Origin of the sequence: Leucobacter sp. NPDC077196, assembly GCF_040687075.1 — a bacterium.
Taxonomy (GTDB): Bacteria; Actinomycetota; Actinomycetes; order Actinomycetales; family Microbacteriaceae; genus Leucobacter.
In genome coordinates this window covers 1-114,134 of sequence record NZ_JBFBML010000004.1, presented here as the reverse complement: position 1 = coordinate 114,134, position 114,134 = coordinate 1, and the positions used below count along the sequence as shown (strand labels likewise).

The following is a 114,134-nucleotide window of genomic DNA, read 5'->3' as shown; positions in this document are numbered from 1 at the left end:
CGTGCAGGCCAATGAGTGGGAGGCGAACATCAACCGCATCGCCGACGCCGACGAGGAGATGTCGCGCTACATTCGTCGCCTCGAGGAATCGCGCGATGAAGAACTCGCCGCCGAAACGACGGGCGACGCGATCGCGCTCGAGTTCGAGAAGTTCCTGAAGGGCGGGCAGCGCTTCGCCCGCGACATCGAGCTTCCCCAGAGCCCTGCGGATCGGCCGGTCACGCCCGGTCTCGCGCCTGAGGCCGATACACCGAACGCCGACGCGGCGGGAGAAGGCCACCCCGCCGGTGACGATCAGCCCGACGGCGACGATCAGCCCGACGCACCGCAGCGTTAGCTGTCCAGCTGCACTCCGAGCAGTGCGAGCACGGCGTCGGCGACGAGCGCGGGCGAATCCACCCCCTGATCGAGGGCTGCATCGAGCGTCGCCAGCATCACGGGCGTGTCGAGATCGTTGGCGATCGCCGAACGCAGCTGTCGCAGCACGGCAGCCGCCGACGTGGGGTCAGCGCTCGTGCGCTGCAGCCCCGACCGCCAGGCCTCGAGCCTGCGATGGGCCACCTCGAGGTCGCTGTCGTGCCACTCCCACTCTGATCGGTAGTGATGGGCGAGCAGGCCGAGGCGGATCGCAGACGGGTCGGCGCCGCCATCCAGCAGCTTCGACACGAAGACGAGGTTGCCGCGCGACTTCGACATCTTGTGCCCCTGGTACGACACCAGGCCCGCGTGGCAGTATGCGTGCGCGAGCGGCGTGTCCGACAGAGCAGTGGCGTGTGCGGCGGTGAACTCGTGATGCGGGAAGACGAGGTCGGATCCGCCTCCCTGCACGGTGAACGCTCCCCCGAGCGCGCCGCGCGCGATCACGGAGCATTCGATGTGCCACCCCGGCCTGCCGGCGCCGACCGCGCTCTCCCAACTCGGCTCCCCATCGCGAGCCGCTCGCCAGAGCAGCGGATCGAGCGGACCGCGCTTCCCGGGTCTCTCCGGGTCGCCCCCGCGCTCGGCGCTGAGGCGCAGCATCACGTCGTGATCGTACGGCGCGACATCGCCGAGCCGCCACTGCGAGTCGCGCTCAGCGGCACTCGTGTCGAAGTAGATGTCGTCACCGGCCGAGCCCTCGGTCGGTACCGTGTAGGCGAACCCGCGGTCGAGCAGTTCGCGCACCGCGTCGGCGATCTCGTCGATGCACTCGGTCACCGCGACATAGTGCTCGGGCGGCAGCATGCCCATACGGTGCATGTCGGAGCGGAAGAGCCCGATCTGCTCATCCGCGAGCGCGCGCCAATCGGCGCCGGTGTCATTCGCCCGCTCAAGCAGAGGATCGTCGATATCGGTGATGTTCTGCGCGTACACCGTCTCGATGCCGGCATCGCGCCATGCGCGCTGCATGATGTCGAAGGCCAGGTAGGTGAAGGCGTGTCCAAGGTGCGTCGCGTCGTACGGGGTGATTCCGCACACATACAGGTGCGCGCGCCCCTCGGGGATGGCCGGGTACTCGAGTCGCTCGGTCGCCGTATTGAAGAGCTTCGGCGCGTTGCCGGTTCCGGGCAGGTGCGGAACCTCGGGCGGGGTCCAGGTTCTCATCGTGCGCCTCCTGCAGTGAGCGCGTGCGCCGCTCCCGCAGCGCCCTCGGCGACCGAGGCACCGCCGTCGGCCGAGAGCACGCCGGTGGCGAGCAGCACGATGATGACCGCGCCGATCACCACGCGGTAGACCACGAACGGCATGAAGCTGCGCTTGGAGATGTACTTCATGAACAGCCCGATCACGAAGAGCGCGATGACGAAGGCCACCACGGTCGCGACGATCGTGAGCCCCATCGGAGTCTCACCGGCCGGAGCGCGCAGCGCTTTGAACACCTGGTAGAAACCCGATCCGAGCACTGCGGGAATGGCCAGCAAGAAGGAATACCGTGCCGCGGCCTCACGGGTGTATCCCATGAAGAGCCCAGCCGTGATCGTGCCTCCGGAGCGCGAGACCCCGGGAATGAGCGCGAGCGCCTGCGCGAAACCGTAGATGAGGCCGTGCTTCCAGGTGAGCTTCTCGATCGGCCGGAACTTCTTGCCGACACGATCGGCGACGCCGAGCAGCAGGCCGAACACGATGAGGCTGATCGCGACGAACCAGAGCGAGCGAAGGGTCGTCTCGATCTGATCTTGGAACAGCAGCCCGAGCACGACGATCGGAACGGTGCCGATGATGATCCACCAGCCCATGAGCGCATCGGGATCGTTGCGCGGCACCCGCGTGCCCCCGAGGGATTGCCACCAGCGACCGATGATTCTCACGATATCGCGCCAGAAGAATACGATGACCGCCGCTTCGGTGCCGATTTGCGTGATTGCGGTGAATGCGGCGCCCGCGTCGCCGATGCCGAGCAGCTCGCTCGCGATGCGCAGGTGCGCACTCGACGAGATGGGCAGAAACTCGGTGAGTCCCTGAATGATGCCCAGGAGGATCGCCTCGAAGATTCCCATGATTCCTTTCCTGGCAGCGCGATGTCTACGAAACCGTCGCGCCGCGTTTGGACCGCCGTCCAGACTAGCTCACGGCGCACCGAAAACCGGTGAGGGCCGAGCGCGGCGAGGAGGACTAGTAGGTGCGGAGCAGGTCCGCGAGCACGGCGTGGCCGAAGTCGAGGGCTTCGAGCGGCACGCGCTCGTCGACGCCGTGGAACATGCCGGGAAAATCGAGATCCGCGGGAAGCCGCAGTGGAGCGAAGCCGTATCCCGTGATGCCGAGACGTGCCAGCGACTTGTTATCGGTGCCGCCCGAGAGCAGGTAGGGCAGCACGCGGGCCTCAGGATCGGCGCGCTTCAGGGAGGCCGTCATGGCGTCGACGAGCTCGCCCGCGAACGGCACCTCGAGGCCGATATCCGAGTGCACCTGCTCGAGCTCGATGTCGTCGCCGACGATTGCACGGATCTGGTCGAGGATGGTCGCCTGATCCGCCGGGAGCGCGCGCACGTCGACGAGGGCTTCCGCGGTGTCGGGAATGACGTTGTGCTTGTAGCCCGCCTGCAGCACCGTGGGGTTGCTGGTGCTGCGCAGGCTGGCCTGAATGAATCCGCCGCCCTTGCCGAGCCGCAGTACGAGGTCCTCCGGAGACACCTGATGCGGATCCTCACCGAGAATCTCGGCGATCGCATCTACGAGATCACGAGTGGTGTCGGTGAGGGTGACCGGCCACTCGTGCCGCCCGAGCGCTGCGATCGCTTCGGCGAGCCGGGTCACGGCGTTGTCGTGCCAGACGCGGGAGCCGTGGGCGGCCGTGCCGCGCGCCCGCAGCCGAATCCACTCGAGCGACTTCTCACCCGTCTGAATCAGGTACGCGCGCGTGCCGGCGATGTCGATCGAATAGCCGCCCACCTCACTGATGGCCGTCTCCGCTCCCGCGAACAGCTCGGGGTGGTGTCGTACGAGATGCTGGGCACCGTAGACGCCGCCGTTCTCCTCATCGGCGAAGAAGGCGAGAATCACGTCGCGTCGCGGCCGCTCGCCACCCCGCAGCAGCTCGGCGACGGCGGTGAGGATCATGGCGTCCATGTCTTTCATGTCGACCGCGCCGCGCCCCCACAGCATCCCGTCTCTGATCACGCCTGCGAACGGGTCGACGGACCAGTTCGCGGGATCCGCCGGCACGACGTCGAGGTGTCCGTGGAGCACCAGTGCGGGCAGCGATGCGTCGGCCCCCGCAACCCGTGCGATGACGCTCGCGCGACCGGGGTCGGTCTCGTAGATCTCCGGCTCGAGTCCGAGCTCGCGCAGATACGCCGCGACGTACTCGGCCGCCGGAAGTTCGGGCTCCGCATCACCGCCGCCCCGGTTGGACGTGTCGATGCGGATCAGGTCGCGTGCGACGCGGGCCGTTTCCGACAGCGCGTGCTCGGAGGTCTCGAGGCTCATGCTCCCAGCGTAGCCCGAGGCGGCTCTCAGCCGCGCTCGATCCCGAGACAGATCAGCAGGCCGAGCACTCCGACCACGGCCGAAGCAATCATCGAGGCCGCCATGATCCTGAGACGACGCGGCCCCCGCTGCACTGCGAATCGTGCGACCAAGATCACGCACGTGAATGCGAGCATGAGCACGCCCGCAGCAATCGCCACGGGTCGCACCGGGCCGGACCGTAACGCGATGAGCCCGATCAGTGGAACAGAGCTCACCACAAGCAGCAATGTACCCATGACGACCCAGAGGGTTCCCGCCGAGGTGGTCAGGGCGGGTTGATGAGTTACCTTCGTCGGGTCCGTGCCGTGAGCGGCCGAACCCGTTTCCTTGTCGCGTGCATCGCTCATCTCTTGAACGATACTCCACGCGCAAAAGAGGCCCCCCTTACGGAGAGCCTCTTCCGTTCACGTGCGCGGAGGGGGACTTGAACCCCCACGCCCTAATACGGGCACTAGCACCTCAAGCTAGCGCGTCTGCCATTCCGCCACCCGCGCGAACGATTCGAAACCTTCATCGGCCGAACAGAAGATAACTTAGCACGGATGACGGAACCGGATCGAATCGGCCGAGGATCTCGCGCGCGTCGGGGTTGGGTCGCCGTCGCCCACGCGCGATCCGGGACGAATTACGGGCGCAGTCGGCGCCGGAGCAACTCGATGCGCTTCTGCAATTGGGTCACCGACGCCTGAGCGACAGCGGGGCCGCCGCATACTCGGCGCAGCTCGGTGTGAATATCCTTGTGCGCTTCTCCCGAGACTTTCGCGTACATGCCGACCAGTGAGCTCAACAGCTTGCGCTGCTCCCCGAGTGTGCGATGCAGCGCCTCCGGCGACTCCGCCTTCTCGGGCGCGTGCTCGAGAATGCCCTGCCGCCCCGCGCTGCGACGCGCCTGCTTCGCCTGCCGCTGCTGCAGCAGCGCTTTCACCTCCTGCGGCTCGAGCAACCCGGGGAATCCGAGGAAATCGAGCTCCTCCTCCGTCTCGACTTCTGCGTACCCGCCGAACTCGGCCCCGTCGAAAACCGCACGATCGAAGTGCGCATCCGACGCCAGCGCCTGGTAGACGAAGGTCTCACCCTCGACCAACTCTGACGACGCTTGGTCGCCGCGCTCGGCCTCGGCCATGAGCGCGGCCTCGGCGTCCCACATCTCCTCCGCGCTCTTGGGCCCCTCGAGCACATGGTTGCGCTCCTTCTCGAGTTCTGCGGCGAGCTGCATCAGTGCCGGCACGTTCGGAATGAAGACCGATGCGACTTCGCCGCGGCGCCTCGAGCGCACGAACCGGCCGATCGCCTGGGCGAAGAACAGCGGCGTCGACGAACTCGTCGCGTAGACCCCGACCGAGAGTCGCGGCACGTCGACACCTTCGGACACCATGCGTACCGCGACCATCCATCGTTGCTCTCCGCTCGAGAACGCATCGATCTTCTCAGAGGCACCCGCGTCGTCAGAGAGAATCAGTGCGACGTCCTCCCCCGTGATCTCCTTGAGCTGCGCGGCGTACGACCGGGCAGACGCGTGATCCGTCGCAATGACCAACCCCCCCGCGTCATGCACCTGCTGCCGCACCTCGGTGAGTCGTCGGTCGGCGGCGCGCAGCACCTTGCCGATCCAATCCCCCGCCGGATCGAGGGCAGTCCGCCAGGCCTGCGACGTCACATCTTTGGTATTGCCCTCGCCGAGCGCGGCTTCCATCTCTTCACCGGCGGAGGTCTGCCAGCGCATCTTGCCCGCGTACACCATGAAGATGACCGGGCGCACGATTCCATCGGCAAGTGCTCGGCCGTACCCGTAGTCGTAGTCGGTGAGCGAGAGCCGCGACCCGTCGCCCTGCGGCGCGTACTGCACGAACGGGATCGGCGCTTCATCGGAACGGAACGGGGTTCCGGTCAGCGAGAGCCTGCGCCTCGCGTTGCCGTACGCCTCGCGTATCGCGTCGCCCCAGCTGAGCGCGTCGCCGCCGTGGTGCACCTCATCCATGATGACGAGCGTGTCCTCGTGCTCGGTGAGCAACCGGTGCTGCACCGGCTTCATGGCGACCTGCGCGTACGTGACCGCCACGCCGTGGAAGTGACGGCCGTATGCGAGCCCGTCACTGTTGGAGTAGTTGGGGTTCAACCGAATGCCGGCGCGGGCCGCGGCGTCGGCCCACTGCGTCTTGAGGTGCTCCGTCGGTGCGACGACGACGATCTGCCGCACCGTGTGATTGGAGCGCAGGATCGCAGCGAGCCTGAGCGCGAATGTCGTCTTGCCTGCCCCCGGCGTTGCCGAAGCGAGAAAATCGCGCGGCGCCGCCTCGAGATAGCGTTTGATGGCCTCCTCCTGCCAGGCGCGCAGCGTGCCCGCAGTGCCGTGCGCGGCGCGTTCGGGGTACGCGGGCGGCAGGTGCTCGGCTGCACTCGTCCCAGGAAGGTGGAGGCCCGGGTCCGAATCTGTCACGACGTTCTAGACTATCGCTGTATGCCGTGCGCTGCCTCCTCGTCGAGGCTCGTGCGCGGCTCCCCCAGCACTCCGAGACACTCAGAGGTAAGCAATGGCACAGGATGACGACGCTCAGCAGCCCCGGGTCGAGCTTCCATGGTCGCGTTTCGTGGCCCTCGGCGATTCGTTCACGGAGGGCGTGGGCGATCCCGACCCCGACAGCCCCGGCGGACTGCGCGGATGGGCCGACCGCGTCGCCGAGGTGCTCAGCGAATTCGACGAAGATTTCGCTTACGCGAATCTCGCGGTACGCGGCAAGCTGATTCAACAGATCGCCGACAGTCAGGTCGACGCAGCTCTTGACCTGCGCCCCGACCTCATCAGCCTCTGCGCGGGAGGCAATGACGTCATCCGCCCCGGCACCGACCCCGACGAGGTCGCGGCGAAGCTGGAGCGCGTCGTCGAGCGGCTGGGCGCCGGCGGTGCCACGATCATGCTCTTCACCGGGGTCGATACGGCCTTTCAGCCCGTCTTCCGCTCGATTCGCGGCAAGGTCGCGATCTACAACGAGAACGTGCGCAAGGTCGCGCAGCGCCACGACTGCATCGTCGTCGACCAGTGGGCGCTCGACGAGTTGCACGACAGCCGCTACTGGGCCGGTGATCGCCTGCACCTCAACGCGCTCGGTCACCACACGATCGCGCGCGCCGCGCTCGCCGCACTCGGAGTTCCCCATGATCTCGCTCCGCTCGATGTGCCCGACCTGCCCGAACGCAGCTGGCGCGAGGCGCGACGCGAAGACGTGGTGTGGGCACGCGAGCACTTCGTGCCGTGGGTGATCAGACGCATCAAGCACGTCTCCTCCGGAGACCACATCGAGGCGAAACGACCCGTCGCGGCCTCGTTGCGCGCATCGCGACATGGGGCTGCCCAAGACTAGAGCGAGCGAGTAGGGTGGGGCGCATGACTCACCTGACGAAGCAGATCGCAGATACCCTGGTCGAGGTCGGCGTGCACTCCGCGTACGGAGACCCCGTCGAGGTCGACGGCACCACACTCATTCCCGTGGCGTACACGGCCTACGGCTTCGGAGCCGGTGAAGGCGCGGGCGCCGGAGAAGGCGTCGCTCAGGGCGAGGGATCCGGCGGCGGCGGGGGCGGTTTCTCCGTGCCCGTCGGCTCCTACATCACCCGCGAGGGCACCACGCGCTTCGAGCCCAACATCATCGCACTGCTTGCAGTCGGCACTCCGTTCGTGTGGGTGGCAGGCCGCGCGCTGGCACGGATCATCAAGGCGCTCAAGAAGTAGCGGAGTTCACCACGCCCGGCCAGGCCCAGGGCGATCGCGGCAGGGCGTCGGGGTCGAAGCGTTCGAGGAGGAGCTGGGCGTTCACTTGTTCGCCCGATGAAGCGAGATCGAGCGAGCGAGCGAGCATCGCGAGCACGCCGGCATCAGACGCCCCGTCAGCCCGCAGTTCGGCAAGGGTCACGGCGCCATCGCGCTTGGCGAGGCGGGCGCCGCTGGCCCCGAGTACGAGCGGCACGTGAGCGTACTCCACAGCCGGCGGTGACGGGAGTTCCAACAGGCGCTGCAGCACGATGTGCCTCGGGGTCGATGGGGCCAGGTCGTCACCTCGAACGATCTGATCGATCCCCATGGCTGCATCGTCGACGACTACGGCCAGGTTGTACGCGACCGTTCCGTCCCCGCGACGCAGTACGAAGTCATCGATCTCACCGCTGACGCGGCCCAGAATACGATCGACGAATTCCGGCGCTGCCATGCCGGTCGGCACGCGCAGCCTGAGCGCGGGCCGGCGAGGTGCGATTCGATCTCGTTCGCGGGCACGATCGGCGTCGCTCCGGTCGCGACAGGTACCGGGATACGCGCCGGGCGGAGCGTGCGGCGCGCTCGGCGCGGCGAGAATATCGGCGCGCGTGCACGTGCACTCGTACACGAGTCCGGCCGCGTCGAGCTGATCGATCGCGGCGTCGTGCGCCTCACCGAGCCGCGATTGCAGCACCGCCTCCTCATCCCAATCGATTCCGATGCGGGACAGGTCTTCCAACTGCCGAGTCGCGGCACCGGCGTCTCGCGCTCGATCCAGATCCTCGATGCGCATCAGGAAGCGCCGTCCGCTTGCACGGGCGAAGCACCACGCAAGAAGCGCGGTGCGCAGGTTTCCGACGTGCAGATCACCCGACGGGCTGGGAGCGTATCGCCCGGCCCCGTTCACTCCCGACATGCCGTTCATCCTCTCATGCGCACTCATATGCGCACGGTGCGCAGGTTCAGTCGCTGGAATCGCCGGGTCGAGCGGCACTACGCTGGAGTTCGACCGCAAGGAGGCGAACGTGTCCGATTCTCACGCCGGGGCGCACCCCGATGTCGACGAGCTCTCCACCGAGCTGGGTTCGCGCCTCGTCCGCGATCCAGAGCTCATCGAACCCTATGCGCTCGATACATCGCGTGCGGTCTCCGAGGGTGCGCCTCTCGCCGTGGTGCTGGCAGAATCGACCGCCGACGTGTCAGCCGCGCTCGCCTGGGCGAATCGAAATCGAGTTCGCGTCAGCGTGCGAGGCGCGGGAACGGGACTCGCGGGCGGGGCAATGGCCTACGCGGGTGGCATCGTCATCTCACTGGAGCGCATGCGAGCCGTCATCGACGTGGATGTGCCCAATCGGCTCGCACGGGTGCAGCCCGGAGTCGTGACCGCGGATCTCGATGCGGCCGCTCGCCTGCACGGTCTCTTCTTCCCACCCGACCCGGCGAGCGCGCGGATCAGCACGGTTGGTGGAAACATCGCCACGAACGCGGGTGGTCTGCGCTGCGTCGCGCACGGCGTCACCAGCGACTCCGTGGCCGCCCTCGAAGTCGTACTCGCCGATGGACGGGTCATGCGCACGGGCGCGCGCACCCGAAAGAATGTCGTGGGCTACGACCTCACGCGGCTCTTCGTCGGCTCGGAAGGCACCCTCGGCGTCATCACCGAGGCGACCGTGAGGTTGAAGCCGGTGCCGCCGGGCACACCGCGCACGTTCCGAGCCGGGTTCGCCGAGCTCGAAGATGCCGGCCGAGCCGTCACGGCGATCGTGAACAGCGCAGTGCGCCCCGAAGTGCTCGAGCTGATGGATGCCTTGAGTGTGGAGATCATCGAGTCGTTCCACCCCAGCGGGATGACGGTTCCCGCCGGCGCCATGCTCGTCGGCCAGACCGTCGGCTGGGACGCGCAGACGCAGGCAGAAGCCATCACCGCGATGTGCCGTGACCTGGGTGCGGATGATACCGAGATATCGGAAACCGACGCATTGCTCGAAGCCCGACGTCTCTCGAACCCGGCACTCAATGCGCGCGGGCTCAAGATCTCCTGCGATGTCGGTGTGCCGGTAGCCGCTCTCGCGGAGGTCTTCCACGGCATCGCCGAGATCTCCGCGAGGCACGGGAAGCGGGTGTCGACGGTCGCGCACGCGGGCGACGGCAACCTACACAGCACCGTCGAGTCACCAGACACTCCAGCGGGCATCCGCGAGGCGGATGCGGTGATCGATGACATCACCCGGCTCGCCCTCGCGCTCGGGGGCACCATATCGGGCGAGCACGGTATCGGTTCGGTCAAACGACACGAGCTCGGATGGCAGCTCGACCCAGTCGCGATCGACGTGCAACTGGCGATCAAGTCGGCACTCGATCCCCTCGGGACCCTCACGCCGGGCCGCGCCGTGTAACCGCCTGTCAACGGCCTTGCCGCTCGGGGGGCTGGAGTATGAGAATCGGCAGCGGGCCTCATCCGACGGCCCGCACCATCGACTGGAGGCTGATATGAGCGCACCGACCGAACTGACCCCGGAGACTGTGATCGATGTGATGCGCGAAGAGCGCTTCGTGATGCTCTCGACTGCGACTCCGGATGGAAAGATCGTCTCGCATCCCATGACTCCCCAGGAGGTGACGGACTCCGGCGAGGTGTGGTTCTTCATCGGATTGCACGGGGACCAGGCCGATGCCATCCGCTCGAACCCGCAGGTCAATCTCGCCTTCGCAGAGACGGGCAGCTGGCTCTCCGTTTCCGGTCTCGCCGACTTCGTCGACGACCGTGCGAAGGCCGAAGATCTCTGGGACGGAGAGGTCGACGCGTACTTCGATGGCGGAATCGATGATCCGAACCTCGGGCTCCTGCGGGTCACCGGGGAGTCTGCCCAGTACTGGGGCGTTCCCGGCGGCAGAGTCATGGCAGCGGTGAAGATCGCTGCGGCGAAGATCACCGGCAGCGAGGGCCCAGGTCGCTCCGGCACCACCGAGCTCTAGACGCGGTCCGACAACCCCCGCCTGTGGTCCGCCGCCGACAGGCGCAACTGGTCCAGAACGCGGACCACTGGCAGGATCGATGGCATGCGTATCCTCTCGATTCAGTCCTCGGTGTCGTATGGTCATGTGGGCAACTCGGCCGCGGTGTTTCCTCTGCAGCGCATCGGCGTCGACGTCATGCCGGTGTTCACCGTCATGTTCTCGAACCACACCGGGTACGGATCCTGGCGCGGACCCATGATGTCGGGGGACGACATCCGCGAGATCGTAACGGGGATCGATGAACGCGGCGGACTCGCCGACGTGGATGCCGTGCTCTCGGGCTACCAGGGCGGCGACAGTATCGGCGATGCAATTCTCGATGCCGTAGCTCGCGTGAAGCGGGCGAACCCCGAGGCGGTCTACGCCTGCGACCCAGTGCTCGGCAATGCGCGGTCGGGGTGCCATGTGTCTCCCGAGGTGCAGACGCTCATCCGCGACCGTGTCGTTCCGCAGGCCGACATCATCACCCCGAACCAGTTCGAGCTGGGCTTTCTCACCGGCACGACCCCCGACAGCCTCGAATCGACGCTCGCCGCCGTCGACCTCGCACGGGATGCCGGATCGGCCGCAGTACTGGTCACCAGCGTCGACCGGCCCGAGCGGCCCGACGATGTCATCGAGATGCTCGCAGTGACGGGAGCGGGCGCTTGGACGATCGAGACTCCGCGCCTGCCATTCAAGGTCAACGGTTCGGGCGACGTCACCGCGGCGCTGTTCACCGCGCACTACCTTCGCACGCACGACGGCGCTGAGGCTCTCGAGCGCACGACGGCCAGCGTGTACGCGCTGCTCGAGCGCACCTATGCTGCGGGAACGCGTGAGCTGCAACTCGTGGAGGCGCAGGACGCCTATGCTCACCCCGATATGCGGTTCACGGCCCACCGCGTTCGCTGAGCGGCGGTGCGCGAGAATCGCGCCCGCCGCCCCGGTTCCGTCACGCGAGCCCGCGCCCGAGTAGGACTCCGCACACCGCGAGCCCCGTAGCTGCGGCGAGCATGCCGACACCGTTTGCGAGTGCCGCGATGTAGCGGCGCCCGGCCACGAGACGAACGGTGTCGACGCTCGCAGCGCTGAACGTCGTGTACCCGCCGAGAAAACCGGTTGCGACGACGGTCGCGAGGGGATGCTCCAGCGCGAGGCCCGTCACGACGCCGATCACGAACGACCCCGTGAGGTTCACCGTGAGAATGCCCCACGGAAAACGGGCGCGCAGGCGAGGCGAGAACGCGCTGTCGACCAGGTGCCGCGAGGCTGCGCCGATGCCACCCGCGATCGCGACGCCGATTGTCACCCACATGCCGCTCATCGGGTGTGCTCCGCCGGCAGGCCGCGCCGCCCGCTCGTCTCCGCGATCCAGCGCCCGGCGCAGAGACCGAGTCCGCTCACAACCGCCCCGCCCAGCACCGTCGCGGCAGCGTATCCGAGTGCCAGAGCGACCTGACCCTCGAGCAGCGCGGTCGCGAGGTCGCTGGCCAGCAGACTGTAGGTGGTGAACCCTCCGAGCACGCCGGTACCGAGAAGCAGTCGAGCACGATGCCATCGGGGGCCGCCGCGGTGCACGGCGACTGCTACGAGGGCACCGAGGGCGAGTGCTCCGATGAGATTGACGGTCAGCGTCGCGAGCGGGAAGCCGCCGGTCGCTGCAGGCGCACCCATCGCGTTCGAGACTGCGACTCGTGCGAGCGAACCCACCGCTCCCCCGAGCGCGACCACACCAACGTCGGTCAGTCGCTTTCGTCGGGTCACGCACACCAGTGTACGCGGCGCATTCATTCGCTCCTCCGCGGCCCGAAGACCCGCTCGCACCGGCGAAAAGCTCTCGCGCGAGGCCCATGAGTGCGCTAGCATCGCAAGAAAGTTCGGCATAACGAACTTTTCTATTCGACAATGCAGCGAGGAGCTGATCGTGCAACCAGGGAGGCCCAACCGCAGCACGCGCACGATGGGAGTGCTCCTCGTGCTCGCATTCCTCGGGACGGCGTGCTCCCCGCTCGACGCGACCGCGGGAGGCGACGGGTCGGCCGCGGACGGTCGTCCTGTTGTACTCACGACATTCACGGTGCTTGCAGACATGGCTCGCAACGTGGGCGGCGAGCACCTCGAAGTGCGATCGATCACGAAAGTGGGCGCGGAGATACACGGGTACGAGCCCACGCCGCTCGACATCGCCAAGGCTTCGGAGGCAGATCTCATCCTCGACAACGGGCTCGGACTCGAAGCCTGGTTCGCGCGTTTCGTGGAACAGGCAGAGGTGCCCCACGTCGTCGTCTCAGACGGCATCGATCCCATCGACATCGCGGGCGACGCGTACTCGGGAAAACCGAACCCGCACGCGTGGATGAGCCCGAGCAATGCTCAGGTGTACGTCGATCACATGATCGCGGCGTTCAGCGAGCTCGATCCCGATCACGCCGATGACTTCGCCGCTCGGGGAGCCGCATACCAAGCAGAACTCCAGGAGGTCGAGGATCGCCTCGCCAACGCTGTGCGCGCTCTCCCCGAGGCGCACCGCGCGCTCGTGACCTGCGAAGGCGCATTCTCATACCTCGCTCGAGATGCGGGGCTGACGGAGCGGTACATCTGGCCGGTGAACGCCGAGCAGCAAGCGACGCCGCGACAGATCGCGGACACGATCGAGTTCGTTCGCGACAACGAGGTTCCGGCGGTCTTCTGCGAATCCACCGTGTCCGATCGCCCCATGCTGCAGGTTGCGGAAGCATCGGGCGCCGCATTCGGCGGCACCCTCTTCGTCGATTCGCTCTCCGAGCCCGACGGTCCGGTGCCGACCTATCTCGACCTCATCGCTCACGACACCGAGACCATCGTCGAGGCCCTCAGCGGTGCGAAGGCGAGCTCATCATGACGACTGCCATCTCCGTTCGCGATATCACCGTGGGGTACGGCGAAATCACGGCGCTCGAACAGGCCTCGCTGCAGGTCGAGTCTGGGCGCGTGACCGGCGTGATCGGCATGAACGGCTCGGGCAAATCGACCCTCTTCAAGGCGATCATGGGGGCGATTCGGATAGAGCACGGGTCGGTCGAGGTCGCCGGGGCCACTCCCGCCGCCGCTCGGGCGAACGGCCTCCTCGCCTACGTGCCGCAGAGCGAGGACGTCGACTGGGCGTTCCCCGTCTCCGTTCGAGACGTCGTCATGATGGGCCGCTACGGCCGGCTCGGCATCACCCGGCGGCCGAGCGCCTCCGATCACACCGCTGTCGAGCAGGCGCTTGAACGAGTCGAACTCGCCGAGCTCGGCGACCGTCAGATCGGTTCCCTCTCGGGGGGCCAGAAGAAGCGCGCCTTTGTCGCGAGAAGCATCGCCCAGGATGCCGAGATACTGCTGCTCGACGAACCCTTCGCGGGCGTCGACCAGCGCAGTGAGGCCACGATCGTGCGGCTGCTCCGCGAGCTCGCCGCTGGCGGACGCACAGTGCTCGTCTCCACGCACGACCTCCACGCCCTGCCCGACCTGGCCGATGAAGCCGCGCTGCTGCTGCGGAGCGTGCTGTTCCACGGCCCGGTCGCCGAGGCACTCGCACCCGAGCGCCTGGCGCAGGCCTTCGGCTTGGAGACTCGCGCAACGGGAGAGAACGGAGGTACGCCGTGACCCCATTCGATTTCCTCTTCGAACCCTTGCAGTACGAATTCATGGTGCGTGCCATCATCACGACGACTATCGCCGCCGTCGTATGCGCGCTCCTGTCGTGCTGGCTCGTGCTCACCGGGTGGTCGCTCATGGGCGACGCGGTCTCGCACGCCGTGCTGCCCGGCGTGGTGCTCGCCTACCTCGTCGGCGCACCCTTCGCACTGGGGGCTCTGGTGTTCGGCTTCCTAGCCGTCGCTCTCATCGGAGCGATTCGCGACACCAGCCGAGTGAAAGAAGACGCAGCGATCGGCATCGTCTTCACGACGCTTTTCGCGCTGGGGCTCGTACTCATCTCCGTGATCCCCAGCCAGACCGACCTCAGCCACATCGTCTTCGGCAACATCCTCGGGGTGTCCGATGCCGATCTCCTGCAGATCGGCATCCTCGCCGCCGTCGCCTTCGTCGTGCTGATGATCAAACGGCGCGACTTGACCCTGTATGCCTTCGATCCCACGCACGCCCACGCGATCGGGCTCAACCCGCGCCTGCTCGGCGCGCTCCTGCTCGGCCTCCTCGCGCTGACGTCCGTAGTCGCCCTGCAGGTGGTCGGCGTGATCCTCGTCGTCGCCATGCTGATCATTCCCGGCGCCACGGCGTACCTGCTCACCGACCGTTTCCATCGCATGCTGGTGATCGCACCGATTCTCTCAGCGGTGTGCTCCGTTATCGGCATCATGCTGAGCTACTGGATGGATGCGGCCTCCGGCGGCCTGGTGATTCTGGTCCAGGGTTGCGCGTTCGCGCTCGTCTACCTCTTCAGCCCGCGTCAGGGCCTGCTGGTGCGGGGGCTCGTTCAGCGGCGACGGTCAGCACGTCGCCGCTCATCGGCGAGCGAAACGGTCACACGCAACGCCGGCTCATGAGCGGCGCAGCTCTCGGTCCGGCAGGTTCTCCGGAAAGTGCCCGTCCCCCATGTCGGGATCGGGCAGGAGTCCGTCCGGGTCGTAGAGCGCGATGCGGTGCCCGTCAAGTCGAAGCCTGCGCATGCCCTCGAGCGTCATCCGGCGTCCCACATCGAGAAATCGATCGACCCTGCTGACGTCGAAGAGCACGGTCGTCGGCTCTGCATCGATTGACTGCAGGCGATCGAGCACGGCCTCAGCGCCCGCGAACTGGATCGCGCCCTGCAGCACGACGGTGATGCGGTCCGTGCTTCGTTCGATCGCTCGAATCGGAGCAGACCCGACCGGGCCGGCCGTCATGAGGTGCAGGTTCATGTCTGCGGACAGCCTACGGAACGCCGCGACCCCTCGCGCGCTGTTCCCGTGGGCATCCAGGCGCGGAGAGAAGAGCCCGATCCCGATCTGGCCGGGAAGCACGCCGAGCATGCCGCCTGAGACACCGCTCTTCGCCGGAATACCGACCTCTGAAAACCACGAGCCAGCCGCGTCGTACATGCCCGCCGCCGCCATGACCGACAGCGCTTGACGCACCACATCGCTGGGCACCACCTGCGCTCCGGTCTGCGGATGCAGCCCTCCATTCGCGAGGCACGAGCCCATCACAGCGAGATCGCGGGCTGTGACCATGATGGAGCACTGCGCCGTGTAGCCTTCGACGGCCTCGTGCGCCGCCGCTGAGAACACACCGTAGTTGCGCAGCAGATGGGCGAGCGCCAGATTGCGGTCGGCGGTATCGAGCTCTGACCGCAGGATCGACTCGTTGATCCGGAGCTCGCGGCCGGCCAGCTCTGAAAGGAACCCGCGTGCTCGTTCCACGCGCGCGGCAGCCGTCGCGTCATCGCTGAGGAGCAGCTGATGGGTGGTGATCGCCCCGGCATTGATCATGGGGTTTCGCGGGCGGTGCGAGTCGTGTTCCAGGGAGAGCTCGTCGAAGGCCTCACCCGAGGGTTCGACACCTACCGACTCGAGCACGCGCTCCACACCGCGGTCCATGATCGCGGCTGCATAGACGAATGGCTTCGACACCGACTGGATCGAGAACTCGACATCCGCGTCACCCGCGGTATGCACACGGCCGCTCGTCGTCGCGAGTGCGACTCCGAAGCGATCGCGATCCGCCGCAGCCAGATCAGGGATGTAGTCGGCCACCGCGCCCCCGACGTGCGCACGCAGATCGGCAAGCACTTCTTGCAGGTATTCAGGAACAGGCGTATGCACGATGGTCTCCTCGGCGCGGTTTCGACGAGCGCACCCATCTCACTGTAGTTCCCAGCAACGCAAGAAAAGCCCCGCCGAAGCGAGGCTTTTCGAAGAAGTGGTGGATCTAAGGGGACTCGAACCCCTGACCCCCTGCATGCCATGCAGGTGCGCTACCAGCTGCGCCATAGACCCAGGGAAGTCGAGCGAATGCTCGCCCGACAACTCTTCTACTGTACATCACCCGGACACACGAGAGCCAAATCGATAGATCTCGGGCGCGTCACGTTTACTCGGCCGTGGAGGCCTGCGGAGCCTCGGGAATCAAGGCAGCCGTGTCGATCGTCGGGCAGTCCTGCCACAGCTTTTCCAGCTGGTAAAAGTCGCGCTCTTCCTGATGGAATACGTGAACGATCAGGTCACCGAAGTCGAGCAGGATCCAGCGACCGCTCTCGCGCCCCTCGCGTCGCACCGTGCGGACGCCCGCACCGTTCAGGGCATCCTCGATGCCATCGGAGATTGCCTGGACGTTCCGCTCGACGGAGCCGGTGACGATGAGGAACACATCGGCGAGGCCGAACTGCTCCGTCACTTCGAGCGCGACCTGCGCGGTCGCCCCCTTCTCGTCGGCGGCGACCACCGCGTACTTCAGGTCGGATCGCACGTCGCGTGTATCAGTTGCAGCGTTCAGTTCATGTCCTTCGTTCAGAGAATGTGGTTTCGGCCGGTCAGCCGAAGAAGCCGTTGCTCGCACCCCAGGCGCCGAGCCCGACGACGACCACGAGCAGGCCGCCACCGGTCAGAGAAAGCACGAGCGGGAGCTTGCTCTTCTCCCGGGTCGGCTTCGCGACCACCGGTATCCCGGAATCGACTCGGGCGCTGACCGCGTGTCTGGCGGAGACCGGAGCGGGGCCCTCGTTCCCCTCGTCTCGCTGCGGCATCTGATCTCCCGTGATCGGATGCATCTCGATCGAATCATGCAGCGCAGAGTGCCCGCCGGTCTCGCCCAGCGATCTCGGCAGTTTCAGCGACCCGGTGACGTAGAGATCACCGGTCGCCCCGAGCGGGCCCGTCAGGCCGCCGGTGTCCTCCGGCATTGTGGGGAGAATGAGCGCAGAGGTGCCCGTGCTCCCAGTCGACCCCTCCTGCGCGACGGCGCGCGAAATGAGGTCGTCGAAATCGCCACTCTGCGGCGTCTCTCCCGTATTCGGGAACTGACGCCCTGAGGGATCGTCGAACACCGACCGCCATTCCTCCGGCGGAGCGATGTCGGGGAACGAGTAGCTTTCGCGATGCTGCGGGTTGGCGCCGCCCTGCTCGCGCGGCCCATCGGTCGTCGCGGGCTTGAGCTCGGCACCCTCTTGAGCAACGGAGCTCGACGGCTCATCGTCAGCCGCTTGCGTGGGAAGCGCGACGGTCTCCGGAGGCGCTACCGGAAGATCCTCGGGCGCTTCGCTCGGCACCTCGGGCTGGGCCGCTTCCAGCACTGTCGTCTCAGCTTCGACAGGCGGCGCGGGCTCGGCTTCGACCAGCTCCGCCTCGATGACGGGCTCGGGTTCAGCTTCCGGCGCGGTCTCCGCTGCCGAATCGACGTCGACCGCCGTTTCATCCGCGACGATGGGCTCGGGTTCGATGACCGGTTCGGCTTCACGGGCGGGCTCGGTTTCTGGCTCGGAGCTCGCCTCGGCTCGACCGCCCGCAACTTCGCCGGTCTCCGCCCCGTCCGCTTCGCCCGCTTCGCCCGACTGCTTCGAACGCTGCCAGGGAAATCGACGCTTCGGCTTCGCCGGAGCTTCTGAGGCAGCAGGCTCGCCGAATTCATCACTCGCCGACGCAGGGCCGGGCGCAGACTCCTCGGATGCGGATTCCTCGGGTGCAGATTCGTCCGGGGCCGAAACCTCGGTGGCCGAAACCTCGGTGGCCGAAACCTCGGTGGCCTGACTCTCCGGCGGCGCCGGGTCAGCCGAATCCTTCTCATCCATCGCCTCTGCCTCGCGCAGCTCCTCAACGGTGAAGGGCTCGGTCGGTGGCGACATCAGCGTGTCGAAGTCCGGTTCGTCCTGAGCCGGAGCAGGGGCAGGGGTCTCAGTCCCGTCGGCCGCCGTCTCCGGGCCGCTCGCGTCGAGCGGTTCCGAGACGGTGGTGTCTGGGCCCGGCAAATTCTCGCCAGCAGCAGCGCCGGCCCCCTCAGGCTCGGTCACCGCGACCTCAGCACTGTCTGCCGCAGCGCGCCCCTGGGCCGCGAGCGCTTCGTCTCGCAGCTGACGCATTTCGCGACGGCTACGCGGCGTCCCATCCTCGTGGAAGGGAGAAATCTCGATCGGCGACTCGGGCGCCGGTGCAGCAGCGGGCACTGCAGAGGTCGGCGCATCGCCGTCGCCCACGATCTCCGAGAGATCCATGGCGCCGGTTTCTCCCAGGTCGCGCATGCGCCGCTCACGCCGGGTCAGCGGTCGTTGTTCGTCCTGCTCGCTCATCTACTCTGTCGCTTCCTCGGTGTATAGCCCGTGCTTCGCAATGTACTGCACCACACCGTCAGGGACGAGGTACCACACCGGATAACCTCGGGCGACTCGTGCCCGACAGTCCGTCGACGAGATCGCCAGCGCGGGAACTTCCAACAAGCTTACGTGCTCCTCGGATAATCCCGAAAGCGAGAGGTCATGCCCCGGGCGGGATACGGCGATGAAGTGAGCGTAATCCCAGAGGTGCTCCACGTCTTTCCAGCTGAGGATCTGCTCGACGGCGTCGGCGCCCGAGATGAAGAAGAGCTCCGCGTCCGGGTGCTGCTCATGCAGATCGCGGAGCGTATCCACGGTGTACGTCGGTCCCGCGCGGTCCACGTCGACTCGACTGACCGTGAATCGCGGATTCGAGGCGGTGGCAATCACCGTCATCAAGTATCGATGCTCGCTCGCCGAAACGTTCTGCTTCTGCCACGGGCGGCCCGTCGGCACGAACAGCACTTCGTCAAGGTCGAAGCTCTGAGCCACCTCGCTGGCAGCCACGAGGTGACCGTGGTGAATGGGATCGAATGTACCGCCCATCACCCCGATCCGACGTGTGTGTGACACGGTCGGCGCGCTCGTCTAGTGGTGGGTGGCTGAGCCGTGCTCGCGAGCGTAGGCGTCGGCCTTGGCGGAGTGACGGTTTGCGACATCACGGAATGAGAAGGTCACTGCTGCGATAACGCAGAACAGCGCGAATACGATCACGCCGAAGACGACGGCCGGGAACGGCAGCTCATTGACGACGTGGTGCCCCTCTTCGGCGGCAGCTGCGATCGTGGCAAGAAGTGACATTGGTGGTCCCCTGCATTCGTGACGGTGAATGGTACCGAATCAGTCTAGCGGGTGAGGTCAGCGGATCTGGCCAGCGCCGCGCACCAGCCATTTCGTGCTCGTGAGCTCGGGGAGGCCCATCGGGCCGCGCGCGTGCAGCTTTTGGGTCGAGATGCCCACCTCGGCGCCGAATCCGAATTCTCCTCCATCGGTGAAGCGCGTCGAGGCGTTCACCATGACCACGGCCGAGTCGACCTCGGACAGGAACCGCTCGGCGTTCGCGTAATCCCGCGTGACGATGGCCTCGGTGTGACGTGTCGAGTAGCGTTCGATGTGTGTCAGGGCATCGTCGAGCGAATCCACGACCTTGATGCCCATTTCGAGGGCAAGATGCTCCGTGGCCCAGGTCTCGTCGCTCGCGGGTACGACCCCCGATACGCGCTCCGCTGTCGCCTGATCCCCGTACACGGTCACGTTCGCGGCGAGCAGAGCCTCCGAGAGCCTTTGGAGCAGACGATCTGCGGCGCCGCGATGCACGAGGAGCGTCTCCGCTGCATTGCACACGCTCGGTCGATGCGTCTTCGCGTTGAGCGCGATCTCGACGGCCATGTCATCATCGGCCGACTCGTCGACGAACACGTGCACCACTCCTGATCCGGTCTCGATCACCGGGACCGTCGACTCGTTGACGACGGTCGAGATGAGCGACGCACTTCCCCGCGGAATGAGCACATCGACATAGCCTCGTGCGCGCATGAGCCTTCCGGCGCCCTCGCGTCCGAACGGATCGATGGTCTGCACCGCTTCACCGTCGAGCCCAGCGCCAGTTACCGCTTTCTGTATCAGCGCGACAAGTGCGGCGTTCGTCTGCTCAGCCGCGCTGCCACCGCGCAGCACGACGCCATTGCCGCTCTTCAGCGCCAGGGCAGCGATATCGATCGTCACGTTCGGCCGGGCCTCGTAGATCGCGCCGATCACGCCGAACGGCACGCGCACTTGGTTGATCATGATGCCGTTCGCCAGAGTGCTCCCACGCACCACCTGACCCACCGGGTCGGGCAAGGTGGTGAGCTCGCGAACCGCAGCGGCCAGGCCAAGCACCCGCGACTCATCGAGCCGCAGACGGTCGAGCAGGCCGACTCCGATGCCGTTCTCCTCACCCCGGGCAAGATCCTGCGCATTCGCGGCGACGATTTCCGGAATCGAGCTCTCGAGACCGACTGCGATCGCCTCGAGCGCGGCGTTCTTCGAAGCGGTGGTCGCAGTGGCGAGCGTTCGAGCAGCGTGGCGCGCACGCTCGAGCCGCTCCAGAAAAGCATCGGCAGCAGACATGAGCATCAGCCTAGCGCCTTCCTCGCCCCTGGATCAGCGCTGCTCGGTCTGCTCCGAGCGGGCCGTCACGGACGAGCAGCGAAGCGGGTGCCGTGGTCGGTGCCGTCGAGCACCGAGGCGAGCAGGCGGGTCTCTGTAAGCAGCACGGTCGCGCCCGCATCGGCAGCGAGACGCGCCGCCTGCACCTTCGTGGCAGCGCCGCCGGTGCCCCAGCCAGACTGGCTTTCACCGATCTCGATCCCCTCCAGCGGGTCTCCAAATGCGACCTCAGCGATGCGCACGGCGCCGGCGATCATCGGTGGCGCCGTGTACAGCGCGTCGACGTCGGAGAGCAGCACCAGTCGATCAGCGTCAACGAGGCGAGCGACGAGCGCGGCGAGGCGATCGTTGTCGCCGAACCGAATCTCGTGGGTCGCCACCGTATCGTTCTCGTTGATGATCGGAAGGATGCCGAGCTGCAGCAGCCGTTCGATCGCGCGGCGGGCGTTGTCTCGGTGGGTGGGATTCTCGATATCGTGAGCCGTGAGCAATACCTGACCCGCGATGATCTCGTGCGTGGACAGCGCCCGCTGGTACCGGTTCACCAGAATGTTCTGGCCGACCGCCGCCGCCGCCTGCTGCGTCGCCAGATCTTCAGGGCGATCCTCGAGCCGCAGAAACGGCACTCCCGTTGCGATTGCACCGCTCGAGACGAGAATCACCTGTGCGCCCGCAGTATGCAGCCGAGCGAGCGAGGCGACGAGCTCCGGAATCTGAGCCGCATTCTCACCGCTGACGGAGGAGGAACCCACTTTCACCACGACCCGATGGGCCCCGAGCAGCTCGTCGCCGTGCGTCACGCCTGATCCTCCCAGAGCCCCGCCTTCCGCTCGCGCTCGAGCTCGGCGCGCGCTTCGGCCTTCGCGTCCATAAGGCCGTGGTAGTCGACACGACGTTCCTGGTTGGTGCGGCGACCGTTGGGGTCGACACGCAAGTCGGTGCCGCGAGCGCCCATCTGCACTTCGGCGGCGCTCGTCATGGTCGGCTCCCAATCGAAGACGACGCCCGATCCGGGACCGATCACCACCGTCGATCCGGCGACCGCCCCCGCCTTCACGAGCGCGTCCTCGATGCCGATCTTCTGCAGACGGTCAGCCAGGTACCCCACGGCCTCGTCGTTCTTGAAGTCCGTCTGCGCGACCCAGCGCTCGGGCTTCGCGCCCAGAATCCGGTACAACGTTCCGTAGCTTCCACCCTCGGGCACGACTCGGAACCCGCCATCGTCCACCGCCTTGGGCTGCAGCACGATGCGCTCTTGCACGGGGGCCTCGTCGATGCGTCGCTGGCGTTCGGTCTCGACCAGCTCTGCGAGCGCGAAGCCCAGTTCTCGAAGCCCCTCGTGCGACACGGTCGAGATCTCGAAGACGCGATACCCCTGCGACTCGAGTTCCGGCCGCACGAACTCAGCCAGTTCTCGCCCCTCCGGCACGTCGATCTTGTTGAGCGCGATGAGCTGCGGCCGGTCGAGGAGTGCAGTCTGCCCTTCGGGGACCGGGTAGGCCGCGAGTTCGCTCTTGATGACCTCGAGATCGGAGATGGGATCGCGCCCCGGTTCGAGAGTCGCGCAGTCGAGCACGTGGAGCAGAGCGCTGCACCGCTCGACGTGGCGCAAGAAGTCGAGGCCGAGCCCCTTCCCCTCGCTCGCGCCCTCAATGAGACCGGGAACGTCGGCGACCGTGAACCGGTGGTCGGCGACCTGTACGACCCCGAGGTTCGGGTGCAGCGTGGTGAACGGGTAGTCGGCGATCTTCGGCTTGGCGGCGCTCATCGCCGCGATCAAGCTCGACTTGCCGGCGGACGGATACCCGACCAGCGCGACGTCGGCGATCGTCTTGAGTTCGAGCGTGAGCGAACCCGCCCAGCCGTCGGTGCCCAGCAGTGCGAAGCCCGGAGCCTTGCGCTTCGTGCTTGAGAGTGCGAGATTGCCCAGACCTCCCACGCCGCCCTTCGCGGCGATAAACCGCGTTCCGGGTTCGGTGAGGTCGATCAGGGTCTCCCCCGCTTCATTCTTCACCACGGTACCGACAGGAACCGGCAGCACCAGGTCGGCGCCATTCGTTCCGGCTCGGTAGTCGCCAGCCCCGTAGCCGCCGTTCTCGGCGGTGCGGTGCGGTCGGCGGTGGTAATCGAGCAGGGTGGTCACCTGCGGATCGGCAACCAGGACCACGTCACCACCGTGCCCGCCTGCACCGCCATCGGGGCCGGCGAGCGGCTTGAACTTCTCACGGCGGATCGACACGCAGCCGTTTCCGCCGCGGCCTGACTGGACGTGCACTTGCACCTGATCGACGAACGTGACCATTACTGAATTCCCTGCCCTAGATACGGCAAAAGGCGAGCCGAAGCCCGCCTCGCCGTTGAATGCCTGAAGTTAGGCTGCGGCCACGATGTTGACGACCTTGCGGCCGCCCTTCGCACCGAACTCGACCGCGCCCGCTGCAAGAGCGAACAGGGTGTCGTCTCCGCCACGCCCGACGTTCGCGCCGGGGTGGAAGTGGGTTCCGCGCTGACGGACGATGATCTCGCCTGCGTTCACCTGCTGACCGCCGAAACGCTTCACGCCGAGGCGCTGCGCGTTCGAATCGCGGCCATTGCGGGTGGAGCTGGCGCCCTTCTTATGTGCCATGAGTCTCTACTCCTTGAATCGTAGTCGAAGCGATTACTTGATGCCGGTGACCTTGAGACGCGTCAGATCCTGACGGTGTCCCTGGCGGCTCTTGTAACCGGTCTTGTTCTTGTATCGCTGGATGACGATCTTCGGGCCGCGGAGGTCGTTGAGCACCTCTGCGGTTACCGTGACCTTGGCCAGCGCGGCTGCGTCGGTGGTCACCTGGTCGCCGTCGACGAGGAGCACCGCGGGAAGCTGAAGCTTGCCCGTGGAGTCGCCCGAAACACGGTTGACGGTGATGATCGAGCCGACCTCGACCTTTTCCTGACGTCCGCTTGTGCGCACTACTGCGTAAACCACTTCATACCCTTTTCTCGAGGATCGCCTTGCGTGTCGAACCGCAGCGCCGCCGCGATCGAAGCTTGTGTTCGCCACCCCAAAGAGTGGCACCAACGGTCAATAATATCTCGAAGCACCGATTTTGGTCAAATAGGATCCCCCGCGTGTCACGATCGCCCTGAATCCTTGAGCTTGGCCGTCGCATCCAGCGCTTCAGCGAGCGCCAACTGCGCCGCCTGCTTGGGGTCGGCCGGAGCACTCTCCGCAGCTCCCGCCGGGTTCGTGCCCACGTCGACGCGCTCGGTCTCCGACCCGCCGCGTAGCGGAGCGGTCGAGACACGACGATTGCGCGCCCTCCCGTTGCCGGCCGCCGGTGCCGCGGGAAGGGCTTCGAGCACAGAGTCGAGCAGACCGCCTCCTGAAGTCGGCTGCACGCGCTCCTGACGGGGCTCCGCAGGTCGCCCGCCCCGCTCTGCTCCCAACTGGGCGCGTCCGGTGGCGCGGGGCGCCTCAGGGCCAGACGCCTGAGAATCGCGCGATTCTTCGCCGGCGGCCACTACGCCCTGCAGTGCCCGCACGAGCTCGTCCTGCTGCGGCTCCTTCGCAGCGTGCAACGTCGATGCTGCGACCTGCGCCAGCATGTTCTTCGCACCGTCCGTGATCGCGTGGGTCTGCGCCTTCGCCTCGGTCGGCTGGTGCTGCTGCGCGTGCTGCTGCGGTTGCGGGTGCTGCTGCTGGCCCTTGCTACGCTTCGATCCGCGCGCGGGAGCTTCACTGCGATGGTGCTTGCTCACCGGCTCGTGATGCACGATGACGCCGCGGCCGGCGCAGACGTCGCAGGGCTCACTGAACGATTCGAGGAGACCGAGACCCAGCTTCTTGCGAGTCATCTGCACGAGTCCGAGCGAGGTGACCTCGGCGACCTGATGCTTCGTCCGATCGCGGCTGAGGCACTCCACCATGCGACGGAGCACGAGATCGCGATTCGATTCGAGCACCATGTCGATGAAGTCGACCACGATGATGCCGCCGATGTCGCGCAGTCGCAACTGGCGCACGATCTCCTCGGCCGCCTCGAGGTTGTTCTTGGTCACGGTCTCTTCCAGGTTGCCGCCCGATCCGACGAACTTTCCGGTGTTGACGTCGACGACCGTCATCGCCTCGGTGCGATCGATCACGAGCGAACCGCCGGAGGGAAGCCAGACCTTGCGGTCGAGCGCCTTTGCGATCTGCTCGGTGACGCGGTACTCGTCGAAGATGTCGCGCTCAGCGTCGTACTGCTCGACGCGCTCGAGCAGATCCGGTGCGACCTGCGAGAGGTAGTTCTCGATCGTGGCGTACGTATCCGCGCCCGAGATCGTCAGGCGGTGGAAGTCCTCGTTGAAGACGTCGCGCACGATCTTGATGAGCATGTCGGGCTCCGAGTGCAGTAGCACCGGCCCGCCGCCCTTCTCGACGCGCTTCTGAATCGACTCCCACTGGCGCGTGAGCCGCTGAACATCGTGGGTCAGCTGGTCCTCGCTGGCGCCCTCTGCGGCCGTGCGCACGATCACGCCGGCACCGTCTGGCAGCACCGCCTTGAGAATCTTCTTCAGGCGAGCGCGCTCGGTGTCGGGGAGCTTTCGCGAGATACCGTTCATCGCCCCGCCCGGTACGTAGACCAGAAAGCGGCCGGGGAGGGAGATCTGGCTCGTCAGACGGGCGCCCTTGTGGCCCACCGGATCCTTCGTCACCTGCACGAGCACCTGGTCGCCCGGCTTCAGCGCGTTCTCGATCCGTCGGGCGGTGTTGCCTCCCTCGAAGTCCGACCAGTCGACCTCGCCCGAGTAGAGCACCGCGTTGCGGCCGCGACCGATGTCGACGAAGGCCGCCTCCATGCTCGGGAGCACGTTCTGCACGCGGCCGAGATACACGTTGCCGATCAGCGAGTTCTCGCTGGAGCGCGCCACGTAGTGCTCCACGAGCACCTTGTCCTCGAGCACGCCGATCTGCACGCGGTCGGCAGTGGTGCGAACGATCATCTCGCGATCGACGGACTCGCGGCGCGCGAGAAACTCCGATTCGGTGATGACCACCCGGCGGCGACCAGCGTCGCGTCCGTCGCGTCGACGCTGCTTCTTCGCCTCGAGGCGGGTGGATCCCTTCACCTTCTGCGGCTCAGTGATGACCGGAGCCTGTCGCGGCTGGCGACGCGGCGCCTCTTCGTCCGGTGCCGTCCCGGTCTCACTCAGCGAACGCTTACGGTTGCGGCGCTGGGATGCCGCCGACTCCCGCTCCTCCGACGCGTCATCGCGGGAGAAGCGCTCATCGAGCAGATCGTCGAGCTGCCGAAGCTCGTTCGGTCGGAAGTCGACGCGCCGGGGTCGCGGTGCGATCGGAGGCACATCCGGCGCGAGGAAGATGAGCCGGGTCGTTGCGCGGAACCGCTCCTCGGGCGACATCTCAGCAAGGGGCAGGATGAGTTGGGGCGTCTCGCGCGGCGGGCTCTGCTCGCTGTCCGGGGCGGCATCAGCTCCACTCGAGGCTGCAGGCTCGCCATCGCTCGCAACGGACTGCTCAGAAGCATCCGCGCCTGCGGAGAGCTCCAGATCTTCCGAGGGCGCGTCGGCCGCGTGGTCGTACTGTTCCGGTGTCGTGTTCTTCACCATTCCTGGTGTCTCCTCTGCCCCGGGAGAATGCGCATTCCCCTGGGGTTGCTCATCTGTGCGGTGTCATCCGCAAATCCTGTTCTCCGCGAACGGGTTCGCTCGCGCTCGGTCGTTCATCGACCGGTGAAAGTCCATCGACCTTCAAAAGACTGTGCGTGAGATTCGCCGGTCGGGCGCCTCTCACCATCACCATTATGTCATGACCGTGTCCGGCCGTGGCCGTGGAGATGAACTCGCAGCCAGGAGCAGTAGGATCGCGCCATGAGTTCAGAGCTCCGCGCCCCGTCCCGATCCGTCGCATTCGCAGTATTCACGGTGGTCGCTGGAGCTATCGGATGGTTCGCGTCCTTCGAGCTTCTCACGGAGTACGTCAAGACGCTGCAGAACCCCGACTACATACCGAACTGCTCGGTCAGCATCCTCGTCACCTGCGGCCCCAACATGGCGTCGTGGCAGGGTGCGCTGCTCGGTTTCAGCAATACCATCATCGGCGTCGCTGCATTTGTCGCGCCGATCGCGGTCGGTGTTGCGCTTCTGGCCGGAGCGCGGTTCGCACCGTGGTTCTGGGTGGCCTACCAGATCGGCTTGCTCGGTGGGTTCGCGCTCGTCACCTGGCTCTTCGTGCAGAGTGTCTTCGTGCTCGGCACGCTCTGCCCGTGGTGCATGGTGGTCTGGACGGTGACGATTCCCCTGTTCTGGGTCACGTTGTTCCGCCCGTATGCTGTCGGAGACATCCCGGTCACTCCGAGACTGCAGCGCGTCTTCGCCCGCTGCTTCAGCTGGAACTGGGTAATCATTCTGGTCTGCTTCGCCGCGATCGCGTTCGTCGCGCAGCTGCAACTCGACTGGGTTTCAGAGTTCAGCCGCGGCTGACGAGATCATGCCAGAGGCGATCCGCCTGCGCGAGCGACTGCTCGAGCGTGCCTGATGTGTCGATGACGACGTCGGCGATTTCTCTTCGCTGCGCGTCGTCGCCCTGGTTGGCGATCCGCTGACGCGCTGCTTCCTCCGACATGCCACGCAGCCCGACCATGCGCTCCACCCGCGTCTCGGCATCCGCCTCCGCGACGACGATGAGATCCCACGGCTCGTCTCGCGCGTCGGTCTCGGCCAGCAGAGGCACCTCGTACACAACGATTGCCGCAGGATTCTCAGCCCGCGCTTGTTCCACGCGCTCCCGGAAGAGCCGTCGCACCTCGGGGTGAACGATCGAATTGAGGTCGCCCAGTGCCGCGGCGTCGCCGAACACAACCGCACCGAGTGCGGCGCGATCCAACGAACCGTCAGCCCGAACCATTTCCGTCCCGAATCGCTCGATCACCCGCACGAGTCCGGGGGAACCGGCGGCCACGGCCTCGCGGGCGAGTGCATCGGCATCGATGCGAACAGCGCCGAGTTGCGCGAGACGGGCTCCGATCGTCGATTTCCCGGCGGCGATCCCGCCCGTCAAGCCGATCAATTGCATGCTGTCAGCTTATCCGGCGACACCGTAGGCTGATTCCCAGGGAGGCGAACATGCTCGAGATCATCACCGGAGTCGTGCTTGCGGCATCAGCGGGCCTCAACGCGTACATTCCGCTGCTCGGCGTAGGGCTCTTGTCGAGATTCACCGAGTGGGTGAGTCTGCCGAGCGGCTGGAGCTGGATCGAGAATGACTGGTCTCTCGGCATTCTGGCTGTGCTGCTCGCGTTCGAGATTCTCGTCGACAAGGTTCCGGCGCTCGATTCGGTCAACGATGTGCTCCAAACTCTGATCCGGCCTGCCTCCGGAGGCATGGTCTTCGCGGCCGGAGCTGGAAGCGACACCGTGGCGGTGTCGGATCCCGCCGCATTCGTCGACTCGGCCGACATCTGGCCGGTGGTTCTCGGAGCGGCTGTTGCTCTGGTACCGCACGCACTGAAAGCTCTCGCCCGCCCCATACTCAACGTGCTCACGGCGGGGGCCGGCGCCGCGGTGGCGAGCACGTTCGAGGACATCGGCGCCGTCGTACTCACCGTTCTCGCAGTCATCGCTCCGCTCGTCGCGCTCGTCGTGCTCGGTTTCGTGATCTTCATACTCGTACGCAGGCTCCGCCGCGCGCTCCGAGAGCGACGCACCCGCGCGATCGCGGGTGCGTCGCTCTCGTAAGACCTCCCCGCATACGCGGGAAGGCCCGGCCCCCGAGAACGGGAAACGGGCCTTCCGGGCACTGCGGGAGAGCTTAGTTGCCCTCGAGCTGAGCCTTCAGCGCCGCGAGAGCGGCATCGTCGGCCAGAGCGCCGGCAGAAGCCGCGTCACTCGAGAACGTCGAGGAGGGAGCTTCAGCGGTGGGCGCTGCGGCGGCCTCGGCCAGCATCGAAGCGACCTGCTTCTTGTGGGCTTCCCAACGCTCCTGGGCAGCAGAGTATTCCTGCTCCCACTTCTCGCGCTGCGACTCGAAGCCTTCCTTCCACTCCTGCGTCTCGGGATCGAAGCCCTCGGGGTACTTGTACTCGCCGTTCTCGTCGTACTCCGTGGTCATGCCGTAGAGCGCCGGGTCGAACTCGGTGCCCTCGGGGTCCACGCCCTCGTTGGCCTGCTTCAGGCTGAGCGAGATGCGGCGGCGATCGAGATCGATATCGATGATCTTGACGAAGACCTGCTGGCCGGCCTGAACGACCTGCTCAGCGAGCTCGACATGCTGGCCCGACAGCTCCGAGATGTGCACGAGGCCCTCGATGCCGTCTGCAACGCGAACAAATGCACCGAAGGGTACGAGCTTGGTGACGACGCCCGGCGCGATCTGGCCGATCGCGTGGGTGCGTGCGAATACCTGCCACGGGTCTTCCTGCGTCGCCTTGAGCGACAGCGAGACGCGCTCGCGATCGAGCTCGACGGAGAGCACCTCGACGGTGACCTCCTGGCCGACCTCGACGACGTCGGAGGCGTGCTCGATGTGCTTCCAGGAGAGCTCGGAGACGTGCACGAGGCCGTCGACTCCACCGAGATCGACGAACGCACCGAAGTTGACGATCGACGAGATGACGCCCTTGCGGACCTGACCGGGCTTGAGCTCGGCGAGGAAGGAAGAACGGGTGGCCGACTGAGTCTCCTCGAGCAGCGCACGGCGCGAGAGCACCACGTTGTTGCGGTTCTTGTCGAGCTCGAGAATCTTCGCTTCGATCTCCTGGCCCAGGTACGGGGTGAGATCGCGCACGCGGCGCAGCTCGATGAGCGAAGCCGGGAGGAAGCCGCGGAGCCCGATGTCGACGATGAGGCCGCCCTTGACCACCTCGATGACGGTGCCGGTGACGACACCCTCGTTCTCCTTGATCTTCTCCACGTCGCCCCAAGCGCGCTCGTACTGAGCACGCTTCTTCGACAGGATGAGGCGACCTTCCTTGTCCTCCTTCTGGAGCACGAGCGCCTCGACGGAATCGCCGACCTCGACGACCTCACCGGGGTCGACGTCGTGCTTGATGGACAGCTCGCGCGAGGGGATGACGCCCTCGGTCTTGTACCCGACGTCGAGGAGTACCTCGTCGCGGTCGATCTTCACGACGGTGCCCTCGATGAGGTCGCCGTCGTTGAAGAACTTCAGGGTCGATTCGACCGCTGCAAGGAAGTCTTCGGCTGAGCCGATGTCGTTAACTGCGACCTGCTTGCGTTCGGTCGTTGCGTTCGTCATGTAATTGGTCTCCAGAATGGACAGGGTATCGAGGCGGAAACGCGCCGATTACGGCCGAATCCCGAAGATTCGAGAACGTTTCCACATGTGGACATGGTTGAGTCGCCACAGATGTGACACTTCATACTACCCGGGGACGCGCCCGGGTTCAATCACGCAATTCAGTCGGCGCGTCAGTGTGCTGCAGCGTTCCAGTTGGGTCCGTGACCCACCTGCACTTCGAGCGGCACGGAGAGCTCCGCGGCGCCGGCCATCTCCTCACGCACGATCGCTTCGAGGGCGTCCCACTCCCCTGGCGCGACTTCGAACATGAGCTCGTCGTGAATCTGGAGCAGCATGCGAGATGCCATGCGCGCTTCGTTCATACGGGATTCAACCTTGATCATGGCGCGCTTGATGATGTCTGCAGCCGATCCCTGAATGGGCGCGTTGAGCGCGGCTCGCTCGGCGTTCTCTCGGAGTACCCGGTTCGGGCTCGCAAGATCGGGGAACGGACGGCGTCGACCGTAAATGGTCTCGGTGAACATGTCGCGCTTCGCCTGATCGACGACCGAGCGGAGGTAATCGCGCACCCCGCCGAACCGCTCGAAGTAATCGGTCATGAGCTGCTTCGCTTCGGCCGCGCTGATATTCAACTGCTTCGACAGCCCGAACGCCGAGAGCCCGTACGCAAGACCGTAGGACATCGCCTTGACCTTCGATCGCATCTCGTTCGTCACGTCTTCCGGCGCCACGCCGAAGATGCGCGCGCCCACGAAGCGGTGCAGGTCTTCGCCTTCGTTGAACGCCTGGATGAGTCCTGCGTCACCCGAGAGGTGCGCCATGATCCGCATCTCGATCTGGGAGTAATCCGCCGTCATCAGCGTCTCGAACTCGCTGCTGTGAATGAATCCCTCGCGAATGCGTCGACCCTCTTCGGAGCGCACGGGAATGTTCTGCAGGTTGGGGTCCGTCGACGCCAACCGCCCCGTGCTCGAACCCGTTTGCACGAAGGTCGTATGAATACGTCCATCGGCCCGCACGGACTTGATCAGCGTTTCGATCATCTGCCGCAACTTGTTCGCATCGCGGTGCCCGAGCAGGGCATCGAGGAACGGATGCGGCTGCTTGGCCTGCAACTCGGCAAGCGCGGCCGCATCAGTGGTGTATCCGCGCTGCGTCTTCCGCGTCTTCGGCATGTCGAGTTCTTCGAACAGCACCTCTTGCAACTGCTTGGGCGACGACAGATTGACCTCGTGCCCGATGGCGTCGAATGCCTCCTGCTGCAGGCGGGCGACACGCTCGGTGAGTTCGGCATGCTGCGCTTCGAACAGGGGCGCGTCGATCTGCACTCCGCGGTGCTCGAGCCCGTCGAGCACCGCCACGAGTGGAAGCTCGATGTCGCGATAGATCTCGCCCGAGCGCGACTCGAAGCGTTCCACGGCCGCCTGGTGCGTGCGCACTGTGTACCACGCGAGCGTCGCGGTGTCGGCAACGCTGCCCTCTTCGGGAACGAGCTGATTCGGGTCGCCCGCCGGCACCTGTTCGCCGAGATATCTGAAGACGGCGTCTGCGAGGCTCTTCTCTGCAGCTGAAGGACGCAGCACCCATGTGGCGAGGAGTACATCGCCGGCGATCCCGCCGATGCTGACACCCGCGTGACGCGCGACCGCAAGCTGCTGCTTCGAGTCGAAGAAGACCTTGGAAGCGTCGGACGACAGCCACTGCTCGAAGAGGACGAAATCACGACCGCCGGGTTGCCAGTCGAAGCGCACCGAGGAGTCTGCGGTAGCCACACCCACGTCGTACCCGCCATCGAGTTCGCGAATGAGCACCGCCGGCGCTTCGTGCTTCGCAAGCCAGTCGGCCAGCTCCTCGTCGATCAGGTTCTTGGGCTCAGGACGATCGGGGGCCAGCGCCGTCGTTGTGGCGATCGCTCCCCCAGCCGGCACGTCGGCGCCGGCGAGTTTGCCCACGCGCTGCAGCAGCGTGCGGAACTCGAGCTGTGCAAAGATCTGCTGCACGGCCGACATATCGATCTCGCCGCGCTTCAGGTCATCGAGCTCGAGGTCGAGATCGACGTCGCGCACGAGCCGGTTCAGTCGACGGTTGCGCTCGGCGAGATGCGCATGTTCGCGCAGGCTCTCGCCGACCTTGCCCCCCACTTCGTCCTGACGACGAAGAATCTCCTCGAGCGACCCGAATTGGTTGATCCATTTGACGGCCGTCTTCTCGCCGACCCGCGGAATCCCCGGGAGATTGTCGCTCGTCTCCCCGACGAGCGCCGCGATCTCAGGGTACTGCTCGGGCCGAATTCCATAGCGCTCCATCACCTTCACGGCGTCGTACCGCGTCAGCTCGCTCACGCCCTGCTTCGACGGGTAGAGCAGCGTGACCCGGTCGTCGACCAGCTGAATCGTGTCACGGTCGCCACTGACCACGAGCACACGGTAGCCGTGCTCGGACGCCCGGGTCGCGAGCGTCGCGAGGATGTCGTCGGCTTCGTAGTTCTCCTTCTCGATCGTGCGGATTCCCATCGCGTGCAGCGCATCCTGCAACAACGGAATCTGCCCCTTGAACTCCGGGGGCGTCTCACCACGGGTGCCCTTGTACTCGGGGTACTCGTCAGTGCGGAAGGAGTGCCGCGAAATATCAAACGCCACGGCCAGCGCGTCGGGCTGTTCATTGCTGAGCAGGTTGATCAACATGGCGATGAAGCCGTGGATCGCGTTGGTGTGCTGCCCCGACTGCGTCTGGAAGCTGTCTACCGGGAGCGCATAGAACGCGCGGAAAGCGAGCGAGTGGCCGTCGATGACCATGAGAGTAGGCTGAGTGTTCGACACGTGCCCAGCCTACAATCCGCCACCGACATTCCCCAGGGCGGACGCGGTCGCTCGGGATCCGCGCGTGTCATCGACACGACGAAAGGCACCCATGGTCGTCCTCCCCAACGCTGCATCTCCGATTCCAGGCGACGGCATCGAATACATCCGCCACCGCGGGTTGGGCGCTCTGGCCGAACGCATGGGGATCGAAATGACGGAGTTCACCGCCGAACGCGCCGTCGCAACCATGCCCGTCGCAGGGAACACGCAACCGGTGATGCTGCTGCACGGGGGCGCGTATGTCGTGCTCGGCGAGACGTTGGGCTCGATGCACGCCAACTTTCACGCGCCCGAGGGCCACGTCGCCGTCGGACTCGACATCAATGCCACCCATACCGGGTCCGCGACCGAGGGGCACGTCACTGGAGTGTGCACACCGATCAAGCTGGGCAAGAGCGTGGCGGTGCACGAGATCGTCGTGACGGATGCCCGTGGTCGACGGTGCTCGACCGTGCGCATCACGAATTTCTACAAGCGAGTCGCAGAGTAGCGAGGCACCGGGGCGGCGTGGCTTCTCCAACACAGAACGCCCCGGCCCGCGTGAGCGGAACCGGGGCGTTCGGAAAATTGCCGACTAGTCCTTCTTCGGACCCAGCTGATCGATGATCGTCTTCGCGACATCCTGCATCGTCAGCCGTCGATCCATGGACGCCTTCTGAATCCAGCGGAACGCCTCGGGCTCGCTCAAACCCATCTTGTCGTTCAAGATGCCCTTGGCGCGGTCGACGAGCTTCCGAGTCTCGAAACGCTCCGCGAGGTCCGCGACCTCACTCTCCAAGGCGACGATCTGCTGGAAGCGAGACAGTGCGATCTCAATCGCGGGAATCAAGTCTGCCGGGGTGAAGGGCTTCACCACATAGGCGAGAGCTCCCGCCTCGCTCGCGCGCGCGACCAGTTCTCGCTGGCTGAACGCCGTGAGCAGCACTACCGGCGCGAGGTGCGTCTTGTTAATGCGCTCCGCCGCGGAGATGCCATCGAGCTGCGGCATCTTGACGTCCATGACCACCAGGTCAGGGCGCAGTTCTTCCACGAGCTTCACGGCAGTTTCGCCGTCTCCGGCCTCACCGACCACTTCGAAGCCGTTATCGCGCAGCGTCTCGACGATATCGAGGCGGATCAGGGATTCGTCTTCCGCAACGACAACGCGTCGCGGAGCGCTCGGTGCAGTGCTCTGGTCATTCACTGTTCCAGCTTACGTCATTCTCCCTGTGCGTTTTCGCCCCCTATTCGAGATTCGCGACGGGTTCGGGATCTTCGGTGTCTGCTTCACCGAACTCGGGCGCCTCGGGGTGTCCGTGCTGCACGAGGAGGTCGTCGTCTTCCTTCGGCTGCGACAGTGGCGCGCGGCCCTCTTCCCCGTCGGGATGCGCACTCGTATTGTTCATCGACATGATGTCCTCCTCTGATGGATGGACTTCAAGTGTGCAGCGGGCCATTTCGAGATGCCAGGGGCTAGCCTGAGCGCCCGCGCAGCTCTACCCTGCCCTCAGCTTCCTCGCTGACACGACCTCACCTGCGCTCGGAGCCCTCTCCTGGCAACGAAGAAGCCCCCGTTCCGCCGCGATCCGCGACGAAGCAGGGGCTTCGTGTTCGTGCCGAATGCGGGACTTGAACCCGCACGCCTTTCGGCAACGCATTTTGAGTGCGCCGTGTCTGCCAATTCCACCAATTCGGCGAACTCCCCAAGCCTACCGCACGGGGAGGCGGGTGTTAATCCGACGCGGGCTCGGTGCCCTTCGTGAACTTCCGCGGTCCCGCTTCGGGCAACAGGCCCGTGGCCTCCCCGATGCGATGGATGCGCAGCGTGTTCGTCGTGCCCACGACCCCGGGAGGCGATCCGGCGATGATGACGACCTTTTCGCCGACCTCGACGCGTGAGTGTTCGAGCAACACCTTGTCGACCTGCACAAACATCTCGTCGGTGCTGTCGACGCGAGGCACCTCGTAGCTGCGAGCACCCCACGTGAGTTCCATGCGACGGCGGGTGTCAGGATCGGGCGTGAACCCGATGATCGGCATCGGACGCCGGAGCCGCGACATGCGGCGCACCGTATCGCCCGACTCCGTGAAGACGCAGATGTACCGGGCTCCGACGAAGTCGGCGACATCGGACGCTGCGAGCGTCAGCACGCCGCCCTGCGTGCGCGGAGCGGCACCCAACGGTTCGATGCGGTCGAGCGCGTGATCCTCAGTCGCTTCGATAATCTTCGCCATCGTGGCGACGGCCTCGATGGGATACGCTCCGACGCTCGTCTCTCCCGAGAGCATGACGGCGTCAGCACCGTCGAGCACGGCATTCGCACAGTCAGACGCCTCGGCGCGCGTCGGTCGCGGATTCTCGATCATCGATTCCAGCACCTGGGTGGCGACGATGACCGGCTTCGCATTGCGACGGGCAATCGTCACCGCCTCAGCCTGCACCAGCGGCACCCGCTCGAGCGGCAGTTCCACACCGAGATCGCCGCGCGCCACCATGATGCCGTCGAACGCCGCAACGATGCCCTCGAGGTGCTCGACGGCCTGGGGCTTCTCGATCTTGGCGATGACCGGCAGACGCACGCCGGCCTCATCCATGATCTCGTGCACGCGCGTGATGTCGGCGGCGTCGCGCACGAACGAGAGTGCGATGTAGTCGACGCCGAGCGCGAGCGCCCAGCGCAGATCCTCTTCGTCCTTGTCGGAGAGCGCCGGCACGTTGACCGCGACGCCGGGCAGGTTGATCCCCTTGTTGTTGGAGATCGATCCGGGCACCTCGACCACGGTGTAGACCGTGTCCTCCGTGACGCGCACCGCGCGCAGGGTCACCTTGCCGTCGTCGATCAGGAGTGGGTCTCCGGCGCTGACGTCACCCGGCAGCCCCTTGTGCGTCGTCCCGCCGATGGTGCGATCTCCCACGACGTCGCGCGTCGTGATCGCGAACTCATCGCCGACCGCCAATGCGTACGGCCCGTCCTCGAAGACGCCGAGACGAATCTTCGGCCCCTGCAGGTCGGCGAGCACCGCGATCGGGCGACCAACCTCGGCCTCGGCACGACGGATGTTGCGGTAAATGCCCTCGTGCACGTTGTACGTGCCGTGAGACATGTTGAGCCGTGCAACATTCACGCCGGCCTGTATCAGCGCGAGCGTGTGGTCGTAGCTGGAAACAGCGGGTCCCCAGGTGGCGACGATCTTGGCGTGACGCATGCAGCGTGCTCCTTCGGTTAGCGGGTCTTGCCGGGGTGGGCGCCGAGGGCTGGCTCCAGCTCGGCTTCGGGGGCATCAGTGTCGTCGGCCGCCGACGCGGATGCAGCGTCACCGCGATCGATCACGTGATAGTACTCATTCGCATCGGCCGTCTCCGCGAGCACGTTGTCGCCCGGGTGACGGCGGCCGGGCAGGTACACCGTGTTCTCGAGCCCTACGTGTCGGCGACGGCGCAGCACGAACAACAGGATTCCGACCACGACAGCGAGGAGGGCGGCGATCACGTTGGTGCGCAGACCGAGGAAGATGAGGCTCGGGTCGACGCGCAGCGACTCCGTGAACGCACGGCCGATGCCGTACCAGATGAGGTACATCGCGAAGAAGGTGCCCCAGCGCGGCCGCCACTTCCGCTCGATGGCCAGCAGTACGACGATCCCGAGAATGTTCCACAGGGCCTCGTAGAGGAACGTCGGGTGGAACAACGTGCCCTCGGGGAGGCCGATCGGGAAAGCCGAGTTCGTCGACTCGATCTCGAGACCCCACGGGAGGGTGGTGGGCCCGCCGAACAGCTCGTGATTGAACCAGTTGCCCAGTCGGCCGACCGCCTGCGCCAGCAGCAGGCCGGGCACGAGCGCGTCGGCGAACGACCAGAATCGGATGCCCGTGATGCGCGACGCGATGAGCACGCCGATGCCGCCGCCGATGAGCGCGCCGAAGATGGCGATGCCGCCGTTCCAGAACGCGAAGATCTCGAGCGGGTTCTTGCCCGCCCCGAAGTAATCGCCCCAGTGAGTGACGACGTGGTACAAACGCGCGCCGAGGATGCCGAGCACCAATGACCAGACGAGGAAGTCGAAGACCGCTCCTCGCTCGCCTCCACGCTGCCCGAGTCGCCGTGCGGTCCAGATCCCGGCGGCGATGATGCCGACGATGATGCAGAGCGCGTAGAAGTAGATCCGCAGCGGTCCGAGCTGCAGATACTGCAGCTCGGGACTCGGAATGCTCAACGGGAGAATCATTCACTCCTCTTTCGCCAGCGGCTACACACCGCAGGACACTGATGGATACCGCGCAGCCGAGCCGCGCGGCGGACGGGTCAATCTTAGCGCGCGGTGCCTCGGGCGATGCCCGCGACCGTCTCGGCGAGCTGCGGCACGCCGCCGTCGCGGAGGGCGCGCACAAAGGCGGTACCGACGATCGCACCGTCCGCATACTCGAGGGCTGCGGCTACCTGCTCGGCGGTTGAGATGCCGATGCCGACGCACGCCAGTGCGGCGCCCTGCTCCCGGAGTCGAGCGGTCAGCCCGCGCGCAGCGGCATCGAGCTCAGCACGCTCACCCGTGATGCCCATCGTGGACACCGTGTAGACGAAGCCCGTGCTCGAGCGGCTCACGAGACCGAGCCGCTCATCGGTGGAACTCGGGGCGGCCAGGAAGACGCGGTCGAGGCCGTGTACATCGCTCGCCGCGATCCACTCATCCGCAGCATCGGGCGTGATGTCGGGGGTGATGAGCCCGGCTCCGCCTGCGGCGGCGAGATCGCGGGCGAATGCGTCGACCCCGTACTGCATGACGGGGTTCCAATAGGTCATCACCAGCACCGGCACATCGACGGCTTCGCGGACGCGCCGCACCGCTTCGAAGACATCGGCGAGACGGAAACCGCCCGCAAGTGCCGTCTGGGTCGCTTCCTGGATCACGGTCCCATCCATGACGGGATCGGAGTACGGCACGCCGAACTCCAGGACATCTGCGCCACTGCGCGCCATCGCAATGGCCGCCTCGATGCTGGTGTCGAGATCGGGGAACCCGACCGGGAGGTACCCGACGAGCGCACCCCGGCGTTCCTGATTCGCAGTGCGAATCGCTTCTGCGACGCTTGACACCTGCTCGGTCATCCGTCGACCTCCGGTCCGTCCTCGGCGAGCAGTCCGAAGTACCGGCCGGCCGTCGCCATGTCCTTATCGCCGCGACCCGACAGACTCACGAGAACGACCCCGTCGGGGCCGAGTTCCGAGCCGATTCGCTGCGCGCCCGCGAGGGCGTGCGCGGATTCGATTGCCGGGATGATGCCCTCGGTGCGGCTGAGTAGCCGCAGCGCCTGCATCGCCTCGTCATCGGTAGCGGGAATGTACTCAGCGCGTCCGATATCGGCGAGCCACGCGTGCTCAGGGCCGACTCCCGGATAGTCGAGACCTGCAGAGATCGAATGCGACTCGACGGTCTGCCCGTCCGCATCTTGCAGTACGTAGGTCTTCGCTCCGTGAAGCACGCCCGGCCGCCCGCGCTCGATCGACGCCGCGTGGTGATCGGTATCGACCCCGTCTCCCCCGGCCTCCACACCGTACAGACGCACATCGGCGTCGTCGAGGAAGGCGTCGAACATGCCGATGGCGTTCGAGCCGCCGCCCACGCAGGCGACGACCGCATCGGGCAGGCGACCAATACGCTCGAGCAGCTGCGCACGCGCCTCTTCGGAGATGACCTTCTGAAAATCGCGCACCATCGCCGGGAACGGGTGCGGACCCGCTGCGGTGCCGAAGATGTAGTTCGTGCGGTCGACACTCGCGACCCAGTCGCGATACGCCTCGTTGATGGCATCCTTGAGCGTGCGAGACCCGGTTCGCACCGGAACGACCTCGGCGCCGAGCAGACGCATCCGAGCGACGTTCAACGCCTGTCGCTCGGTATCGACCTCGCCCATGTACACCGTGCAATCGAGCCCGAAGAGTGCCGCGGCGGTCGCAGTCGCGACTCCGTGTTGGCCGGCACCCGTCTCAGCAATGACGCGCGTCTTGCCCAGTCGCTTGGTGAGCAGTGCCTGGCCGAGCACGTTGTTGATCTTGTGCGAGCCCGTGTGATTGAGGTCTTCGCGTTTGAGGAACACGCGGGCGCCTCCGGCGTGCTCGGCGAATCGCGGCACTTCCGTGATCGGGGATGGACGACCGGCGTAGGTGAGCAGCAGTTCGGCGAGCTCGGCGCGAAAGGCGGGGTCAGCCTGCGCCTCGGCGTAGGCGACCGTGAGCTCGTCGATCGCGGCGATCAGGGACTCCGGCATGAATCGCCCCCCGAACTCTCCGAAGAACGGACCGTGCTGGTCGCGAAGGCTGGTCACTCCGGTAGTCGATTCGGTCACTAGTGTCCTTTTCAGCTCTCGACGTTTCAGACGCTCACGTACGATTGCAGCGTGGCGATGGGATCATTGGTCACGAGCGCTTCCCCGACGAGCACCGCATCGGCGCCCGCTTCCCGGTAATGCTCGACATCGGCAACGCTCAGCACGGCCGACTCCGCGACGCGGATCACTCCGGCAGGAATCTGATCTGCGACGCGACCGAACAGGTCTCGGTCGAGTTCGAACGTGCGCAGATCGCGCGCATTGACGCCGATGAGCTGCGAACCGAGATCGACGGCACGCGCAACCTCATCAGCGCTGTGCGCTTCGACGAGCGGAGTCATGCCGAGTTCGCGGATGACACTGTGCAGGCGGAGCAACCGATCCTGCGGCAGCGCTGCGACGATCAGCAGCACGAGATCGGCACCCGCCGCCCGAGCTTCGAGCACCTGGTACTCGTCACCGATGAAGTCCTTGCGCAGCACGGGAATGCTGATCGCCTTGCGCACCGCTTCGAGATCGGCGAGCGACCCCTTGAACTTTCGTTCCTCGGTGAGCACACTCACCGCGCTCGCACCGCCCGCCTCGTACTGGCTGGCGAGGTCGTGCGGTTGCGCGATGTCAGCGAGATCGCCGCGCGACGGGCTGGCCCGCTTGACTTCGGCGATCACTTTCATGTGCTCAGCCGGCTCGAGTGCCACGAGGGCGTCCAATGCCGGTCGGGCCGCAAGTGCCTCGGACTCGACTACGGAATAGGGCCGGCGCTCGCGACGCGCTGCGGCGTCCTCGAGCGATCCGGCCAGGAGATCTTCAAGCACGTCAGTCGTGAGCTGGAGGGGTGAACTTGGGGCCGTTCACTCCGTATCCGGCCTTCGAGAGGATCCAACCGAGCAGCGCGCCCACCACGACCACTCCCACGCACGCCCAGACGAGAACGGGCATGTCAAGGAAGAAGAAGACGGTGCCGGCTGCGATGCCGATCAGCATCACTACGACCGCCGTCCACGCGGCAGGCGAATCACCGTGACCGGGGTCTCCGTGCTGGGTACTCATGAATCTCCTCTGAACAGATTTCGACGGTTCCAGACTAGCGGAAATCTGTGACGCATTCCGGCACCGCCCCTGACCGGTCGACCGATCACGATGCTCGCGGTTCGTCAGCGCTTCGTCATCGGTTCGTCAGCGCTTCGTCAGCGCTTCGATCGCTCGACGGGATCGTCGCCGTCGCTGGGGTCGTCGCCGCCCGAGAGCGAGTCCCAGTCCGAGATGCGATCGGGCGCGCCCGCGGTCGCCGTATCCGGGCGCGGTGCCGCATCGTACTTGCGACCGCCCGCGGCCCAGGTGCCGCTGAAGAGGGCGACGACCAGCCCGAGCACTGCCGCGAGCACGCCTGCGACGACGCACGCCCAAATCCATGCCGAGAGCTGACTCCAGACGACGAGCGATGTCGTCGCCGCACCCGAGATTCCGGTCAGCGCTGTGATCGTTCCGGTGATCGCGGTGAGCGGAGCGGCGATGACGCTGATGGTGAGCGCCGCCAGGCCGGCTCCGAGCAGTGCGACCAGAACGCCGAGCACGCGACGGAAGACGGGGCCGGCGATGGTCAATGCGAGTGCCGCAGCGACCATCGCGATGGAGATCGGCGACACGGCCGCATTCACGTCGTGGCCGGCGACCACCTCGAGGCTGTGCGTGCCGTCGATCATGAATGAGATCCACGTCTGCGATCCTGCGAGCAGACCGAGTGCGCCGACGAGTGCGATTGCTGAGACGGTGAGGAGTTTAGGACGCATCTGCGACCTCCCCGAGCGCGTGCAGCGTGTTGGCGATGGCGATCGCGCGCAGCGGGGCGGCGGCCTTGCTGCGACACTCCGCATCCTCGGTCTCAGGCACCGAGTCGGCGACGACGCCGGCGCCGGCCTGCACCATCGCAACCCCGCCCTTGATCGTCGCAGTGCGAATCGCGATCGCGAGATCTGCGGCACCCCCGAGGCCGAAGTATCCGACCACGCCGCCGTAGACGCCGCGCTGGACCGGCTCCAGCTCATCGATGATCTGCAGCGCCCGCGGCTTCGGCGCGCCGGACAGCGTGCCCGCAGGGAACGTGGCCCGGAACACATCGATCGGGTTCGCTCCTGGCCGTTTCCGACCCTCGACGCTGGAAACGATGTGCATGATGTGGCTGAAACGCTCGATCCGCATGAACTCGGTGACCTCGACGGTGCCCGGCTCGCAGACGCGGAGCAGATCGTTGCGCGCCAGGTCGACGAGCATCAAGTGCTCGGCACGTTCCTTCTCGTCGGCGAGGAGGTCGCGCTCGTGCTGCTGATCCTCCTCGATGCTCGCCCCGCGAGGTCGAGACCCGGCGATCGGGTGCGTCAGCACGTGGCCGCTCTCCTGTACCGTGACGAGCGCCTCGGGGCTCGATCCGACCACGGCGAACGGCACGCCCGATGCGTCTTCGAGCTGCAGCAGGTAGAGATACGGGCTCGGGTTGAGGTGTCGCAGTACCCGGTACACGTCGAGGGGATCCGCAGTGCACTCCTGGTCGAAGCGCTGCGACGGCACCACCTGGAAGATGTCGCCATCGACGATGTACCGCTGCGCGGCTTCGACCGCTTTCACGTATTCCGGCGTGCTCGTCAAGCGCAGCGGCGCGGAGGCGGCATCGCGATCGACGCGGTTCAGCGGCGACCGCTGGGGGGCCGCGAGCGCGGCCTGCAGTCCGTCCAGGCGCGCCTGCGCATCCGCCCACTGCGCGTCTGACGCCAGATGTTCCGCCGAAGACTCCTCGGTCGATTCGGGATCGCTGAGCGCCGCATCGTTCAGCACGTTGGCGAGCAGCACGACACTGCCCTCCCGGTGATCGATGACCACGAGCTCTGAGACGAAGCTCAGGCCCTGTGTCGGCAGGCCGGGCCCTGCGGAGGGCCCGTGCTCGAGCTTCTCGAACTGCCGCACGGTCTCCCAGCCGAGGTATCCGACGAATCCGCTCGCGAGCGGCGGAAGCCCGGCGACCTGAGGCGACCGCCACCGCTCGTAGATGGCGCTGAGCGCTTCGACCGGCGCGAGCGCGTCGACGCCTCCCGGCAGCAATCGCTCGGCTGGCACCTCGAATGCGTCGTTCTGGGCCCAGTGCGCGCGGCCGCCCCGCTCGCCGAGCACACCGAAGCTGCCGGCGCCGACAAAGCTGAAGCGCGTCCAGACGCCGCCCTGCTCGGCCGACTCCAGCAGGAAGGTTCCGGGCCGCGACGCGGCCACTTTGCGGTAGATGCCGACGGGAGTATCGGCATCGGCGAAGATCTCTCGGCAGACGGGAATCACGGCGTGGGAGTCGCGTGCGGCGTCGAACGCGGCGCGCGTGGTGGTCAAGCTCACCGCATCAGCCTACCCGTCCGTGCGCGGGATAACCGTGCGCTACGCGTCGTCCGCCGGATCCCCCATGAGCGCGGTGACCTCGCGATCCGTGAAGCAAGTGCGGGTGCCCGTGTGGCACGCGGCGTCGATCTGCACCACGCGCACGAGGAGCGTGTCTCCGTCGCAGTCCATCTTCACGCCGCGCACGTACTGCCGGTGCCCGGAGGTGTCGCCTTTGCGCCAGTACTCGCGTCGCGAACGGGACCAGAACGTCACTCGGCCCGTGGTGAGCGTGCGCCGCACGGCCTCGTGGTCCATCCACGCCAGCATGAGGACGTCGCCCGAGACGTCGTCCTGAATGATGGCGGGCAGCAGACCGTCGTGAGCAAAGACGAGCTCGTTCGGGACCGGGTCGATATCGCTCATCACTCGGCTCCCGAGATCGCAGTGCGCACCGTGCGCCCGTCGGAGGCGAGCGCTGCCTTCACCTGTCCGATGGTGAACGTGCCGTCGTGGAAAACGGACGCTGCGAGCACGGCGTCGGCGCCCGCCTCGACGGCGGGCGAGAAGTGCTCCAGGCGGCCCGCACCGCCGGAGGCGATCATCGGCACCTCCGAGATCTCGCGCACGAGTGCCGTGAGTTCGAGATCGAAGCCTGCGAGCGTGCCGTCGGCGTCCATCGAGTTCACGAGCAGTTCGCCGGCACCCCGATCGACAGCCTCTCGGCACCATTCGAGCGCGTCGAGGTCGGTTTCACGCTTGCCGCCGTGCGTCGTCACGACGAATCCCGACGGCGTGCGCGGGCTGCGCTTCACGTCGAGCGAGAGCACCAGCACCTGCGCGCCGAAGCGATCCGCGATCTCCCCGATCACGTCGGGGCGCGCGATCGCTCCGCTGTTGATGCCGATCTTGTCGGCACCGACGCCGAGCAGCCGCGCGACGTCTTCTGGGCCGCGAACTCCCCCGCCGACGGTCAGCGGGATGAACACTTGCTCCGCGGTGCGGCGCACGACGTCGTAGGTCGTCGACCGGTCGTCGACCGTCGCCGTGACATCGAGAAACGTGAGTTCGTCGGCGCCCTGCGCGGCGTACCGTGCAGCCAGCTCGACCGGGTCTCCCGCATCGCGCAGATTGAGAAAGTTGACTCCCTTGACGACGCGCCCACCGGAGACGTCGAGACAGGGGATGACACGCGTGGCGATCGACATCGCGCCCGCCCTCAGAGCCGCGCCGCGTGGATCGCGGTCACGAGGATCGCGCGGGCGCCCAGATCGTAGAGCCGATCCATGATTTGGTTCGCGTCGTCGGAGGGCACCATGACTCTGACCGCCACCCAGCGCTCGTCTTGCAGCGGCGACACCGTCGGCGACTCCATGCCGCCCGCGACGCGTGACGCCTCATCGAGCTGCTCGACCGGAAGATCGTAGTCCATGAGCACGTACTTGCGCGCGACGAGCACGCCCTGCAGTCGTCGCAGCAGGCGATCGATGCCGGGGTGCTCGTTCGGCCCGCCGATGAGCACCGCGGTCGAATCGAGGATGACCGGACCGAAGATCTCGAGGCCGGCGGCACGCAAGGTCGCTCCGGTCGATACGACATCGGCCACGGCGTCGGCGACGCCGAGCTGCACGGCCGACTCCACCGCGCCGTCGAGCTTGACGTGCTCAGCCTCCACACCGCGGGCGCGCAGGAAGTCGTCGACGAGCTTCGGGTAGCTCGTCGCGACGCGCTTGCCCGCGAGGTCGGCGAGATCCGAGATGTCACTGCCAGCAGGAGCCGCGAAGCGGAATGTCGAGTCGCCGAATTCAAGTGCCGCGATCTCGCGCGACGGCGACCCCGAGTCGAGCATCAGGTCGCGCCCGGTGATGCCGACATCGAGCGCGCCGGACCCGACGTAGGTCGCGATGTCTTTCGGACGCAGGTAGAAGAACTCCACCTCGTTTCGGGCATCGGTGTGGACGAGCTTGCGGCTGTCGCGTCGGCCAGAGTAACCGGCTTCCGCCAGCATCTCGGCGGCGGTCTCGGAGAGCGAGCCCTTGTTGGGAACAGCGATGCGGAGCATGGTGCGTGAAAGTCCTTCCGTGCGGCCGGGCAGCCGGCCAGTAAGTGAGGTCAGCGGCGAGCATCGACGAGCGGAGAATCCGACGCGCCGATGCTACAGATGCGCGTAGACGTCTTCGAGCTTGAGGCCCTTCGCGAGCATGAGCACCTGAAGGTGGTAGAGGAGCTGGCTGATCTCCTCGGCGCAGGCCGCGTCTGATTCGTACTCTGCGGCCATCCAGACCTCAGCGGCTTCCTCGACGATCTTCTTCCCGATCGTGTGCACCCCTGCATCGAGGCGCGCAACGGTGTCGCTGCCCTCGGGGCGAGTAGCGGCCTTCTCGCTGAGTTCGGCGAAGAGCGCCTCGAACGATTTCACGTGAACAGCCTAGCGGGTTTCGTGCAGACGCTGGATCGCGCGAGCACCGACCGGCTCAGTGCGCGTGCGCGGCGGCAGCGGCGCGCAGCTCGGCGATGCGCTGCTCAGGTACGCCGCCGTAGACCGCCGAGCCCGCGACGAACGTATCGGCCCCGGCCTCGGCCGCGATCCCGATCGTGTCGACGGTGATACCGCCGTCGACCTGCAGCCAGAGGTCGAGCCCCAGGCGCGCTTTGGCTTCGGCGAAACGGCGCAGCTTCGGCATCGTCTCGTGCATGAACGACTGCCCGCCGAATCCCGGTTCGACCGTCATCACGAGCACCTGGTCGAACTCCGGCAGCAGCTCGAGGTACGGCTCGGGGTCGGTTCCCGGCTTCAGCGCGATGCCGGCGCGCGCCCCGCGGTCGCGGAGCGCGCGTGCGAGGGCCACGGGATCCGCCGCAGCCTCGGCGTGGAAGGTGACCGAGTACGCGCCCAGCTCGGCGTACCCCGGCGCCCAGCGATCGGCATCCGAGATCATCAGGTGCACATCGAGCGGCACCGGCGAAACCGCCTGAATCCGTTCGACGATCGGTGGCCCCATGGTGAGATTCGGCACGAAGTGGTTGTCCATCACATCGACGTGCACGAGGTCGGCGGCATCAATCGCCTCGAGCTCGGACTGCAGATTCACGAAGTCGGCGGACAGGATGCTCGGATTGATGCGCTGTGCGGTCACGAGAGACAGCCTACGGCGTCGTGCGCTCTGCTTCAGCCGCCGCGGCAGACGCCTCGGGGCTCACCGTCACCGGCGCTGACGCGTAACTCCGTGAGAGTATGCGGTACGACCGCGTCAGGAAAGCCCCCGCGGCGACCAGCACCATCGCGGCGCCCGCCCAGACGAAGATGAGCGCGATGCCGCGACTCTCGCCCTCGCCGAGCAGCCATCCCCAGCGCGCAGCACCCGCCGGCTCCTCCATGTACGGCACGATCCAGAACTCGGCGATCGGCGCGATGAGCAACGATGTGATCGGGGCTGCCGCAGCCTCGAAGGTCATGGCGAGACCGAAGACGCGCCCCTGCTTCCCGTACGGCACGACCTTCTGAATCACGGTCTGCTCCGCCGCCTCGACGGCCGGCATCATCGCCATGAACAGCCAGATGCCCGTGATGAAGAGCCATGGCCAATCGCGCAGGGTGAACACCATTCCCAGCACGCCCAGCAGACCGGCGAGCACCAGCATGGTGCGGATGGGGTTCTTTCCCAGACCCCATTTCGCGACGACGGCTCCGCCGATGATGAAGCCGGTCGACGCCACGCCGAAGACGATGCCCCAGATCTCAACGGCGAAGAGTTCGAGCCCGTACGGATCGAGCAGCGCCATGAAGACGCCGCCCGAGAGGTTGTTGAGCGTCGAGAAGAACACCAGCGCGATGAGCCCGGGCACGGCGAGCATCGCCGCCATGCCTCCGCGGAAGTCGATCGCGCTTCGAGTGGGATCCTGCACGATTTCGGGCTCGGGAATGCGAAGCGCGATGAGATGGAGGATCGGCACGCCCACGAACACGGTTGCGATGATGATCGTGCCGCCCATCCCGATGAACCCGACGGAGAGGCCGCTGAACACGCTCGTGGCGATGAAGGCGAGCCCCTGCACGGTGCCGACGAGCCCGTTCGCGTTCGCGTGGCGCTCCGTGGGCACCAGCAGCGTCACGGTCGTCGCGAGCGCGAGATTGCGCAGCAGTTCGACGACGCAGCCGGCGAGCACGATGAGCGTGAAGAGCCAGAACCAGGGGCGATCGAGGCGCAGCAGTTCGGATTCGGGCACCATGAAAAAGATCACGCAGCCGACCACGAAGGTCACGAGCGAGATGGTCGCGGAGAGCACCATGACCCGCTGCTTGCGGAGGCGATCGACCAGCGACCCGAACCACATCGAGCACACCGCGATCAGAATCATGTAGACACCGCCGAGTACCCCCGTGGCGAGGATGCTGCGCGTTTCGAGGTACACCCAGAACACGACCGCGAACCAGAGAAAGTTCGTCGTGAGGTTGGCCACGGCGGTGTTGACGAGCACGTGCACGAAGGTGCGCATGCCCCCCGCGGGCGGAGTCGGAGCGGCCGCGAGCGGCGTCGCCTCCGGCCTCGGTGGTGAGGTCATGCTCACAGGGTAGGCCTGACCTCCGACATGCGCCAGACTACGTCGTGATCGCGCGCCGTTCGATGAGCGAGATGAACATCGCGTCGGTGCCGTGCCGATGCGGCCAGAGCTGCACGCTCAGCCCGTCCTGCTGCAGCTCGATGCCGTCCCGCGCAATACTTCCCACCACGCCGCGCGCATCGATCTCCACGAGATCGGAGCGGCTGCGCAGCAGTCGATCGACAGTCACTCGCGTCTCCGCGAGATGCGGCGAGCACGTCACGTACGCGAGAACGCCGCCCGGCACGAGGTGCGCGACAGCCTGTTCCAGCAACTCGGCCTGCAAGCGGGTGAGCTCGGGAAGGTCGGAGGGCTGCTTGCGCCAGCGCGCCTCCGGCCGGCGCCGCAGGGCGCCGAGTCCCGAGCACGGAGCATCGACGAGAATGCGGTCGAAGTGCTCGCCGCCGTACGCCTCGTCGCTTCTCCCGTCGAATGAGACCACCTCGACGGCGTCCTCCACTCCCGTCACCGAGTTGCGCACGAGCTGCGCGCGGTGTTCCGAGACCTCGTTCGCCCGCACACTCGCGCCCGCCACGAGTGCCTCGGCGCCCAGCACAGCCGTCTTTCCCCCCGGCCCGGCGCAGAGATCGAGCCAGCGCTCCCCCTGATGCACCGGACGAGCACGGGTGAGCGCGAGCGCGGCGAGTTGCGAGCCCTGATCCTGCACCCGCGCGAAACCGCGACGCGCGCCGCTCGCCGCGATCACCCGCGCGGGATCGCCGCCGCCGACCTCGACGCCGAGCGGCGAGGGCCCCGATACGGTCACGCCCGACTCAACCGTGTGCTCGGCGGCTTCCGTTGCGGTGACTCCTGCGCCGGGCAGGATCGCGAGGCTGACGCGGGGGGCAGCGTTGTCTGCAGCGAGCAGCGCATCGAGTTCTGACTCGCGTCCTTCCGCTGCCAGAGCATCGCGCATCGCGCGAATGATCCACGCGGGGTGCGAGGTGAGCGAGGCGCGCGCGTCGTTCGCGTTCGTCGCGCTTTCGGCGATCCGGGCATCCCACTCGTCGATCGACGCGCGACCGATGCTCCGGAGGACTCCGTTGACGAAGCCCGCCGCCGCTCGGTTGCCGACGCGGCGCTGCAGTTCGACGCTCTCGTTGACCGCGGCGTGGGCCGCGGTGCGCATGCCGAGCAGCTGATGCGCGCCCAGTCGCAGCACATTGCGCGTGCGTGCGTCGATGCGCTCGATCTCCCGACCCGCGGCGAGCTCGATGATCCGGTCGTACCGGCCACGCCAACGCAGCGCCCCCGAGGCGAGCTCCGTCGCGAGACCCGCGTCGCGGGTATCCAGCGCCGCCTCGCGAATCCGCCCGGGAAGAGCAAGGTTGGCGTACGCGTCGCGATCCTCCACGTCTCGCAGCACGTCGTAGGCGACGAGCCTGGCGGGCGAGATCGCAACGCCGCGCCGTCGCGCGCCATTCCCGCTCCGCTCGCCCCGGCCGCCCTGGGTGCCGCTCACGAGAGCACCGTCTGCCTGTTGCGCCCGCGCAACCACGCGGCGCCGTCCATCGCCTGCTTGCCCGCTGGCTGCACCCGGACCAGTTCGAGAGCGCCGTCTCGCAGGGCGAGCATCGCGCGTTCGCCCTGCAGCGACACCGTCCCGACATCGGTGCTTCCGCCGCCACCGACCGCTTCCGCGTCGGCTCCGCGACGCATCTCGTGCACTTTCAGCGGGGCTCCCTCGTGCAGTGCGTAGGCGCCGGGCTCTGGCGTCATGCCGGCCCACTGGGCGAGTACGTCGCGGGTGCCGCGTTCCACATCAAGACGGCCGTCGTCGCGGGTGAGCTTCTGCGCGTAGCTCGCGGGCCCCGTCTGCGGCGCCCCCGCTCCGGGGTCCGTCGAGAGCGTCTCGACGGCGGCGAGGAGCGCACCCGTGCCGAAGGAGGCAAGGTCGGCCAGAGCTCGCCCGGCAGTCGTACCCTCGGGGTACTCGCGCGCGTCTCGCGCCAGCACCGCGCCGGCGTCGAGCGCTGCGACGAGCCTGAATACGGTGACCCCCAGGCGCTGTTCACCGGCCTCCAGCGCGCGCTGCACCGGAGCCGCGCCGCGCCACTTGGGCAGCTCTGAGAAGTGGAGGTTGATCCATCCGAGCTCGGGCAGGCTGAGCAACGGCTCGCGCACGAGTCCGCCGAATGCCACGATCACGCCGAGCTCGGGCGCGAGGTCCCGCGCCCACTCCGTGACCGCGTCGTCGAGACGGTTCGCCTTGCGCACTGGAATGCCAAACTCGTCAGCGGCGGCCGCGACGGGCGACGGGGTGAGCACGCGCTTGCGCCCGAGCGGCGCGTCCTCGCGTGTGATGACCCCGACGACCTCGTGACCCGCAGCACGGAGCGCGATGAGACTGGGTACGGCGAACTCGGGGGTTCCGGCAAAGACGATCCGCATCCCGCCATTCTCCCACGCGCGCTTCCCCGTGCGCGCACGCCTCGCGGCCGAATTCCGCGGCCGAGTTCCGCGCCCGCCCGACGCGCTCGTGCAAGCGCTCGTTCGTGCCGCCGCTTCACCCGTCGAACACACCCCGGTCGTCGAAGCGAAGCCGCAGCGCCTCCGGCCTCGCCCGTCCGGGCGCACGGCCGCGCGAGCGCGAAGCCGACCCGGCCGCATCGGCGACGAGGGCACCCCGCAGGCGGCTCGCGACTTCGGCGCCGTGCCCGTAGTCGAACCGCACGATGGCGCGCACGAGGCCGGGCGGGGTCTTGGCAGCGCCTCCCGCGGGAAGCGGCGTCGGGCCGAGGTGATCGACGCCGGGTACCGGTTCGAGCTGCTGCAGCGCGCGCTCCACCTCTTCCGGGCCGCCGCTGACACTCGCCACCCGCACCGCGGGCGGATACCTCAGGGCGTGGCGATCCCGCAGCTCGCCGCGCAGCCATTCCTCGGTGCGTCCGGTGACGAACGCGCGCACCACTGGCCCACCGCCCGACGCCATCAGGCACGTGCCGTCGGGCGCAGTGAGCGCAGCCGCGTTCTCCCACCAGCGCAGGCAGTCTTCGCCGGCCCGAAGCGTCTCGATGCTCAGCAGGCGCTCGGCGTCGAGCAGCACGACCGCACGGTATCCGCCAGCCGCCAGGGGCTCCGCCCCGCGGGTGGCCACGACGATCGCGGGTCGCGCATCGACACGCTCGCGGGGATGCTCACCGTCGCTGAGCAGCACGCGCGCTCCCTCGAACTGACGCTCGAACTGCTCCACGGTGCGCCCAGACCCCATCCCGCGCTCAACGAGCCGGCGACCATCGCACGTGCGGCAGTGCCAGTCGCTCGCGTATTCTCCGCACCATCGACACGAAGCGCGCCCGATGACGCGGAAGCCGATCGGTCCGTTGCACACCCCGCACCGACCGAGGTCGCCGCAGTCCTCGCAGACCGCGACCGGAGCATAGCCGGGCGTAGCGACCTGCACGAGCACGGGGCCGGTACGCAACCCCTCGCGGATGGTGCGCGCCGCGAACTCCGGCACTCGCCCGGCGAACGCATCCGGCGCGAGAGCGGCGTCTGCGTGCACGACTCTGGCCCGCTTCGGCGGGTTACGCTGCGCCTGGACGTAGCCCAGATCGACGAGTCGTTGCACCTCGACGCTGCGCGCGTGGGCGGCGAAGAAGAGCCCCGCAGACTCCTGCTCGGCGCGCACCAGTGCCGCATCGCGGGCGTGCACGTACGGCGACAGCGGTTCGGCGAGCACGGGATCCCCGTCGTCCCAGATGATGATCGCCCCGAGGTCGTGCGCAGGGGCGTACACCGCCGATCGGTTGCCGAGAATAATGCGCGGTTCGGGGTCGCGGGCGCGGAGAAACCCGGCGTAACGCTCGGCGTTCGACTGACGGGAGTCGACGCGGACGATGTCTTCGTGCCCGAAGGCCGCGAGCGCGTCGCGCAGCTGGTCGAGATCGCGATAATCGGGAGCGATGAGGATCGCGCTGCGTTCGGCTGCGTGCACCGCGAGCGCGATGCGAGCGAGTTGCGCGGCCCAGCCGCCGACCCACTCCCCGGTGTGCAAACGATCCGGTCCGTGCGAAGCCGTGAGCGTCAGACGTGACCCGGCCACCAGTTGCTCCGCGATGCCCTGCTCTGCGTGACTGCGGTCCGCGAGGCCGGCGTCGACGGTGCCCGGCTCCGCGGTGCTCGGCTCCGCGGTGCTCGGCTCCGCGGTGCTCGGCTCCGCGGTGCTCGGCTCCGCGGTGCTCGGCTCGGCTGCCGTCTCGGCGACCCCGGCGCTCGTGTTCGACGCAGCCTCTCGGCGGGCCTGCACTGCGGCGAGGTGCTGCTTCTCCACGCGCACCTGACGCGCAGGTATCGCGAGGCGAAGAATATCTCCGGCCGATCCTCCGGCCCGGTCGGCGACGGCCCGAGCGAGCCGCCACACCTGCATCGAGAGCAACGGAACGAGCGTCACAATACCGGCGATCGGCGAGAGCTCGCCGCCGAAGTCGCTGCGATCGGCGAAGCCGATCACATACCCGAACGTCTTCCGTTCTTTCGAGCGGAACGGCACGCGCACCCGCTGCCCGACGCGGATGTCATCGGCCAGCTCGGGCGGTACCGCGTAGTCGAACAGGTGGTCGAGCTGCGGGAGCGCAGAGTCGAGCAGAATCTGGGCGACGGGTCTCCCCTGCGCCGCCTCGGCTGTGGTGTACGCCGTGGCGAATCCGTTCGCGTCCGGCATCGCCGCGCCTACCGGCCCGCGGCAGCCCGCAGCTCGGCGACGCGAGGGGTGGACTCCCAGGTGAACTCGGGCAATTCGCGCCCGAAGTGGCCGTACGCGCTGGTTCGCGCGTACACCGGGCGCAGCAAATCGAGATCGCGGATGATCGCCAGCGGCCGCAGGTCGAAGACCTCGCGCACCGCCCGCTCGATGCGATCGAGCGGCACCGTCTCAGTACCGAAGGTCTCGACATATAGCCCGACGGGGTGGGCGCGTCCGATCGCGTAGGCGACCTGCAGCTCCGCCCGAGAGGCGAGACCGGCGCGGACGACGTGCTTGGCCACCCAGCGCATCGCGTAGGCGGCCGAACGGTCGACCTTCGACGGATCCTTTCCACTGAACGCACCGCCGCCGTGTCGGCTCGCTCCGCCGTACGTGTCGATGATGATCTTGCGCCCGGTGAGACCCGCATCGCCCATGGGCCCGCCCACGACGAAGGGGCCGGCCGGATTGATGAAGAGCTCGGCGCCCGCGCTCGCGAGCTCGACACGTTCGAGCACGGGGCGGATCACCAAGCGCTCGACCGCATCCCGCAGCGCGGGTTGTGTCATGCCGACGTGGTGCTGCGTTGATACGACAATCGCTTCGACGCTCGCTGCACGGTTTCCGTCGTAGCCGATCGTGACCTGCGTCTTGCCGTCGGGCCGCAACTCGGGGAGCTCCCCGCTCTTGCGCACCTCGGCGAGTCGCTCGGCGAGCCGATGGGCGATCCAGCTCGGAAGGGGATGCAATTCGGGAGTTTCGTCCGTCGCGAACCCGAACATGATGCCCTGGTCGCCGGCTCCCTGCTGGTTGAGCTCATCGTCAGCGTCGGATCCGCTGCGCACCTCGAGCGACGTGTCGACGCCGCCCGCGATGTCGGGTGACTGCTGACCGATCGACACCGAAACTCCGCACGAAGAAGCGTCGAAGCCCATCTCGGAACTCGTGTACCCGATTTCTCGCACCGCATCGCGCACCAGCTGCGGGATCTCGACGTATCCGCTCGTCGATACCTCCCCCGCGACATGCACCAGTCCGGTCGTGACGAGCGTCTCGACCGCCACGCGAGCACCCGGGTCTTGGGCGAGCATGGCATCGAGAATCGTGTCTGAGATGCGATCGCAAATCTTGTCGGGGTGCCCCTCGGTGACGGACTCTGACGTGAACTGGCGCAACGACACGGTGCTCCTCTGAGATGAAGACGGATGGCGGGAGGGTACTCCTGCCCGGAAACGCCAGTGGCGCCGGACCCTGTTCAGGGTATCCGACGCCACCGACACTGCTCGAAATGCAGCTAAAGATTACGCCTCTTCGAGCCCATCCGACTCGATGGTCTCTTCAGCGCGACGCGTCATCGTGAGCTTGCTCTCGACGATCTCATGCAGTGCGATCGACAGCGGCTTGTCGTCTACCGACGAGTCGACCAGTGGGCCGACGTTGTCGAAGAGATTGCCGTCGTGCAGATCCGTGTAGTAATCGTTGATCTGCCGAGCACGCTGCGAGGCGAAGACCACCAAGGCGTACTTCGAATCGACCTTCTCGAGCAGATCGTCGATGGGCGGGTCGATGATGCCGTTGGGATTGGCCATGTACACACTCCTCTAGTTGACCGTCCTATCCTACCTGAGGAATCTCGGTTCTGCTGGGCGCGACTGGTCAGCGCGATTGCTGTACGCGACGCCTGGCCGCGTTGCCAGGGACCTGAGGTCAGCGCGCGCTATCCGATCAGCGAACGCACGAGCACGTTTCCACGCGCCGTGCTCAGCCGAATCCAGGTCAGTGAGCGCGATACTTCCGCGGCGACCGCATCTTTCAAGAACCCCATCGCTTCGGCCGCAAAAGCCGCTGCTGCCGGGATGCCCGGGGCGATCTCGAGTCCCCAGACGGAGGCGCGCACTCGGTGCACCACGGCCTCGCCCGGGTCAGCCGGTACGGCGGCGGCCACTCGCTCGATGCCTTCCGCGGCCACCCCCGCGAGTGATCGCGCGTCTAACACTCCTGCAGCGGTCCACCCCGCCGACGGCGGCAGTACCCCCGCCCACGCCGCGATCGGGCTCGCATCGGGAATCTCCAGTGCGCGCCCCACGAGCCCCATGCGCGCGATGCGATCGAGCAGAGCGCGTCCGGCCACCGTCGCATCAACGGACGAAGCGGGCGGTTCCGCGAGCTCGAACGCACGCATGACCAGCACAACGGGTACGGAATCCGTGATGCCGCGTGGCGCCTGCGTGCATCCGTAGACGGCCAGTGCGCGACCGCGCGAGACCATGCGCACATCTGGCTGCCCGGACCGCAGCAGTCGTTCCAAGAAGATTTTGAGATCGTCGCGAGTGGCGGCGTCTGACAGCTGAAGCGATGCGGGCATGGTGCCCGAGTCTACTGCGCAGCGACGCGGCCGGGGCGCGGTTCCGGCGCAGCGCACGCCTAGACTGAGGGCATCGTTTCCCGCGCCGACAATGGAGGATCCCATGACCGCGTCGCAAGGTCTGCTGGACATGCTCACCGTGCTCGATTCCGGCGCGCGCACCCGCGAGGACATTCTCACGGGCCCCCCGGTGCCGACCCCGCACGGTCGCTCATTCGGCGGGCAAGTGCTCGGTCAAGCGATTGCAGCTGCCGGGAGCACGGTGCCGACCGACCGCGAGATCCACTCCATGCACGGGTACTTCCTACGCCCCGGCGACGCGGATGCGCGCATGACGTTCGAGGTCGATCGCCTGCACGACGGGCGGTCCTTCTCGACGCGACGCGTGCAGGCCTATCAGCACGGCGAGGCGCGGATGTCGATGATCGCTTCCTTCCAGACGGACGATGCCGGCCTTGAGCATCAGGAGCAACGCGATCTCTCCGACATTCCCGATCCCGAGACGCTGCCGACCGTGTGGGAGAAGTACGGGCACCTCTCGGGCAACGGGCGCGCCTCATGGGTGCTCGACCGACCGTTCGACTTCCGCTACGTGGAATCGGACATCATTCTCGAGGTGGCTGAGCGCACCTCGCAGCAGCGCGTCTGGATGCGCAGTCGAGAACCGTTCGACGCGTCGCCGCTGCTCCACGCCGCGGCGCTCGCCTTCGGCAGCGATTATCTGCTGCTCGAACCCGTGGCCAGGCAGCACGGACTCCCTTGGGCGACTCCGGGCATGCGGGCGGCGAGTCTCGACCACGCCATGTGGTTCCACCGGCCGTTCCGCGTCGACGAGTGGCTGCTCTACGAGCTCGACTCCCCGACCGCGCAGGGTGGGCGGGGCTTGGCTCACGGTCGCTTCTTCGATCGCGACGGTGTGCACGTCGCCTCGGTCGCGCAGGAGAGCATGATGCGCCTCCCCAGCCAACGCTGACCGGCGGGGAACGGAGACGCGTTCAGCGGCGGGGAACGGAGACGCGTTCAGCGGCGGGGAACGGAGACGCGTTCAGCGGCGGGGAACGGAGACGCGTTCAGCTGCGGCGCAGTTCCAGGGGCGCGTCCATCCACTCCGCTACCGAAGCGCGCCCGGTGTCCGAGAGTCGAATCGGCCGCAACGTCTCGCCGTCCACGATCACAATGTGAGAAACCGCCCGGGCGACGACCAACCGGTCCGCAGCGGCGCCGTCGACGATCTCGTAGTGGACCTCGAGGCTCGATCCCCCGAGCTTGCCAATCCAGAGCTCGACGACGATCGGTCGGTCCGAGTACTCCAGCACTCGGAGGTACTCGATCTGCTGACTGGCGACGAGCATCTTGGGGCCCAGCGGGTCGTCACTGCGGAAATGCCGCTCCATGCCGGTGCGTTCGCGCCCTGAGCCGAGCCAGAACGTGCGCACGCGCGCTTCCTCGAGGAAGCGGGCGAAGGCGACGTTGTTCACGTGCCCATAAGCGTCTTGGTCGCCCCAGCGCAGCTCCATATCGATGTGAGCGCGTGCCATGGGTATCCTCTCTGCCGGCAGCCGAACGCGCGAGACGGGGCGCGACTCCTCTGAGAGAGTCGCGCCCCGGTGCGAGATCAGTCGCGCGTGAGCTTGCGGTACGTGACGCGGGAAGGCTTCGCGGCATCCGCGCCCAGACGCTCGATCTTGTTCGCTTCGTAGGCCTCGAAGTTCCCCTCGTACCAGTACCAGTTCGCCGGCTGATCCTCGGTGCCCTCGTACGCGAGAATATGCGTTGCGATGCGGTCCAAGAACCAGCGGTCGTGCGTGATGACCACAGCGCAGCCCGGGAATTCGAGCAGAGCGTTCTCAAGACTCGAGAGGGTCTCGACGTCCAAATCGTTGGTGGGCTCGTCGAGCAGCAGCAGGTTGCCTCCCTGCTTCAGCGTGAGCGCGAGGTTGAGACGGTTGCGCTCGCCGCCCGAGAGCACGCCTGCGGGCTTCTGCTGATCCGGCCCCTTGAAGCCGAAGGTCGAAACATAGGCGCGCGAGGGGATCTCGACGTTGCCCACCTTCATGTAATCAAGCCCGTCGGAGACGACTTCCCAGACGGTCTTCTTCGGGTCGATGCCGCCGCGCGACTGGTCGACGTAACTCAGCTTGACGGTGTCGCCGATCTTCAGCTCGCCGCCGTCGAGTGGCTCGATGCCGACGATCGTCTTGAAGAGCGTGGTCTTGCCCACGCCGTTCGGCCCGATGATGCCGACGATGCCGTTGCGGGGCAGCGAGAACGAGAGCCCGTCGATCAGCGTGCGGCCGTCGAATCCCTTGTTCAGGTCCTTGGCCTCCAGCACGATGTTGCCGAGACGCGGACCCGCGGGGATCTGGATCTCCTCGAAATCGAGCTTGCGCGTGCGCTCCGCCTCGGTGGCCATCTCCTCGTAGCGCGCGAGGCGCGCCTTCGACTTCGCCTGCCGGCCCTTGGCGTTCGTGCGCACCCACTCGAGCTCCTCCTTGAGGCGCTTCTGGAGCTTCTGATCTTTCTTGCCCTGCACTTCGAGGCGCGTGGCCTTCTGCTCGAGATACATCGAGTAGTTGCCCTCGTAAGCGTAGAGGCGGCCGCGGTCGACCTCGCAGATCCAGGTGGCGACGTGATCGAGGAAGTAGCGATCGTGGGTCACGGCCATGACGGCGCCCGGGTACTTCGCGAGGTGCTGCTCGAGCCAGAGCACGCTCTCAGCGTCGAGGTGGTTGGTGGGCTCGTCGAGAAGCAGCAGATCCGGCTTCTCGAGCAGCAGCTTGCAGAGCGCGACGCGTCGCTTCTCACCACCGGAGAGGTTCGCGACGATCGCATCCTGCGGCGGGCACCGCAACGCGTCCATCGCCTGTTCGAGCTGGCTGTCGAGGTCCCATCCGTCGACCGCGTCGATGGCCTCCTGCAGTTCGCCCATTTCGGGGAGGAGCTTGTCGTAGTCAGCATCCGGATCGGCCATCTCGAGCGAGATCGCGTTGAAGCGATCGAGTTTGCCCTTGATTTCGGCGACGCCCTGCTGCACGTTCTCGAGCACCGTCGCATTCTCGTCGAGCTCGGGCTCCTGCATGAGAATGCCCACGGAGTAGCCGGGAGTCAGCAGCGCCTCGCCGTTCGACGGCGTGTCGAGACCGGCCATGATCTTCAGGATCGTCGACTTGCCGGCGCCATTCGGGCCGACGACGCCGATCTTCGCGCCCGGAAGGAACGCCATGGTGACGTCGTCGAGAATCACCTTGTCGCCGTGCGCCTTGCGCGCGCGAACCATTTGGTAAATGTACTCAGCCATATACACACTCGGGCGCCCGGGGCGCCCCGAACTCCCTTATTGGAAAGATGGGTTGCGGATCGCCACCACTCTACCGCCCGGAAGGCCCGCTAGCCGATCGGCGCCGTCTGCCCGATCAGGCAGATGTCGCCAGCGGGCCCCACCGCGGGCTCGTTCTTCGCTACGAAGCTGCGGTCGGCCGCGACGACTTGACCGATGAGGCAGTCAGATCCGATACGCACCGAGACGAAGATGTTGTCGGCCGGAAGGCTGGTCTTGCTCTGATCGAAACTGACCTGCATCGCGGCGGTATCGAACCCTGCGTCTGCGACGGCTTGCACGATCGGAGCGCCCTGCACCGGCTCCGAGCCCGCGCTGAAACCGCGGAGCACTTCCGTGAAATACGGAAGGTTCTCCTCCGCACTGCCGCCAGGAACAAACTCCGGAGCGGTCTCGGGAGCCGCAGTTTCGGTGCGCTCGGGGGTTTCGGGAGTCGGCCCCTCGAGCAGCGCGCATCCGCTCAGCAGCGCAGTACTGAGGCCGAGAGCGGTGGCAGTGAGGGCGACGGAACGGCGTCGGGGTGTCAAGGCAGCAGGCACTCGATCAGTCTACGCAAGACCGGTGAGAGGAGTCTGGCGATGTTCCCGAAGGCGCTGTGAGGCAGGCATCCAGCGGCCGGGGCGTCAGCAAGAGCCGCGAAGCAGTCATCGGCGCTCGATCTTCGCTCACATCACTCGTCGCTGCGAACGAAACAGGAGTGATCAACAGATAGTGGCACCCGCTGCTCTACGGCGTGCCGCGTGGCGCAAGCTGGAGGCGAACGGGCGGATCGGACTCCGCACGGCACGGTCCGCCCGCTCACCAACGATCGTCATTGCAGGGCCTCACCGAAGGAGCACACCATGTCCACTACCATCACCGTCGTCGGAACGATCGCCACGGACCCTCGCACGACCACCTCACCGGGACGGGCAACGTTCTGCACGTTTCGTCTCGCCAGCACCGAACGCAAATTCGACCGCGAGAGGAATCAGTGGATGGACGGCGACACGAACTGGTTCACGATCAATGCCTTCCGCAGCCTCGCTGCGCACGCCGGCACATCGTTCGCGAAAGGAGAGCGCATCGTCGTGCACGGCAAACTGCGCGTGCGGAAGTGGGAGTCAGAGGACAAGTCGGGCACCGCCGTAGAAATCGAAGCGGATTCACTCGGGCACGATCTCCGATGGGGCGTGACGGCCTTCACCAAGCAGACGGGGGGTGAACCCGAAGCGCTGGGAAGCCAGGCGACCTTCGGCGAACCGAACGACGATGCACCGCCGGAGGGGTGGGCAAGCGGAGCACCCGGCACCGAGACGTCGGAGAGCCCCGGCATCGCGAACGATGTCGAGGCTCCCCCGGTCTCCGAGAGTCCGTTCCCGTCTGCCGCTTAACGCAGGTACTGGGAGAACGAGGCCCGGACCTTGTTCACCTTCGGCACGGCGACCGCGAGGCAGTACCCCTGCGTCGGGTTCTTCGCAAAGAAATCCTGGTGATATTCCTCAGCCGGGAACACTTCACCCAGCGGCTCGATCGTCGTCACGACCTCGCCTGGCCACAGTTCGCCCGCGCGCGTGCGGGCGATCTCGAACGCCTCGCGCTGCGCTTCGTCAGCCGGGAACATCGCCGAGCGGTACTGCGTTCCAACGTCATTGCCCTGACGGTTGAGCTGAGTTGGATCGTGCATCGTGAAGAACGCATCGAGAATCACATCCGAAGGAATGGTCTCCGGATCGAACGTCACTGCGACGGCCTCCGCGTGCCCCGTTGCGCCCGCGCACACCTGCTCGTAACTCGGCCGAACGGTGTCGCCACCGGTGTAGCACGAGACGACGTCGGTCACCCCGTTGAGCGCCCGGTAGGCAGCATCGAGGCACCAGAAGCATCCCCCTGCAAGCACGTACGTGGTAGTGGTCATGACTCTCCTTCTGCCGATACCCACCAGTCATCGCCGGGAGCGGCAGGAAGGTGCCGCTTGTGCTCCGTCGACCGGTATCGGCGCTCAAGGTTCTCAACGGAATCGGGAGCCACCGTGTTCCCGGTGAGGTACGCATCGATCTCGCGGTAACTGACGCCCAGGCTCGACTCGTCGGACTGGCCGGGCTCATCGTCCAGCAGATCGGCTGTGGGCACCTTCTCCCACAGTCGGTTCGGGGCGCCGAGCTCACGCAACAGTGCCGCTCCCTGACTCTTAGTGAGACCGCCGAGGGGCACCACGTCAGCGGCGCCGTCGCCAAACTTCGTGAAGAAACCCGTCACGGCTTCAGCGGCGTGATCCGTACCGATGACGAGCAATCCGCGGTCGCCCGCGATTGCGTACTGGGCGACCATGCGCATCCGCGCTTTCACATTCCCACGATTGAAATCGGTGATCGGTGCTCCGGCGACCGCGACTGCGTTGGCCAGCGCCGTGGTCGCCGGCTCGATGTCCACGGCGATCGATTCGTCAGGCTGGATGAACGACAGTGCGAGTTGCGCGTCGTCCTCGTCGCGCTGCACGCCGTGCGGCAGACGTACGGCGACGAACGTCGCCTCTCGACCTTCGGCGCGCAACCGCTCGACGGCGAGCTGTGCCAGTCGACCCGCGAGCGATGAATCCTGTCCGCCCGAGATACCGAGCACATAGCCCCGCGCGCCCGGAACTGAACGGGCGTATTTCACCAGGAAGGCGATACGACGTTCGACTTCTTCAGCTGGGTTGATCTCGGCGTCGACATCAAGGGCACGGATGATCTGCTGCTGCGTCTCACTCATACGCCCACACTACTCCGCCTGCATTGCCATGCGGTTACACCAGATCTTCCACCGGCAACAGGCACCTCGGTCCGAGCAGCCCCTTCAGCTCTCCGAACAGATCGGCGGTGATGCGCACCTGCTGGGGCAGCTCGAAGACGCGGATCGACGTGGCCGTCATGAGGTTGATGCGCACCTCGCTGTCCCCTCGATGGCGCGAGAGCGTATCCTTCAACTCGTCCATCAGCTTCTCCGTGGCGCGCGCATCTGCGAACGAGAGGGTCAACGTGGACGCGTCTTCCTGCGCTGATACATCGATCGGTTTCACGCCGTAGGCATGCATCGACATGCCATCGTCGCGCGCATTCAACTTTCCACGGAGTGCGACGACGCTGTCCGGCTGCAGCATGCTGCCGAATTCCTGATACGACTTCCCCATGAACAGGGCCTGCACCTCGCCCGTGAAGTCCTCGATCGTCACCATGCCGTAGAGGTTTCCCGATTTCGCCGTGCGGTGCTGCACGCTCGTGAGCAGGCCCGCGACCGTGACGATCTCGCCGTCGAAACTCGGGCTCGCGTCTGGATTGGTGATCTGCTGCACCGTGGCACTGGCTTCTTTCGCCAGTGCGGCATCCAGTCCGCGCAACGGGTGGTCGGAGACGTAGAGGCCGAGCATCTCCCGCTCGAACGAGAGCTTGTCCTTCTTCGTCCATTCGGGCCGGTCTGGAACCTGCGACACCGTCTCGCTGGCATCGCCCTGCGCCTCCGCGGCCTCGGCGAAGAGGCTGTCGAAGTCGAACCCGACGTTGCCGTTCTCGGCATCGCGCTTCTCCTTGACGGCGCTCTCGATCGCAGGCTCGTGGATCTCGACCAGAGCTCGGCGCGTGCCGCCCAGACCGTCGAAAGCGCCGGCCTTGATCAACGACTCGGTGGTGCGCTTGTTCAGTGCGGTGAGCGACACCTTCTTCAGGTAGTCGTGGAACGTCTCGAACCGCCCCTTCGATTCGCGCGCCTCGCGCACGGCGTCCACCACGTGCGTGCCCACATTGCGAATCGCACCGAGGCCGAACCGGATGTCGGAGCCCACCGCCGAGAAGTTCGCGAACGACTCGTTGACCGCGGGCGGAAGCACCTTGATGCCCATGCGGCGGCACTCGTTCAAGTAGATCGCGAGCTTATCCTTGGAATCGCCGACGCTCGTGAGCAGGGCGGCCATGTATTCGGCCGGGTAGTGAGCCTTCAGATACGCCGTCCAATAGCTCACCACCCCGTAGGCCGCCGAGTGCGCCTTGTTGAAGGCGTAATCGGAGAACGGCAGCAGAATGTCCCAGAGCGCCTTGATGGCAGGATCCGAGAAACCGCGCTCCTTCATGCCGCCGGAGAAGCCGGCGTACTGCTTGTCGAGCTCCGACTTCTTCTTCTTGCCCATCGCGCGACGCAGAATGTCGGCTTGACCGAGCGAGAACCCGGCGACCCGCTGAGCGATCGACATCACCTGCTCCTGATAGATGATCAAGCCGTAGGTGGTCGAGAGAATTTCTTGGAGCGGTTCTTCGAGTTCGGGGTGGATGGGCGTGATGGGCTGGAGCCCGTTCTTGCGCAGCGCGTAGTTCGTGTGCGAGTCGGCGCCCATGGGCCCGGGCCGGTAGAGCGCGAGCACCGCGGAGATGTCTTCGAAGTTGTCTGGCTTCATGAGCCGCAGCAACCCGCGCATGGGTCCGCCGTCGAGCTGGAAGACCCCGAGCGTGTCACCACGGGCGAGAAGTTCGTACGAGGCGGCGTCGTCGAGTTCGAGTCGTTCGAGGTCGAGCTCTTCGCCGCGGTTCAGCCGAATGTTCTCGAGGGCGTCCGAAATGATCGTCAGGTTGCGCAGGCCCAAGAAGTCCATCTTGATCAGGCCGAGACCTTCGCAGGTCGGATAGTCGAACTGTGTGACGATCTGACCGTCTTGCTCGCGCTTCTGCAGAGGAATGATGTCGATGAGCGGATCGCTCGACATGATGACGCCCGCGGCGTGCACACCCCACTGGCGTTTCAGTCCCTCGAGGCCGAGTGCCGTGTCGTACACGGTCTTCGCCTCCGCGTCCTCCTGCAGCACCGCGCGGAACTCCGCCGCCTCCTTGTACCGCGGATGTTTCTCATCCGTGATGCCCGACAGCGGGATGTCCTTCGCCATCACCGCGGGCGGCATCGCCTTCGTGAGCTTCTCGCCCATTCCGAACGGGAAACCCAGCACGCGCGAGGCATCCTTCAACGCCTGCTTCGACTTGATGGTGCCGTAGGTGACGATCTGAGCGACGCGCTCGTCACCGTACTTCTCCGTCACGTACTTGATGACCTCGCCGCGACGGCGATCATCGAAGTCGACGTCGAAGTCGGGCATGGAGACGCGGTCTGGATTGAGGAACCGCTCGAAGATGAGGCCGTGCTGCAGCGGGTCGAGGTCGGTGATGCGCATCGCGTACGCGACCATCGACCCCGCGCCCGAACCTCGCCCGGGGCCGACGCGAATGCCGTTGTCCTTGGACCAGTTGATGAAGTCGGCGACGACGAGGAAGTAGCCGGGAAAACCCATCTGGGTGATGACGCCGATCTCGTATTCAGCCTGCTTGCGCACCGCGTCAGGGATGCCCGCGGGGTACCGGTACTGGAGCCCGACCTCCACCTCTTTCACGAACCAGCTGTCTTCCGTCTCGCCCGCCGGAACGGGGTATCGCGGCATGTAGTTCGCCGACGTGTTGAACTCGACATCGCACCGCTCGGCGATCAGCAGCGTGTTGTCGCAGGCCTCGGGGAAGTCGCGGAAGATATGTCGCATCTCGGCTGCGGACTTCAGGTAGTACCCCGACCCGTTGAACTGGAAGCGATTGGGATCGTCGAGCCGCGAGCCCGACTGCACGCAGAGCAGTGCCGAGTGAGCCTCGGCATCGGCTTCGTGCACGTAGTGCAGATCGTTCGTCGCGACCAGAGGGATCGACAGGTCGCGCGCGATCTTCACGAGATCGGTCTGCACGCGCCGTTCGATCTCGAGGCCGTGATCCATCAACTCGCAGAAGAAATTGTCCTTGCCGAAGATGTCTTGGAATTCGGCCGCGGCCTGCCGCGCCTCCTGATACTGTCCGAGCCGCAGACGCGTCTGGATCTCTCCCGACGGGCACCCGGTCGTCGTGATCAACCCGGCACCGTAGGTCTGCAGCAACTCGCGATCCATGCGCGGCTTGAAGTAGTAGCCCTCGAGCGAGGCGTAGCTCGACAGGCGGAAGAGGTTGTGCATGCCCTGCGTCGTCTCGGAGAGCATCGTCATGTGCGTATAGGCGCCCGATCCTGAGACGTCGTCACCGCCCCCGTCGCCCCAGCGCACGCGCGTCTTGTCGGTGCGGTGCGTGCCCGGGGTGAGGTAGGCCTCGATCCCGATGATGGGATTGAGGCCGTGGTCCTTCGCCTGCTTCCAGAAATCGAATGCGCCGAAGGTATTGCCGTGGTCGGTGACCGCGATCGCCGGCATCTTCTGCGCCGCGGCGGCCTCCATGAGCGGACCGACGCGCGCTGCCCCGTCGAGCATGGAGTACTCGCTGTGCACGTGCAGATGTACGAAACCGTCAGAATCAGACACGGATAGAGCCCCTTTCGCCGCGCATCAAGCGTACTCCTCCTCAGGCGAGCACACCCCGCACGCCGGGGATCAGGCGCAGGAGCACCGACGCTCCGAGACTCAGGAGAAACGCCGCGACCGTGACGACGAGTACCCCGATCAACGGCGGCGCGATCTCGGTCGTCACATCGAATTGTCGCAGCAACCACAAGAAGGACGGGTGCACGAGATACACGCCGAATGACGCGCCTGCGACGATCCCGATCAGCCGGTTCCAACGCGGCGAGAGTCGATGCGCGTCGCCCCAAGCCTTCGCCGCAGCGAACACGGCGACGGAGACGACCGCGACGTTGAGCGTTGTGAAGTCGAAGAAGCGCTCATCCGTCTCCCCCGCGAGGCGCGACACCCGAGTCGTGCCGATGATCGTGACGGCGATGCCGAGCAGGGCCGCGACGGTCCACGCCGCGAGCGCGCGCCGGCCCTCGCTCGACGTGCGCGGCCTCGACGTGTGCAGCAGGTATCCCAAGATGAAGTAGCCGCTGTACCCGATGACGAGATCGAAGCGCATCGAGCCGAGGACGTCTCGCACGAGGTCCCCGGCGACAGGTATGCCGGTGATCAACGGCAGCACGGCACCGAACGGCACGGCGAGCGCGACGAAGTACCAGGCGATGCGCCGGTCCTCGACGACGGCCCGCAGAATCGGAGTCGCCAGGTTCAGGCCGATGAGCGCGAGGAGGAACCACAGGTGGAAGTGCCCGGTCACCGCATCCTCGACGAAGTCCGCGAGATCCCTGCTCCCGCCCGGGCCGTACACGGAAAGTGCCGCATACGCGACCGACCACAGTGCGTACGCGATCAGCAGCCGAGGTATGCGTCGCTTGAACAGCGAACCGCGGGAGACCCGCTTCTCGGGGTCGAGGAAGAGCGCACCCGAGATCATGAAGAAGATGGGAACGGAGAACCGCAACGCGCTGTTGATCCAGGTCAACTCCGCCCACCGAGCTGATTCCACGGAAATCTCGTGCCACTCGGTGATCGCCGCGTGAATCATGACGACCGCGAGAATCGCCACGCAGCGCAGCACATCGAAGTACTCGACCCTGCTCGGGGGTGCGGATGCGGCAACCGTTGCTCCGCCCGATTCGCGCCTCATGCCGATCCACGCTAACAAGGTCGTCTGAGCAGCGGCTCCGGGATGCGCCTGCCTGCGCCCGCAAGCGCCGCCGACAGCATTCTCCTCGATGACCCGGAGTATGGTGATGCTGAGATGCGTCGTCGCCGGCCAGCCCACTCGGTGTCCCGGCCCACTCCTGCCCCGCTCGCACCCGATTTCGAGGAGAGACCGTGACCGAGACCGCGCCCATTGTGAGCGTCGTGATTCCCGTGTACAACTCGATGCCGTACCTCACCGGCACGCTCGAATCCGTGCTGGCTCAGGATCTTCCCGCGTTGGAGATCATCGCGATCAACGATGGCTCGACCGACGGTTCGGGAGCCGAACTCGATCGCTTCGCGGCCGGTGATCCTCGTCTGACGGCCGTGCATCAGAGCAACAGCGGATGGCCCGGAATGCCGCGCAACCGGGGCCTGGAACGATCCACCGGCGCGTACGTGCTCTTCATGGACGCGGATGACACCATCGCTCCTGACGCCCTGCGACTCATGGTCGCGCAGGCCGACGAACATGACGCTGACATCATCATTCCCCGGTTCGAGGGCACGGGCGGGCGCAAGGTGCAAGCCCTGTTCGAACGCCACCCTCAAGGGCCGATCGAGCTTTCCCGCGCGATGGAGACCCTCTCCCCCCAGAAGCTCTTCCGTCGCGAGATGCTCGAACGCGCGGAGTTGCGTTTTCCCGAGGGCCGCGTGCGCCTCGAGGACGGAATCTTCGTCACGCGCGCGTACATCGAAGCCCGGCGCATCATGTTCTGCGGCGTGGCGCCGCTCTACTTCATCGCGCTGCGCGACGACGGGCAGAACATCTCGGCACAACGGATCGATCCGGAGAACTACGTCGCGTCGTGCCGTCGCATCGCAGAGACACTCATCGAGGGCGTAGCCGACCGCACCGAGGGTCTCGCGCTGGTGCGTCAGTTCTTCGGGCGCAAGGGCCTGCGCTTCTACGCGCCGAAACGATGGCTGTCGATGGACGAGGAGCAACGCGAGCAGTGGGTGCGGTTGCACCGCACGTTCCTGCAGGATCTCCTCCCCCCGGACACCGACACGAGCATCCCTCATCCCACGGACCGGCGCAAGGTCGAGCTGATTCGCATGGGTGATAGAGCAGGACTCGATGCGCTGATCAGGGCCGCTGCGATGCTGGATCACCGGGGCGTCGTCTCGGGTATCCGCGCACTGCCGGGCGGCATCGAGCTGACGGTGACGATGCTGATGGACCATGACGAAGCGCCCGCCGGAGCTGCGGGAGACGGATTGCGCGTGCGCCTCGCCGACCGGCTGTACCGCCTGCTGCGGCCGCTGATCGTTCGTCGATCCGTGCGCGGGGCGAGCCGCCTCGCGGCGCAGCTTCTGCTGCGAGATCGCACGCGGGCGACGCTGCTGCTCTCCGGAAGAAAGCGAGGTCGGGCGACGGCCGTGCCCGGCCGGCTCGCACCCCCAGCACCGCACACCGCCGAGGACGAGCCGCATGATGCGCTCAGCGTTCGCGCACCGCGCTACCGCTTCGTGCTGCCGCACGAACTCCTGCGCCGATACCTCGGCGAGCGCGTGGACGCCTGGACCGTGCTCATCGGCGGCCGGCGGACCAGCGGCGATCGATCACGGTTGACCGCACGCCCCGGACTCGACAGGGGCGTCGACGGCGTTCGAGTGTACGCCACGAATCGCGGGAATTTCAGCATGCAGGTGCGCGCCAAGAAGTGAACTGGGCGTCACGCGTCCAAGGCATCGAGCGCATGCTGGAGATCGTCGGGATACCCGCTCTCGAACAGCACTCGATCGCCGCTCCCGGGATGCCTGAAGCCGAGCCGCTTCGCGTGGAGCCACTGGCGTGAGAGCTGCAACCGCTCCGAAAGCGTGGGATCGGCCCCGTACATGCTGTCTCCGACGCACGGATGCCGCTGCGCGGACATGTGTACACGGATCTGGTGCGTGCGGCCTGTCTCGAGCCGAATCTTGAGCAGACTGGCGTACGGGAACGCTTCGATCGTCTCGTAGTGGGTGACCGACGGCTTGCCATCTCGGGTCACCGCGAACTTCCATTCGTGATGAGGATGGCGCCCGATCGGGCCCTCGATGGTGCCCGCGAACGGATCGGGATGACCCTGCACCACGGCGTGGTAGATCTTCTCGACTTCGCGCTCCTTGAACGCGCGTTTCAGGTCGCTGTAGGCACGCTCGCTCTTCGCGACGACCATCAGGCCGCTGGTTCCCGCATCGAGGCGGTGCACGATTCCTTGGCGTTCCGCGGGCCCTGACGTGGAGATGCGATATCCGGCACCCGCGAGCGCACCGAGCACTGTCGGGCCCTGCCACCCGAGCGACGGATGCGCGGCGACGCCCGCCGGCTTATCGATCACCACGATGTCATCGTCGTCGTGCACGATCCCGAGATCGGGAAGCACCACGGGAATGACTTCGGGGCCGCGCTTCTCCTGCCAGGTGACTTCGAGCCAGCCACCCGCGGTCAATCGGTCGGACTTGCCGAGCTCGCGCCCGTCGAGATACACCCCGCCGCTACTCGCCACCTCCGCGGCGAAGCTGCGGGAGAAGCCCAGCAGTTTCGCGAGCGCCGCATCGACGCGATCTCCCGCGAGTCCGTCAGGGACCGGAAGACTACGCTGCTCCATCAGAGTCCTCCACGGCATCCGCGCGCGCTGCGGACGCACGCGGCCGCCCGTCGATGTTCACTCCGAACAGTGTGATCACGACGAACAGCACCATTCCCGAGACGATTCCGATATCGGCGATGTTATAGATCGCTTCGTTGAAGCCGAGCCACATCCACGGGGTCGAGATGAAATCGATGACGTGCCCCTGCGGAAAGCCGGGTTCACGGGTCAGCCGATCGGTGAGGTTGCCCAGTACGCCGCCGAGCAGCAGACCAAGAAACAACGCCCACGGCACGGAGCGCAGGCGACGGATCTGCCAGACGATGACGACCACCACGACGGCGGCGAGAATTGTGAAGATCCAGGTCGCGCCGGTCGCGAACGAGAAAGCAGCCCCGGGGTTTCGCACGAAATGCCAGCGGAGGAACTCCCCCCACACCGAAACCGTCTGCCCCTCGACGAGGTGTGCAACGACCCAGTTCTTGACGAGCTGGTCGGCCGCGAACACTGCTGCCGCTACTCCGACCAGGAGCAGCGGCACCAGCACTCGACGTCTGGATCCCGACGCAGTGTCCACGTGCGGCTCAGAAGCGCCGTTCACGCTCCCGGTTACTGCAGGCCGTCGGGCGCGCCGGCGGGCTCTGGAGACCCGTCGAGGCCGCGCAGCTGCGACTGGATGTACGAGCGCAGCGTGGAGCGGTACTCGCTCTCGAACTGACGCAGATCCTTGATCTTGAACTGGAGGTCGCTGCGCTCTTCACCGAGCTGGCGGAGCTCCTCGGAGCGCTGCTTCTGCGCCTCGTCGACAAGCTGCTTCGCGGTGCGCTCGGCATCCTGAATCATCTGGTCGCGCTTCGCTTCGGCATCGGAGATGAGCTTGTCGCGGGTCGATTCACCCTCGTGCACGTGCTTGTCGTGGAGCTCGAGTGCGAGCTGCAGCATTGCGCTCGACTTCACAGCGTCGGGCTGCGGTACTGCATTGTTGTCGGCGACGGCCTGGCTCTGTGCCGGTGCGGCCTGCTGCGGAGCCGGGGCGGGAGCCTCGACGACGATGGTCTGCTCCGACGCTGCGCCTTCGGAATCCGACTCGTCTGACGCGCGAGCGGCGGATTCAGGAGCGGCGGACTCGGCAGCTGCGAGCTTGGCGGTGAGCTCTTCGATCTGCGAGCGCAGCTCCGCCTTCTCCTGCTCGTGCTGACGGAGCTCCTCGACGATTGTGTCCAGGAAATCATCGACTTGATCGAGATCGTATCCGTCGCGGAACTTGGTGATCGTGAACTTCTGATTCACGACATCTTCGGGAGTCAAGGCCATCGTTACGTCTCTTTCGCTTCGGGACCACTGCCGTGGTCTAGAACAACGCTAGCAAATAAAGTCGGGTTCGCGCAGAAGCGCCGGTCACAGCTACCAGGCGGAGAGGATCCCGATCAGGATCAGACACGAGATCATCGTGAGCAACCACCCGAGATCGAGGGCGACACGACCCAATCGGATCGGCGGGAACACCTTGCGGAACATGCGTATCGGCGGATCCGTGACCGTGTAGACCAGTTCCACGAGCACTGCCCAGAATCCTCGCGGCCGGAACTGCCGATTCAGGACCATCACCCAGTCGAGGATGAAACGGGCCCAGAGCACGAAAATGAAGATTCTCAGTGCGAGCCGGAGGATGAAGGCGATCGCTGCGACGATCTCCACGCTCAGGCCGACGGAGCTACGAAGAACGATCCGCTGTCATTCTTCTGCGACTGGTCGCTGCCGGTCTCGATGTGCTCGGGCGACAGGAGGAACACCTTGCTCGTGACGCGCTCGATGCGACCGTTGAGGCCCATCGTCAAACCGCTCGCGAAGTCGATCAGTCGCTTCGCGTCGCCATCCGTCATGCGCGAGACGTTGACGATGACCGGAATGCCATCGCGGAAGCTCTCCGCGATGACCTGAGCATCTGCATACGCCGTGGGGTGCACGGTGAGAATCTCGTTCATCGGCTGGCTCGACGGCTGACGCGTCGGCGTCACGCGACGCAGCGGCGTAACGGCAGCTCGTTGCGCGGACGGGCGAGCAGCTTCCGGCTTCGGCGCGGGTGCGGTCTGCGCAGCACGCGGGGCTGCCGGCTGCGCCGACTCGGCGTTCTGGGCGTCGAGGTCTTCCTCGGCGAGGCCCAGGAACACCATGGTCTTCTTCAGCGGGTTGCTCATGTTTTCTCCCAACGGTGCGGTGGTTCGAGACTACCGGGGCTCCGGGCGTTTCCCGGTGATTGCGCTCCCGATTCTGAGGTGTGTCGCGCCAGCCGCAATCGCTTCGCGGTAGTCGTGCGTCATGCCTGCCGATACGGCGTTGGCGTCCGGCGCGATGGCCCGGACGCGTTCTGCGTACCCTGCGAGACGTTCGAACGCTGCAGCGGCCGGCTCTTCCAACGGCGCCACCGCCATCACGCCGCGGAGCCGGAGAGCCGAAGCAGTCAGCGTGTGCTCCGCGAGCCGCTCGAGGTCGGCCGGCGCGACGCCCCCGCGCGCTGGATCGTCGGTCAGATTCACCTGGAGAAACACGTCGATCGCACGCTCGGAATCAGCAAGCGCATCGACCAACCGCTCCCGGTCGATCGAGTGGATCGCGTGGGCGTAGCGGGCGGCCTGACGGGCCTTCTTCGTCTGGAGCTGACCGACGAAGTGCCAGCGCAGGTCGAGTCGGGCGAGTTCTTCCGCCTTCGCCTGGGCTTCCTGATGGCGATTCTCACCGACATCGCGCACGCCGAGACCGGCGAGGGCAGCCACGAGCTCGGGCGGATGAAATTTGGTGACCACGATCAGTTCGACCTCATCGGGGTGACGCCCCGCATCTCGGCAAGCGTCGGCGATGCCCGAGCGCACCCGTTCCAGCCGATCCCCGAGCTCGGGGAATGCTCGCTCGCTGGCTTCGGTCATACGGCTTACCTCAGGAACTCGGGAATGTCGAGATCGTCATCGTCGTCCCCGTCAAAGGCCGGGTCGGAGATCTGAGCCTCGACGGGCGGGTTCGACAGCACCTCGCCGAACTGACCGGTGGGAGGATTCTTCGATCCGGCGTCGGCCGACGAGAAGCTCGCGTAGCCCGATCCCGCAGCGGCCCCGGAAACTCCACCGGCAGCCGCGGGTGCGGCGACCTCATCGAGGCTCTCGACATGGCTTCCGCGACGACCCCGCTCGGAGCTTGCGACCGGAGCCGGCGTCTCGTCGTCGAATCCTGCCGCGATCACCGTGACCCGGACCTCGTCGCCCAGCGTGTCGTCGATGACCGTTCCGAAGATGATGTTCGCCTCGGGATGCACCACATCCTGCACCAGCGTCGAGGCCTCGTAGATCTCGCTGAGCGCAAGGTTCGAGGATCCCTGAATCGACAGCAGCACGCCGTGGGCGCCTTCGACGGAGGCTTCGAGGAGCGGTGAGGCGACGGCGAGCTCCGCGGCCTTGATGGCGCGATCCGCTCCGCGAGCGGACCCGATGCCCATGAGCGCCGCTCCTGCGCCCTGCATCACCGATTTCACGTCGGCGAAGTCGAGATTGATGAGGCCCGGGGTAGTGATCAGGTCGGTGATACCCGAGACGCCCGCGAGCAGCACCTGATCGGCGGCCGCGAAGGCCTCGATCATGCTGATACCCGGCTCACTGATGTCGAGCAGTCGATCGTTGGGAACGACGATGAGCGTGTCGACGGCCTCGCGCAGGGTGTGGACTCCGGAATCAGCCTGTGCTGCGCGGCGCTTTCCCTCGAAGCTGAACGGGCGGGTGACGACGCCGATCGTCAGGGCTCCGATGGACTTGGCGATGCGAGCGACGACCGGTGCAGCGCCGGTACCGGTGCCACCGCCCTCCCCCGCGGTGACGAAGACCATATCGGCTCCGGCCAGCGCCTCTTCGATCTCTTCAGCGTGGTCTTCGGCAGCGCGGCGTCCCACCTCGGGATCGGCTCCGGCGCCGAGCCCGCGAGTGAGTTCTCGACCCACATCGAGCTTCACATCGGCGTCGCTGAGGAGCAGCGCCTGTGCATCGGTGTTGACGGCGATGAACTCGACGCCCCGCAGTCCGAGCTCGATCATCCGGTTGACCGCGTTCACGCCGCCGCCGCCGACGCCGACGACCTTGATCACCGCAAGGTAGTTCTGGTTCGCTGACACGTGGTTCCTCCGCCCCTAACCTTCAACCTCTACTTCAGGTTAAGTGTTAGTATCGCCGTATACATTTCCTGCGCCCCACCGTATGGTCCCCGGCCGCCCGGCGATGCCTGACACGCCGCGAGACGAGTGAAAGATCGCGATGCGCCTACTGGAAGACCGGGGCCTCTGTCGCCGAAACGTCGATCCGGGTGATCGGCTGATCTGCGAGGGAGGCGAGCATCGACTGAAGCACGACCGCTTTGCGACGACTGTCATCGGCGTCGCCCCACAGCACGGTGACACCGTTCGAGAGGGCGAAGGAGACGTCTTGCGCGCTCGAAGCCGTGGCTCCGGTGATCTGCGCGCGCAGCTCGGCGGGCATGTCTCGCAGGGCTCGCGAGGCTGACCGGAAGGCGGCAGAACCGAGATCGGTGAGCGCACCCTCGCCCACCGGCACACCGGCGGGAGCGGCGTCCGCAGCGCCGAGCAGCACGCCGGCGGCATCGTAGAGCTCCACGCCATCGGCACCTGCGACGGAGATCACCGGAACGCGCTCCTCGATCCGCACCACGAGTGTGTGCGGCGGCACCCGCTCCACGGCGTAGCGCTGAATCACGGGAAACGGCTCGAGGGCGCGGTGCACCTCGGCGTCATCGATCAGCGCGAGAGGCCGGCCCTCGAATCGTTCGAGCGCGCGTTGCACATCGGCCGTGTTCACGCTCTCGATGCCGGTCACTTCGACGTCCTTGACCGCCATCAGCGGAGTGAACACCCCCGCCCCGACGAACAGCACCAGCGCACCGACCGCGGCGAGCACGATGATCCACTGCCGCCTCCGGCCCCGGGCTTCGGCAGAGAATCGGCGCCGCTCGCGGCGCTCCTGCCGCTTGCGCTGACGCGACGCATTCGCGAGTCGGCGCTCGGCGGCCCGCACCGGGTCGGGTTCTCGGTCGCGGAAGCGCTCGAGACCCGCGCGCGCTCGCCGATCGAGCGAACCGAGCTCAACGGTCGGGTGCTCGTCGGAGCGGACCGAGTGCTCGGCGGTGCCGGTGGCATCCACTCCGCTCCGAGATGCGCGGACATCGCTGAGATCGATCGTCGGCGCGAGGCCCGTTTCGGAGGCCTGATTGGGCGCTTCCGCGCGCTCAGGCGCCGACCCCGGCTGGGATGCCGGCTTCCGAGTGGGCACCCGGCTCAGGCGCGGAACCCGGGAAGACGCACCGTCCCGACCTGAGTCCGACGCAGGCGCGATCGGCGGTTCCGCTTCCGGGCGCGGCTGATCCGGCGCTCGATCGAAGCCGCCCGGCCGTTTCACCGCGCCTCGAGCTCGAACCGGTCGCGCAGCGCCTCGACGACCTGAGGGATGATCCGGTACACGGTGCCGCAGCTCATCGTCACCATCACGTCGCCCGGCCTCGCAATGCGCGCGAGGTACGCCGCCGCATCCTCCCATTCCGGCAAGTAGGCGACGCGATCCGCATCGGCGAAGTCGTCGGAGACGAGCGCGCCGGTCACTTCGGGCACCGGATCCTCTCGCGCGCCGTCGACGGCGAGCACCACCGTGTGATCGGCGCCGCGCTCGAGCACCTCGGCGAACTCGCGGTGGAACATGCTTGTGCGGCTGTAGAGATGCGGCTGGTGGATCGCGATCAGCCGTCCGTCTCCGACCACGGCTCGCGCGGAGTCGAGCAGGGCCGCGACTTCCGTCGGGTGGTGCGCGTAGTCGTCGTACACGCGCACGCCGTTCACGTCGGCGTGGAACTCGAACCGGCGCTTCGTGCCACCGAATGCTGCGATCGCCTCGAGCGCCTCGGCGGGCGCGTAACCGATTCCGGTGAGTACGGCGAGCGCACCCACCGCGTTGACCGCATTGTGCTTGCCGTACACGGCGAGTTGCGCCTCGTAGCGACGTCCGTCGATCTCGACGGCGAAGCGCACGGGGCCGGAATCGTCGATCTCGACGATTCTGACGTCGGCGCCCGCAGTTTCACCGAATGTGCGTACCGGCGCGTGCCCGCCTTCCTGCTGCAGCGCAGTCAGCACCTCGAGTGCGCCGGGGTCGTCGGCGGAGATGACGATCTGCTCGCGAGCACCGCGCATGAAATCCACGAAGGCCTGCATGAAGGCCTCCCGCGAACCGTAGAAGTCGAGGTGTTCGGGATCCACGTTCGTGACGAGCGCGATCACGGTGTCGTAGAGCAAGAACGATTTGTCTGATTCGTCCGCCTCGATCACGAAGAGCTCGTCGGCGCCGGCGCCCGAGCTGACGCCGAGCGACTCGATGACGCCGCCGTTCACGAACGAAGGATCCGCGCCCAGCCCCAGCAGCCCGGTCACCACCATTCCGGTCGACGTCGTCTTTCCGTGCGCACCCGCGACGGAGACGACGCGTTTGCCCCGCGCCAGCCACGCGAGCGCCTGCGAGCGGTGCAGCACGGGCAGCCCCGCAGCGAGCGCTCGCTGGTACTCGGGGTTATCCGTCCAGAGCGCTCCCGTTACCACGAGCGTGTCGGCCTTCCCGACGTTCTCAGCGTCGTGACCGATGGAGACCGGGATGCCGAGCTCGACCAGTGCTTCGGTCGAGTAGTTGGCACTGCGGTCCGACCCGGTAACCGTCACACCTGCCTGGTGCATCATGCGGGCGATGCCGCTCATGCCCGAGCCGCCGATACCGACGAAATGGACCTGCCCGAGTTCCTCGGGGATCTCCAGTTCGAGATCGGGATAGATCATGGCGCCTCCTCAGCACGAATCGACAGTCAAGCGTACCGCGATCAGGCCCGCCTGATTGCTGGGACCCGCGGGGCGGTCGAAGCCGCTCAGCTTTCGGGTGCGCCGACCGCCTCGCGCACGAGCTCGAACAACCGCTCGGTGCCGTCCAGTCTCCCCGCCGAGCGCGCGCGTTCAGACATCGCGTTGAGCTGGGCGTCGGTGAGGAGCGGAATGAGCACGCTGCGCACCCACGCGGGAGTGAGCTCGTCGTCGGCTACGAGCACCGCTCCGCCGGCCTCGACGACGCCGGCGGCATTGAAGCGCTGCTCGCCGTTGCCCACGGCGTAGGGAACGAGCACGGAGGGGATCCCGAGCCCGGCGAGTTCGCTCACCGTTGTCGACCCGGCACGCGACACGGCGAGGTCACAGGCGGCGAACGCCAGATCCATGCGATCGCAATACGGAATCACGACATACCCGGGCACATCGGGATCCTCGAGCTCGGTCAGCCCGCCCCAGACATGCAGCACCTGCACGCCGGCGTCGACAAGCTCCCTGGCCGATCCCGAGATGCCGCGATTCAGAGCTCTCGCCCCGAGCGACCCACCCGTCACCAGCAACGTGCGCCGCGACGGATCGAGCCCGAAGTGCGCACGCGCCTCGCCGCGAATTGCAGCGCGGTCGAGCCCCGTGATCTCGGGACGCAGCGGCATTCCGGTGACCCGCGCCCCGGCGATGGGGGTGCCCGCGAACGTCACCGCGACGTAGGGCGTACTCCGCGCACCCCAGCGATTGGCCATACCCGGCTTCGCATTCGCCTCGTGGATCACGACAGGGATCCCCTCGCGCGCACCAGCGCGATAGGCGGGTGCTGCAGCGTACCCGCCGAAGCCCACGACCACGTCGATCTCCCGGTCGCGTATCACGGCGCGCACCTGAGCGATCGCGCGCGCGAGTCTCGCCGGGAACCGCAGCGCCGCAAGATTGGGGCGGCGGGGGAACGGAAGTCGCTCGATATGCACCAGCTCGTACCCTCGTTCGGGCACGAGACGCGCCTCCAGGCCTTCACGTGTTCCGAGCACGATGATTCCGGCATCGGGTTCTTCCCGCCGAATCAGGTCTGCGAGCGCCAGCAGCGGGTTCACGTGACCGGCTGTGCCACCACCGGCGAGCAGGTAGTTGGTCATTCGAGTCCAATCTCTTCCTGGTGACGGGCCGCATCACGAGCGATCGAAATGACGACCCCGATCGCGATGAGACATGCGATGAGCGCGGTGCCGCCGGAACTGATGAGCGGCAGGGGTACCCCGAGCACCGGCAGCACGCCCACGACGACAGCGATGTTCACGAACGCCTGGCCGACGATCCAGACCAGCACACCGCCCACGACGGCGCGGCCGAACCGGTCTCGCGCTCGCACGACCAGCCGGAGCATGACGACCGTGAGTGCGATGAACAGCACGACGACGAGCAGTGCGCCGATCAGGCCCAGCTCTTCGCCGATGATCGCGAAGATGTAGTCGTTGTCTGCCGCGGGGAGCCACGACCATTTCGCCTTCGAATTGCCCAGCCCGACCCCGAAGAACCCGCCGCCCGCGAGCGCCCAGAGACCGTGGGTCGCCTGCCAATCGATACCGCTGTAATCATCGGTTCCTCCGGCGTGACTGAGCAGCCTGGCCATGCGGTTCGGACTCGACAGCACGAAGAAGACCACCGCAAGCGCCCCGCCGAGCGCCGTCACACCGAGCGTCTTCCAGCTCATGCCTCCGAAGTACATCGCTCCGAAGACCAGCGCGGCCATGATCATGACGGTGCCCAAGTCCTTGCCGAGCATCACGACGCCGAGCGCGATGATCGCTCCTGGGATGACGACCGGGATCAACTCGTGTCGCATCTGCCCGAACAGTGGCTCCTTGCGCTGCATCACGGCCCCGACCCACACCACGAGCGCGAGCTTCAACGCCTCAGAAGGCTGGGCCGTGACGCCGCCGAGTTGAATCCAGTTGCGGTTGCCCGCCACTTCGAAACCGAGCGGAGTGAAGACGAGCAGCTGCAGCCCGATGCCCAGCCCGAAGAGCGCCCAGGCGTACCGCTTCCAGAAGCTCACCGGCATTGCGGCCGCGACGAGCATCAGGGGAATGCCGATGACGGCGAAGATGACCTGGCGCCAGAATCCGCCGAAGAACCCTTGATCTGCGAGATACGAGGTGATCGAGGAGGACGAGAGCACCATGATGAGGCCGAACCCGACCAGGAGCAGCGTGATGGTGTAGAGCGCGATCACCGTGCGATCCGAACCGATGCGGAGCATCCCGCCCAGGCGGATGAGGGCCTGGGCGGGAGCGCGGCCCGGTTCGCGCTCGCTCGTGCGCGCCGACATCACTCCAGCTCTCGGACCGCGGTCTGGAAGCGCCGCCCGCGGTCGGCGTATCCCTCGAACTGATCCATCGAAGCGGCCGCCGGCGAGAGCAGCACGGTGTCACCCGGATGGCCGATGGTGAGGGCGTGCGCGACGACGGCCCGCATGATCCCATCTGCATCGAGATCGGCATCGGCGATCTCGATGACGGGGCGCTCCCCCAGATGTCGACGCAGAGCATCGAGGACGGGTGCGCGGTCGACTCCGATGATGACGGCGCCGCGCAGGCGAATCGCGTGGGTGCGCACGAGCTCGTCGATGTCGACGCCTTTGAGCAGCCCTCCGAGCACCCAGACCACGTTCTGCATCGCGCGCAGCGACGCATCGGCTGCGTGCGCGTTCGTGGCCTTCGAATCGTCGATCCAGCGCAGCCCGCGTACTTCTCCGAGCTGCTGTGCGCGATGCGGATCGGGCGCGAACGTGAGCACCGCTCGGGCGATCTCGCTCGGCTCCACGCCTCGGGAACGCGCGAGCGCGCTCGCGGCGAGCACGTTCTGCACCATATGCGGAGCGGCGATTCCCCGTTCGGCGAGCTCATCGACGGTCACGAGCTCGAAGGCCTCGCTCCGGCGCTCGGCGTGGTATCCGCGATCGACGAGGATCCCCTCGACGACGCCGAACCCGCTGCTCGGAGGGGTGTCGAGCCCGAAGCTGATCGCGCGAGCCCCTTCGACGACCTCGGCTTCCTCCACCATGCGCTCGGTCGCCCCGTCGGCGCGGTTGTAGACGCAGGCGACCTGCGTGTGCTGGTACACCTTCGCCTTCGCCGCCCAGTACGCCTCGTGGCTGCCGTGCCAGTCGAGATGGTCGTCGGCGAAGTTCAAGCAGGCGCTCGCGTACGGTGAAATCTCACCGAGCCGCTCGAGTTGGAAGCTCGAGAGTTCCACAACGATGACGTCGTATCCCTGCGGGTCGCGCAGGGCGTCCAGGATCGGCGTTCCAATGTTCCCTGCTGGGGTGACGCGCAGTCCACCCGCGGCGAGCATGTGGGCGGTGAGTTGCGTCGTCGTCGTCTTGCCGTTCGTGCCGGTGATGCAGATCCAGTCGGCGATCCTGCTCGTTTTGTCGCGCAGTCTCCACCCGAGCTCGATGTCGCCCCAGAGCGTGACGTCGCGCGCACGCGCCCACTCCGTGAGGGGATGGTCGGGCCGGTAGCCGGGAGACACGACGATCAGTTCGGGATCGAACGCTTCGAGGTCGGCGAGCTGGGCGGCTTCGTCGCCCGAGACGTGACTCTCGGCTCCGATGACCTCGAGCAGGCGTTCGCGCTCGGGATCAGGTGCTCCGAAGATCACCCGAACTCGAGCCCCGAGTTCGACGAGCGTGTCGGCGACCGAGAACCCCGTCACTCCGAGCCCGAGCACCGCGACCCGGAGTCCGGCCCAATCGTGGTGCCAGCTCGTCAACGCCTCCACGCGGTCAGCAACCAGCTTCGCGTAGATCGCGGCTTCTCCTGCGCTGTTCACGCCTGCTCCCCTCACGGCTGCTGCAGCAGCCATTCCCCGTAGAACGCGCCCACGCCGGCGATGACGAAGAGGGCGGCGATGATCCAGAACCGCACGACGACCGTGACCTCGGCCCATCCCTTGAGCTCGAAATGGTGATGGATCGGACTCATCAGGAAGATGCGTTTGCCGTGCGTCACCTTGAAATACAGCCGCTGCAGAATCACCGAACCGGTCTCGATGATGAACAGGCCTCCGATCAGGATGAGCAGCACCTCGGTACGGCTCACGATCGCGAGCGCGGCGATCGCGCCACCGATGCCCATCGACCCCGTATCGCCCATGAACACGTGCGCCGGATTCGTATTCCACCAGAGGAAGCCCCCGACCCCGCCCAGGAACGCCGCGGCGATCACCGCGAGGTCCATCGGATCGCGCACCTCGTAGCACCCGGGTTCGGAGGCGGTGCTCGCGCAGCTCTGCGCCGCCTGCCAGAACCCGATCACGAGGTAGGCGCCGAAGGCGAAGATGGCAGCGCCCGCGGCGAGGCCGTCGAGCCCGTCGGTGACGTTCACGGCGTTGGTGGTCGCGGTCACGATCACCATGACCCAGATGATCACGAGACCGATGCCGATGATGGGCCCGAACGTCATGAAATCGAACGGCAGGTCGCGGAAGACCGAGATGTGCGTCGAGACCGGGGTGATGCCCGCGTCGTTGGCGAACTGGATGCCGAGGACCGCGAACGAGACGGCAATGATGACCTGCCCGGCGATCTTCGCCCAGCCGCCGAGCCCGGCGGAGGCCTGCTGCCGCGTTTTCATGAAGTCGTCGATGAAGCCGACGAGGCCCGCACCGACCGCCATCAGAATCACGAGCAGCGCCGACGGAGACGGCTGCTCCCCCATCACGAGTTTGCCGACGAAGTAGGCGATCACCGATCCCGAGAGGAAGATGAGCCCGCCCATCGTCGGGGTGCCCCGCTTCATCTCGTGCTCTTTCGGCCCATCGACGCGGATCGGCTGGCCCCACCGCAGGCGATTGAATCCGCGCACGAACAGCGGCGTCAGCAGGAGCGAGTACAGCAGCGAGAACCCGCCGGCGATCAGCAGCGCGATCATGCGTACGCCTCCCCGAGACGATCGCCGAGCCGTTGCAGGCCTGCGGCGTTCGAGGACTTCACGAGCACCGTGTCGTCGTCGCGCAGAGTTTCCGTGAGGTAGGCGAACGCCTCGTCCTGGGTGGCGAAGAACGTGCTCTCTCCGTCCCACGCTCCCTCATTGATGGCGCTGATGTGCAGCTGCCGGGCCTCGGCTCCCACCACGACGAGTTCCGAGATGCGCAGGCGCACGGCCTGCAGCCCCACGCGACGGTGCTCTTCGATCGAGTACTCGCCGAGCTCGCTCATGGCTCCCAGCACTGCGACCGAGCGGCCATCGGGCTTGCGGATCTGCGCGAGGGTGCGCAGCGCGGCGCTCATCGAGTCGGGGCTTGCGTTGTACGCATCGTTGATGATCGTGACGCCGTCGCGGCCGCCGAGCACTTCCATGCGTCCGGGCGCGGCGAGCGTCGCCGATTCGAGGGACGCGGCGATGTCTGCGAGCGGAATTCCGAGAGCCCGCCCCACGGCCGCGGCCGCGAGTGCGTTGATGACGTGGTGCTCGCCGAGAACCCGGAAGTGCACGGGCAGGGATTCTCCGTCCGCGTGCAGCACGAAGCGAGTGCCGCTGGCCGACGCATCGACGTCGGTGGCGCGCACGTCGGCGTCGCTGCTGAGCCCGAACCACTGCACCTGGGCGCGCGTGAGCTCGGCCATCTGCGCGACTCTCGGGTCGTCGCGATTCAGCACGGCAATGGCCGTCTCGGGAAGATCGCGGACCATCTCGCTCTTCGTGCGGAACGTGGTCTCGATACCGCCGAATTCGCCGGCGTGGGCGAGTCCGACCGTCAGCACAACGCCGATGTGCGGTGGCGCCATCGCGGTGAGTCGAGCGATCTCGCCCTCAGCACTCGCGCCCATCTCGGCGACCAGTGTGCGCGTGTCCGCTGCCACGCGCAGCATGGTGACCGGCCCGCCGACCTCGTTGTTGAACGACTTGGCCGACGCGACGGTCGGGCCGGTGCGCTCCGCCATGGCAGCGACCAGGTTCTTCGTGGTGGTCTTCCCGTTCGAGCCCGTGATGCCGACGATCGTGAGCTCACCAGCTGCGCGCACTCGGCGCACCACCTCAGTGGCGAGCGCGCCGAGCGCGTCGGTGCTGTCTGCGACGACGATCTGAGCGACTCGCCCATCCACCTCGTGCTCCACGACGAGCGCCACGGCGCCCGCATCGACCGCGCGGGCCGCGAAGCGGTGCCCATCGGTTTCCTCTCCGCGCCTGGCGAAAAAGATCTGACCGGGTCCGACCTCGCGCGAGTCGGTCTGCGACTCGCCTTCGATCAGCGTCTCCGGCCCGGATCCGTCGTCTCCGGGGATCAGGCGGCCGTCCACGGCGGTCGCGATCTCGGCCAGTGTCAGTGCAATCACGGGAGCAATCCTGCCTCGCGGAGCGCACCGCGAACTTCGTCACGCGCCGAGTACGGGAGGAACTGCCCGGCGACTTCTTGATGATCCTCGTGTCCGGGACCGGCATACAGAATAACGTCACCGGGTTCAGCCAGTGAAATGGCGCGGCGCACCGCCGCTCGCGGGTCGCCTGCTTCGATGACCTCGGCGTGCTTCGCGGAGCGTGCTCCGGCGATGAGCTGGGACCGAATCGCCTCCGGAGGCTCTGAGCGGGGGTGGTAGTCGCACACGATGACCGTGTCGGCGCCCGCTCCCGCGATCCTTCCCATCTCTTCGCGCTTCGTGGTGTCGCGGTCGCCGTCGGCGCCGAACAGGAAGATGATCTTGCCCGGGGCCACCTCGCCCAGGGCATCGAGCATCGCCTCGAAGGCGCCGGGCGTGTGGCCGTAGTCGACGTAGAAGCGCGGACCGTCGCCTCCGCTCTCGGAGATCTCCTCGAGACGCCCCGGAATGTACACCGGAATGCGACCCTTCTCGAGCCCGGCCGCGACCTGCGCGATCGGAACGCCCGACTCGTGCAGCATGATCAGAGCGAGCGCTGCGTTCTCTGCCATGAAGCGGCCGAACACCGGCACGCTTCCGCGGAAGTGGGCGCCTTCGGGGCCCTGCAGCACGAATGACACGCCGTCGAGCGTTTGCCGAGTGATGGCGAGGTGCCAGTCGGCGTCCCGGCCGTACTCGGTGGCGAGTCGCGTCACCGGAATACTCGACTCGCGCGCGATGCGTTGCCCCCAAGCGGAATCGACCACCACGACTCCCCGCTCGGCGTGCTCGGGCGTGAACAGGGCGAGCTTCGCGGCGAAGTACGTCTCGAGATCGCCGAATTCGTCGAGGTGATCCTGCGAGAAGTTGTTGAAAGCGACGACGTCGAAGCGCAGACCGTCGAGACGGTGGCGCACGACGGCCTGCGCCGAGACCTCGATGGCCACACCCTCGACGCCGACCTCGACCATGCGCGCGAGCAGGCCGTGCAGCTCGGAGGCCTCGGGGCTGGTGAGGTTGCTGACGATCACCTCATCGCCGATCCTGCGCTCCGCCGTCGAGCTGAGTCCGGCCGTGATACCCGCCGCCCGCAGCAGCTCGGCGATGAGATACACCACGCTCGTCTTGCCGTTCGTGCCGGTCACGCCGTACGTCCGCGGCCCGAAACCTTCGGTGCCGTAGACCACGGATGCGATGTCGCCGAGAATCTCCCGCGGGTGCGTCTCGGAGACGAGCACCGGCAGCGTCGCGCCCGCCTCCGCCGCGAGGTCGGCTCCCACCGCATCCGTCAGCATCGCGCACGCGCCCAGCGACACGGCCTGGGCCGCGAACTCGGCGCCGTGTCGCCGCGCACCCGGCATGCCGACATAGAGGTCCCCGGGGCGAACGTCGCGAGAGTCCAACGAGACCCCGGTGAGCAACAGGCCCGCAGGCAGGTCCGCGGCCCGCACGTCGAACCGTTCGACAATCACTTCGATCGGAACGGGAACGGGCTGCTGCGGGCGAATGCTCAAGGCATCTCCGGTACTCACGGGTGCGGGCCTCCTGGGCGTGATCAATACTCGGTGGGGAGCGGTGTGAACTCCCCCGTGGACGGCGGGATGTGGAACGTGCGGATCGTCGCTTCAGCTGCCTGCCGGAACGCGGTGAGCGCTGCGACGCCGCCGTCTCCCGCCGTCGGGAACGCAATCGATGCTACCGCGACGTACTGCGGATCGTCTGCCGGGAAGATTCCCGCGAAGGAGTGCACGTAGTCGGTGCGATAGAGTCCCGTGGCCGGATCGACCTGCTCGGCCGTACCCGTCTTGCCCGCGACGCGGTACCCGGGAATCGAGATGAGGTCCGAGAACCACCCTTCGGTCGTCACTGTCTCGAGCATGCCCATCACATCGGCCGCCGTGCTCTCCGAGACCGCAGTGACCGGGTCCCCGTGCTCGGGCGTGGTCGTCGACCCGTCCGCAGCCACGCAGTCCTTCACCACGCTGGGCGGCACCCGTACGCCCTGGTTCGCGATCGTCTGATAGACCCCGGCTGTCTGCACGACCGTTGAGGAGAGGCCCTGCCCGAACATCGTGTTGTACGAGGTCTGGCGATCCCAATCCTCAGGCGCGTAGAGCAGACCCGAGTCTTCGACCGGCATGCCCGCCTCGGTCGCCGTGCCGATGCCGAATCGCTTCAGGTAGTCGTAGCGCGTCTCGGGGCTGAGCTGCGCGCCGAGCATCGAGGTGCCGACGTTCGACGACTGCGTCAAGATGCCCGTGAGCGTCCATGGCATCTCGGGGTGGTTGAAGGCGTCGCCGAAGCGCACCCCGGGCTCCGGTTCCAGGTAGTCGGGAGTGAGGTTCTGCGAGGCCGGGGTCGCGACGCCCTGATCGATGAGTGCTGCGGCGGTGATCGTCTTGAAGGTCGATCCGGGCTCGTACGGCGAGGTGAAGGATCGCGCTTCGCGCTTCGTGGGGTCGGAGGCGTCGACATCGTTCGGATCGACCGAGCCGTCCTCTGCGATGGCGACGAGCTCGCCGGTCTTCACGTCCATCACCGTTAAGAGACCGTAGGCGGCTCCCACGGATTGCACCTGCTGGTTGATGGCCTGCTGAGCCTCCCACTGGAGATCGCGGTCAATCGTGAGCTGCACCGTGCCGCCGTCTTGCACCTTGCGAGTGACGACCACGCTGCCCGGCAGCGCGACCCCGTCTTCGCTGCGCTCATAGGTCTCGGTGCCGTCGACGCCGGTGAGGCAGGCGTCCTGCGAGAGCTCGACCCCGGCTTGCGGCACATCGTCCGCTCCCGAGAAGCCGACGATGTTTCCCCCGACCGCCCCGTTGGGGTACGTGCGCGTGTGCTGGCTCTCGAAGGTGAGCCACGGAATCTCGAGGGCCTTGAGCGCGTTGAGCTGCGTGAGGTCGATCGAGCGCTGCACATACGCGAAGTCCGACTTCGAGTTCTCGGCGAGGGCGTCGTCGACGATCTTCTGAATCTCTTCGCCGCTCTGGCCCGTCACCTCGCCGATCTCCTCGAACGCCTGGGCCGCGGTGACCTCGACGGTGCCGACGCCGCGCTCGGCGTCGAGCCGATAGAACACTCCGTCGTTCAGTCGCGTGTTCTTCGGTGAGAGTTGCACGTCGTAGCGCTCATCTGTCGTCGCGAGAACTTCGCCGTCGCGGTCGACGATGTCACCGCGCACGCTCGGAATCGCGACGGGAACCGCGCGCTTGTCTTTCGCGTCCTCGTTGAGGGCTGCCGCGGAGACGACTTGCACATCGACGAGGCGCACGAGAAAGACGAGCGATGCGACGACGATGATGCCGAGCGCAATGACCCGACGGAGCGATGATCCGCGCAGTCTCAGCATCCGATTCCTCCCGGAGTTCCGCTGCCGCCTAGTGCGTATCGGGTGCAGGCAGCTTGCCCGTCCACCGTACCGGCGGATCGATGTTTTCGGCCTGAGCACCCGCGGCCTGTCCGGAGGTCCGCGGTACGAGCAGACCGGCGGCGTCGACCACCGGCATGCTCGCGAGGGTGGCGTTCGGGATGAGATTGCCCGACGCCTCCGTCGTCTCCGACTGGAGCGCGCCGAGCACCGCACCGTCGCTGAGGCGGAGCGTGGCGGGTCGCGTGTTCTGCACCATCCCGAGCGCCGCAGCGTTCTCCGCGAGATTCTGCGGCGAAGCGAGCTTGTCGACGTTCTGAGCGAGCACTCGTTCCACGCGACCGAGATCGCGCTGCTCCACCTCGAGTGCGCGTGATTCGTACGCACCCTGGGAGATGGCGATGCTCAGACCGAGCTGAGTCGCGAAGATCGCGAGTACGACGGCGACGGCGATGAGCGCCCCTGCCAGCGGGCTGCGCTTCGCACGCGGTGCTCGACGTCCGGTGGGCTCGAGCACGGGCCGCAGGTGACGCTCGGGCTGATCCGCGCCGGGGGTCCGAGGGGTGCCGGGGGCGCTGCCGGGCGCGCTGCCGGTCGAGCCCAGACGAAGCGCGGCTGCGTCGAAGTCCATCGGAAGCGTCGTGCTCATCGTACGTCCCTCATTCGTTCGGCTGCGCGAAGCCGCACAGGAATCGCTCGCGGATTCCGCTGTCGCTCGGCATCGTCGGCCAGTTCCGCACCGCGGGTGAGCAGGCGGAACTCCGGACGATGCTCGGGGAGCTCGACCGGAAGACCGGCCGGCGCGGTTGAGGCGACGCGGCGCGCGAATTCGCGCTTCACGAACCGGTCCTCGAGCGACTGGTACGACATCACCACGGCGCGCCCGCCGACCTTCAGTAGATCGAGCGCGGCGGGAATCGCGCGTTCGAGCACTGAAAGCTCGGCGTTGACCTCGATCCGCAGAGCCTGGAACACCCGCTTGGCCGGGTGACGCTGGTCTCGCACCGCTGCCGGGGTGGCCGCCTGCAGCACATCGACGAGCTGACCACTGCGCAGGATCGGGGCTTCCGCACGAGCGGCGATGATCGCCCGCGCGTACCGACCCGCGAGTGGCTCCTCGCCGTAGCGCTCGAAGATCGCACGGAGCCGACCTTCGGGAGCGGTGGCGAGCACGTCTGCCGCCGTCTCCCCGACGCTCTGATCCATGCGCATGTCGAGCGGCGCGTCTTGGGCGTACGCGAAGCCGCGGTCTGCTTCGTCGAGCTGCAGTGATGAGACGCCGAGATCGAAGAGCACTCCGTCGATACGCGAGAATCCGCTGTCGAAGACTGCTCGTTCGATGTCGTCGTACACCGCATGCACGCGAATGGCACGATCACCGAATCGGGCGAGTCGCGCGCCGGCGAGCTCCAGCGCTTCCGTGTCGCGGTCGAGACCGATCACAGTGAGACTCGGAAATCGTTCGAGCAGGGCTTCAGTGTGGCCGCCCATCCCGAGGGTCGCGTCGACGATCACCGGGGTGTCGTCGTGTCCCGTGGCCTGCACCACCGGTGCGAGCAGTTCGATGCAACGCTCGAGCAGCACGGGAGTGTGCAGAGCGCTCGGATCGCGTGTGTCTTCGTGTGTCATAGGGACTCCGGGCTAGAACATGCCCGGGATCACCTCCTCCTCGATCTCGGAGAACGCTGCTTCCTGCGCCGCCAGGTAGGTCTGCCAAGCCTCCGCGTCCCATATCTCCGCGCGCGAACCGGCGCCGATCACGGCGAGCTCTCGCTCCAGGCCCGCGTACTCGCGGAGGTTCTGCGGGATGGTGACGCGACTCTGCTTGTCGGGCGTCTCGGGGTGCGCCCCGGAGAGGAACACGCGGAGGTAGTCGCGCGCCTGCTTCGAGGCGAGCGGTGCGCTCCGCAGTCGCTGATGCATCTCGGCGAACTCGGTTTCGCTGAACACGTAGAGGCAGTGCTCCTGCCCGCGGGTGATCACGAGGCCGTCGGCGAGTTCGTTCCGAAACTTCGAGGGAAGAATCAGGCGGCCCTTTTCGTCCAGCCGCGGCGTGAAGGTTCCCAGGAACAATGGGGCCTCCTTTCGCCGACTCGTCCTCGAGCGCCAGTTTACTCCACTTTCCTCCACAATGCCCTCATCGCGCACCATTTTGTTCCTGGCGAGACATAAGTTCGCGGAGATCTCGGGAGTACGCACCTGAGAGAGGCGACGCAGGCGTCCCAGACAGCGCCCGGTGCGCCACACGGAGGCCGCCGATTCATGGCGCAATGACGCCAATGTTGGAGATCGATGCCTGCTCTGGGGAGCAAAGTGGAGTGTTTTCCCGGCATGCGTGCGCAACGCACGGGCTTAGGGCACAAAAAACGCCAGGTCAGTGACCTGGCGTCGTGAGAGCTTTCGCGCAAAACTCAGTGATCGCGGGTGGGATCGTGTCGCGTGCGCGCCGCGGCCACGCCGCCGCACGATCGGGACGGCACATGACTTGATTCCCATGGTCGAGCAGCGCCCGTACAAGGGCACGCGCCCGCGGGCAGCGAGGCGTGATGCCTCTCAGCGTGAGCGGCCTTGCGTCGAGGCTGCCAAAACGGGCGGCGCAGCGTCGCAGCCTGCAGCGCGAGCTACCGCTCGCCCTCCATACGCTGGTCCCACCGTCGCTCCATGCGCTCACTGAGAGACTCGCGCGACGATCGCGGCGACTTCGGGCCCGATCCTGCCGAGGTGATGTCTTCGACCGTCAACGGATCCGACGACCGACGAGAAAGCATGAGGATGACTCCCCCGAGCATGACGGCGAAGCCGATGAGCCCCACCCACAGCAGGTGAACGGCAACCCCGGCGACCAGAACGCCGATTCCGGCGACGACGACGATGATGCCCAGCACGAGAGAGCGGTAATTCAATCGTCGGGGTTGTGACGAGCCAGCCTGCAAGACGTCGGCTTCGCTCTGATAGAAGCCGCGCTCCATCTCGTCAAGCAACCGCTGTTCGTGCTCTGACAGCGCCATGACGACCCTCCCGCGATCGGTGAAAACTTGGTACCGATCAGTCTACGGCTCACACCCGTGAGTAGGCTAGGCGCGTGGAAGAAACGACGCGACTCGCAGGCCTCATTCAGGAGCGCATCGGCGACATCCTCGGGCAGCACCGCGCCGAGCTGGCAGGGCTCGGCGACGATGCCTCGCATCTCCTCGACGAAGCGACGCGCTTCCTCACGGGCGGGAAGCGCTTCCGTGCGCAGTTCGCCGTGCTCGGCTACCGATCAGTGCGCGAGCTCGACTTCTCCGACGCCGTCGAGGGCCCGGCCGCGTCGGTGCTGGATGCGGCGTGCGCACTCGAGTTCTTCCACGCGGCCGCGCTGGTTCACGATGACATCATCGATCGGTCCGACACGCGCCGGGGCCGCCCCTCCACCCACCGCGTGTTCGCCAACATGCACGCGGATCAGCACTGGTCGGGCGACTCGGCTCACTTCGGCATCGCCGGCGCGATTTTGCTCGGAGATCTGCTCCAGTCGTGGGCCGATGAACTCATGCAGAGCGCTTGCGCCGCTGCGGCAGTCCCGGGCGCGGCGCAGGCCGCGCGGTCGCACTTCAATCGAATGCGGAGCGAAGTCGCGCTCGGCCAGTACCTCGATGTGCTCGAGGAGCAGCAGTCGGCCTTCGCGGAGCACGACGAGCAACTCGAACGGTCGACACGCGTGTTGGTGTACAAGTCCGCGAAGTACAGCGTCGAGGCGCCGCTGCTGATCGGAGCCGCGCTTGCCGGCGCCGACGACGAGCAGGAGCAGGCGCTCCGCGAGTACGGTCTGCCGATCGGCGTCGCCTTTCAACTGCGCGACGACCTTCTCGGCGTGTTCGGCGACGCCTCCATCACGGGCAAGCCCACGGGCGATGACCTCATCGAGGGCAAGCGCACTGTGCTCGTCACGCTGGCCCGGGAGAACCTGCCCGGAACGCAGCGTCGCATCTTCGACGACCTGCTGGGCAATGATCTCGACCCCGAGCAGATCGCGATCCTGCAGCGCACGATTCGGGAGAGCGGAGCGGTCGAACGCGTCGAGCAGATGATCGCACGCAATGTGGAACGAGCGATCTCCTCACTCGGAGAGGCGCCGACCCGGCGCGATGCGAGCGAGGCGCTCACTCAATTGGCGGATCGCGCGTCTCGTCGCGACTTCTGAGTCCGTCATGCGCCTCAGCGCATCCAGCGGCTCAGAACGCGAGCGACTGCGTCGCTCGGCGCACCGCGCTCTTCCGACCGGACTGCAGGCAATCGATCGGTCGCTCCCCCAGCTCGTCGTTGACGGAGAGCATCCAGAGCACTGCCTCCTCCTCCGAGAACCCCGCGTCGTTGAGCGCGAGCAGCGTTCCCCGAAGCGACGGCAACGGCTCGTCACCCTGCAGAAACTCTGCGGGAACCTGCAGCACGCCATCGATCCGCACCGATGCGAGGAAGTGATCTTCGATGAGTCGGTGCAGTCGCCCGGGGGTCACCCCGAGACGATCCACGAGTTCGGGGACGCCCAGCATCGGGGCTGTTGTCAGCGGGCTACGGTCTGAAGCGGTGTTCTCTGCCACGACACCACTCTGCCAGCGGCTCCGAACGAACGCAATCCGCACGCGCCCGGCGCGCATCATGAAACGGCCACGGAATCTTCCGTAGACTCTCCGGGTGACCACCGTGCCCTCCGACCCGCTGATCGGGCAGACGCTCGACGGCCGTTACGCGATCAGATCGCGCATCGCGCGCGGCGGCATGGCGATGGTCTACCTCGCGACCGACCTGCGGCTCGAACGTCGCGTCGCCGTCAAGGTGATGCATGAGCACCTCGCAGAAGACGACAACTTCACGCGGCGCTTCGAGCAGGAGGCCCGCAGCGCCGCCCGGCTCTCGCACCCGAATCTGGTCAACGTGTTCGATCAGGGCCACGATCTGGGCCGCACGTACCTCGTCATGGAGTACCTGCCGAGCATTACGCTGCGCGAGCTGTTGAAGCAGCAGCGGCGCTTGACCGCCGAGCAGTCGCTCGAGATCGGCGATGCGGTGCTCTCGGGCCTCGCCGCAGCTCACGGGGCAGGCATCGTGCATCGCGATCTCAAACCGGAGAACGTCATGCTCGCAGACGATGGCCGGATCAAACTCGGCGACTTCGGCCTGGCACGGGCCGTCAGCGCCAACACGACCACGGGTCAGGCGCTGCTCGGCACCATCGCCTACCTCTCACCGGAGCTGGTCACCCGAGGCGTAGCCGACGCTCGCAGCGATCTCTACGCCTTCGGCATCATGCTGTACGAGATGCTCACCGGAGCGCAGCCCTTCGTCGGGGAACAGCCGATGCAGATCGCGTATCAGCACGCGCACTCCGACGTGCCCGCCCCATCGTTGCAGAGCACCGAGGCGAGCCCGGCACTCGACGATCTGGTGCTCTGGATGACGCGCCGCGAGCCCGACGAGCGTCCCCGCGATGCGGGCGAGGCCCTCGAATCGCTTCGTGCGATCTCGCGCGGCGACGCACCGGCGGGTTCGACCCGCGTGCTCCCTCGAATCTCAGACGAGGGCAGCCCCACCCCCTCGACATCCGTGCTCGATCCGTCGCAGCGCTGGGCCGTGAGCGCAGCGGACGCATCGGCCACGACGGTGGCGCCCGAGATTCCGACGGATCCCAACTCGTCGTCCGCGCCGCCGATCGAACGCGCCGCCGATGCGGCGCGGATGCGGCGACGCCGGGGACGCGTCGCCGCGCTCCTCGCGGCCGTATTGATTGCAGCCGCCGCAGGTCTGGGCTGGTGGTTCGGTCAGGGCCCGGGATCGCAGGTCACGGTGCCCGATGTCGCGGGGCAGGAGATCGCTGCGGCACAGGCGATGCTCGAGGAGCATGCGCTGGTGGTCACGCTGGTCGAATGCCCGAGTCTCGATCACCCGGCCGGTCAGGCTTCGGAATCGGAGCCCGCCTCTGGAACCCGCGTCGATCGCGGCACTGCGGTGGCGCTCTGCCAGTCGACCGGTCCCCAGCTCCTGTCGGTGCCGACGCTCGTCGGCTTGTCGCTCGACGACGCCAAGACCGTGATCTCAGACGAGCAGTTCACGGTCGGTGAGGTCCTCGAGCAGCGCTTTTCCGACGAGGAGCCCGGCACGGTACTCGCTGCGCTCGGTTCCGATGGCGACGCACTCGGCGAGACGTACCCCGAGCAGGGCACCATCGATCTCATCACATCCGCCGGTCCGGTGCCTGACGTGGCCGGCCTGAGCGCCGACGCGGCAACGGCACGACTCGCCGACAGCTCCCTCACCGTCGATCCCGCGGTCGGCGCCGAGACCTACAGCAGCGATGTCGAGCAGGGCGCCGTGATCGCACTGCTTCCGCAGACCGATCCCATGCGACCGGGTGACACTGTCGGCTTGGAGATATCGCTCGGCCCGGAGCTCTTCCCGGTACCCGACGTCTCGGGTCTCGATCTGCAGGAGGCGATGGATACCCTGAGCGCCGCCGGGTTCACCCCGACTACGCTCGTACCCGACGCGCTCCGCAGCTTCGCGAAAGCCACGGGCACGGATCCCGCCGCGGGCGAAGAAGTTGCCGCAGGCACTGAGATCCGCATCAGAAGCACGATCTCCCTCTAACGCGACCTGCCCGCTTCCCAGCGTTGACCGGGAAGCGGGCAGGTGCGTCGAGCCGCGTCGACTAGGAGATCTTCTTCAGCTCCTCGGCGACCTGGAACGCGAGTTCCAGTGACTGCATGTGGTTCAACCGGGGATCGCAGACGGACTCGTACCGGGTGGCGAGCGTCGCCTCGTCGATGTTCTCCGACCCGCCCAGGCACTCGGTGACATCGTCACCCGTCAGCTCGATGTGAATACCGCCGGGGTACGTGCCGACCTCTCGATGAGCCTCGAAGAAGCCGCGCAGCTCATCCATGACGTCGTCGAAACGTCGTGTCTTGTACCCGGTGGCCGTGGTCATGCCATTGCCGTGCATGGGATCGGTGACCCACAGCGGCGTCGCGCCGGCGTCTTGCACTCCGGCGAGGAGCCCGGGGAGCACGTCGCGGATCTTCCCGGCGCCCATCCGAGTGATGAAGGTGAGGCGACCCGGCTCGCGCTCGGGATCGAGCTTGTCGATGAGCCGAAGCGCGTCGTCGACCGTCGCGGTCGGACCGAGCTTTACGCCGATCGGGTTGCGCACGTGCGAAAGGAACTCGACGTGAGCACCGTCGAGGTCGCGGGTGCGCTCCCCGATCCAGAGCATGTGCCCCGATGTGTCGTACAGGTCACCCGTGCGCGAGTCGACGCGGGTCAGCGGGCGCTCGTAGTCGAGCAGGAGCGCCTCATGGCTCACGTAGAACTCGGTCTGCGTCAGCGCCGTGTTGTCCACGCCGCACGCCGCCATGAACCGCAGCGCGCGATCGATCTCGCCCGCAAGCGACTCGTACCGCTGATTCGCGGGGTTCGAGATGAATCCCTGGTTCCACGCGTGCACCTGTCGCAGGTCGGCGAAACCACCCTGTGTGAATGCGCGGATCAGATTCAGCGTCGATGCCGAGACGTGGTACCCCTGCACCAGGCGAGCGGGGTCTGCCATGCGCGACTCCGGGGTGAAGTCGTATCCGTTGACGAGGTCGCCCCGGTAGGCGGGCAGCGTCACGCCCTCACGGGTCTCATCGTTGCTCGAGCGCGGCTTCGCGAACTGACCGGCCATGCGCCCGACCTTGATCACGGGCATCGAGGCGCCGTACGTCAGCACGACCGCCATCTGCAGCAGCGTCTTGACACGGTCGCGAATCCGATCGGCGGTGGCGGCGGAGAACGTCTCAGCGCAGTCGCCGCCCTGCAGCAGAAAGGCCTCTCCGCGAGCAGCGGCAGCCAGGCGTTCGCGCAGCTGGTCGGCCTCGCCGGCGAACACGAGCGGAGGCTGCGATGAGAGCTCGCGGGCCGAATACGCAACCGCATCGGGATCGGGCCAGACGGGCTGCTGCTTGGCCTCGAGCGCCTGATAGGCGTCGAGCTCCGCGAACGCTCGTTCGGCAGCAGTCTCGTGAATCTGGCTCGTCATGTCGATCCCTTACGTGAAGTAGGTACAGAAGTATCGCGGCGACGGCCGCGACCGTCTCAGCCTACTGCCTCGCGGGGTTCGCGAACGAAGTGTGACGGGTGCCAGCAGCGAAACGCGCGCCGCTCCTGCTACCGGTTGCGCACGCTCGACGCGTAGACGTCTGCATACGTCTGCCCGCTGAGCTTCTGGATCTCGAGCATGATCTCATCGGTCACGCTGCGGAGCACGAAGCGGTCGGCGCTCATGCCAGCGAATCGGCTGAAGTCGAGCGGTTTTCCGACGACCGTTCCGATTCGGCGAATCTTCGGGATCTTCGCCCCGATCGGCATCGCCTTCTCAGTGTCGATCATGACGACGGGCACGACGACCGCTCCTGACTCGACGACCAGGCGGGCGACGCCCGTGCGACCGCGGTACAAGCGCGCGTCGGGGCTGCGCGTGCCTTCAGGGTAGATGCCGAGCACGTCTCCGCGATCCAGCACTCCCAGACCCGTATTCAGTGACGCCTCGGATGCCTTTCCGCCCGACCGGTCGATCGGCAGCTGGCCGACCGCAGTCATGAACGACTTCACGAGCCAGCCCTTCAGTCCCTTCCCCGTGAAGTAATCGCTCTTGGCGAGGAAGTAGACGCGGCGGTCGATCATCGTCGGCATGAAGAAGGAATCGATCACCGACAGGTGGTTTCCTACAATGATCACGGGCCCGGTCGCCGGAATGTTCTCGGCACCCTCCAGCCACGGGCGGAAGATCGTTTTCAAGATCGGCCCGATGATCAGGTGTTTAAAAATCCAGTAGAGCACTGCCCACGATTCCTCTCGACTGAGAACACCCTACCGGAGCCGGGGGTTCGGCGGCGGTATGCGTATAGGGTGGCAGAACAAGGTGCGACGCGAGACGCCGCGTCGCGTACGACGGATACATGAGTATCAAAGGAGCTGCCGTGAATCAGTCCGAGACCCCGATCCTCGTCCCGCCGGTCCCGGAGGACAACATAACGGATCTTCTGGAGCAGAGGGTGCAGTCGACCCCGGATCGCGCGCTCTTCGCCGTGCCCGTCGGTGACGGGTGGCGAGACATCAGCGCCAGCGACTTCCGCGCCGATGTCGTGGCACTCGCGAAAGGCTTCGTGGCGTCGGGGATCGAGCCGGGCGATCGTGTGGCCTTCATGTGCAAGACGAGTTACGAGTGGACCCTGGTGGATTTCGCGATCCACTACGCCGGAGCCGTCATGGTGCCGGTCTACGAGACCTCGTCGCCACTCCAGGTGCACTGGGTGCTCGAGGATTCGGGAGCCCGCGCGATGCTCACCGAGACGGAGGATCACGCCGCCCGGTTCGAGGAGATCAAGGACGATCTCCCGGCGGTCTCGCTCACGTGGCGGCTCGACCAGGGCGCGCTCGCGCAGCTGCGCGAGGCCGGCGCAGCCATCGACGACGCGGAGATCGATCGTCGACGCGGTCTCGCGCAGGGGTCGGACATCGCCACGCTGATCTATACCTCGGGTTCGACGGGCCGACCGAAGGGGTGCGTGCTGACCCACGCGAATTTCGTCGACCTCTCTCGCAACGCGGCTGCCGCCCTCTCCGACGTCGTGCAGCAGCCCGGAGCCGCGACGCTGCTGTTCGTGACCCTCGCGCACGTCTTCGCCCGGTTCATTTCGGTGATGTCGGTGCACGCCGGAGTGCGCGTCGGCCACCAGGCCGATACCAGCCAGCTGCTCCCTGCGCTCAGCACGTTTCAGCCCACGTTCCTGCTCGCCGTGCCTCGCGTGTTCGAGAAGGTGTACAACTCCGCAGAACAGAAGACCGAGGCCGAGGGCAAGGGCAAGATCTTCCGCGCGGCTGCCAAGGTCGCCGTCGCGCACTCCGAAGCGCTCGATGCGGGCAAGGTGCCCTTCGTGCTCGGCCTGAAGTTTCGGCTCTTCGACAAGCTCGTGTACGACAAGCTTCGCGAGAAGCTGGGCGGGAAGGTGCGCTTCGCGGTCTCGGGCTCCGCTCCCCTGAGCCACTACCTGGGCCACTTCTACCGGAGTCTCGGTGTGAAGATTCTCGAGGGCTACGGGCTCACCGAGACGACCGCCCCGGCCACGGTCAACCTGCCGAACAAGTTCAAGATCGGCACCGTCGGGCCCCCGCTTCCCGGCCACACCGTGCGCATCGCCGAGGACGGCGAGATCGAGATCGCAGGAATCGATGTCTTCAAGGAGTACTGGAACAACCCGGAAGCCACTCAAGAGGCATTCACCTCTGACGGTTTCTTCCGCACCGGAGACATCGGTGCGCTCGACTCCGACGGCTACCTCTCGATCACCGGTCGCAAGAAGGAGATCATCGTCACCGCCGGGGGAAAGAACGTCGCGCCCGCGGCGCTCGAAGACCCGATCCGCTCGCACACGATCATCGGACAGGTCGTCGTGGTCGGCGATCAGCGACCGTTCATCTCCGCGCTCATCACCCTCGATCCCGAGATGCTCGCCCCGTGGCTGAACAACCACGGTGAAGATGCGACGATGACGCTCGAAGAGGCGGCGGTCCACCCGAAGGTGCTCGCCGAGGTGCAGAGCGCCATCGACCAGGGCAATGCGTTCGTTTCGCGTGCGGAGTCGATTCGCAAGTTCGTCATTCTGCCGACGGAGTTCATCGAGGCGAACGGGCATCTGACGCCAAAGATGAGTATTCGGCGCGACAATATCCTGCGCGATTTCGCGGGAGAGATCGCCGGCATCTATGGAGAGCACCCGCAGACGGAGAACGTGTCCGTCGTGCGGTGACGGCCGCGCCTCGAGTCGGCTAGAACCAGCTCGAAGTGCGAATCTGTCGCATCGCCTCGCCGCGGGAGTCGCGGTCGAGGCGAGACAGATACAGCTTTCCGTCGAGATGATCGCACTCGTGTTGGAGTGCCTGGGCCATCAACCCTGCGCCCGTGATCTCGACGGGGTGCCCGTCGAGATCGATGCCGCGGACGGTCGCTCGCGGGTACCGCATCACGTCGAACCAGAGATCGGGAACAGACAAGCATCCCTCGCCCGTCAACTCGGGTTCGCCCTCGAGTGCGACGATCTCGGGGTTGATCACGTAGCTGAGCTTTCCGTCGATATTCAGGCTGAAGACCCGCGCGGTGTGCCCGATCTGGGTCGAGGCGAGCCCGGCGCGGCCGTCCATATCGACGGTATCCAGAAGGTCCTGCACGAGCGCGCGAACGCCCTCGTCGATCTCTTCAACCGGATCGCACACGGTGCGCAGTACGGGATCTCCAAAGACCCTGATGTCACGAATCGCCATGACACCCGAGCCTAGCGCCTCGGCGCGGAATCGTTCCGCACCGAGGCGCTCCACACTTACTCGGCGGGGGTGATCGCCGCGATGAGGTCCCCGGATTCGAGGCCGCGCGTTCCGGTGAACACGACCCGCTCGATCCGGCCCGAGACGGGCGCCGTGATCGCCGCTTCCATTTTCATCGCCTCAATCGAAGCGATCGGCTGCCCGGCCTCCACGACATCGCCCGCCGCGACCTTCACCGTCACGGTGCCCGAGAACGGCGCTGCCACGTGCCCGGGAACGGTCCGGTCCGCCTTCTCCGCGAGCACCGCCTCGACTTTCACCGAGGCGTCCTTCACGAACACCTGACGCAGCTGCCCGTTCACGCGCACCATCACAGTTCGCAGACCCTTGTCATCAGCCTCACCGATCGCCTCGAGCCCGACGTACAACCGCACACCCCTCGAGAGATCGATCGCGCGCTCCTCCCCGGACTGCAGACCGTACAGATAATCGGCCGTATCGAGCACCGACACGTCACCGAACTGCTCCCTGGCGTCTTCGAAGACACGCGTCGGTTGCGGAAACAGCAGCCGGTTCAACGTCGCACGCCGCTCGGCGCTCGATCCGTCGAGCATCGCCTGATCCGCGTCCGATACCGGCTCGACCTCGATGTTCACGGCACGCCCGGCGAGCACCTTCGTGCGGAACGGTTCTGGCCAGCCTCCCGGAATCTCACCCAGCTCGCCCGCGAGGAACCCGACCACCGAGTCCGGGATGTCGTACTTCTCGGGGTGTGCTTCGAAATCGGCGGGATCGGCATCGACGGCCGACAGGTGCAGCGCCAGGTCGCCGACGACCTTCGACGAGGGCGTCACCTTCGGAATGCGCCCCAGGATACGATCGGCGGCCGCGTACAGATCCTCGATCTTCTCGAAGTTGTCGGCGAGCCCCAGCGCGATCGCCTGCTGGCGCAGATTGGAAAGCTGGCCGCCGGGAATCTCATGGGTGTACACGCGCCCCGTCGGGCTGGGAAGCCCCGATTCGAACGGACGGTACACCGTGCGCACCGCGTCCCAATAGGGTTCGAGTGCGAACACGGCGTCCTGAGACAGTCCCGTGTCGCGGTCGGTATCCGCGAGCGCCGCCACGAGCGACGACAGCGACGGCTGACTCGTGGTCCCCGACATCGGTGCCGACGCGACGTCCACGGCGTCGACGCCGGCCGCGGAAGCCGCCAGCAGCGTCGCGAGCTGCCCGCCAGGCGTGTCGTGCGTGTGCAGATGCACGGGCAGATCAAACCGATCCCGGAGCGCGGTCACCAGCTTCGCCGCCGCCGCCGGGCGCAGCAGCCCCGCCATGTCCTTGATCGCGAGAACATGCGCGCCGCTGTCGACGATCTGCTCGGCGAGGCGCAGATAGTAGTCGAGGGTGTACTTGTCCTCCGCGGGGCTCAGCAGATTTCCCGTGAACGACATCGCGACTTCCGCGATCGCCGTCCCCGTCTCACGCACCGCGTCGATCGCGACACGCATCTGGTTCACGTCGTTGAGCGCGTCGAAGATGCGGAACACGTCCACGCCGGTCGACGCCGCCTCGCGCACGAACGACTGCGCGACCTGCTTCGGGTACGGGGTGTAGCCCACCGTGTTCTGCCCGCGCAGCAGCATCTGGATCGGCACGTTCGGCAGCGCCTCCCGCAGCTTGGCGAGCCGCTCCCACGGGTCTTCGCCCAAGAACCGCAAGGCGACGTCGTACGTCGCACCGCCCCAGGCCTCGACCGACCACAGCTCAGGCGTCATCCGCGCCACGTACGGCGCCGCGCGAACGAGATCCTTGGTGCGCACCCGCGTCGCGAGCAGCGACTGGTGCGCGTCGCGGAACGTGGTCTCCGTCACCGCGAGCGCGGTCTGCTCGCGCAGCTGCCGCGCGTACGCGTCGGGTCCGATCTCGAGCAGGAGCTGCCGCTTGCCCGCGGGGGCGGGGCGAGACAGATCGAGCCGGGGAAGCTTGACCTCGGGATCGATGAGACCGGGACGGGGTCCGTTCGGCTGATTCACCGTGACGTTCGCCACGTGCTGCAGCAGGCGCGTCGCGCGATCCTTCGACGCGTTCATCTTGAGCAGCTCCGGGCGCTCCCCGATGAACTGGGTCGACACGTCGCCCGCCTGGAAATCGGTGTCGGCGAGCACGGCCTGCAAGAACGGAATGTTGGTGGCAACCCCTCGGATGCGGAACTCGGCGAGGGCGCGCTGCGCGCGACGCACCGCATCATCGAACGACCGCCCGCGGCAGGTCAGCTTCGCCAGCATCGAGTCGAAGTGCGGGCTGATCTGGGCGCCGACCTCGATCGTGCCGCCGTCCAGGCGCACCCCGCCGCCACCCGGCGAGCGGTACGCCGTGATCCGCCCCAGGTCTGGTCGGAACCCGTTCACCGGGTCCTCCGTGGTGATGCGGCATTGCAGCGCGGCCCCCCGCAACTGGATGCGGTCCTGCGTCAGCTCCAGCTCCTCAAGCGTCGCCCCGGCCGCGATCCGCATCTGCGCGCGCACCAGATCGACGTCCGTGACCTCTTCGGTCACGGTGTGCTCGACCTGGATGCGGGGGTTCATCTCGATGAACACGTGCTCCCCCGCACGCTCCCCCGCGGTGTCGAGCAAGAACTCGACGGTCCCGGCGTTCTCGTACCCGATCGATTTCGCGAACGCGATCGCGTCGCGGGTGAGCTCGTTCCGCTTCTCTTCGGTCAGGTTCGGGGCCGGAGCGATCTCCACGACCTTCTGATGCCGGCGCTGCACCGAGCAGTCGCGCTCGAACAGATGCACGGTCGCACCCGCAGCGTCGGCGAGCACCTGCACCTCGATGTGCCGCGGGCGCAGCACGGCCTGCTCGATGAACATGGTCGCGTCGCCGAACGCGGATTCCGCCTCCCGCATGGCGGCCTCCAACGCGTCGCGGAGATCCTCGACCCGCTCTACCCGCCGCATCCCACGACCGCCGCCACCGGCCACAGCCTTCGCAAAGACCGGGAAACCGATCTCTTCCGCACCCGTCACCAGTGACTCGATGTCGGTCGATGGCGGCGTCGAGCGCAGCACCGGCACGCCGGCCGCGATCGCGTGCTCCTTGGCGGCGACCTTATTGCCGGCCATCTCGAGCGCGGTCTTCCCGGGTCCGATGAAACGGATCCCGGCGGCATCGGCCGCAGCAGCAAGATCAGGGTTCTCCGACAAGAAGCCGTACCCGGGGTAAATCGCGTCAGCGCCCGATTCCACGGCGACTCGGACGATCTCCGCGACGTCCAGATACGCGCGCACCGGGTGACCCACGGTGCCGATCAGATACGCCTCATCCGCCTTGAGCCGATGCAGCGAATTCCGGTCCTCGTAGGGGAACACTGCAACCGTCTGCGCACCCAACTCATGAGCCGCGCGAAACGCCCGAATCGCGATCTCACCACGATTCGCCACCAAGATCTTCTGGAACACTCCGCCTCCTTGCTACTGTTCTCGCCGCCGAATGCTCACGCCGTCGAACTGGTTCGATATCAAGATACATGGTCGCTGGATCGACAAGCGTCAAACGTGGTCATCGGTGGATCACTGCCCCGACCCGGGGGCAGGATTCCGTTCGCCCACGACGAAGTCAGCCGATGCACCGGACGAATCCACTAAACTTGCTGCGTGCATGTATTGAGTGTGAGTTCCCTCAAGGGCGGCGTCGGCAAGACGACCGTGACGCTCGGCCTCGCCTCGGCCGCGTTCTCGCGCGGTCTGCGAACCCTGGTCGTGGACTTCGATCCGCAGTCCGACGTGTCGACGGGCCTGGCCGTGAACCCCGAGGGCTTCGCCAATGTGGCGAATGTACTCGAGAGCCCGAAAGAGAAGACCGTTCGGAGCGCCATCGCGCACAGCGGCTGGAACGACTATCACGAGGGCGGAAAGATCGACCTGCTGGTCGGCAGTCCGTCTGCGATCAACTTTGACGGCCCGCACCCGTCGACGCGCGACATCTGGAAGCTGGAGGAGGCGCTGGCGATCGTCGAGTCGGAGTACGACCTCGTGCTCGTGGATTGCGCACCCTCACTGAATGCGCTCACCCGCACTGCGTGGGCCGCGAGCGATCGCGTGCTCGTCGTCGCCGAGCCCAGTCTGTTCGCAGTCGCAGCCACCGACCGCGCGCTTCGCGCGATCGAGGAGATTCGACGCGGCGTGAGCCCCCGCCTGCAGCCCCTGGGAATCCTCATCAACCGCACGCAGCCGCAGTCGCTGGAGCATCAGTTCCGCATCCGTGAGCTCCGCGAGATGTTCGGCCCGCTCGTGCTCAACCCGCAGCTCCCCGAGCGCCTCTCGCTGCAGCAGGCGCAAGGAGCCGCGAAGCCCGTGCACATGTGGCCGGGAGAGGCGTCGCAGGAGATGGCAGCCAATTTCGATCTCGTGCTCGACCGAATCCTCCGCTCAGCCGGCTTGGACGCGGCTCGCGCAGGAGCGTCGAGCGCACCCACGGCCACCGTCGTAGAGGACTAGTTCGCGGCCTGCCCGCGTCTCCATCGTTCGAGCTCAGCGACGCCGGTCGCGACGCGCCTCTCGCGAGACGAGCGCTGTCAGGATATCTTGCGGGACTCTCGACGCGCGGCAAGTTCATCGACCGCCGATTCCGCGGATGCCTCTTCCCGGTGCTCGTCCATGTCGACGAGCGACGTCTCGACCTCGCGCAGCACCTTGCCCACGGCGATGCCGAACACGCCCTGGCCGCGGCTGACGAGGTCGATGACCTCGTCGCTTGACGTGCACAGATAGACACTCGCACCGTCGCTCATGAGCGTGGTCTGCGAGAGATCGTGAACACCCGCTTCGTGCAGCTGGGCGACGGCCGTGCGGATCTGCTGCAGCGAGATGCCCGTATCGAGAAGGCGCTTGACGAGCTTCAGCACGAGGATGTCGCGGAACCCGTAGAGCCGCTGTGAGCCGGATCCTTTCGCGCTGCGCACCGTCGGTTCGACGAGGCCCGTGCGGGCCCAGTAATCGAGCTGGCGATAGGTGATGCCAGCGGCGCGAGCGGCCGTTGCTCCCTTGAAGCCGCCGTCCTGATTCGGACGAGGCAAGCCATCGTCGAAGAGCACGTCAGCGTCGACGGAAAGGGACGTGAACGCCTCAGGATCAGCCACGAGTCCCGCGTCCGAGAGTGCTTGTGCCGATGGAATCGCCGCGTCGCCATCCGGCCGCTGAGTGTGCTCCATCGTGTTCCTTTCACATCGGCGCGCACCTGGATGGCCGCCGAACTTCACCAACGTTATCGAGCCCCTCGCCCCCGTGCAACGACCGGTGAGAGTTAATTATCGCGTGTCGAGTTCAGGTGGAACTTTAAGGTTGAAATCACGCCGTTTCGAGCGTGCTCAGACGCTCCCGATTCGACGTCGCAACACGCCGGCGCGCACGGTGTCGAGCTGATCCGCGATCTCCAGCGCCCCTTCCGCGGCGGCGGGAGACGCCGCTTTCACTCCGCGAGTCGATACGGCATGCGCGATCAGCTCGGCCTCGCGCTCCGCAGCGACGCGCAGCGGGCGGAGGTGGCGCGGGGTGATGCCCTGCTCGGCGAGCTTCAAAAGCGCATTCACCTGCGCGACGGCGTCGTGCGGAAATACTTCAGCAGCGGGGAGCAGGCCCGCCGCAATAGCCTCTCCAATGAATCGCGGGCTTGCTCCGGTGAGCCGTCGCAGCTCGTCGCTGCTGAGTACTCGCTTCGGGGCGAGGATGCTCGAGGCGCTGCGCGGCGCCGCGCCAGGAATGATCGGGTCACGCCCGGCATCGAGTTCTTCGAGCACTTCGGCGATGACCTTCAACGGCAGGTAGTGGTCGCGCTGGAGGGTCAGGATCAAGCGGAGGCGCTCGATGTGCGACTGCGAGAACTTGCGGTATCCCGATTTCGTGCGCTCGGGCGTGACCAAACCCTGCTCTTCGAGGAACCGCAGCTTCGAGGGGGTGAGGTCGGCGAAGTCGTCTTGCAGACGCGCCAGTACCTGACCGATGCTGAGGAGACCTGAGGGGTTCTGACGGGCCTGGGCGGCCGCCACGCTAGTTCTCCTCGGCGAGATCGAATCGTGAGGCGAAGAACGTGAACCGGAACTTACCGACCTGCACCTCGGCACCGTCGTCGAGCACCACGGAGCCGTCGATCCGAGCACCATCGCAGAACGTGCCGTTGAGCGAGCCCAGATCCGCGACCGCGAACGACGTGCCGCTGCGACGGAATTCGGCGTGCCGACGGGACACCGTGACGTCGTCCAGGAAGATGTCGACCGCGGGGTGGCGCCCCGCTACCGTGACATCCTGATCGAGCAGGAAGCGCGCGCCCTGGTCCGGCCCGCGACGCACAACGAGCAACGCCGCGCCGGAGGGCAGTGCTTCGACCGCCTCGCGCTCGTCGATCGTCAAATCGGTCGCCCGCGTGCGGATGAGTGCGCCCAGATCGTCTCGGAACTGCTGGGTCGAGCGCACCGCGATGCTCTCAGCGCGACGGGCATGACTCTCGTTGCTCATGACCTCACCCACTTCTTCACTCGGAGCCTTCGCAAGCCGTTCGACTCGGTACATCTACGCTATCGCAGGCGGGGCTCCCGGCGCATCTCGGCGCCCACTTTTGTGGCCCGACGCGGCGTGGCGTCCAGGAACTTCCCCGCTATTCGTGCGATTCCAGAAATGCGTACACCTCGTGCGCGTCGACGCCAGGAAATGTGCCGGTCGGCAGCGCCGCGAGCAGGCTCGTCGGAGTCGCCGCTTCCGGCCAGGCCGCGGCCTCCCACTTCCGGGTCAATTCGCCAGAGGCCTGTCTGCAGCACTGGTCATCCGGGCAGAAGGACTGCGAGCGGTGCGCAGTCTCGCGCCCCCGAAACCACTTCACATCGGAGAAGCGCACTCCAACGCTGACCGAGTACTGCCCCTCCTTGGCCTTCTCGACGCGAGAGGTGCACCAATACGTTCCCCCAGCCGCCATGTCCGTGTACTGATACCACGGGTTGAAGCGATCCGGCTGCCCGAACACGGTGCGCGCAGTCCAATTGCGGCAGACGGTGGCGCCCTCGAAATTCCCGAGCGCATCCGATGGGAACCGCACACCGTCGTTCTCATAGGCCTTGATCAGCGTGCCCGATTCGTGCGCCTTCATGAAGTGCACCTCGAGCGCGAGACGCTCGCTGGCGATGTTCGTGAAGCGGTGGGCCGCCATTTCGTAGGACACCCCGAATGCGTCGCGCAGATCCTCCATCGAAATCTGCCGCTGCTGCTTCGCCTCAGTGAGCAGGGGCACCGCGGCGGCCTCTGGCAGCAGCACTGCACCGGCGAGATAATTGGCCTCGACGCGCTGGCGCAAGAACTCCCCGTAACTACTGGGTTCTTCATGCCCGCAGACCACACTCGCGAGCGCACGCAGAATCGGGGCGCGGGCATCACGCGATGGCACGGCTCCGCTCAGATACACCCTGCCGTTTCTGCGGTCGATCACCGACCGCGTCGAGTGCGGCATGTCGGAGACATAGTGCAGGCTGAACCCGAGCCGCTCTGCGATATCAGCGATCGTCTGCTGAGAAACCGGCCCACCCGAGTACCCGACGCTGTCGAGCAGTCTGCTCGCCGCAGTTTCGAGATCGGGGAAGTAATTCCCAGCGCTGCGCATCTGCGCACGCAACTCGGTGTTCGCGCGCCGCGCTTCCTCCGGCGTGGCAGCACGCTCGCGATGCAACCGCTCGACCTCCTGATGCAAGCCGAGGATCGCCTGCAGCGTCTCGTCGCTCGCCGACTTGGAGACACGGATCGGCTGCAGCCCGAGCGATTGGAATACCGGACCCCGCTGCGCCCGCTCCACCGCGATCTCGAGCGCCGCTCGCTCGGAAGGCGCCTCCGCCGCGAGCAGCGCATCGACGGTCACCTCGAGCGCTGACGCGAGCGCGCGCAGCATGGGCAATCGGGGCTCTCGCTTGCCGTTCTCGATCGCCGAGAGTTGCGAGGGCGCGCGGTCGACCTCGCGAGCCAGCTGCTCCAGGGTGAGTCCGCGAGACGTGCGGAGGGCACGAATGCGGCGCCCGAGCGTCAGTGCATCGCCGCCGTCGGCACTGGAACTGTCGGCGACCACGGTCTGGTCCGATTCGAGGAGGGTCATGTTGCTCATCCTCCCAGACAAGAATTCTTCCGGCAAGTGAAAAAACACCATTTCTTCACACCATCAAATGGCCTCTACGCGGCTCACCGGCCCCTCAAGATGGAACTACACCGCAATTCATACCTTCGGGCCGAACACAGGAGTCATCGTGACCAACGACGCATCGCAGACCCCCACCTCCGCCGAGCAGCTTGCCTGGGACTGGGAGAATGACCCGCGCTGGGACGGAATCACCCGCGATTACACCGCCGCCGACGTCGTCAAGCTTCGGGGAACCGTCCAAGAGGAGCACACGCTTGCGCGCCGCGGCGCCGAGAAGCTGTGGAGCCAGCTCACCAGCGAGACCCCGACCGGCGGCTACACGAACGCACTCGGCGCACTCACGGGCAATCAGGCTGTGCAGCAGGTGAAGGCCGGCCTGCGTGCGATCTATCTCTCGGGCTGGCAGGTGGCCGCTGACGCCAACATCTCGGGCCACACCTACCCCGATCAGTCGCTCTACCCCGCGAACTCGGTGCCGCAGGTCGTGCGCCGCATCAACAACGCACTCCTCCGCGCCGACCAGATCGAGCACTCCGAAGGCATCAGCACCGTCGAGGACTGGCTGGTTCCGATCGTCGCCGATGCCGAGGCCGGCTTCGGCGGACCCCTCAACGCGTACGAGCTCATGAAGTCGATGATCGCGTCCGGTGCCGCAGGCGTGCACTGGGAGGATCAGCTCGCGAGCGAGAAGAAGTGCGGTCACCTCGGCGGCAAGGTGCTGATCCCCACGCAGCAGCACGTGCGCACGCTGAACTCCGCGCGCCTCGCGGCCGACGTCGCCGGTGTGCCCAGCGTCATCATCGCCCGCACCGACGCCGAGGCCGCGACGCTCATCACTTCAGACGTCGACGAGCGCGATCGCCCGTTCGTCACCGGAGAGCGTACGGCGGAGGGCTTCTACAAGGTCACGAACGGCCTCGCACCGTGCATCGCGAGGGCGAAGGCCTACGCACCGTACTCCGATCTCATCTGGATGGAGACCGGCACCCCCGACCTGGAGCTGGCGCGCCAGTTCGCCGAGAGCGTCAAGGCCGAATTCCCGGATCAGATGCTCGCCTACAACTGCTCGCCCTCGTTCAACTGGAAGAAGCACCTGGACGACGAGACGATCGCGAAGTTCCAGCGCGAGCTCGGAGCCATGGGCTTCTCATTCCAATTCATCACCCTCGCGGGATTCCACGCGCTGAACTCGTCGATGTTCGACCTGGCGCACGGCTACGCCCGCGATGGGATGTCGGCGTACGTCGAACTGCAGGAGCGCGAGTTCGCAGACGAGGCGCGCGGCTACACGGCGACGAAGCACCAGCGCGAGGTCGGCACCGGATACTTCGACGCGATCTCCACCGCACTCAACCCGGATGCCTCGACCCTCGCCCTCGTCGGCTCCACCGAAGAGGGCCAGTTCCACTGAGCGACGGTCCCCACCGAATTCACCCGACACCACTCATATCGAGGAGCAGATCATGACGACGACCCAGGCGGGGCTGCAGCTGCAGAACGCCACCACCGAACGCACCAGCACATCCGAGAGCACGCCGACATCGCCGTCGCGATTCGAGGTGCTTGGACGCCCATTCGCCCGCAGCGAAGAAATCCTCACTCCTGAGGCTCTCGAGTTCTTAACTCGCCTGCACGACCGGTTCGCCAGCACCCGGCATGAGCGCCTCGCCGACCGACAGCGACGCCGCTACGAGATCGGCAACGGACGAGATCCGAAGTTCCGCGAGGAGACCCGGGCGATCAGAGAGGATCCGGCCTGGCGTGTCGCCGGCGCGGGCCCGGGTCTCGAGGATCGTCGCGTGGAGATCACCGGCCCCACCGACCCGAAGATGACGATCAACGCGATGAACTCGGGTGCGCGCGTCTGGCTCGCGGATCAAGAGGACGCGACGAGTCCGACATGGCGCAACGTCATCGGTGGCCAGATCTCGCTCTTCGACGCGATTCGCGAGCAGCTCGCCTTCACCAGCGAGGCCGGCAAGGAGTACCGGATTACCGCAGAGCGCACCCCGACGATCGTCATGAGGCCGCGCGGGTGGCATCTCGTCGAGAAGCACCTCCGCTTCACTGACGCGCATGGTCGTGCTGGCGCGGCGTCGGGCAGCCTCGTCGACTTCGGACTGTACGCGTTCCACAACGCGCGCGAGCTCGTGTCGCGAGGACGCGGCCCGTACTTCTACATCGCCAAGCTCGAGTCGAGCGAAGAGGCGAAGCTGTGGGACGACGTCTTCACCTTCACCGAGGAGGCGCTCGGACTCCCCCACGGCACCATTCGCGCGACCGTGCTCATCGAGACGCTTCCAGCGGCTTTCGAGATGGAAGAGATCCTGTATGTGATGCGGGACCACATCGCCGGACTGAACGCCGGTCGATGGGACTACATCTTCTCGATCATCAAGAACTACCGCGGTCGCGGGGCGCGCTTCGTGCTCCCGGACCGCAGCGAAGTAACCATGACCGTACCGTTCATGCGCGCCTACACCGAGTTGCTCGTGCAGACCTGCCACAAGCGGGGCGCCCACGCGATCGGAGGCATGAGTGCATTCATTCCCAACCGTCGGGACCCGCAGGTGACCGCGCGCGCGGAGGAGAAGGTCCGTGCGGACAAGCACCGTGAGGCGGGCGACGGGTTCGACGGCACGTGGGTGGCGCACCCCGACCTCATTCCAGTCGCACAAGCCGAGTTCGATGCGGTGCTCGGCGAGCGCCCGAATCAGGTGGATCGGCAGCGCGACGACGTGCACGTGACGGCGGCGCAGCTGCTCGACGTGCGAATCGGTCGGGATATCACCGAGGCCGGCGTGCGCGAGAACGTCTCGATCGGTATCCGCTACATCGAGGCTTGGCTGCGCGGGCAGGGCGCCGTCGCCATCGACAACCTCATGGAGGATGCCGCCACCGCCGAGATCAGCCGCTCCCAGATCTGGCAGTGGATCCACCAGGATCAGTCGACCGCTGAGGGGACGCGGATCACTCGGGAATGGGTCGCCGAGCTCGTCGCTGAGGCCGTCGCCGGTTTCGAACGCGCGGACGGCGATCGCTACGACGACGCTGCGGAGCTCTTCACCGACGTGGCGCTCGGCGACGACTTCCCGACGTTCCTGACCGTTCCGGCCTACAGCCGATACCTGGTCGACGCGTAGCGAGGCAGTTCCACCACGACGCGCACGAGGAGTCGTCGACAGCGAGCCGGGTCCCGTCGGGCCCGGCTCGCTGCACGTCAGCCGGATTTCGAAGGCCCCGATCCAGCGTCGTTCTCCCGTTCAGGGCGACGCGCGAAAGACTCCTCGCTGCGCTCGATGGCCGGCGCCAACTCGTCGACCACGAGCGTGGTCGTGTCGAGTTGCCCCGTGCGATACGCAGCGCGACCCACCATGTGCGCGGCCACGGGAGCGGTGAGGGATTGAAACACGAAGACCGGCACCAGGGCGAGCAGCGTCGCGACGGACCGTTCCTCGAGCGCGATCGCCGTGATCGTCAGCAGAAGCCCGAAGATCTGGGGCTTCGTTGCCGCGTGCAGACGGCTGAGCGCGTCGGGGAACCTGATGATACCGACTCCCGCCGCGACCGAGAGCACGGCGGCGAGGAAGATGCAGACGGCCGCGATCAGATCGAGTACGGCATCAAACATGTCCCGTCTCCTTCGGCTGCTGGTGGGGAGGCTGCTCCGCGCGCCGCTTCACGAAACGGGCGACGACGATCGTCGCGAGCGTCGCAGTGGCGGCGATCACCGTCATCAGCGGGATGGTGTCGGTGTGACCGCGGGCCACCATGTCGGCGCCGACGGCGAGCATCAGCGTCGTGAGGAGCACATCGGAGGCGATCATGCGATCCAGAATCGTCGGCCCGCGCACGATGCGCACGATGGCGGCGAGGGCGGTCACGGTGAGACCGATGCCAGCCGCGATGAGCAGGAGCTGCGTGATATCGCTCATGTCAGGGCCTGCACTTCCTGCTTGGACCCGGCTGCCATCACCAACAGGCGCTCGATGGTGTACACGCTGCGTCGCATCTGCGTCAGCTCGCGCTGCGTCGGCGTATTCAGCACGTGCAGGTACAGCGTCGAGTTGAATCGATCGATCTCGGTCACGAGAGATCCTGGGATCAAGGAGTTCGTGAGCGCGACCATCGTCATGATGAAGTCGGACCGCGTGGTGAGCTTCACCGCGATGATCGACGTCGTCGGCACCGGTCCGGGGCGCACGGCCAGCCACGCGACTCCCCATGAGGCGCGCGCCAGGTGCCAGACGAAGTACCCCAGATACCGCAGTGCGTGCCAGACATTGAATCGACCGGCGAGCTCCACGGGCGGGAGGTAGAAGAGTCGCATGACGAACACGGCGATGACCAGACCGCTGAGCACCGAAAGCAGTGACACCTCGTGCCAGAGCATCATCCAGAGAACGACGAGGCCGATCACGAGGGGCAGTTCGTGCAGCCGCACGCCGAATTCGCGTCGACGGGCCTCGCGGGGTGATTCCCCGGCGAGCTCCGTGGGTGCATCACTCATGCGATTCCCCCTCTTCGAGCGTGGTCTGGCCGCTCCCACCGCCGGGTCCGCCCGAGCCGGCTCCAGAGCCGTCGCCGAGCACCTGTTCCACGACGATACCCGGCTCGGCGAGGGTTTCTCCCGCCCGGGTCGCGTACGCGTAGAGCGGACCCGCGAAGATGGTCAGTGTGACGCTGATGGCGACCATGCCGGTGGTCGCCACGAACATCAGCTTCGGGATCTCCTTCTGCTCGGCCTGCGGCTGCGCATCTGGCGCGTCCTGCAAGCGCTCGAAGAGCGCCTGCTCGCGCTCGCGCAGCATGACGGCTTCCGTGGTGGTGGGCTTCGCAGATTTCGGATCGCTTCCCTGCTGCGCCGGTGCTCGCCAGAACGCGAGCACCCACGCGCGCGCCAACGCATAGAGGGTGAGGAGGGAGACGAGCGCCCCGATGCCGATGAGCCAGTACGCTTCTGGGCTCGCGACATCGGCGGCGACCGTGAAGAGCCCGAGCTTCCCGATGAAACCTGAGAACGGGGGGATGCCGCCGAGGTTCAGCATCGGGATGAAGAAGAGGATGGCGATGAACGGCGCAGTGCGCATCAAGCCGCCGAGACCGGAGATCGAGGTGGTCCCGCCTTGTCGTTCGACCAGACCGACGGCGAGGAAGAGGGTCGTCTGCACGATGATGTGATGCGCGATGTAGTAGATCGTCGCGGCGAAGCCGGCTGCATTGGCCATGCCGATTCCGAAGATCATGTACCCGATGTGGCTGATGAGCGTGAACGACAGCAGCCGTTTGATGTCGAGTTGCGAGACGGCGCCGAGAATGCCGACCAGGAGCGTCAGTCCCGCGATGATGAGGAGCAATCGGTCGACGCTCGAATCCGGGAACAGTTTCGTCTGCGTCCGAATGATGGCGTACACGCCCACCTTCGTCAGCAATCCGGCGAACACCGCCGTGACCGGAGCCGGGGCCGTCGGGTACGAGTCCGGCAGCCAGAAGGCGAGCGGGAAGACGGCGGCCTTGATGCCGAACGCGATGAGCAGCGCCAGATTGAGCAGGAGTTGCACCTCGCTCGGCAGCTCCGCGATCCGCACCGTGAGCTGCGCCATGTTCACCGTGCCCGTGGCGCCGTAGATCAACCCGATCGCTGCGAGAAAGAGCACGGACGACACGAGCGACACGATGACGTACGTCACGCCGGCGCGAATGCGCTGCGCAGTCCCTCCGAGCGTGATGAGCACGTAGCTCGCCACGAGCAGGATCTCGAAGCCGACGTAGAGGTTGAAGAGGTCGCCCGCGATGAACGCGTTGAACACGCCGGCACCGAGCACGAGGTACGTCGGGTAGTAGATCGACACCGGCGTGTCTTCGTCTCCGTCGGCGAGGCCCTGACCGAGCGAGAAGAGGAAGACGCCGAGGAGCACGATCGATGACACCGTGAGCATGAGCGCCGACACCCGGTCCACGACCAGTGCGATGCCGAACGGAGCCGCCCAGCCGCCGACCTCCATGACGAGCGTGCCGTGCGCATCCACCAGGAACATCAACGCGCCGCTGAGCAGCACGACGGCGCTCAGGGCGAACAGCGTGATTCCCTGCTGCAGGCGGCGGTGCCCGGGCACGGCAAGTGCGAAGGCGGCCCCCGCGAGCGGGATGAGCACGGCGAGCGGAACGAGCTGAATCATGTCTTCGGCTCCCCCGCGGTCTCGGACGCATCGGAGGCTGGCTTGCCGCTCGGTGCGATGTCTGCGCCGGATTCGGCGTAGTCCTCGTCGTCGTACTCCTGCGTCTCCGCGAGGTCTTCGTCGGTGACCTCGGTCGCTGCCAGTGCGCGCGTCGTGGCGAGCTCCAGATCGGAATCGTCGTCCTGCACGCGGTCGTCATGGTCGTGCGCGAGGCGCCACGACCGGTAGATGAGCGCGAGCAGGAAGGCGCTGACGCCGAATGTGATGACGATCGCCGTGAGAATGAACGCCTGCGGGAGCGGATCGCTCATCTCCTCGGACGTCGCCTCTCCGTAGATCGGCGCAGCTCCGAAGCTTCCCGACATCAAGAAGATGAGCAGGTTCGTCGCATTGCCCACGAGGAGGAAGCCGAGCAGCAGGCGCGTCAACGACCGATCGAGCATGAGGTAGACACCGCAGGCGTACATCACCACCATCACGGCGACCAGAACGAGTGGCATCGTCATCGCGAGCTCACCTCCTCTTCCTCGAACGAGGCGATATCCGCCTCTTCGTGCTCATCGATTTCGGCGCCGAGACTCCGGAGCACGTCGAGAATCAATCCGAAGACGACCAGGTACACGCCGATGTCGAAGAGCGTCGAGGTCACCAGCGGAATGGAGCCGAAGATGCCGAGATCGATATCGACCCACGCCGAAGCCAGTGCCGATTGCCCGAAGAGCATGGGGATGAACGCCATCGACACCGCGATGGCGAGCCCAGCGCCGAGAATGCGGCCGGCATCGAGCGGAACCGTAGCCCCCAATTCGTGGCGGCCGCCTGCGAGGTACCGCGCGACGAGCGCGAGCCCGGCGACGAGCCCGCCCGCGAATCCGCCTCCCGGCGAGTTGTGCCCGGTCAGGAGCAAGTAGATCGACAGAACGATCAGCGCGTGGAAGATGAGACGCACCACGACTTCGAGCAGGATCGAGCGGCGCGCCGGATCGAGGTGCCGTCCCGCCAGAAGCCAGGTCATGCGGCGCGCGGGATCGTTAGGGTCTGCGACGCGGAGCAGGTGTTCCTGCGCGGCCCTCCTCGCATCCCGCCGGCTTAGCTTCGGGCGGTTGTCGACACGGGTGCTGAGGAAGACGAGCGACGCCACACCGGTCGCGGCAGCCAGAATCACGGAGAGCTCGCCCATCGTGTCCCAACCGCGGATGTCGACGAGCATCACATTGACGACGTTGCTCCCGTGGCCGCCGGCGTACGCGAGCTCGGGCAGCTGCAGGGAGATCGGCTCCGCGATGCGGGATCCGAGTGCGATGACCGCCAGCATGCCGAAGACGAGCCCGACGCCGATGCCGATGCCCGCACGGAGCCACCTCTTGGGGCGGCTCGCGCGATGACCGATCCGCTGGGGCAGGCGCCGGATGACGAGCACGAATGCGATGAGCGTGACGGTCTCGACGAGCGCCTGGGTCAACGCGAGATCTGGGGCCCCGTGCATTGCGAAGATCGCGGCCATGCCGTATCCAGTCAGGCCGACGAGCACCACCGATTGGAATCGCGTGCGTGCGCGCAGGGAGAACAGGGCGGCGATGATCATCACCAGTGCGATCGGGATCTGCACCGGAGAACTGATCAGCACGAATTCGCCGGGCCATTCGGCGGTCGCGAGTGCGGTGCCGCCCAGCGTTCCGACGAGCACGATCAGAATCACCGCGAGATAGAACGGAAGCGAGCCGCGCTGCGTGATGGACGTGAGCTTCACGGCGATCGAATCGACGAAGTGCGTCACGATCCAGTAGGCGTGCGATGCCGAAAACCGCTCGACGGGAGGCTGCATGCGCCGGGTCGTACGACTGAGCACCCAGGCCAGCAACGACCCGCCGATGAGCACCCCCGCCGAGGCGAACAGGGCCGGCGTCACACCGTGCCACAGTGCGAGGTGCTCGATCGTCACTCCTGCGGCTTCCGCGTTGACCAGTGGAAGCAGCACCGCGTCGGCTGCAGGCGCGACCAGCCCGATCAGGAGTGTCGCACCAGCGAACACGCCGGGAGCGATCAGGATCGAACGCTCGGGCGCGTGAGCGACTCGACAGGTCTCGACGTGCGGCTTCGATGCGAAAGCGCCCCAGACGAACCGACCCATGTATGCCACTGTGAGCACGCTACCGACGACCGCGACCACGAATGCCGCCATCGCCAGCGGCCGCTCCTGGCCGACCTCGAGCAGCTCCGTGAACGCAGACTCTTTCGCGATGAAACCGAAGAACGGCGGGAACCCCGCCATGGACGCCGACGCCAGCACCGTGATCGCGAAGAGCACCGGCATCTTCTTCCCGAGCCCGCTGAGCTTTCGCAGATCGCGGGTGCCGGTCGAATGGTCGATGACGCCGACGGAGAGGAAGAGTGGCGCTTTCGCGAGTGCGTGTGCGAAGAGCAGCGCGAAGCCGGCGAAGGTCGCCCGCGGGTCGCCCACCCCGAACACCATGACCAGCAGCCCCAACTGGCTGACGGTACCGTGAGCCACGATGAGCTTGAGATCGAACTGGCGAAGCGCACGAATGCCGCCGTTGATCATGGTGATGGCGCCGAGAACGACCAGCGTCTCGCGATAGCCTGGCACGTCGCCGAACGCCGGGGTGACGCGGGCGATCAGGTAGATGCCTGCTTTGACCATGGCCGCCGCGTGCAGGTACGCGCTGACCGGCGTCGGCGCCGCCATGGCGCCCGGCAGCCAGAAGTGGAACGGGAAGATCGCCGATTTCGAGAGTGCTCCGGCGAGGATCAAGAACACCGCCGTGATGCCGACGCCACCCTGGGGAGGCGTGGCGACGATATCCGAGAGCAGCGAGCTGCCGACCTGATTCGCGAGAAGCACCAGACCCACGAGCATGGCGAGTCCGCCGAGCGTCGTGACCATGAGCGCTTGGAGAGCGGCGGCCGTGGACGTGCGCAGACGGGTGAGGTGTCCGATGAGCAGGAACGAGAAGATCGTCGTCCCTTCCCAGAAGATGAAGAGCAGATACACGTCGTCCGCGAGCACGAGGCCGAGCATCGACGTCGCGAACCCCATGAACACCGCGGCAAAGCGCTCGAGCCCCGGCTCGTGCGCGTCGAAATAGCGACTGCAGTAGAGCAGGACCAGCGCGCCGGCCCCCGAGACGAGCAATGCGAAGAGCACGGAGACCGTGTCGAGCCGGAACGTCAGCGTGAGGTCGAGCTGCGGCACCCAGGCGAAGGACTCCACGACCGGCGCACCGCTGTACACCTGGATCGCGAGCACGGCGAAGAGGCCGGTGACGGCTGCGAGGAGGGCCGCCCCTACGAAGAAGACGTTGCGACCGAGTACTCGAGCGAGCGGGTGAGTCGCGATGGATACGACAGCGAGGATGAGCAGGACACTCATCATCGCTCCCATAGGCGGCCCACTTCCGGTTCCGTCGGCGTTCAGTTCTGGAACCAGTCTACTGGAAGTGAAACACCCATTCCCCTGAGAACGAACACTTGAAGCCCCGATCACGACCGGGAAACCTGTTCATCGTCGACGACGAGAGCCCTGAAATGGCGAAAGGGTCGTACAGTGTGTGCCGTCTCTGGCTTACACTGTACGACCCTTTCTGTAAAAGGTGTCCGGCGGTGTCCTACTCTCCCACAAGGTCCCCCTTGCAGTACCATCGGCGCAATCAGTCTTAGCTTCCGGGTTCGGAATGTGACCGGGCGTTTCCCTGACGCTATGGCCGCCGTAACTCTATTCACATATGACCACACCCCACCCCCAAGGGTGGACGTGTGTGGCCGTACGTCTAGAACCACAAAGTGGACGCGAAACAATCGTTACTGAAGATACTCATGCCCTCCCCATTCAAGGGGAAGAAGA

General features: G+C 66.5%; 106 protein-coding genes, 3 tRNA genes, 1 rRNA gene and 2 pseudogenes (1 of these 112 running past the window's edge). 22 read left to right on the top strand and 90 right to left on the bottom strand.

Annotated elements, in window-relative coordinates; all coding sequences use genetic code 11:
• Nucleotides 1-337, top strand: the end of a protein-coding gene (locus AB0O71_RS06380) for a PAC2 family protein (protein WP_363743366.1). Its footprint begins 767 nt before the window's first position; 337 of the gene's 1,104 nt are visible here — the last part of the coding sequence; its start codon lies beyond the left edge, outside the window; the stop codon is at nt 335-337.
• On the opposite strand, the gene mshC is transcribed toward AB0O71_RS06380, so the two are convergent.
• From mshC to AB0O71_RS06350, 6 genes are all read right to left on the bottom strand, one after another.
• Nucleotides 334-1,584 (bottom strand): cysteine--1-D-myo-inosityl 2-amino-2-deoxy-alpha-D-glucopyranoside ligase, encoded by a 1,251-nt coding sequence (mshC, locus tag AB0O71_RS06375; RefSeq protein ID WP_363743364.1) that lies wholly within the window; start codon nt 1,582-1,584, stop codon nt 334-336. The genes AB0O71_RS06380 and mshC overlap by 4 nt on opposite strands.
• Nucleotides 1,581-2,477: an undecaprenyl-diphosphate phosphatase gene (locus AB0O71_RS06370; RefSeq protein WP_363743361.1), complete on the bottom strand. Its 897-nt coding sequence runs from the start codon at nt 2,475-2,477 to the stop codon at nt 1,581-1,583. The genes mshC and AB0O71_RS06370 overlap by 4 nt, the downstream gene beginning before the upstream one ends.
• 115 nt (nt 2,478-2,592) lie before the next feature.
• Nucleotides 2,593-3,906: a M20/M25/M40 family metallo-hydrolase gene (locus AB0O71_RS06365; RefSeq protein ID WP_363743359.1), complete on the bottom strand. Its 1,314-nt coding sequence runs from the start codon at nt 3,904-3,906 to the stop codon at nt 2,593-2,595.
• 26 nt (nt 3,907-3,932) lie between these two features.
• Entirely contained in the window at nt 3,933-4,295 is a 363-nt protein-coding gene (locus tag AB0O71_RS06360; protein ID WP_363743357.1) for a hypothetical protein, read from the bottom strand.
• A 62-nt stretch (nt 4,296-4,357) separates the two neighbouring features.
• A tRNA-Leu gene (locus tag AB0O71_RS06355) sits at nt 4,358-4,442 on the bottom strand.
• 131 nt (nt 4,443-4,573) lie between these two features.
• A complete protein-coding gene (locus AB0O71_RS06350) occupies nt 4,574-6,385 on the bottom strand; it encodes a DEAD/DEAH box helicase (RefSeq protein WP_363743355.1) in 1,812 nt (603 codons plus the stop codon).
• A gap of 94 nt (nt 6,386-6,479) precedes the next feature.
• On the opposite strand from AB0O71_RS06350, the gene AB0O71_RS06345 reads away from it, so the two are divergent.
• The gene (locus AB0O71_RS06345) at nt 6,480-7,307 is read left to right on the top strand and encodes an SGNH/GDSL hydrolase family protein (protein WP_363743353.1); all 828 of its coding nucleotides are present in this window, start codon (nt 6,480-6,482) and stop codon (nt 7,305-7,307) included.
• Nucleotides 7,308-7,330: 23 nt separating this feature from the next.
• Nucleotides 7,331-7,675, top strand: coding sequence for a spore germination protein GerW family protein (locus AB0O71_RS06340; protein WP_363743351.1), 345 nt, complete (start codon nt 7,331-7,333; stop codon nt 7,673-7,675).
• Here the strand turns inward: AB0O71_RS06340 and gluQRS are convergent.
• The gene (gene gluQRS, locus AB0O71_RS06335) at nt 7,665-8,612 is read right to left on the bottom strand and encodes a tRNA glutamyl-Q(34) synthetase GluQRS (protein WP_363743349.1); all 948 of its coding nucleotides are present in this window, start codon (nt 8,610-8,612) and stop codon (nt 7,665-7,667) included. The genes AB0O71_RS06340 and gluQRS overlap by 11 nt on opposite strands.
• 109 nt (nt 8,613-8,721) lie before the next feature.
• Here gluQRS and AB0O71_RS06330 point away from each other — a divergent pair, with 109 nt between their 5' ends.
• The 3 genes from AB0O71_RS06330 to pdxY all read left to right on the top strand — a co-directional run bounded on the left by AB0O71_RS06330 (nt 8,722) and on the right by pdxY (nt 11,608).
• On the top strand, nt 8,722-10,092 hold the full coding sequence (locus AB0O71_RS06330; protein WP_363743347.1) for an FAD-linked oxidase C-terminal domain-containing protein: 1,371 nt from the start codon (nt 8,722-8,724) through the stop codon (nt 10,090-10,092).
• A 94-nt stretch (nt 10,093-10,186) separates the two neighbouring features.
• Nucleotides 10,187-10,672 carry a pyridoxamine 5'-phosphate oxidase family protein gene (locus tag AB0O71_RS06325; protein ID WP_363743345.1) on the top strand — a complete coding sequence of 162 codons (486 nt, stop codon included), beginning with the start codon at nt 10,187-10,189 and terminating at the stop codon, nt 10,670-10,672.
• An 84-nt stretch (nt 10,673-10,756) separates the two neighbouring features.
• Nucleotides 10,757-11,608, top strand: coding sequence for a pyridoxal kinase PdxY (gene pdxY / locus AB0O71_RS06320; RefSeq protein ID WP_363743343.1), 852 nt, complete (start codon nt 10,757-10,759; stop codon nt 11,606-11,608).
• A 40-nt stretch (nt 11,609-11,648) separates the two neighbouring features.
• On the opposite strand, the gene AB0O71_RS06315 is transcribed toward pdxY, so the two are convergent.
• Both AB0O71_RS06315 and AB0O71_RS06310 read right to left on the bottom strand, forming a co-directional pair.
• The gene (locus tag AB0O71_RS06315) at nt 11,649-12,020 is read right to left on the bottom strand and encodes a CrcB family protein (protein WP_363743341.1); all 372 of its coding nucleotides are present in this window, start codon (nt 12,018-12,020) and stop codon (nt 11,649-11,651) included.
• On the bottom strand, nt 12,017-12,460 hold the full coding sequence (locus AB0O71_RS06310) for a CrcB family protein (RefSeq protein WP_363743339.1): 444 nt from the start codon (nt 12,458-12,460) through the stop codon (nt 12,017-12,019). Before AB0O71_RS06310 ends, AB0O71_RS06315 begins: the two co-directional genes overlap by 4 nt.
• Before the next feature lie 160 nt (nt 12,461-12,620).
• On the opposite strand from AB0O71_RS06310, the gene AB0O71_RS06305 reads away from it, so the two are divergent.
• Genes AB0O71_RS06305 through AB0O71_RS06295 form a run of 3 tightly spaced genes read left to right on the top strand, consistent with a single transcriptional unit; the run spans nt 12,621 to nt 15,225 of the window.
• A complete protein-coding gene (locus AB0O71_RS06305) occupies nt 12,621-13,577 on the top strand; it encodes a metal ABC transporter substrate-binding protein (protein WP_363743337.1) in 957 nt (318 codons plus the stop codon).
• Entirely contained in the window at nt 13,574-14,323 is a 750-nt protein-coding gene (locus AB0O71_RS06300) for a metal ABC transporter ATP-binding protein (RefSeq protein ID WP_363743335.1), read from the top strand. The genes AB0O71_RS06305 and AB0O71_RS06300 overlap by 4 nt, the downstream gene beginning before the upstream one ends.
• Entirely contained in the window at nt 14,320-15,225 is a 906-nt protein-coding gene (locus AB0O71_RS06295) for a metal ABC transporter permease (protein ID WP_363743333.1), read from the top strand. The genes AB0O71_RS06300 and AB0O71_RS06295 overlap by 4 nt, the downstream gene beginning before the upstream one ends.
• Here the strand turns inward: AB0O71_RS06295 and AB0O71_RS06290 are convergent.
• The 12 genes from AB0O71_RS06290 to AB0O71_RS06235 form a co-directional block, all read right to left on the bottom strand.
• Nucleotides 15,220-16,482: a glutaminase gene (locus AB0O71_RS06290; RefSeq protein ID WP_363743331.1), complete on the bottom strand. Its 1,263-nt coding sequence runs from the start codon at nt 16,480-16,482 to the stop codon at nt 15,220-15,222. The two genes, AB0O71_RS06295 and AB0O71_RS06290, sit on opposite strands and share 6 nt — an antisense overlap.
• Nucleotides 16,483-16,580: 98 nt before the next feature.
• Nucleotides 16,581-16,656, bottom strand: a tRNA-Ala gene (locus AB0O71_RS06285).
• Nucleotides 16,657-16,750: 94 nt separating this feature from the next.
• Nucleotides 16,751-17,125 carry a ribosome silencing factor gene (gene rsfS / locus AB0O71_RS06280; RefSeq protein ID WP_363743329.1) on the bottom strand — a complete coding sequence of 125 codons (375 nt, stop codon included), beginning with the start codon at nt 17,123-17,125 and terminating at the stop codon, nt 16,751-16,753.
• A gap of 64 nt (nt 17,126-17,189) precedes the next feature.
• Nucleotides 17,190-18,938 (bottom strand): hypothetical protein, encoded by a 1,749-nt coding sequence (locus tag AB0O71_RS06275; protein ID WP_363743327.1) that lies wholly within the window; start codon nt 18,936-18,938, stop codon nt 17,190-17,192.
• Nucleotides 18,939-19,535, bottom strand: a complete 597-nt coding sequence (gene nadD, locus AB0O71_RS06270) for a nicotinate-nucleotide adenylyltransferase (RefSeq protein ID WP_363743325.1) — start codon at nt 19,533-19,535, stop codon at nt 18,939-18,941.
• Nucleotides 19,536-19,550: 15 nt separating this feature from the next.
• The gene (locus AB0O71_RS06265; protein WP_363743323.1) at nt 19,551-19,763 is read right to left on the bottom strand and encodes a hypothetical protein; all 213 of its coding nucleotides are present in this window, start codon (nt 19,761-19,763) and stop codon (nt 19,551-19,553) included.
• Nucleotides 19,764-19,820: 57 nt separating this feature from the next.
• A complete protein-coding gene (locus AB0O71_RS06260) occupies nt 19,821-21,074 on the bottom strand; it encodes a glutamate-5-semialdehyde dehydrogenase (RefSeq protein WP_363743321.1) in 1,254 nt (417 codons plus the stop codon).
• Nucleotides 21,075-21,139: 65 nt separating this feature from the next.
• A complete protein-coding gene (proB, locus tag AB0O71_RS06255) occupies nt 21,140-21,913 on the bottom strand; it encodes a glutamate 5-kinase (protein ID WP_363743319.1) in 774 nt (257 codons plus the stop codon).
• Nucleotides 21,910-23,415 (bottom strand): GTPase ObgE, encoded by a 1,506-nt coding sequence (gene obgE / locus AB0O71_RS06250; protein WP_363743317.1) that lies wholly within the window; start codon nt 23,413-23,415, stop codon nt 21,910-21,912. The genes proB and obgE overlap by 4 nt, the downstream gene beginning before the upstream one ends.
• Nucleotides 23,416-23,484: 69 nt before the next feature.
• Nucleotides 23,485-23,739 carry a 50S ribosomal protein L27 gene (gene rpmA, locus AB0O71_RS06245; RefSeq protein WP_010157307.1) on the bottom strand — a complete coding sequence of 85 codons (255 nt, stop codon included), beginning with the start codon at nt 23,737-23,739 and terminating at the stop codon, nt 23,485-23,487.
• Between the two features lie 33 nt (nt 23,740-23,772).
• Complete coding sequence (gene rplU, locus AB0O71_RS06240; RefSeq protein WP_363743314.1) at nt 23,773-24,081, bottom strand: 50S ribosomal protein L21; 309 nt, start codon at nt 24,079-24,081, stop codon at nt 23,773-23,775.
• A 146-nt stretch (nt 24,082-24,227) separates the two neighbouring features.
• A complete protein-coding gene (locus tag AB0O71_RS06235; RefSeq protein WP_363743312.1) occupies nt 24,228-26,708 on the bottom strand; it encodes an Rne/Rng family ribonuclease in 2,481 nt (826 codons plus the stop codon).
• Between the two features lie 261 nt (nt 26,709-26,969).
• Between AB0O71_RS06235 and AB0O71_RS06230 the strand changes: the two genes are divergently transcribed.
• On the top strand, nt 26,970-27,581 hold the full coding sequence (locus tag AB0O71_RS06230) for a vitamin K epoxide reductase family protein (protein ID WP_363743310.1): 612 nt from the start codon (nt 26,970-26,972) through the stop codon (nt 27,579-27,581).
• On the opposite strand, the gene coaE is transcribed toward AB0O71_RS06230, so the two are convergent.
• Nucleotides 27,568-28,173: a dephospho-CoA kinase gene (coaE, locus tag AB0O71_RS06225; RefSeq protein ID WP_363743308.1), complete on the bottom strand. Its 606-nt coding sequence runs from the start codon at nt 28,171-28,173 to the stop codon at nt 27,568-27,570. The genes AB0O71_RS06230 and coaE overlap by 14 nt on opposite strands.
• Before the next feature lie 50 nt (nt 28,174-28,223).
• Between coaE and AB0O71_RS06220 the strand changes: the two genes are divergently transcribed.
• Nucleotides 28,224-28,835, top strand: a complete 612-nt coding sequence (locus AB0O71_RS06220) for a DUF4126 domain-containing protein (RefSeq protein WP_363743306.1) — start codon at nt 28,224-28,226, stop codon at nt 28,833-28,835.
• 73 nt (nt 28,836-28,908) lie between these two features.
• On the opposite strand, the gene rpsA is transcribed toward AB0O71_RS06220, so the two are convergent.
• Together rpsA and polA are read right to left on the bottom strand one after the other, a co-directional pair.
• Nucleotides 28,909-30,354: a 30S ribosomal protein S1 gene (gene rpsA, locus AB0O71_RS06215; RefSeq protein WP_363743304.1), complete on the bottom strand. Its 1,446-nt coding sequence runs from the start codon at nt 30,352-30,354 to the stop codon at nt 28,909-28,911.
• A gap of 173 nt (nt 30,355-30,527) precedes the next feature.
• Nucleotides 30,528-33,152, bottom strand: coding sequence for a DNA polymerase I (gene polA, locus AB0O71_RS06210; RefSeq protein WP_363743532.1), 2,625 nt, complete (start codon nt 33,150-33,152; stop codon nt 30,528-30,530).
• Between the two features lie 115 nt (nt 33,153-33,267).
• On the opposite strand from polA, the gene AB0O71_RS06205 reads away from it, so the two are divergent.
• On the top strand, nt 33,268-33,708 hold the full coding sequence (locus AB0O71_RS06205; RefSeq protein ID WP_363743301.1) for a hotdog fold thioesterase: 441 nt from the start codon (nt 33,268-33,270) through the stop codon (nt 33,706-33,708).
• Nucleotides 33,709-33,792: 84 nt separating this feature from the next.
• On the opposite strand, the gene AB0O71_RS06200 is transcribed toward AB0O71_RS06205, so the two are convergent.
• The 19 genes from AB0O71_RS06200 to AB0O71_RS06110 all read right to left on the bottom strand — a co-directional run bounded on the left by AB0O71_RS06200 (nt 33,793) and on the right by AB0O71_RS06110 (nt 49,868).
• Nucleotides 33,793-34,401, bottom strand: coding sequence for a response regulator (locus AB0O71_RS06200; protein WP_363743299.1), 609 nt, complete (start codon nt 34,399-34,401; stop codon nt 33,793-33,795).
• A 40-nt stretch (nt 34,402-34,441) separates the two neighbouring features.
• Nucleotides 34,442-34,609, bottom strand: a complete 168-nt coding sequence (locus AB0O71_RS06195) for a hypothetical protein (protein WP_363743297.1) — start codon at nt 34,607-34,609, stop codon at nt 34,442-34,444.
• Nucleotides 34,610-34,811: 202 nt separating this feature from the next.
• A tRNA-Leu gene (locus AB0O71_RS06190) sits at nt 34,812-34,893 on the bottom strand.
• A 35-nt stretch (nt 34,894-34,928) separates the two neighbouring features.
• Nucleotides 34,929-36,404, bottom strand: coding sequence for a pyruvate kinase (pyk, locus tag AB0O71_RS06185; protein WP_363743295.1), 1,476 nt, complete (start codon nt 36,402-36,404; stop codon nt 34,929-34,931).
• A gap of 17 nt (nt 36,405-36,421) precedes the next feature.
• The gene (lgt, locus tag AB0O71_RS06180) at nt 36,422-37,423 is read right to left on the bottom strand and encodes a prolipoprotein diacylglyceryl transferase (RefSeq protein WP_363743292.1); all 1,002 of its coding nucleotides are present in this window, start codon (nt 37,421-37,423) and stop codon (nt 36,422-36,424) included.
• Between the two features lie 83 nt (nt 37,424-37,506).
• The gene (gene trpA / locus AB0O71_RS06175) at nt 37,507-38,301 is read right to left on the bottom strand and encodes a tryptophan synthase subunit alpha (protein ID WP_363743289.1); all 795 of its coding nucleotides are present in this window, start codon (nt 38,299-38,301) and stop codon (nt 37,507-37,509) included.
• Nucleotides 38,298-39,539, bottom strand: a complete 1,242-nt coding sequence (trpB, locus tag AB0O71_RS06170) for a tryptophan synthase subunit beta (RefSeq protein WP_363743286.1) — start codon at nt 39,537-39,539, stop codon at nt 38,298-38,300. Before trpB ends, trpA begins: the two co-directional genes overlap by 4 nt.
• A 26-nt stretch (nt 39,540-39,565) precedes the next feature.
• A complete protein-coding gene (gene trpC / locus AB0O71_RS06165) occupies nt 39,566-40,336 on the bottom strand; it encodes an indole-3-glycerol phosphate synthase TrpC (protein WP_363743283.1) in 771 nt (256 codons plus the stop codon).
• A 1-nt stretch (nt 40,337) separates the two neighbouring features.
• A complete protein-coding gene (locus AB0O71_RS06160; protein WP_010157323.1) occupies nt 40,338-40,571 on the bottom strand; it encodes a DUF6704 family protein in 234 nt (77 codons plus the stop codon).
• 137 nt (nt 40,572-40,708) lie between these two features.
• Nucleotides 40,709-41,311: a Trp biosynthesis-associated membrane protein gene (locus tag AB0O71_RS06155; protein WP_363743279.1), complete on the bottom strand. Its 603-nt coding sequence runs from the start codon at nt 41,309-41,311 to the stop codon at nt 40,709-40,711.
• Nucleotides 41,301-42,896 carry an anthranilate synthase component I gene (locus tag AB0O71_RS06150; RefSeq protein WP_363743276.1) on the bottom strand — a complete coding sequence of 532 codons (1,596 nt, stop codon included), beginning with the start codon at nt 42,894-42,896 and terminating at the stop codon, nt 41,301-41,303. The genes AB0O71_RS06155 and AB0O71_RS06150 overlap by 11 nt, the downstream gene beginning before the upstream one ends.
• 39 nt (nt 42,897-42,935) lie before the next feature.
• Nucleotides 42,936-43,301 carry a phosphoribosyl-AMP cyclohydrolase gene (gene hisI, locus AB0O71_RS06145; protein WP_363743273.1) on the bottom strand — a complete coding sequence of 122 codons (366 nt, stop codon included), beginning with the start codon at nt 43,299-43,301 and terminating at the stop codon, nt 42,936-42,938.
• Nucleotides 43,301-44,083 carry an imidazole glycerol phosphate synthase subunit HisF gene (hisF, locus tag AB0O71_RS06140; RefSeq protein WP_363743270.1) on the bottom strand — a complete coding sequence of 261 codons (783 nt, stop codon included), beginning with the start codon at nt 44,081-44,083 and terminating at the stop codon, nt 43,301-43,303. Before hisF ends, hisI begins: the two co-directional genes overlap by 1 nt.
• Before the next feature lie 11 nt (nt 44,084-44,094).
• Nucleotides 44,095-44,937: an ATP phosphoribosyltransferase gene (hisG, locus tag AB0O71_RS06135; RefSeq protein ID WP_363743267.1), complete on the bottom strand. Its 843-nt coding sequence runs from the start codon at nt 44,935-44,937 to the stop codon at nt 44,095-44,097.
• A 93-nt stretch (nt 44,938-45,030) separates the two neighbouring features.
• Nucleotides 45,031-45,294, bottom strand: a complete 264-nt coding sequence (locus tag AB0O71_RS06130; RefSeq protein WP_363743264.1) for a phosphoribosyl-ATP diphosphatase — start codon at nt 45,292-45,294, stop codon at nt 45,031-45,033.
• 55 nt (nt 45,295-45,349) lie between these two features.
• Nucleotides 45,350-46,012, bottom strand: a complete 663-nt coding sequence (rpe, locus tag AB0O71_RS06125; protein ID WP_363743261.1) for a ribulose-phosphate 3-epimerase — start codon at nt 46,010-46,012, stop codon at nt 45,350-45,352.
• A 10-nt stretch (nt 46,013-46,022) separates the two neighbouring features.
• Nucleotides 46,023-47,372: an MFS transporter gene (locus AB0O71_RS06120; RefSeq protein ID WP_363743530.1), complete on the bottom strand. Its 1,350-nt coding sequence runs from the start codon at nt 47,370-47,372 to the stop codon at nt 46,023-46,025.
• Nucleotides 47,373-47,475: 103 nt separating this feature from the next.
• Nucleotides 47,476-48,939 (bottom strand): transcription antitermination factor NusB, encoded by a 1,464-nt coding sequence (locus AB0O71_RS06115; RefSeq protein ID WP_363743258.1) that lies wholly within the window; start codon nt 48,937-48,939, stop codon nt 47,476-47,478.
• Nucleotides 48,936-49,868 (bottom strand): methionyl-tRNA formyltransferase, encoded by a 933-nt coding sequence (locus AB0O71_RS06110; protein WP_363743255.1) that lies wholly within the window; start codon nt 49,866-49,868, stop codon nt 48,936-48,938. Before AB0O71_RS06110 ends, AB0O71_RS06115 begins: the two co-directional genes overlap by 4 nt.
• A gap of 1,681 nt (nt 49,869-51,549) precedes the next feature.
• On the opposite strand from AB0O71_RS06110, the pseudogene AB0O71_RS06105 reads away from it, so the two are divergent.
• Nucleotides 51,550-51,627: pseudogene (locus AB0O71_RS06105) on the top strand (hypothetical protein); the annotation flags it as partial.
• Between the two features lie 150 nt (nt 51,628-51,777).
• Here AB0O71_RS06105 and AB0O71_RS06100 read toward each other — a convergent pair.
• The 4 genes and pseudogenes from AB0O71_RS06100 to AB0O71_RS06085 all read right to left on the bottom strand — a co-directional run.
• Nucleotides 51,778-52,140 (bottom strand): annotated as a pseudogene (locus tag AB0O71_RS06100) (hypothetical protein); the annotation flags it as partial.
• Nucleotides 52,141-52,148: 8 nt separating this feature from the next.
• Nucleotides 52,149-53,342 carry a methionine adenosyltransferase gene (gene metK, locus AB0O71_RS06095; protein WP_363743253.1) on the bottom strand — a complete coding sequence of 398 codons (1,194 nt, stop codon included), beginning with the start codon at nt 53,340-53,342 and terminating at the stop codon, nt 52,149-52,151.
• Nucleotides 53,343-53,462: 120 nt separating this feature from the next.
• Nucleotides 53,463-53,750, bottom strand: coding sequence for a DNA-directed RNA polymerase subunit omega (rpoZ, locus tag AB0O71_RS06090; RefSeq protein WP_363743251.1), 288 nt, complete (start codon nt 53,748-53,750; stop codon nt 53,463-53,465).
• Between the two features lie 128 nt (nt 53,751-53,878).
• A complete protein-coding gene (locus AB0O71_RS06085; protein WP_363743249.1) occupies nt 53,879-54,526 on the bottom strand; it encodes a hypothetical protein in 648 nt (215 codons plus the stop codon).
• Between the two features lie 103 nt (nt 54,527-54,629).
• On the opposite strand from AB0O71_RS06085, the gene AB0O71_RS06080 reads away from it, so the two are divergent.
• Nucleotides 54,630-55,499 (top strand): acyl-CoA thioesterase II, encoded by an 870-nt coding sequence (locus AB0O71_RS06080; RefSeq protein ID WP_363743247.1) that lies wholly within the window; start codon nt 54,630-54,632, stop codon nt 55,497-55,499.
• A gap of 97 nt (nt 55,500-55,596) precedes the next feature.
• Here the strand turns inward: AB0O71_RS06080 and AB0O71_RS06075 are convergent, their stop codons facing one another.
• From AB0O71_RS06075 to AB0O71_RS06065, 3 genes are all read right to left on the bottom strand, one after another.
• Nucleotides 55,597-56,064: a thioesterase family protein gene (locus AB0O71_RS06075; RefSeq protein WP_363743243.1), complete on the bottom strand. Its 468-nt coding sequence runs from the start codon at nt 56,062-56,064 to the stop codon at nt 55,597-55,599.
• Nucleotides 56,065-56,141: 77 nt separating this feature from the next.
• Nucleotides 56,142-57,824, bottom strand: a complete 1,683-nt coding sequence (gene ettA / locus AB0O71_RS06070; protein WP_363743241.1) for an energy-dependent translational throttle protein EttA — start codon at nt 57,822-57,824, stop codon at nt 56,142-56,144.
• Between the two features lie 89 nt (nt 57,825-57,913).
• Nucleotides 57,914-58,402 carry a hypothetical protein gene (locus tag AB0O71_RS06065; protein ID WP_363743239.1) on the bottom strand — a complete coding sequence of 163 codons (489 nt, stop codon included), beginning with the start codon at nt 58,400-58,402 and terminating at the stop codon, nt 57,914-57,916.
• 303 nt (nt 58,403-58,705) lie between these two features.
• On the opposite strand from AB0O71_RS06065, the gene ssb reads away from it, so the two are divergent.
• Nucleotides 58,706-59,236, top strand: coding sequence for a single-stranded DNA-binding protein (gene ssb, locus AB0O71_RS06060; protein ID WP_363743237.1), 531 nt, complete (start codon nt 58,706-58,708; stop codon nt 59,234-59,236).
• Here the strand turns inward: ssb and msrA are convergent.
• The 4 genes from msrA to AB0O71_RS06040 are packed head-to-tail and all read right to left on the bottom strand — an operon-like array spanning nt 59,233 to nt 65,323.
• On the bottom strand, nt 59,233-59,760 hold the full coding sequence (gene msrA, locus AB0O71_RS06055; protein WP_363743235.1) for a peptide-methionine (S)-S-oxide reductase MsrA: 528 nt from the start codon (nt 59,758-59,760) through the stop codon (nt 59,233-59,235). The two genes, ssb and msrA, sit on opposite strands and share 4 nt — an antisense overlap.
• Nucleotides 59,757-60,596 (bottom strand): ammonia-dependent NAD(+) synthetase, encoded by an 840-nt coding sequence (gene nadE, locus AB0O71_RS06050; protein ID WP_363743233.1) that lies wholly within the window; start codon nt 60,594-60,596, stop codon nt 59,757-59,759. Before nadE ends, msrA begins: the two co-directional genes overlap by 4 nt.
• Nucleotides 60,597-60,630: 34 nt before the next feature.
• On the bottom strand, nt 60,631-64,188 hold the full coding sequence (gene dnaE / locus AB0O71_RS06045) for a DNA polymerase III subunit alpha (RefSeq protein ID WP_363743231.1): 3,558 nt from the start codon (nt 64,186-64,188) through the stop codon (nt 60,631-60,633).
• Between the two features lie 40 nt (nt 64,189-64,228).
• The gene (locus tag AB0O71_RS06040) at nt 64,229-65,323 is read right to left on the bottom strand and encodes an acyltransferase family protein (protein ID WP_363743229.1); all 1,095 of its coding nucleotides are present in this window, start codon (nt 65,321-65,323) and stop codon (nt 64,229-64,231) included.
• A gap of 191 nt (nt 65,324-65,514) precedes the next feature.
• Between AB0O71_RS06040 and AB0O71_RS06035 the strand changes: the two genes are divergently transcribed.
• The gene (locus AB0O71_RS06035; protein ID WP_363743227.1) at nt 65,515-67,053 is read left to right on the top strand and encodes a glycosyltransferase family 2 protein; all 1,539 of its coding nucleotides are present in this window, start codon (nt 65,515-65,517) and stop codon (nt 67,051-67,053) included.
• 8 nt (nt 67,054-67,061) lie between these two features.
• Here AB0O71_RS06035 and AB0O71_RS06030 read toward each other — a convergent pair whose 3' ends face one another.
• The 20 genes from AB0O71_RS06030 to AB0O71_RS05935 all read right to left on the bottom strand — a co-directional run bounded on the left by AB0O71_RS06030 (nt 67,062) and on the right by AB0O71_RS05935 (nt 87,595).
• The gene (locus tag AB0O71_RS06030; RefSeq protein ID WP_363743225.1) at nt 67,062-67,979 is read right to left on the bottom strand and encodes an RluA family pseudouridine synthase; all 918 of its coding nucleotides are present in this window, start codon (nt 67,977-67,979) and stop codon (nt 67,062-67,064) included.
• Nucleotides 67,966-68,562 carry a signal peptidase II gene (gene lspA / locus AB0O71_RS06025; protein ID WP_363743223.1) on the bottom strand — a complete coding sequence of 199 codons (597 nt, stop codon included), beginning with the start codon at nt 68,560-68,562 and terminating at the stop codon, nt 67,966-67,968. Before lspA ends, AB0O71_RS06030 begins: the two co-directional genes overlap by 14 nt.
• 8 nt (nt 68,563-68,570) lie before the next feature.
• Entirely contained in the window at nt 68,571-69,275 is a 705-nt protein-coding gene (locus AB0O71_RS06020; RefSeq protein ID WP_363743221.1) for a DivIVA domain-containing protein, read from the bottom strand.
• 90 nt (nt 69,276-69,365) lie between these two features.
• Nucleotides 69,366-69,659, bottom strand: coding sequence for a YggT family protein (locus AB0O71_RS06015; RefSeq protein WP_363743218.1), 294 nt, complete (start codon nt 69,657-69,659; stop codon nt 69,366-69,368).
• A 2-nt stretch (nt 69,660-69,661) separates the two neighbouring features.
• Entirely contained in the window at nt 69,662-70,159 is a 498-nt protein-coding gene (sepF, locus tag AB0O71_RS06010; RefSeq protein WP_363743215.1) for a cell division protein SepF, read from the bottom strand.
• 30 nt (nt 70,160-70,189) lie between these two features.
• On the bottom strand, nt 70,190-70,885 hold the full coding sequence (locus AB0O71_RS06005) for a YggS family pyridoxal phosphate-dependent enzyme (RefSeq protein ID WP_363743213.1): 696 nt from the start codon (nt 70,883-70,885) through the stop codon (nt 70,190-70,192).
• 5 nt (nt 70,886-70,890) lie between these two features.
• Complete coding sequence (ftsZ, locus tag AB0O71_RS06000) at nt 70,891-72,114, bottom strand: cell division protein FtsZ (protein WP_363743211.1); 1,224 nt, start codon at nt 72,112-72,114, stop codon at nt 70,891-70,893.
• Nucleotides 72,115-72,259: 145 nt separating this feature from the next.
• Nucleotides 72,260-73,282: an FtsQ-type POTRA domain-containing protein gene (locus AB0O71_RS05995; protein ID WP_363743209.1), complete on the bottom strand. Its 1,023-nt coding sequence runs from the start codon at nt 73,280-73,282 to the stop codon at nt 72,260-72,262.
• A 122-nt stretch (nt 73,283-73,404) separates the two neighbouring features.
• Nucleotides 73,405-74,826 carry a UDP-N-acetylmuramate--L-alanine ligase gene (gene murC, locus AB0O71_RS05990; protein WP_363743206.1) on the bottom strand — a complete coding sequence of 474 codons (1,422 nt, stop codon included), beginning with the start codon at nt 74,824-74,826 and terminating at the stop codon, nt 73,405-73,407.
• Nucleotides 74,827-74,912: 86 nt separating this feature from the next.
• Nucleotides 74,913-75,992 (bottom strand): UDP-N-acetylglucosamine--N-acetylmuramyl-(pentapeptide) pyrophosphoryl-undecaprenol N-acetylglucosamine transferase, encoded by a 1,080-nt coding sequence (locus AB0O71_RS05985; RefSeq protein ID WP_363743202.1) that lies wholly within the window; start codon nt 75,990-75,992, stop codon nt 74,913-74,915.
• Nucleotides 75,989-77,185: a putative lipid II flippase FtsW gene (ftsW, locus tag AB0O71_RS05980; RefSeq protein WP_363743199.1), complete on the bottom strand. Its 1,197-nt coding sequence runs from the start codon at nt 77,183-77,185 to the stop codon at nt 75,989-75,991. The genes AB0O71_RS05985 and ftsW overlap by 4 nt, the downstream gene beginning before the upstream one ends.
• Entirely contained in the window at nt 77,185-78,723 is a 1,539-nt protein-coding gene (murD, locus tag AB0O71_RS05975) for a UDP-N-acetylmuramoyl-L-alanine--D-glutamate ligase (protein WP_363743196.1), read from the bottom strand. The genes ftsW and murD overlap by 1 nt, the downstream gene beginning before the upstream one ends.
• A complete protein-coding gene (gene mraY, locus AB0O71_RS05970) occupies nt 78,702-79,790 on the bottom strand; it encodes a phospho-N-acetylmuramoyl-pentapeptide-transferase (protein WP_363743193.1) in 1,089 nt (362 codons plus the stop codon). Before mraY ends, murD begins: the two co-directional genes overlap by 22 nt.
• A complete protein-coding gene (gene murF / locus AB0O71_RS05965) occupies nt 79,787-81,196 on the bottom strand; it encodes a UDP-N-acetylmuramoyl-tripeptide--D-alanyl-D-alanine ligase (RefSeq protein ID WP_363743190.1) in 1,410 nt (469 codons plus the stop codon). The genes mraY and murF overlap by 4 nt, the downstream gene beginning before the upstream one ends.
• Entirely contained in the window at nt 81,193-82,749 is a 1,557-nt protein-coding gene (locus AB0O71_RS05960) for a UDP-N-acetylmuramoyl-L-alanyl-D-glutamate--2,6-diaminopimelate ligase (RefSeq protein WP_363743187.1), read from the bottom strand. The genes murF and AB0O71_RS05960 overlap by 4 nt, the downstream gene beginning before the upstream one ends.
• Nucleotides 82,750-82,772: 23 nt before the next feature.
• Nucleotides 82,773-84,569, bottom strand: coding sequence for a penicillin-binding protein 2 (locus tag AB0O71_RS05955; RefSeq protein ID WP_363743184.1), 1,797 nt, complete (start codon nt 84,567-84,569; stop codon nt 82,773-82,775).
• A gap of 28 nt (nt 84,570-84,597) precedes the next feature.
• Nucleotides 84,598-85,236 carry a hypothetical protein gene (locus tag AB0O71_RS05950; protein WP_363743181.1) on the bottom strand — a complete coding sequence of 213 codons (639 nt, stop codon included), beginning with the start codon at nt 85,234-85,236 and terminating at the stop codon, nt 84,598-84,600.
• Nucleotides 85,233-86,216 (bottom strand): 16S rRNA (cytosine(1402)-N(4))-methyltransferase RsmH, encoded by a 984-nt coding sequence (gene rsmH, locus AB0O71_RS05945; protein ID WP_363743178.1) that lies wholly within the window; start codon nt 86,214-86,216, stop codon nt 85,233-85,235. Before rsmH ends, AB0O71_RS05950 begins: the two co-directional genes overlap by 4 nt.
• A gap of 12 nt (nt 86,217-86,228) precedes the next feature.
• Nucleotides 86,229-86,660 carry a division/cell wall cluster transcriptional repressor MraZ gene (gene mraZ / locus AB0O71_RS05940; RefSeq protein WP_363743175.1) on the bottom strand — a complete coding sequence of 144 codons (432 nt, stop codon included), beginning with the start codon at nt 86,658-86,660 and terminating at the stop codon, nt 86,229-86,231.
• 548 nt (nt 86,661-87,208) lie between these two features.
• Nucleotides 87,209-87,595, bottom strand: coding sequence for a DUF3040 domain-containing protein (locus AB0O71_RS05935; RefSeq protein WP_363743172.1), 387 nt, complete (start codon nt 87,593-87,595; stop codon nt 87,209-87,211).
• 74 nt (nt 87,596-87,669) lie between these two features.
• On the opposite strand from AB0O71_RS05935, the gene AB0O71_RS05930 reads away from it, so the two are divergent.
• Nucleotides 87,670-88,770, top strand: coding sequence for a polyprenyl synthetase family protein (locus AB0O71_RS05930; RefSeq protein ID WP_363743169.1), 1,101 nt, complete (start codon nt 87,670-87,672; stop codon nt 88,768-88,770).
• Between the two features lie 31 nt (nt 88,771-88,801).
• On the opposite strand, the gene AB0O71_RS05925 is transcribed toward AB0O71_RS05930, so the two are convergent.
• The gene (locus AB0O71_RS05925) at nt 88,802-89,167 is read right to left on the bottom strand and encodes an Rv2175c family DNA-binding protein (protein ID WP_363743167.1); all 366 of its coding nucleotides are present in this window, start codon (nt 89,165-89,167) and stop codon (nt 88,802-88,804) included.
• A gap of 94 nt (nt 89,168-89,261) precedes the next feature.
• On the opposite strand from AB0O71_RS05925, the gene pknB reads away from it, so the two are divergent.
• Complete coding sequence (gene pknB / locus AB0O71_RS05920) at nt 89,262-91,211, top strand: Stk1 family PASTA domain-containing Ser/Thr kinase (RefSeq protein ID WP_363743164.1); 1,950 nt, start codon at nt 89,262-89,264, stop codon at nt 91,209-91,211.
• 61 nt (nt 91,212-91,272) lie between these two features.
• Here pknB and AB0O71_RS05915 read toward each other — a convergent pair whose 3' ends face one another.
• Together AB0O71_RS05915 and AB0O71_RS05910 are read right to left on the bottom strand one after the other, a co-directional pair.
• Entirely contained in the window at nt 91,273-92,640 is a 1,368-nt protein-coding gene (locus AB0O71_RS05915) for a class II 3-deoxy-7-phosphoheptulonate synthase (protein ID WP_363743162.1), read from the bottom strand.
• A 128-nt stretch (nt 92,641-92,768) separates the two neighbouring features.
• Complete coding sequence (locus tag AB0O71_RS05910; protein WP_363743159.1) at nt 92,769-93,440, bottom strand: lysophospholipid acyltransferase family protein; 672 nt, start codon at nt 93,438-93,440, stop codon at nt 92,769-92,771.
• Nucleotides 93,441-93,559: 119 nt separating this feature from the next.
• Here AB0O71_RS05910 and AB0O71_RS05905 point away from each other — a divergent pair, with 119 nt between their 5' ends.
• Nucleotides 93,560-95,410 (top strand): long-chain fatty acid--CoA ligase, encoded by a 1,851-nt coding sequence (locus AB0O71_RS05905; protein WP_363743157.1) that lies wholly within the window; start codon nt 93,560-93,562, stop codon nt 95,408-95,410.
• 19 nt (nt 95,411-95,429) lie between these two features.
• Here the strand turns inward: AB0O71_RS05905 and def are convergent, their stop codons facing one another.
• Nucleotides 95,430-95,921: a peptide deformylase gene (gene def / locus AB0O71_RS05900; RefSeq protein ID WP_363743155.1), complete on the bottom strand. Its 492-nt coding sequence runs from the start codon at nt 95,919-95,921 to the stop codon at nt 95,430-95,432.
• A 56-nt stretch (nt 95,922-95,977) separates the two neighbouring features.
• Nucleotides 95,978-99,385, bottom strand: coding sequence for a pyruvate carboxylase (locus AB0O71_RS05895; protein WP_363743153.1), 3,408 nt, complete (start codon nt 99,383-99,385; stop codon nt 95,978-95,980).
• A 195-nt stretch (nt 99,386-99,580) separates the two neighbouring features.
• Between AB0O71_RS05895 and AB0O71_RS05890 the strand changes: the two genes are divergently transcribed.
• Nucleotides 99,581-100,423 (top strand): ParA family protein, encoded by an 843-nt coding sequence (locus AB0O71_RS05890; RefSeq protein ID WP_363743151.1) that lies wholly within the window; start codon nt 99,581-99,583, stop codon nt 100,421-100,423.
• 77 nt (nt 100,424-100,500) lie between these two features.
• Here the strand turns inward: AB0O71_RS05890 and AB0O71_RS05885 are convergent, their stop codons facing one another.
• The 4 genes from AB0O71_RS05885 to AB0O71_RS05870 all read right to left on the bottom strand — a co-directional run bounded on the left by AB0O71_RS05885 (nt 100,501) and on the right by AB0O71_RS05870 (nt 104,060).
• Nucleotides 100,501-101,136 carry a MerR family transcriptional regulator gene (locus tag AB0O71_RS05885; protein ID WP_363743149.1) on the bottom strand — a complete coding sequence of 212 codons (636 nt, stop codon included), beginning with the start codon at nt 101,134-101,136 and terminating at the stop codon, nt 100,501-100,503.
• Between the two features lie 156 nt (nt 101,137-101,292).
• Nucleotides 101,293-101,970: a MerR family transcriptional regulator gene (locus AB0O71_RS05880; RefSeq protein WP_363743147.1), complete on the bottom strand. Its 678-nt coding sequence runs from the start codon at nt 101,968-101,970 to the stop codon at nt 101,293-101,295.
• A 1-nt stretch (nt 101,971) separates the two neighbouring features.
• Nucleotides 101,972-102,436, bottom strand: coding sequence for an FHA domain-containing protein (locus AB0O71_RS05875; RefSeq protein WP_363743145.1), 465 nt, complete (start codon nt 102,434-102,436; stop codon nt 101,972-101,974).
• Nucleotides 102,437-102,575: 139 nt separating this feature from the next.
• Entirely contained in the window at nt 102,576-104,060 is a 1,485-nt protein-coding gene (locus AB0O71_RS05870; protein WP_363743143.1) for a helix-turn-helix domain-containing protein, read from the bottom strand.
• Nucleotides 104,061-104,199: 139 nt separating this feature from the next.
• Here AB0O71_RS05870 and aceA point away from each other — a divergent pair, with 139 nt between their 5' ends.
• Together aceA and aceB are read left to right on the top strand one after the other, a co-directional pair.
• Complete coding sequence (gene aceA / locus AB0O71_RS05865; protein WP_363743141.1) at nt 104,200-105,504, top strand: isocitrate lyase; 1,305 nt, start codon at nt 104,200-104,202, stop codon at nt 105,502-105,504.
• Nucleotides 105,505-105,556: 52 nt separating this feature from the next.
• Nucleotides 105,557-107,236 (top strand): malate synthase A, encoded by a 1,680-nt coding sequence (gene aceB / locus AB0O71_RS05860; protein WP_363743139.1) that lies wholly within the window; start codon nt 105,557-105,559, stop codon nt 107,234-107,236.
• A gap of 77 nt (nt 107,237-107,313) precedes the next feature.
• On the opposite strand, the gene mnhG is transcribed toward aceB, so the two are convergent.
• The 7 genes from mnhG to rrf all read right to left on the bottom strand — a co-directional run bounded on the left by mnhG (nt 107,314) and on the right by rrf (nt 114,002).
• Nucleotides 107,314-107,724, bottom strand: a complete 411-nt coding sequence (gene mnhG, locus AB0O71_RS05855) for a monovalent cation/H(+) antiporter subunit G (protein WP_200328633.1) — start codon at nt 107,722-107,724, stop codon at nt 107,314-107,316.
• A complete protein-coding gene (locus tag AB0O71_RS05850; protein ID WP_211648533.1) occupies nt 107,717-108,028 on the bottom strand; it encodes a monovalent cation/H+ antiporter complex subunit F in 312 nt (103 codons plus the stop codon). The genes mnhG and AB0O71_RS05850 overlap by 8 nt, the downstream gene beginning before the upstream one ends.
• Nucleotides 108,025-108,603 carry a Na+/H+ antiporter subunit E gene (locus tag AB0O71_RS05845; RefSeq protein WP_363743136.1) on the bottom strand — a complete coding sequence of 193 codons (579 nt, stop codon included), beginning with the start codon at nt 108,601-108,603 and terminating at the stop codon, nt 108,025-108,027. Before AB0O71_RS05845 ends, AB0O71_RS05850 begins: the two co-directional genes overlap by 4 nt.
• Complete coding sequence (locus tag AB0O71_RS05840) at nt 108,596-110,272, bottom strand: Na+/H+ antiporter subunit D (protein WP_090149475.1); 1,677 nt, start codon at nt 110,270-110,272, stop codon at nt 108,596-108,598. Before AB0O71_RS05840 ends, AB0O71_RS05845 begins: the two co-directional genes overlap by 8 nt.
• Nucleotides 110,269-110,778: a Na(+)/H(+) antiporter subunit C gene (locus tag AB0O71_RS05835; RefSeq protein WP_363743133.1), complete on the bottom strand. Its 510-nt coding sequence runs from the start codon at nt 110,776-110,778 to the stop codon at nt 110,269-110,271. The genes AB0O71_RS05840 and AB0O71_RS05835 overlap by 4 nt, the downstream gene beginning before the upstream one ends.
• Nucleotides 110,775-113,666 carry a Na+/H+ antiporter subunit A gene (locus AB0O71_RS05830; protein ID WP_363743131.1) on the bottom strand — a complete coding sequence of 964 codons (2,892 nt, stop codon included), beginning with the start codon at nt 113,664-113,666 and terminating at the stop codon, nt 110,775-110,777. The genes AB0O71_RS05835 and AB0O71_RS05830 overlap by 4 nt, the downstream gene beginning before the upstream one ends.
• A 219-nt stretch (nt 113,667-113,885) precedes the next feature.
• Nucleotides 113,886-114,002: ribosomal RNA gene (gene rrf, locus AB0O71_RS05825) — 5S ribosomal RNA — on the bottom strand.
• Nucleotides 114,003-114,134 lie beyond the last annotated feature (132 nt).

What these genes read in the sequence shown, in the direction of transcription:
- AB0O71_RS06110 (WP_363743255.1), bottom strand. Translation starts at nt 49,868, where the DNA reads ATGCGGATCGTCTTTGCCGGAACCCCCGAGTTCGCCGTACCCAGTCTC.
- AB0O71_RS05985 (WP_363743202.1), bottom strand. Translation starts at nt 75,992, where the DNA reads ATGACCAACTACCTGCTCGCCGGTGGTGGCACAGCCGGTCACGTGAAC.
- AB0O71_RS06235 (WP_363743312.1), bottom strand. Translation starts at nt 26,708, where the DNA reads ATGGTGAAGAACACGACACCGGAACAGTACGACCACGCGGCCGACGCG.
- AB0O71_RS05840 (WP_090149475.1), bottom strand. Translation starts at nt 110,272, where the DNA reads ATGATTCAGCTCGTTCCGCTCGCCGTGCTCATCCCGCTCGCGGGGGCC.
- AB0O71_RS06085 (WP_363743249.1), bottom strand. Translation starts at nt 54,526, where the DNA reads ATGCCCGCATCGCTTCAGCTGTCAGACGCCGCCACTCGCGACGATCTC.
- aceB (WP_363743139.1), top strand. Translation starts at nt 105,557, where the DNA reads ATGACGACGACCCAGGCGGGGCTGCAGCTGCAGAACGCCACCACCGAA.
- lgt (WP_363743292.1), bottom strand. Translation starts at nt 37,423, where the DNA reads ATGATTCTCCCGTTGAGCATTCCGAGTCCCGAGCTGCAGTATCTGCAG.
- coaE (WP_363743308.1), bottom strand. Translation starts at nt 28,173, where the DNA reads ATGCAATTGATCGGCTTGACGGGCGGGATCGCCGCCGGGAAATCGACG.
- AB0O71_RS05845 (WP_363743136.1), bottom strand. Translation starts at nt 108,603, where the DNA reads ATGAGTGATGCACCCACGGAGCTCGCCGGGGAATCACCCCGCGAGGCC.
- gluQRS (WP_363743349.1), bottom strand. Translation starts at nt 8,612, where the DNA reads ATGTCGGGAGTGAACGGGGCCGGGCGATACGCTCCCAGCCCGTCGGGT.
- mraY (WP_363743193.1), bottom strand. Translation starts at nt 79,790, where the DNA reads ATGATCGCGCTGCTGATCGCCGGCGGGTTCTCGCTGCTGTACTCGCTC.
- AB0O71_RS06360 (WP_363743357.1), bottom strand. Translation starts at nt 4,295, where the DNA reads ATGAGCGATGCACGCGACAAGGAAACGGGTTCGGCCGCTCACGGCACG.
- AB0O71_RS06040 (WP_363743229.1), bottom strand. Translation starts at nt 65,323, where the DNA reads ATGAGGCGCGAATCGGGCGGAGCAACGGTTGCCGCATCCGCACCCCCG.
- AB0O71_RS06325 (WP_363743345.1), top strand. Translation starts at nt 10,187, where the DNA reads ATGAGCGCACCGACCGAACTGACCCCGGAGACTGTGATCGATGTGATG.
- murC (WP_363743206.1), bottom strand. Translation starts at nt 74,826, where the DNA reads ATGATCTATCCCGATCTCGAACTGGAGATCCCCGAGGAACTCGGGCAG.
- murD (WP_363743196.1), bottom strand. Translation starts at nt 78,723, where the DNA reads ATGGCTGCTGCAGCAGCCGTGAGGGGAGCAGGCGTGAACAGCGCAGGA.
- AB0O71_RS06075 (WP_363743243.1), bottom strand. Translation starts at nt 56,064, where the DNA reads ATGGCACGCGCTCACATCGATATGGAGCTGCGCTGGGGCGACCAAGAC.
- AB0O71_RS05885 (WP_363743149.1), bottom strand. Translation starts at nt 101,136, where the DNA reads ATGGAGCACACTCAGCGGCCGGATGGCGACGCGGCGATTCCATCGGCA.
- def (WP_363743155.1), bottom strand. Translation starts at nt 95,921, where the DNA reads ATGGCGATTCGTGACATCAGGGTCTTTGGAGATCCCGTACTGCGCACC.
- AB0O71_RS05905 (WP_363743157.1), top strand. Translation starts at nt 93,560, where the DNA reads ATGAGTATCAAAGGAGCTGCCGTGAATCAGTCCGAGACCCCGATCCTC.
- AB0O71_RS06160 (WP_010157323.1), bottom strand. Translation starts at nt 40,571, where the DNA reads ATGAGTACCCAGCACGGAGACCCCGGTCACGGTGATTCGCCTGCCGCG.
- AB0O71_RS06370 (WP_363743361.1), bottom strand. Translation starts at nt 2,477, where the DNA reads ATGGGAATCTTCGAGGCGATCCTCCTGGGCATCATTCAGGGACTCACC.
- hisG (WP_363743267.1), bottom strand. Translation starts at nt 44,937, where the DNA reads ATGCTCCGCATCGCTGTTCCCAACAAGGGCTCGCTCTCCGAGACCGCC.
- nadE (WP_363743233.1), bottom strand. Translation starts at nt 60,596, where the DNA reads ATGAGTGAGACGCAGCAGCAGATCATCCGTGCCCTTGATGTCGACGCC.
- AB0O71_RS06265 (WP_363743323.1), bottom strand. Translation starts at nt 19,763, where the DNA reads ATGTCACTTCTTGCCACGATCGCAGCTGCCGCCGAAGAGGGGCACCAC.
- AB0O71_RS06080 (WP_363743247.1), top strand. Translation starts at nt 54,630, where the DNA reads ATGACCGCGTCGCAAGGTCTGCTGGACATGCTCACCGTGCTCGATTCC.
- mshC (WP_363743364.1), bottom strand. Translation starts at nt 1,584, where the DNA reads ATGAGAACCTGGACCCCGCCCGAGGTTCCGCACCTGCCCGGAACCGGC.
- hisI (WP_363743273.1), bottom strand. Translation starts at nt 43,301, where the DNA reads ATGAGCGATATCGACCCGGTCCCGAACGAGCTCGTCTTTGCTCACGAC.
- mnhG (WP_200328633.1), bottom strand. Translation starts at nt 107,724, where the DNA reads ATGTTTGATGCCGTACTCGATCTGATCGCGGCCGTCTGCATCTTCCTC.
- rpsA (WP_363743304.1), bottom strand. Translation starts at nt 30,354, where the DNA reads ATGACGAACGCAACGACCGAACGCAAGCAGGTCGCAGTTAACGACATC.
- AB0O71_RS05935 (WP_363743172.1), bottom strand. Translation starts at nt 87,595, where the DNA reads ATGGCGCTGTCAGAGCACGAACAGCGGTTGCTTGACGAGATGGAGCGC.
- AB0O71_RS06205 (WP_363743301.1), top strand. Translation starts at nt 33,268, where the DNA reads ATGGTCGTCCTCCCCAACGCTGCATCTCCGATTCCAGGCGACGGCATC.
- AB0O71_RS05875 (WP_363743145.1), bottom strand. Translation starts at nt 102,436, where the DNA reads ATGAGCAACGAGAGTCATGCCCGTCGCGCTGAGAGCATCGCGGTGCGC.
- hisF (WP_363743270.1), bottom strand. Translation starts at nt 44,083, where the DNA reads ATGTCGATCGCCACGCGTGTCATCCCCTGTCTCGACGTCTCCGGTGGG.
- AB0O71_RS05830 (WP_363743131.1), bottom strand. Translation starts at nt 113,666, where the DNA reads ATGATGAGTGTCCTGCTCATCCTCGCTGTCGTATCCATCGCGACTCAC.
- AB0O71_RS06195 (WP_363743297.1), bottom strand. Translation starts at nt 34,609, where the DNA reads ATGTCGATGAACAATACGAGTGCGCATCCCGACGGGGAAGAGGGCCGC.
- AB0O71_RS06155 (WP_363743279.1), bottom strand. Translation starts at nt 41,311, where the DNA reads ATGCGTCCTAAACTCCTCACCGTCTCAGCAATCGCACTCGTCGGCGCA.
- AB0O71_RS05950 (WP_363743181.1), bottom strand. Translation starts at nt 85,236, where the DNA reads ATGAGCACGACGCTTCCGATGGACTTCGACGCAGCCGCGCTTCGTCTG.
- ssb (WP_363743237.1), top strand. Translation starts at nt 58,706, where the DNA reads ATGTCCACTACCATCACCGTCGTCGGAACGATCGCCACGGACCCTCGC.
- AB0O71_RS06315 (WP_363743341.1), bottom strand. Translation starts at nt 12,020, where the DNA reads ATGAGCGGCATGTGGGTGACAATCGGCGTCGCGATCGCGGGTGGCATC.
- AB0O71_RS05870 (WP_363743143.1), bottom strand. Translation starts at nt 104,060, where the DNA reads ATGAGCAACATGACCCTCCTCGAATCGGACCAGACCGTGGTCGCCGAC.
- AB0O71_RS05850 (WP_211648533.1), bottom strand. Translation starts at nt 108,028, where the DNA reads ATGAGCGATATCACGCAGCTCCTGCTCATCGCGGCTGGCATCGGTCTC.
- sepF (WP_363743215.1), bottom strand. Translation starts at nt 70,159, where the DNA reads ATGAGCAACCCGCTGAAGAAGACCATGGTGTTCCTGGGCCTCGCCGAG.
- AB0O71_RS06365 (WP_363743359.1), bottom strand. Translation starts at nt 3,906, where the DNA reads ATGAGCCTCGAGACCTCCGAGCACGCGCTGTCGGAAACGGCCCGCGTC.
- ettA (WP_363743241.1), bottom strand. Translation starts at nt 57,824, where the DNA reads ATGGCTGAGTACATTTACCAAATGGTTCGCGCGCGCAAGGCGCACGGC.
- AB0O71_RS06345 (WP_363743353.1), top strand. Translation starts at nt 6,480, where the DNA reads ATGGCACAGGATGACGACGCTCAGCAGCCCCGGGTCGAGCTTCCATGG.
- rpoZ (WP_363743251.1), bottom strand. Translation starts at nt 53,750, where the DNA reads ATGGCCAATCCCAACGGCATCATCGACCCGCCCATCGACGATCTGCTC.
- AB0O71_RS06275 (WP_363743327.1), bottom strand. Translation starts at nt 18,938, where the DNA reads ATGAGCGAGCAGGACGAACAACGACCGCTGACCCGGCGTGAGCGGCGC.
- pyk (WP_363743295.1), bottom strand. Translation starts at nt 36,404, where the DNA reads ATGCGTCACGCCAAGATCGTCGCCACCTGGGGACCCGCTGTTTCCAGC.
- ftsW (WP_363743199.1), bottom strand. Translation starts at nt 77,185, where the DNA reads ATGTCGGCGCGCACGAGCGAGCGCGAACCGGGCCGCGCTCCCGCCCAG.
- AB0O71_RS06230 (WP_363743310.1), top strand. Translation starts at nt 26,970, where the DNA reads ATGAGTTCAGAGCTCCGCGCCCCGTCCCGATCCGTCGCATTCGCAGTA.
- AB0O71_RS05835 (WP_363743133.1), bottom strand. Translation starts at nt 110,778, where the DNA reads ATGACGATGCCACTCGTTCTGGTCGCCGTGATGGTGGTGATGTACGCC.
- AB0O71_RS06005 (WP_363743213.1), bottom strand. Translation starts at nt 70,885, where the DNA reads ATGACCGAAGCCAGCGAGCGAGCATTCCCCGAGCTCGGGGATCGGCTG.
- AB0O71_RS06300 (WP_363743335.1), top strand. Translation starts at nt 13,574, where the DNA reads ATGACGACTGCCATCTCCGTTCGCGATATCACCGTGGGGTACGGCGAA.
- AB0O71_RS05915 (WP_363743162.1), bottom strand. Translation starts at nt 92,640, where the DNA reads ATGACGAGCCAGATTCACGAGACTGCTGCCGAACGAGCGTTCGCGGAG.
- obgE (WP_363743317.1), bottom strand. Translation starts at nt 23,415, where the DNA reads ATGGTCACGTTCGTCGATCAGGTGCAAGTGCACGTCCAGTCAGGCCGC.
- trpA (WP_363743289.1), bottom strand. Translation starts at nt 38,301, where the DNA reads ATGACCGAGCAGGTGTCAAGCGTCGCAGAAGCGATTCGCACTGCGAAT.
- AB0O71_RS06020 (WP_363743221.1), bottom strand. Translation starts at nt 69,275, where the DNA reads ATGGCCTTGACTCCCGAAGATGTCGTGAATCAGAAGTTCACGATCACC.
- AB0O71_RS06340 (WP_363743351.1), top strand. Translation starts at nt 7,331, where the DNA reads ATGACTCACCTGACGAAGCAGATCGCAGATACCCTGGTCGAGGTCGGC.
- pdxY (WP_363743343.1), top strand. Translation starts at nt 10,757, where the DNA reads ATGCGTATCCTCTCGATTCAGTCCTCGGTGTCGTATGGTCATGTGGGC.
- AB0O71_RS06030 (WP_363743225.1), bottom strand. Translation starts at nt 67,979, where the DNA reads ATGGAGCAGCGTAGTCTTCCGGTCCCTGACGGACTCGCGGGAGATCGC.
- rpmA (WP_010157307.1), bottom strand. Translation starts at nt 23,739, where the DNA reads ATGGCACATAAGAAGGGCGCCAGCTCCACCCGCAATGGCCGCGATTCG.
- polA (WP_363743532.1), bottom strand. Translation starts at nt 33,152, where the DNA reads ATGGTCATCGACGGCCACTCGCTCGCTTTCCGCGCGTTCTATGCGCTC.
- AB0O71_RS06120 (WP_363743530.1), bottom strand. Translation starts at nt 47,372, where the DNA reads ATGCGCACCTTCGTGCACGTGCTCGTCAACACCGCCGTGGCCAACCTC.
- msrA (WP_363743235.1), bottom strand. Translation starts at nt 59,760, where the DNA reads ATGACCACTACCACGTACGTGCTTGCAGGGGGATGCTTCTGGTGCCTC.
- AB0O71_RS06220 (WP_363743306.1), top strand. Translation starts at nt 28,224, where the DNA reads ATGCTCGAGATCATCACCGGAGTCGTGCTTGCGGCATCAGCGGGCCTC.
- AB0O71_RS05955 (WP_363743184.1), bottom strand. Translation starts at nt 84,569, where the DNA reads ATGCTGAGACTGCGCGGATCATCGCTCCGTCGGGTCATTGCGCTCGGC.
- rsmH (WP_363743178.1), bottom strand. Translation starts at nt 86,216, where the DNA reads ATGACACACGAAGACACACGCGATCCGAGCGCTCTGCACACTCCCGTG.
- AB0O71_RS06260 (WP_363743321.1), bottom strand. Translation starts at nt 21,074, where the DNA reads ATGTCTGCTGCCGATGCTTTTCTGGAGCGGCTCGAGCGTGCGCGCCAC.